Below are 115,343 nucleotides of genomic sequence, written 5' to 3'. Positions count from 1 at the left end.
GCATCAGCCACGCGGAAACGGCCATGCACGGTTTTCGCCATTGACCTGTCCCGAGCCGTTGGTGCTGCTCGAGGCGGGCGCCAACTCGCTCGACAGGGTCGCCGGCGTCGCCACCGCGCCGCCCTCGTTTTCCCAGCGGCTCAGCTCCCGCACCGGGGCAACCTGGCCCGCGCGTTTGTGCTGCACGTAACGAACCGCCAGAAAGCCGCCGAGTGCCATCAATGCGCCGAAAAAGCCAATCGTGGGTCGTGTCATCATGAACTCCTTGGATCGTCATGCGGATGAGCGCAGGCCGTGCGAAGCGTGCGCCGCGTCTTGTAGCGAGCCGATGCGAGCATCGCTCGTGGCGCCGCCGCGTCTAACGCGCGACCAGCACGCCAAGCAAAAAACCGGTGCCCGCCGCGAGCGCGAGCGAACGCCACGGGTTATGCCGTACATAGTGCTCGGTGCTGACGGTCGCCTCGCGATAGCGGCGATGCACATTGCGTTGCGCGTCACCGAGTGCCGATTGCAGCGTTTCCACATGCGTGCCGAGCCGGTCGCGCAACGCATCGACGCCCTCCCCCGGCACGTTGGCGGCGAGCCGCAGCATTTCCTCCGAGTCCCTCAGCAGCACCCGGAGATCCTCGACGATCTTCTGTCCGCCGAGTGCAAGTTGTTGCGTGGTGTCAGTCATCGTTCACTCCTCATCTGTTTCGGCGTTCGTGCGATTGCGGAATCGGCGCGTCGACCGGCGCAACCGTTCGGACTTCGGCGCGCGATGCGGGTTGCCGGTTCGCCATCGGCGGTAGCGATCCGACGTAGCCGTCGAAAGCTCGCACGACTCGATCAAACGGTCAATGCCGCAAAGCATGTGCCCGGTATATTTACCGCTTTACTGCGCTGAAAAAGGCCAATTTCAAGCACTTTCGACCGATTTCGCGCACGGCTATTTCAGCGTCTGCCAGTTCGATTGCCGGAATCGGCGTCGAAGTGGTTAAATCGTCTTTTATGAGATAGTGGCTGTACGGTCTATCGCATTCAAGGCCTGCGCGCCGCAACACGAACTTCATTTGCACAGGACTCCCCCTTTTATGGCGTCAATCGATCTGGACTCGCCCACCGTGTCCGCCGGCGGCACTGCTTCGCCACAAGCGAAGCAGCGCGGCGCGGACGCCGTCGCGGGACTGAAATCGTACGGCCTGCTGTACGGCTCGTCGCCGGTGATGCTCGATCTGTACGAGCAGATCGAACGCGTCGCCGATACCGACGCGACCGCGCTGATCATCGGCGAATCGGGCACCGGCAAGGAGCTGATCGCCCGCACCATCCACGAGCGCAGCGGCCGCAAGGAAGGCGCGTTCGTCGCCGTGAACTGCGGCGCGATTCCCGATGAGCTGATCGAAGCCGAACTCTTCGGCCACGAAAAAGGCAGCTTCACCGGCGCGGTGCAGGGCCGCATCGGCTACTTCGAACATGCGAACGGCGGCACGCTGTTTCTCGACGAAATTACCGAAATGGCGCCGGTGCGCCAGGTCAAGCTGCTGCGCGCGCTCGAAACCGGCACGTTCTATCGCGTCGGCGGCAACGAGCTGATCAGCGGCAACGTGCGCGTGATCGCCGCGACCAATCGCGACCCCGCGGTGGCCGTCAAGGAAAACGGCTTGCGCGAGGATCTGATGTACCGGCTCGCGGTGTTTCCGCTGCGCGCGCCGCCGCTGCGCGAGCGCGAGAACGATCGCGAGCTGCTCGCACAATACTTCCTCGCGCAATTGAATCAGCAGGAAGGCACCAGCAAGAGCTTCAGCAAACGCTCGATCGAAACGCTGCGCTCATGGTCGTGGCCGGGCAACGTGCGCGAACTGAAGAACGCCGTGTATCGCGCGTTCATTCTCGCGGAGAAGACCGTCGAATTGCCGCATCCGCATCTTGCGTCGCGAGTCAAGAAAGCGGTCACGCAAGGCGATGCGATGAGCGTGTGGATCGGCACCCCGCTCGCCGACGCACAGAAGCAGATCATTCTCGGCACGCTGAAGTATTGCGGCGGCGACAAGCGGCGTGCGGCCAAAGCGCTCGGCGTGAGTCTCAAAACGCTGTACAACCGGCTGAGCGCATACGGCGACGACAGCGGGGAAGACGAAGCCGACTCGTAGGCACGGTGCAACGCGGGCAGCTCGCCGATGGCGGCGGTCCGCGGTCGCGCCGTCGCGCTTTCCATCGCGATCTTTTGGCCGCGCGTTTCGCGGCATCGAACTACTCTCCTTCTCCACGATTCGCACCGGCGGCAAATTTGCCGGATATCCCAAATACCTGGCATAGCCAGGTAAGTCCTCCTGCCCATGCAACAGAAAACATCGCCGCGCACGATGTTTTGCAATTTCTTGCATTTTTTCGCTGCCAATTACAAAACGCATCCTGCACAATGCGGCAGCGTAATAAACGACGTGTCCTTCGTTTACACGCGCGACGCGTGAACGCGGGCACCTGTACGGGCAGGGACCGGAGAAATGCAAAAGAACATGGTGTGGGCTGACGACGCGAAGTCCGTTGTCGCAATCAAACGCCCCCACGTAACGACGTTGATCGCGCTGGTGCTGGCGGTGTCGTCGGCGTTGAGCGGTTGTAGTTCGTTGTACTCGGAAGGCGCGGTCGCGGGCGCCGGTATCGCGGGTGCCGCGGTCGCCAGCAAGGTCACCAGCAATGCCGCGGTCGCGACCGGTATCGGTCTTGGCGCGGTCGCCGCCGCGCGCGCGGGCGTGCAGTACTCGGAGCGCGTGGTCCACACAAATACGCAGAACAGCATCGCGCAGGCGGCCGGCCCGCTCGACATTGGCGCAGTCGCCCCGTGGAGCATCACCCACTCTTTCCCGATCGAAGACGACGAGCACGGCCGCGTGACCGTCAGCCGTCTGATCAGCACCGGCGCGCTCGACTGCAAGGAAATCGTCTTCTCCGTCGACCAGACCGCGACGCGCGACAAGCCCGCGAGCAGCGCGTTCTACATCGCATCGGTTTGCCGTGACGGCAAGGACTGGCGTTGGGCATCGGCCGAACCCGCCACCGAGCGCTGGGGTGCGCTGCAATGACATTGCGTTCACCTGGCGTAGCGATGGGTGATCGGCTGCGGCTCGTCGCGGCCGGCGCGTTGTGCGTCGGTGCGAGCCTGCTGGCGAGCGGCTGCTCGTCGATCGGCGCCGCCAGCGGCGCGGCGGCGGGCGTCGCGTCGGGCATCGTCACCAGTAATCCGGCCGTCGCGCTCGGCGTCGGCGTGGCCGTGCAGGCCGCGACCGACGAAGCGGTCGCGCGCTACATGCGCGGCATGCACAAGGATCAGCAGGATCTGATGGCGGCGCTGGCCGGCACGATGTCGGTCGGAGAAACGAAACCGTGGTCGGTCAAGCACACGTTGCCGATCGAAAACGGCCACGGTCAGGTGCGCGTGACCCGCACGATCAGTTCGGCGCTCGCGCAGTGTAAGGATTTCGTGTTCTCGGTGCAGGACGGCGACGCACCGAACTCGCCCGAGAGGTGGTTCACCGCGAGCGCGTGCCAGCAGGACAAGGGCTGGAAGTGGGCGACGGCCGAGCCGGCGGTCGCACGCTGGGGCAATCTGCAATAAAAAAGCGGCGAGATTTTCCTCGCCGCTTTTTTTGATCTGAGCCGCAGTCTTGTCCACGGCAACGCAGGCTCAAGCCTCCACGTCTTCCAGACTGAAGATCTCGGTCTGGTCGTTATACGAGAAGATCTCGCCGTAACGGCCCCAGTTGATGACCGCGTCGAGCGTCTCTTCCGCAGCGCTATCCGACAGGAAGTCTTCCAGCTCCTGCTCGAAGCGCACCCGCGGCGCGCGATGCCCCGGCCGCTCATTCAACACTTTCTTGATCCGCGCCGCGAGCGGCACGTGCCGCAGCAGATGCTCGGCGAACATCATCTTCCGTTCCTGCGTGCCGAATTCGGAGAACACCCGCGCCGGCGGCGTCAGGAAAATGTCGCCCTCGCGCACGTCGGCGAAACCGAGGTGCTGCAGCACTTCGGCGATCGGGAACAAATCGTCGACCTCCAGATGCAGCGAGCGCGCGATTTCCGGCATGTCCGCGCGGCCGTGATAAGGCGCGGCGGCGAGCGTCTCGATCAGACCGGCCATCAGGTTGGTCGACACGTGCGGCAGCCAGCTGCCGAGCTCGAGCCCCTTCTTGGTCTTCTCGTCGGTCTGACGCGCGGTCATCTTCGCGTAGATCTCGTCGACGAGGCGGCGGAACGCCGGGTCCAGACGATTGCGCGGATGCTTGAACGGCACCTTGATCTCGGCGATCACGCGGCCCGGGTTCGACGACAACACCAGGATGCGGTCGCACATGAACACCGCTTCCTCGATGTTGTGCGTGACGATCAGCACCGCCTTGATCGGCATGCGGCCCTGGGTCCACAGATCGAGCAGGTCGGTACGCAGCGTTTCGGCGGTCAGCACGTCGAGCGCGGAGAACGGCTCGTCCATCAGCAGCAGCGTCGGATCGACGACGAGCGCGCGCGCGAAACCGACGCGCTGGCGCATGCCGCCGGACAACTCGCGCGGATACGCGTTTTCGAAACCGTCGAGACCGATCAGGTCGATCGCGGCGAGCGCGCGCGTGCGCCGCTCCGACGCGCCGACGCCTTGCGCCTCGAGACCCGCCTCTACGTTCTGCAGCACGGTCAGCCACGGAAACAGCGCGAAGGTCTGGAACACCATTGCGACGCCCTTCGCCGGGCCGGCGAGCGGCTTGCCCATGTACGTGACTTCGCCGTCGGTCGGCTCGATCAGGCCGGCGATGATACGCAACAGCGTCGACTTGCCCGAGCCCGAACGGCCGAGCAGACCCACGATCTCGCCCTCGCGCAGCGACAGATTCGCGTCGTCGAGAACGAGCAGTTCGCCCTGCGTCTTGTTGAAGCCGCGGCACACGTCCTTCACGCGCAGGATTTCCTCGCCGAGGCGCGGGGGCTTCGGCGGCGTCTGGATCGGCGCGGCGGTCATAGCAGCTTTGGGATTTTGCATCGCGTTAAGCCTTCATTTCTCAATCTAGACGGAGCTTGCCTTCGGCGTAGGCGTACATCGGACGCCACAGCAGACGGTTGAACAGGGTCACGAACAGGGACATCACGGCGATGCCTACGATGATCTTCGGATAGTCGCCCGCCGCGGTGGTCTGCGCGATATAGGCGCCGAGGCCGTGCGCGGCGACCTTGGTGTCGCCCCACTGCACGAATTCGGCCACGATGCTCGCGTTCCACGCGCCGCCCGACGCGGTGATCGCGCCGGTCACGTAGTACGGAAAAATGCCCGGCAGCATCGCCTGACGCCACCACTGCCAGCCGCGAATGTGGAAATTCTTGGCCGCCTCGCGGTAGTCGTTCGGATACGAGCTGGCACCGGCAATCACGTTGAACAGGATATACCACTGCGTACCGAGCACGATCAGGGGTGACAGCCAGATGTCCGGATTCAGGTGAAAGCGCACGATGACGATCACGAACACCGGGAACAGCAGGTTCGCCGGAAACGCGGCGAGGAACTGCGCGAGCGGCTGGACCTTCTCGGCGAGCGCCGGACGCAGGCCGATCAGCACGCCGACCGGCACCCAGATCACCGAAGCGATCGCGATCAGCACGACCACGCGCAACAGCGTGATCAGACCGAGCACGAACACGTGGCCGATCTCGTCGAGCGTCACGCCGGTGCGCACATACAGAAACACGCGGTACACCACGTACACCGTGGCGAGCAGCACGATCGCCGCCCAGACGATGTCGCCGACCTTCGAGCTCTTCTCGCTCTGCGGAATGTGAAAGCGCGGCGCGCTGAACGCCGGCAGCTGGAAGCGCACGCGAGCCGCGCGCGCGAACATCCAGCCGAGTGGCACGAGCAGACGGTGAATCAGCCGGGTGCGGCGGATCAGGTCGAGCAGCCACGATTCCGGCGCATCGCCCGAACTGGTGAACTCCATGCGGAACTTGTCCGCCCACGCGACGAGCGGACGGAACAGCAACTGGTCGTAGGCGAGGATCACGACCGTCATCGCGAGGATCACCCAGCCGATCGCGTGCAGGTTCTTGTCGCCGATCGCCTGCGCCAGATAGGCGCCGATGCCCGGCAGCGTAATCGTGTTGTTGCCGACCGTAATTGCTTCGGAAGCCACCACGAAGAACCAGCCGCCCGACATCGACATCATCATGTTCCAGATCAGGCCCGGCATCGAGAACGGCACTTCGAGCTTCCAGAAGCGCTGCCATGAGGTCAAATGAAAGCCGCGCGACACTTCGTCGAGATCGCGCGGCACCGTGCGCAGCGACTGATAGAAGCTGAACGTCATGTTCCACGCCTGGCTCGTGAAGATCGCGAAGATCGCGGCGAGCTCGGCGCCGAGCACGCGGCCCGGGAACAGCGCGAGGAAGAACGTGACCGTAAACGAGATGTAGCCGAGCACCGGCACCGACTGCAGGATGTCGAGAATCGGCACCAGCACGAGACCGGCGCGGCGGCTCTTGGCGGCCAGCGTGCCATAGACCAGCGTGAAGATCAGCGACGCGACCATCGCCGCGAGCATGCGCAGCGTAGTGCGCATCGCGTACTCGGGCAGGTTGGCCGGATCGAGCGAGATCGCCTGGGTCTTTAGCGTCGACATCGGCGCGAGCGTCTCGTGAAAGCCGATCGACGCCATCGCGATCAGGCAGATGATCAGCGGGAACGCGACGAAGTCCCAGCGGTTGGGCAGAACGCGCCATGCCGATGCATTGGCGGTGCGCTTCAGATTGAAGCTGAAATCCATCAGATGCCCTCCCCCTTGAAACAGGCATTCGAACGCTCGAAGGAGGCCGCGGCTGCTCCGCGGCGGTCTATGGGTCGGTCCGGAAAGCGGAAATCAGGCATGGCAAAACGCGCGTGCGTGGTAAATCGTTAGCGTTGGAGACACGTGGGCCGGCAATGGACAAGGTCGTGGACGCGTCCCCCACGACCACCACCATCACGCCGAACCCCTGTCGCCGCGGGCGCCGCCCGAGGGCTGGCGGGCTTTCCTCGTTTTGGACGGCACGACACTACACCATCCTGTGTTTCAGGCACAACCTTTCGCCGCAAATTGTGATATGGCGTCGCGAGGCCGTGGCGTAAGGCTCCAGCAAGCCCCCGCTCGCGTCGCCGCGCCGCACTGTACCCTGCTCCTGCGTGCTTCAGCGTGACACGTCGCGAGACCGACTCGCGGCGTGGCGCGCAAGCCACATCGGCGCGTCGCCCCGCCCGTCCCCGCTCGATCTCCCCATTAGCCCGCACAGCTATCAAGAATGCGGCGCGGCTGCCGTTAAGAATCTGATCGGCGCGGCATATGCAGACGACTTCCCAGCAATAACGGTGGCATCGTGCTGCGCGACGGTTAAAATCGGGAAACGTCGTACCTGTTTATCGGCGGTTCATCCTGGGCATGGCGACGGCGCAGCGCACGTCGCTCGTGGCCGGACGAAACCGCGGCCGACGCAGATAACGGCACAGCGTTGAGAGAGCGCTGCCCACCAACGAGCAAGTTGCATGTCACAGCCAGACGGATCAGAGGGTCGATGAACAGGACAACCTTGCGCCAGCTAGCCGGGCCGGTCAGCTTCGTGCTGATCGTACTGGTCTGCTGGTTCGTGGCTGGCATGGTCGCGGACCGGATGGTACAGCAAGAGCTGGACGCGGCGTTGCACACGCAGCGGCAGATGTCCACGTCGATCGTCGACAACATGGCCGAAGTGATTGCCAGCGACCTCGCGATGTCCCGCGCCATCCCCGCAACCATGGCCGAAATGGACGTGGTCCAGCGTGCCCTCGTGCAATCGCAGAATTATGCCGCGAACAGCGAGGCGGTGGAACCCGCGTTGCGAGCCGCGTTGCTGAAGGATCAGCGGATGGCCGCGGTCAGCAAGTTCCTGCACGAAGCGCAGGGCTTCTCCGGCCTCGATCAGGTCTGGATCGTCAACGCGAACGGCATCTGCGTCGCGTCGAGCAGCACGATGTCGAACCCCGAGGGCGCGCGGCAATCGTTCGTCGGCGTGGACATGCGGGCACGCGGCTATCTGACCAACGCGCTGCTCGGCGCATTCTCCGAAGCCTACGGCGTGGGTCGCGCGAGCGGCGAGCCGGGCATCTTCATCGCCGCGCCGGTGTACTCGGACGGGCTGCTGGTCGGCGCGGTGGTCGCGAAGGTGGGCATCGCGCGATTGCGCCACTGGGTCGCGCACGCGGGCACCTTCGTGTCCGACGACAACGGCGTCATCATCATGGCGCACAACAGCGCGCTCGAAGGCCACGCGTTGCCGAACTCGCGCGTCACTCAGATGAGCTCCGCCGAGCGGCGCCTCATCTACCGCCGCGACACCTTCCCCGACATGCTGATCCGCGAAGACACGCAAGTGCGTGAGCAGGCGCCGTGGGTGCCGGCGTCGGTCGCCGCGCAGCTGTTCGGCATGATCGAACAGCCGGCCCCGGCGCTCTATCAGAACCGCGGCGGACTGAATTCGGGGCTCTCCGCGCATCTGGTCGATCCGCTCGCAGCATGGCCGGAGCTGCTGCGCAACCACAAGCGCGACCATCTGCTGGTGTTCCTGACGCTGGCCGGCACCGTCGCGCTCGCGTGGGTGATCACCGTGTCCTACGTGCGCGAGCGGCGCCACCATCGCGCGACACGCGATCTCGCCGAGCAATTGCAATCGGCCAATACGCTGCTGTCGGCGGAGGCGCGGCACGATGCGCTGACCGGTGCGCTGTCGCGGCGCTATTTCCTCGACCTGCTGCGCCACGAGATCGATCGCGCGCACGCGGGCCGCGAGCCGCTGTGCATGGCGATCGCCGACCTCGACCACTTCAAGCAGATCAACGACCGCTTCGGCCATGCCGCCGGCGACCACGCACTCCAGCATTTCGTCGATACGTGTCGCGCCGAGCTGCGTGGCTCCGACGCGATCGGCCGGCTCGGCGGCGAAGAATTCGGCCTGCTGCTGCCGTCCACCGATCTCACCAGCGGGCGCGAGGTCGTCGAGCGTCTGCGGCTGCGGTTGAAAGCGCTGCCCTCGCCGAAACTGCCGGCGTCGGCTGGGCTTAGCGTGAGCATCGGCATCACCGAGCTGTCGCCCGACGATCTGCCCGAGCGCCTGATGAGCCGCGCCGATACCGCGCTGTACGCGGCGAAGACCGGCGGCCGCGACCGAACCGAAGCGCTGCCGCCCGACGATACGGCGCCGCCTACGCGTACGGCGATGAATGCCTGGTGAGTACCTGGTGACTGCCGGGTGAATGCCCGGTGAGTGTCCGGCAATCGAATGATGAGAGCCTTGACGCTCGCCCGAACACGCGGCGCGCGACGGTATCGCCCCCTCTTCCCGGCCAGCCCACGCCGTCCCCCTGCTCGCACTGAAATCGTCGCCGAGCTTCCCGCAACGAAGCAGGTATCATCAATCCTGATATTGGATTGTCACTACCGCACTAACGGGAGATTCGCATGAAGGGAAATCTGGTGATCGTCTGTCGCGATCAGGACGCTGACGCGTTCGACCATCTGCTCGCCGAATACGGCGCGTTCCAGACGCGTCTGTCGTCGACCGCGTGGTATCTGAAACTGGAGGTCGCGCCAGAACTGATTCAGGAGGAAATTCTCGCGCGCCTCGGCAAATATACGACGCACTATATTTTCGAGGCGGAATCGGTGACGTGGAACACGGTGGATAGCGAATCGGCGAACGCTTTAAATACGTTGTTTTCGGACTGACCTCTCGCCGCTCGCGATGTCGACGCCCGGAGCCCGCATCGCGAATTCGACACCCTACTCCTACCAGGCGTTTTCCGAGGCCGTCGCGACCCGCGGCAGCACTTCGATCGGAAAGCTCATCAACACCCGCAGACCGCGGCCGCCGTAATTGCCGATTTCCCATTCACCGCCCGAGCGCCGCACGAGCCGCTCGACGATCGCGAGGCCCAGCCCGCTATGGCCGTTGCCGCCGCGCGCCGGATCGAGCCGCACGAACGGCCGGCTCGCGTTGATCAGGTCCTGGGCGGCGATGCCCTTGCCGTTGTCGCTCACGGATAGCGTAAAGCCCTGCGGCGTGCGCGCGGTCGCGACGACCACCGGCGGCGCGCCGTACGCATGCGCGTTGTCGAGCAGGTTCGACAGGATCCGGTCGAGCGTGGCGGCGGGCAACAAGAACGACGGCCCGGCGTTCAGTTCCGTTTGCACGGTCGGCGCGCCGGTGGCCACGGCCCGATAGCTGCGCACCACACGTTCGCACTGCGCATCCACTTCCACCGGTTCGCTGCGGTCCGCGCCGTCGTGCGCGAACATCAGGAACTGCTCGACGATATGCGTCATCGAATCGACGTCGCGCACGACGCCGTCGCGCGTCTTCGCGTCGTCCATCATTTCGGCGCGCAGTCGCAGACGCGCAAGCGGCGTCTTCAGGTCATGCGCGACACCGGCCAGCATCACCGCGCGATCGTTCTCGGTGCGCGCGACTTCCTGCACCATCTGATTGAAGCCGTGCGTGAGTTGCCGCAACTCGCGCGGCCCGCGCTCGGGCACCGGCGGCACCGGCAGCCCGCGGCCGAAGCGCGCGACCGCCTGCGCGAGCAAGCGCAGCGGCCGCTGCAGCGCCCACGCGGCGAACAGCGCCGCCATCACCGCGAACGAGAAAATAATCACGAGCCACAAGACCGTGCGGTCGAGCGAGCGCGGCATGCGCAGCGGCTGCACCGGCACGACGATCCAGTTCTGATCGGACGCGGCGCGCACCCATAGCGTGGGCGGACCGCCGGGCGGACCGACGCGCACCTGGGTGTTGGACGGCATGCGGTCGCGCACGTCCTCGACGAAACGCTCGAGCGGCGGCGGCATGTTCGCGCCGGCTGCCGGCACGTCCGGGCTCGCCGGGTCGACCAGCTTCACGCGCGACGGCAACGGTTGATCCGGTGTGCGGGCGACGTGCTGACGCACCGCGTCGACGAGGAAGGTCGCTTCCTCGACCGCGTAGCGCGTTTGCAATTGCGAACGTTCGAGCCGCATCAGCGCATACCACGCGAAATGCGACAGCATCAGCACCGCTACGACGAGTAGCGCGAGTCGCCCGAACAGCGAATCAATGGGCCGACGCATGCTGCTCGCCGTCCGGCACGAACACGTAACCGCGGCCGCGCACCGTCTGAATGAAGCGCGGCGTGGATGGATCGGTTTCGAGAATGCGGCGCAGGCGCCACACCTGCACGTCGATGCCGCGATCGGTGCCGTCGTACTCGGGACCGTGCAGCAACTCCAGCAGGCGCTCGCGCGTGAGCGTGCGCATGGGGTGATTGACGAAAATCTTCAGCAGCGCGAACTCGCTGCCCGACAGCGTGAGCGGCTTGTCTTCGAGATGCAGCGTGCGCGACTGGAAGTCCAGCGTGAAGCGGCCGAAGCTGAACGGCTCGCGCTGCTCGGGCGCGGCCGCCGACGGCAGCGTGCGGCGGCGACGCAGCACCGCCTGCACGCGCGCGAGCAGCTCGCGCGGATTGAACGGCTTGCCGAGGTAGTCGTCCGCGCCGAGTTCGAGCCCGACGATACGGTCGACGTCGTCCGCGCGCGCGGTCAGCATGATGACGGGGATATCGTCGCCGGACGCGCGCAGCTTGCGCAGCGCGGTGAGACCGTCCACGCCGGGCATCATCAGGTCCAGCACGATGAGGTCGGGGCGCTCGCGTTCGAGGCGCCGTTCGAGCGAGCCCGCGTCGTGCAGCACCGAAACTTCGATGCCCTGACGGGCGAGATAGTCGCGCAACAGATCGCGCAGTTCGACGTCGTCGTCGACGACCAGGATTTGAGTAGCCATGGAATGAAGTTTAACGCGCAGCAGAAAGGGATTTCGTTTTCCGAACCGCCTCAAGGGTTACCGGGTGTTACGGTGAAAGGCGCACGTAATTGCTGGTAATAGCCGCTTTCGGGCGCGTAACACAGCGGCGCACTCGGTTCTCTACGCTGTGCCTTACCGAGTGCAGGCAGTCCAAAGACCGGTTGCATCGTCGGCTATTCCATTACAAGGAGCCTCATATGTCCACCAAAAAGATGTCGCGCGTTCTCGCCGTTGCTGCCACCGCTCTCGCCATCGGCGCGGGCGCCGCTTATGCCGCTCAACCCGCCGAGCAGGCGCACGGCGGCCCCGGCGGCTGGCACGGCCACTTCATGAAGGAACTGACCCAACTCCACGACCAGCTGAAGCTGAACGCGGATCAGGAAAAGCTGTGGCAAAGCGCGCTCGATACGATGAAGCAGAACCACGAAGCGATGCGCGCCAATCACAAGCAGGTTCACGACCAGTTCAAGGCCGCGCAGCAGCAGCCGATCCTCGATCTGAACGCGATGGCCGCGACGCATCAGCAGATCGAGCAGAAGGACGCGCAACTGCGTCAGCAAACCACCGACGCATGGCTCAAGTTCTACAACGGCCTGAACGACCAGCAGAAGACCACCGTCAGCACGGCGCTGAAGCAGCGCTTCGCGCGGATGGAGCAGCGTCACGAGAAGATGAGCGAGCGCTGGGAGCATCACAAGGGCGCGGCGTCGGCGCCGGCCGCTAATCAGTAAGCGACATGTTGCATCCGCGAGGTGGGCCAGGGAGGGCGCCTCGCTAATAGAAAAACGCCATGGAAGAGGTTTTCCATGGCGTTTTTGTTGGGCGCTGCGGTTGGGCCCTGCGGGTTGGCCCCCTACTCGCCGCCTCCCAGGCAGGCCGCTCGAATCAGCCGTTCAACTGACCGAGATCGAACAGCAGCACTTCCGCGTCGTCGCCCTTTTCCAGGGATACCGTTTCGACGTCGCTGAGCTTCGCGGCATCGCCCGCCTCGAGCACCGTGCCGTTCACGCTCAACGTGCCGCGCGCGACGTGCAGATAGGCGAGGCGCCCCGCCGGCAGCGCGAACGTCGCATGTTCGGCGCCGTCGAACAATCCCGCGTAGATCGACGCGTCCGCATGGATCGTCACCGAGCCGTCGCGGCCGTCGGGCGACGCGATCACGCACAGGCGCCCGCGCTTGCTGTCGGCGTCGAAGCGCTTTTCCTCGTAGCCGGGCTGATCGCCCGCGCGGCGCGGAATGATCCAGATCTGTAGCAGATGCGCGGGTTCGTCGCGCGATGCGTTGAACTCGCTATGCTGCACGCCGGTGCCGGCGCTCATGCGCTGCACGTCGCCGGGACGGATCGTCGAGCCGTTGCCCATGCTGTCGCGATGGGCGAGCGCGCCTTCGAGCACATACGTGACGATCTCCATGTCGCGATGCCCATGCGCGCCGAAACCCTGTCCGCCGGCGATGCGGTCTTCATTGATCACGCGCAGCGGCCCGAAGTGCACGTGCTCGGGGTCGCGGTAGTCTGCAAACGAGAAGCTGTGATACGAGTCGAGCCAGCCGTGGTTGGCGTGGCCGCGTTCTGCGGAGCGGCGAATCTCGATCATGGAAAGTCTCCCGGTAAGTAATCAATCAGAGCGATGCCAGGAATGTAGGGGCTGCACGCCCACTTAACAATCGTGCGAGACCGCACCGCAGCGTTCCATCGGTGCATGCAATCGCGTGCGGCGCGGCCGGCGAGCCCATCGAGCGGGGAAAGCCGGGGCATAGGAAGTCTGCGCCCCGAGGCCCGGCACCCGGTGGCCCGGTGGCCGGGAAGCCCGGCGCCCGGAAGCCCAGCGCACGGAAGCCCGGCGCACGGAAAACCTCGCCGGCGTCGCGCACGCACAACGCGCGGCGCGGCGTCTCGCCGCTTGCTGCCGCGCCGCACTGGCAGCTTGCCGCTGTTCGGGTAAAATACCGCGCTTTTCGAGCCGCGTGGACGTCCCGCTGGACCTGCAGGCCGCGCCCGCAAGCCCCGCCGGGCTTGCCGAAGCCGGTGTGCTATGGGCTTCGTCCCGGGGTCGCCCCCGTGCGAGGCGCGCCCGACCGGCGACGGACGCCCCGGACCAGCGCGCCACGCCGAACGAGTCGCCCGCGCAAGGACGACCAGAGCGCGGCGACAATCCCAGCGGCACGGCAATTTTGACCGCCTAGAATAGCGACCGTCGGCCCTCGGCCGGTGCTCGTCGAGTCGAGTCATCACGACGATCAGTTTGATTCAGGAGAAACATGAAGAAGTTCGCACTGTGCGTGGCTCTGGCAGTCATGGCCACCGGCGCGCTGGCGAAAGAATGGAAAACGGTGCGCATCGGGGTCGACGCCAGTTATCCGCCGTTTGAATCGAAGGCGCCTGACGGCAGCATCGTCGGTTTCGATGCCGACCTGACCCGCGCGCTGTGCGCGAAGATGAACGTGAAGTGCGTGTGGGTCGCGCAGGATCTCGATGGCATCATTCCGGCGCTGAAAGCACGCAAGTTCGACGCGATCATCTCCTCGCTGAGTGTCACCGACAAGCGCCGCGAGCAGATCGACTTCTCCGACAAGATGTTCGACGCGCCCGCCCGCATGATCGCGAAAACCGGTTCGCCGCTCCTGCCTACCCCTCAATCGCTGAAGGGCAAGCACGTCGGCGTCGAACAGGGTTCGACGCAGGAACAGTATGCGAAGGCCTGGTGGGAGCCGAAGGGCGTGATCGTCGTGTCGTACCAGAATCAGGACGAGGTGTACGCGGATCTCGCGTCGGGTCGCCTCGACGCGGCGCTGCAGGACGAAGTTCAGGCCGACGCCGGCTTTCTGAAGGCGCCGCGCGGCAAGGGTTTCGCCTGGGCCGGTCCGGAAGTGAAGGATCCGCGGACGATCGGCGAAGGCACCGCGATCGGTCTGCGCAAGGGCGATGCCGATCTGAAGGCGAAGTTCAATCAGGCGCTCGCCGAGGTTCATCAGGACGGCACGTTCAAAAAGCTAGAAAAGCAATACTTCGATTTCGACATTTATCCTGGCCGTTGAGCGAAACAGGCAGGATACTGAATAGCAAGCCGGCGCAGACCGGCGGCAGTAGCAGTAGCACTAGCAGTGGCAGTGAAAGAGGCAGCGAGGGTGGAAACGCCCGGCAGTAGATTCAAAAACAATCCGAGACGAAAGTCCCAAAAGCGCGCTGCAGGAGCCCCAACGTTTCTGCAGCATGATTTGCACAGCGGCACGCTGTGCGCCGCGAATCAAGGCGAGCCAGGCGCTCGTCCCCGACGCGGCGCATCGCAGGCCGCGTCTTTCGCGGTGCGCGAGAAGCGCATCGTCGAGGACTTCCTATGTTCCTTCAAGGCTACGGCCCGCTGCTTCTCAGCGGCACCTGGCAAACCGTCAAGCTGGCGGTGTTCTCGCTCGCGCTCGCGTTCGTGCTGGGCCTGCTCGGCGCGGCGGCGAAATTGTCGAAGAACCGCCTGTCGAACGGCGTCGGCACGGTGTATACGACGCTCGTGCGCGGGGTGCCCGATCTCGTGCTGATGCTGCTGCTGTTCTATAGCATCCAGATCTGGCTGAACAACCTGACCGACGCGATGGGCTGGGACCAGATCGACATCGACCCGTTCGTGGCCGGCGTCGCGGTGCTCGGCTTCATCTACGGCGCGTACTTCACCGAGACGTTCCGCGGCGCGTTCCTTGCGGTGCCCCGCGGCCAGCTCGAAGCGGGCGCGGCTTACGGCATGACGGGCTGGCAGGTGTTCTCACGCGTGATGTTCCCGCAGATGATGCGCTTCGCGCTGCCGGGCATCGGCAATAACTGGCAGGTGATGGTCAAGGCGACCGCGCTCGTGTCGATCATCGGTCTCGCCGACGTCGTCAAGGCCTCGCAGGACGCCGGCAAGGGCACGCTGCGGTTCTTCTTCTTCACCCTGCTCGCAGGGGCGATCTATCTCGTCATCACCACAGTGTCCAACTTCGTGCTGATGTACCTCGAAAAGCGTTACTCGACCGGCGTGCGAAAGGCGGACCTATGATCGAGATCATTCAGCAATACTGGCGCAACTATCTGTTCAGCGACGGCTATCGCTTCACCGGTGTCGCGATCACGTTGTGGCTGCTGGTCGTGTCGATCGGGCTGGGCTTCTGTCTGTCGGTGCCGCTCGCGGTTGCGCGCGTGTCGAAGAAGAAATGGCTCGCGGGCCTCGTGTGGCTGTATACATATATCTTCCGCGGCACGCCGCTCTACGTGCAGCTGCTGCTGTGCTACACGGGTCTGTATAGCCTCGAGATCATCCGTAACAACGAGCTGACCAACGCGTTCTTCCGCGACGGCATGCATTGCACGCTGCTCGCGTTCACGCTGAACACCTGCGCGTACACCACCGAGATTTTCGCGGGCGCGATCAAGGCGACGCCCTACGGCGAGATCGAAGCGGCGCGCGCGTACGGCATGTCGTCGTTCACGCTGTACCGGCGCGTGATTCTGCCGTCGGCGCTGCGCCGCGCACTGCCCTACTACAGCAATGAAGTGATCCTGATGCTGCACGCGACCACGGTCGCGTTCACGGCCACGGTGCCGGACATCCTGAAGATCGCGCGCGACGTGAACTCGGCGACGTATCAGTCGTTCAACGCGTTCGGCATCGCCGCGCTGCTGTATCTGTGTATTTCTTTCGCGCTCGTGTGGCTGTTCCGCCGCGCCGAGCGTCGCTGGCTCGCTTATCTGCGGCCGCAAGGCAAGTAACTGCGCGGTCATAGACTGGCAAGCTCGTTAAGGATCCTGATGAACTCCAAGAAGCAGAAGCTCTTCGTCGACGAGCTTCACAAAAAGTACGGCGACAACGAAGTCCTCAAGGGCGTGTCGCTGAAAGCCAATGCCGGCGACGTGATCAGCGTGATCGGTTCGTCCGGTTCGGGCAAGAGCACGATGCTCCGCTGCATCAACTTTCTCGAACAGCCGAACGCCGGGCGCATTGTCGTCGACGGCGAGGAAGTGCGCACGCAGACCGCCAAGGACGGCGCGTTGCGCGTGTCGGACCCGAAGCAGTTGCAGCGTGTGCGCACGAAGCTGTCGATGGTGTTCCAGCACTTCAACCTGTGGTCGCACATGAACGTGCTCGAGAACATCATCGAGGCGCCGGTGCATGTGCTCGGTCTGAAGCGCAAGGAAGCCGAGGATCGGGCACGCGAATATCTGGAAAAGGTCGGCCTCGCGCCGCGTCTCGAGAAGCAGTATCCGTCGCATCTGTCGGGCGGCCAGCAGCAGCGCGTCGCGATCGCGCGGGCGCTGGCGATGCACCCCGACGTGATGCTGTTCGACGAACCGACCTCCGCGCTCGACCCGGAACTCGTCGGCGAAGTGCTGAAGGTGATGCAGAAGCTCGCCGAGGAAGGCCGCACGATGATCGTCGTCACGCACGAAATGGGCTTCGCGCGAAACGTATCGAATCACGTGATGTTCCTGCACCAGGGCCGCGTCGAGGAAGAAGGCCATCCCGACGAAGTGTTCAGGAACACGAAGAGTGAACGTCTGAAGCAATTCCTGTCGGGCAGTCTTAAGTAATAAAAATTACCTGCCATTTATGATGCGAATGGCATCGAAAATGTAGTCGATGTAGTTTTACAAGGCGCTTACGAGCGCCTTTTTCGTTTTTGCCGCCTTCGTCCGTCCGGCCATTCCAACCACGAAAAAGCGCCGAAAATCCCACAAAACGGGCCATTCAGGCCTTGTTTTCGCCTTACCCTGCCACTTTTGCCTCGTCAATAGTGGCAATCCTTAATACGACCCCTCCCGAGCCGCGATTCCCTTGCCAGGCAAGGCGTTGCGCGTTTTCCCGGGGCACTGCCCGGGGTCCGGGCCCACATTCGTATTGCAATTTGGCGACACCACCTGTGGGCGGTACCAATTTCTTCTCCCAGCTAAAGTTATTTTTGATAAATTGGTAACCAAAGTAGCAAAACAAAGTTGATTAAAAGTAGTTTCACTTCAAAACACAGAGGAGAACCGGTCGACGTGGGGATCGGCGTGACGCAAAGATAGCTCGACGCTACATGTCACGGCAGGAGACCTACCCGCCACTCTCCCCTGGTACCGCTTTCTGTTCGGTGCTGATCGCGTCCGAACACCACTCGCAGTACTGGGTTTCTTTTTTTGACAGGGTATGGAGGAGAAGATGAAGAAAGCTTTGCTCGCCGCGGCGCTGATGTCGGCCGGCGTTGTTGCACACGCTCAGAGCAGCGTCACGCTGTATGGTCGTTTGGATGCAGGTCTCGAGTACATGTCGGGTGTTCCGAGCCCGGGCAGCACTAACGCCAACGGCGCGGCCAACTCCAGCTCGAACCGCTTCAAGGCGGAAAGCGGCGACTGGGGCACCAGCCTGTGGGGCATGAAGGGTGTCGAGGACATCGGCGCTGGCAACAAGATTCTGTTCCAGTTGGAAGGCTCGTTCAACACGATGACGGGCGCGGGTCCTGGCGGCGGCGGCCTCTTCAATCGCTGGGCAACGGTCGGTGTGTCGAACAACCAGTACGGTACGTTCACGATGGGCCGCATGCTGTTCATCTCGAACGGCGTGTGGGACTTCGACCCGTTCGGTCAGTCGGACTGGTCGTCGGCATCGCTCGTGCGTGGCCGCAACTGGCCGCAGTCGAGCAACAACTTCGCGTACCAGTCGCCGAAGATCGCAGGCTTTGACTTCTACGGTCAATACGCGCTGTCGAATGCGACGAACTGGAACGGCAACGGCACGACCGCACAAGGTCGCGAAGCTGGCGCGCAGGTCACCTACACGAGCTCGCTGTTCCAGGTCCGTGGTATCTACGACGAAATCCGCAACCCGCTGAACGGCCAGTTGTGGGGTGGCAACGTCGCCAACAACGGCATCAATTCGGCTAACACGGGCAACGGCGTGTTCGCGGCATCGCGCGAGTACTCGGCTCTGCTGAACGTGTTCCTCGGCCAGTTCAAGATTCAGGCCGCTTACCAGGCAATCCGTTCGGCAAGTGCGACGGGCGTTGCATATGGTCAGCCCACCACGCTGGATCACGAATGGGGCGGTGTGACGTGGCAGGCAACGCCGGCTGCAGCGCTGATCGCGGCGGTCTACCACGTGAACGGCAACAACGGCGCGGGGAATGCGACGATCTACACGGTTGGCGGTTCGTACAACCTGTCGAAGCGCACGCTGGTCGACCTGCAGGCAGCAACGGTGCGCAACAGCCGCAATGCGAACTTCGGCCTGAATGCGAACAATGCGGGCTTCGCTGCCGCAACGGACAACCCGCTGCAAGGCCGCCAGCAAAGCGGCGTGTACGCAGGTATCCAGCACTCGTTCTAATCGGGCGGTGCACCCCGAGGGCCGTGCCCTCGGGGCGTAACACAGAATTCTCCAAGAGAATCTTTTTCACGCTGCTGCGAGAGGCGCGTATCGGTGCAATATCCGCAAGGGTATTGCACCGTTTTTTCTTTGGCGCGCGCTTTTGAGTGGTTGCGCGCACCGGGCCGGTGCGTGCTTGCGCAGCTTATACGGCTGCTTCGTTCTCTTCGCCGGTACGAATACGGATCACGCGCTCGACATCCGCCACGAAGATCTTGCCGTCACCGATCTTGCCGGTGCGCGCCGCGCCGATGATCGCGTCGATGACCTGATCGCACTGGCTGTCCGCGACCACGACTTCGATCTTCACTTTCGGCAGAAAGTCGACCACGTACTCCGCACCGCGATAGAGCTCGGTATGCCCTTTCTGGCGGCCGAAACCCTTGACCTCGGTAACGGTCAGGCCCGTGAGGCCGACTTCCGCGAGCGCCTCGCGCACTTCGTCGAGTTTGAACGGTTTGATGACTGCGGTGATGCGCTTCATGGCGAACCTCGTCTCTTGATGGGAAGAGTGGAAGGGAATGGATGATTTTTATTCTACGCCGCGCCGGATGCATTGCGGCATCCGCGCGCGGGCGTCGTCTTTCACTCCACCGGCTCGGTGTAGCGCGACGTGATCGGATAACGCCAGTCGCGGCCGAACGCACGATGCGTGACGCGAATGCCGATCGGCGCCTGACGGCGCTTGTATTCGTTGATCTTGATCAGGCGCGTGACACGCTTCACGTCGTCGACCCGATAGCCCGCCGCGATGATCTCCGCGAGCGAACGATCCTCTTCCATGTACATGCGCATGATCGCGTCGAGTACTTCGTATTCGGGTAGGCTGTCCTGGTCGGTCTGGTTCTCGCGCAGCTCAGCCGATGGCGCGCGCGTCAGAATCCGCTCGGGAATCACGTCGCGCGTCGCGAATGTAGTGGCCGCGTTGCGATAGCGGCACAGCCGGTACACGAGCGTCTTCGCGATGTCCTTGATCACCGCGAAGCCGCCGGCCATGTCGCCGTATAGCGTGCAATAGCCGACCGCCATCTCGCTCTTGTTGCCGGTGGTCAGCACGATCGAGCCAAACTTGTTCGACAGTGCCATCAGCAGCGTGCCGCGGATACGCGCCTGAATGTTCTCTTCGGTCGCGTCTTCGGCGCGGCCCGCGAACTCTTCGGCGAGCGAGCCGCGAAACGCGTCGAACATCGGCGCGATCGCGATCTCGTCGTAGCGCACGCCGACCCGGCGCGCCATCTCGGCGGCATCGGTGGTGGAAATGTCGGCCGTGTAGCGCGACGGCATCATCACCGCGCGGACCTTGTCGGCACCGAGCGCGTCGCACGCAACGGCGAGCACGAGCGCTGAATCTACCCCGCCCGACAGACCGATCAGCGCGCCCGGAAAACCGTTCTTGCCGATGTAGTCGCGCACCCCCATCACGAGCGCCGCGTACACCTGCGCTTCGATCGATTGCTCCGGCGCGAGCGCGGCCGGCAGCGGCGTGGCGCCGTCGAACTCGACGATCGCCGTGGTTTCCTCGAACTGCGCGAGCTTCGCGACCAGTTCGCCCTGCGCGTCGAGCACGAACGAGCCGCCGTCGAACACGAGTTCGTCCTGGCCGCCGACCATGTTCACGTAGACCATCGGCATACCGGTCTCGCGAATGCGCGCGCGCAGGATGTCGAAGCGCACCGCTTCCTTGTTCAGGTGATACGGCGAGCCGTTCGGAATCAGCAGCACCTGCGCGCCCGCGGCCTTCGCCATCTGCGCGGCCGACGCGTGCCACGCGTCTTCGCAGATCACGACGCCGTACTTGAGCCCGTCGAGTTCGAACACGAACGGCTGCGGATCGGCTGCGAAGTAGCGCTTCTCGTCGAACACCTCGGTATTCGGCAGATCCTGCTTGCGATAGGTGCCCTTCACTTCACCGTCGACGATCAGCGACGCCGCGTTGAACGTATCGATCGGCGGCACGCCGCGCTCGATCGGCGCGTTTGCATTACCATGGCCGTTCGCCGCGTTGTGCACGAGATTGTCCGAGCCGTCGCGCAGCGGATGACCGACGATCACGTGCAGCCCGGTGAGCGGTTTCAGTTGCGCGGCGAGATCGGCCAACGCGGCCGCGCTCGCGGTGTAGAACGCGGGGCGCAGCAGCAGGTCTTCGGGCGGATAACCCGACAGCGCGAGTTCAGGCGCGACCAGCAGCTTCGCACCGTCGCTGTGCGCGGCGCGCGCGGCGGCGACGATCTTCGCGACGTTGCCGGCGAAGTCGCCGACGGTGACATTGATTTGAGCAAGAGCGATTCGGGTCTTCATGGCAGGATCGACAGGCAAGCCTTCACGGCTCGCGGTACCGCGGCTCGATGGCTCGACGGAATTGAACAAACCGGATAAACGAACTCAACGAACGACGTGGCAGCTTCAGCTTCACAGCGCCGCGCCGGTCATTGCAAACAGTCACTCAGATTGAACCAGCAACGTATCGATTATCGCACGGGCATTCTGGCATCGCCCTCCGAGGTGGACGCCGCCGAGTGGAACGCCCTTCTCGCCGCGCAGCCGCAGCCCACGCCGTTTTTGCGGCACGAGTTTCTGAGCGCGCTCGACGCGACCCACTGCGCGGTCGCCGACACCGGCTGGGCGCCGCAATTCGTCACGCTGACCGATGCACGCACGGGCAAGCTCGCCGCGGCGGCGCCCGTCTATCTGAAGGGCCACTCGTACGGCGAGTACGTGTTCGACTGGGCCTGGGCCGACGCGTACAAGCGCAACGGTCTGCCCTACTACCCGAAGCTGCTGTGCGCGGTGCCGTTCACGCCGGTGCAGGGCAACCGCCTGCTGTCGGCGAACGCGCACGCGCTGCGCCATCTCGCGGCCACCTTGATGGCGTTCGCCGAGCAGGCCGAGGTGTCGTCGCTGCATGTGCTGTTTCCAACGCAAGGCGAAGCGGACGCGCTCACCGATATCGGCATGATGCAACGCGAAGGCGTGCAGTTTCACTGGCTCAACGACGGCTATCGCGACTTCGAAGACTTTCTGTCGACGCTCGAACAGAAGAAGCGCAAAAACATCCGCGCCGAACGTCGCAAGGTCCGCGACGCCGGCATCACGATGCGGCGCATCCGCGGCGCGGACATCAAGGATGCCGACTGGCGCTTCTTCAGCAAGTGCTATCGGCAAACCTATCGCGAGCATTTTTCGAGTCCGTATCTGAACCTCGATTTCTTCCGGATGATCGGCGCGTCGATGCCTGAGAATCTGCTGCTCGTCATCGCCGAATACGAGGGCAAGCCGATCGCGAGTTCGCTCGTCGTCTATCAGCGCGACGACACGACCGGCGGCACCTTGTATGGCCGCTACTGGGGCGCGCTCGAACACGTGCCGTGTCTGCACTTCGAAACCGCGTACTATCAGCCGCTCGAATTCTGCATCGAAGAAAAGCTCGGCGCATTCGAAGGCGGCGCACAGGGCGAGCACAAGATGGCGCGCGGCTTTCTGCCGACGGCCACGCGCTCGACGCATTGGCTCGCGCATCCTGCCTTCGCCGATGCGGTCGGCCATTTCCTCGACAACGAAAAGAACAGCATCCACGCGTACGTGGACGAGCTGCGCGAACACAATCCGTTCAAAGGCTAGAAGCGCGGCTATGGCGTGGTTTCTCTATCTGCTCGAATGCTCGGACGGCAGCGTCTATACCGGTATCGCGACCGATGTCGCCGCGCGCTTCGACAAGCACGTGAGCGGCACGGGCGCGCGTTATACACGCTCGCGCAAGCCGGTGCGGGTGCTCGCGTCGTTCGAGCTGGCGGACCGCTCGAGCGCGTCGAGCGCCGAGTATTGGGTCAAGCGGCTCACGGCGGCCGACAAGCGGGCGCTGGCGGCCGGGTTGTTCACGCTGCAGTCGGTGTTGCCGGCGGTGGCTGTGAATGAAGACGCGCAAGACGGCGATAGCGCCGACGGCTGAGCCGCGCTAACCCCTCGCCTCGCGCATCCGCTCCGTCAACAGCCGATGCACGCGCGCGAGCTCCCCCACCACATCCGCTTCCAGCGACGTCAAGCGCTCGCGCGCGGGCAACTCGAGCCGGACCGGCCGTAACGTGCGGTTCAATGCGGCCTCGATCGCCGCGCTCATCGCCGCGACCCACTCGCCGAGTTCGCCATGCATGTCGCGACGGTTCGCGCTGAGACGCAACTGCGTCGCCGTGCCGGCCATCCTGCGCAGCAGGCTCAGCACGGTCAGCGTGACCGTATCGGCCATCGAGTCTTCGAGCTTTTCGAGCCGCACACGGCCGATCGCTTCCTCCGCGTTGTTGCTGGTGAGACCCGCCGCGCGGCGCAATTGCTCGATCTGGTGGCCGCTGTGCCGCGGCGCGTCGAGCGACGCGCGCAGATACGCGAGATTCGCGCGTACCGCGTCGCCGAGATAGACACGCAGGTCGAGCTTCTCGCGCGTCGGCCATAGCAGGAAGGTCGCGAGCAGCGCGAGCACGCAGCCGAGCACGTTGTTGCCGAGCCGCGTCAGCGCGAACGCCAACTCGTTGGCGCCCGGCGTCGCGAAGTCGGCGACCAGCACGAAGGCCGGCGTCAGGAACAGCACGAACAGGCTGTAGCTGACGGGGCGCAGCGCCATCGTCGCCATCACCAGCGGGAACACCGCGAGCGAGATACCGAGCGGCGAATGAATCGCATAGCCGATCGCCGCCGCGAGCACGCCGCCGACGATGCTGCCCGCCGCGCGCTCGATGCTGCGCGGCCATGTCGCCGCGATCGACGGCTGCAGGATCAGCAGCGTCGCCATCGTGGCCCAGTAGCCGAACGGCAGACCGAACGCGCGGATCAGCAGAAAGCCTGCCGTCGTCGTCACGCCGACGCGCGCCGCATGGCGCAAGCCGACCGACTGCCACGACAGGTTCGCCTTCAGCGTCGACCACGCGTGCGCCGTATATCGCGCGACGCACGCGCCCCACGACTCGACGTGCACCTCACGCGGCGCGAAATCGACGAGCTCGAAACCGGATTGCAGCTTCACCGGTTCGAGCAGCCCGCCTTCGAGCCGATGCGCGAGACGCCGCAGCCGCGCCTGCGGGTGCGCGAGGCGTTCCCAGCGCGCGTCGCCGGTCGCGCTGCCGATGTCGCCGAGCACTTCGCCGATCGCATTGAGCGAGCGCACCGCGCGTTGGGTGCGACGCGGATCGTCGGGCATTTTCTCGCCCGCGCCCGACACCGCGATCAGATATGCGAACAACGCTTCGCCATCGGTCAGCAAGCCGAGCAACGTGTCGTAGACGGCCGCGCCGCCCGCTTTCGATGCGGGCACGCTCGCGAGCGCATCGCGCGAACGTTCGAGCGACGCGCGCGCGTCGGCGCGAAAGCGCGCCGCATGCGCGGCCCATTCGCGCGGCGCGGCACGCGCGCCGACGAGCCGCGCGCTATCGAACGCGACATCGGCGAGGCGCAGATACACCGCGCGCAACGACGCGCGGCTCGCGCCGAACGGATGAATGCGCCACACGGACAGGCTCAGCACGATCGCGAACAGGCAGCCGATCAGATAGACGCCGAGAAACGCGACACCGGCACGCGCGTCGTGCATCGGCCGGTCGACCATCACGACGCAGGCGGTCGCCGCGAGGATCGTCACCTGCGACGTGGCCGCGCCCCAGATGCGGCCGAACCCGCCGAGCGTCGTGAACGCGAGCACCGCGAGCGCGGCCCACGCGGTGCCGGACGCGGACGCGAACGCGGTGATACCGCCACACAGCGTCGACAGCAGCGCGAAGCCCAGCATCGACATGAAGCGCGCGCGGTTGGAGCCGGCCGCATCGGCGAGACAGGTCCAGAACGCGCCGATCGCGGCCCACGCGAACACCGGATCGTGCAGCACGTTGCCGAGCGCGAGCATCGCCGTCGACGCGCAGGCCGCCCTCAAGCCCTCCGAAAGACTCGCCTCGCTCGCCGCGAACGACACCATCCACACCGGCCGCTTGCGATAGATCGCGGTGACGAGCGAATGCAGCCGGGTCGACCAGCGCGGCGATGTCGAGTGGGACTTGCTGCGGTTCATCATCCGGACAGTGGGCTGGGTTGAATTGATGGAGTCGCGCGGGCGTGCCGAAGTCAGTTCGCGCGCAAAGGTCGTGCGGCGAATCATAAGGGTTTACACCTAAATATAAAAATGCGTTCCGTTCATCGGCGTCATGCGTTCAGGTTATGCGCGTGGGCCGCCGCATGCGAGACGGAAATCGTGACGCTCGTCGCACGGTAGTCGAGTCCCGCGCAAACCGCATGAAAAAACCGCGCGGTCCTTGCGGACTCGCGCGGTTTTCGTACTGCATGCCGCGAGCGGATGAACCGCGACGCGCTTACTTCTTGTAGTTCGCGACGCCTTCGCTGATTTCCTTGTGGGCAGCATCGACGTCGGCCCAGCCTTCGACCTTGACCCACTTGCCCTTCTCCAGCGCCTTGTACTGTTCGAAGAAGTGCTTGATCTGGTCCTTCAGGTAAGCCGGCACGTCGTCGACCGACTTCAGGTTCGCCGTCATCGGGCAGATCTTGTCGTGCGGCACGGCGATCAGCTTCGCGTCGACGCCCGATTCATCGGTCATCTGCAGCATGCCGAGCGCGCGAGCGCGCACGACGGAGCCGGCCAGCAGCGGGAACGGCGTGATCACCAGCACGTCGACCGGGTCGCCGTCGCCCGACAGCGTCTGCGGAATAAAGCCGTAGTTGGCCGGATAGCGCATGCCGGTGCCGATGAAACGGTCGACGACGAGCAGGCCCAGGTCCTTGTCGGCTTCGTACTTCACCGGGTCGCTTTGCGCCGGGATTTCGATGATGACGTTGAAATCGTGCGGAAGGTCTTTGCCTGCGGGAACGTGATTGAAGCTCATGAGCGCTCTCTGAAGGGGATGGAAATCGGAAGGCGGCGAACGGCGCGCGGGCTGCGGATGCGACGCGAACCGTGTGCGGAATGCGCCATTATAGCCAATCGGCAGGTGGCATCCGCGGTTGGATCGGCGCGATAATCGTCTGGCGACTCACGCTTCGCGTCTCTACCGTTTTGTGTCTCCCCTTCGAACCCGCGCCGCTGCACGCCGGCCGCACGTCATCAAGGAGCATGCATGGAAGAAGCACGGCATTTCATCGGCGGCGAGTGGTGCGCCGCTTCCGGTGGCGAATCGATCGCTGTCCTCGACCCGTCGGATGGCCAGCCGTTCACGCGCATCGCGCGCGGCACCGAGGCCGATATCGACACCGCCGTGCGCACGGCGCGCCGCGCGTTCGACGGCGCATGGGGCGCGCTGAGCGCCGCCGAGCGCGGCCGCGTGCTGTACCGGCTGTCGCTGCTGGTGGCCGCGCGCCAGGAGGACCTTGCACGGCTCGAAGCGCGCGACACCGGCAAGCCGCTCAAGCAGGCGCGCGCCGACGCCGCCGCCCTCACCCGCTATTTCGAGTTCTACGCCGGCGCCGCCGACAAGCTGCACGGCGAGACCCTGCCCTACCAATCCGGCTACACGGTGCTGACGATCCGCGAGCCGCACGGCGTGACCGGCCACATCGTGCCGTGGAATTACCCGATGCAGATCTTCGGGCGCAGCGTCGGCGCGGCGCTCGCGACCGGCAACGCGTGCGTCGTCAAACCGGCCGAGGACGCGTGCCTTTCCGTGCTGCGGGTCGCCGAACTCGCCGCCGAGGCCGGCCTGCCGGCCGGTGCGCTGAACATCGTCACCGGCTACGGACACGAAGCGGGCGCCGCGCTCGCGCGTCATCCCGGCATCGATCACATCTCGTTCACGGGATCGCCCGAAACCGGCAAGCTCGTCACGCAGATGGCCGCCGAAAACCACGTCCCCGTCACGCTCGAACTCGGCGGCAAGTCGCCGCAAATCGTGTTCGCCGACGCCGATCTCGACGCCGCGCTGCCGGTGCTGATCTCCGCGATCGTGCAGAACGCCGGGCAAACCTGCTCGGCGGGCAGCCGCGTGCTGATCGAGCAGGCGATTTACGAACCGCTCGTCGACAGGCTCAGCAGCGCATTCCAGGCGCTGCGGGTCGGGCCCTCGAATGCCGACCTCGATTGCGGACCGCTGATCAGCGCGAAACAGCAGCAACGCGTGTGGGACTTCCTGTCGGATGCGCAGCACGACGGTATCGCGATGGCCGCACACGGCGAGGTGATTCCAGAAGCGCCCGAAAGCGGCTTCTATCAGGCGCCGACGTTGCTGCGCGACGTGCCCGCGAGCCACCGCCTCGCCCGCGACGAAGTATTCGGTCCGGTGCTCGCCGCGATGTCGTTCCGCGACGAAGCCGAAGCGCTCGCGCTCGCCAACGGCACGCAGTTCGGGCTCGTCGCCGGAATCTGGACACGCGATGGCGCGCGCCAGATGCGGCTCGCGCGACGCGTGCGCTCGGGCCAGGTGTTCATCAACAACTATGGCGCGGGCGGCGGCGTCGAGTTGCCGTTCGGCGGCGTCAAGCACTCGGGGCATGGCCGCGAGAAAGGCTTCGAGGCGCTGTACGGCTTCACGGTGCTGAAGACGATCGCGATCAAACACGGCTAGCTGGCGGACCCGGCTCGGCTTGCCATCAACGCGGGCCGCGCATGCAACGTGTTACACGCAACAACCACGCAACAACGCATCGTTCTATCCATCACAAACAACGGAGACATCATGCGGTTGACAGGTAAAACGGCCATCGTCACGGGCGGCGGTTCGGGTTTCGGCGAAGGTGTCGCGAAGACCTTTGCGCGCGAAGGCGCGAACGTCGTGGTGAACGACCTCAACGGGCCGGCCGCCGAACGCGTCGCGAGCGAGATCGCGATCGCGGGCGGCAAGGCGATCGCGGTACCCGGCAACGTCGCGCAACGCGACGACTGGCGCACGTTGCGCGAGGCCGCGCTGGAAGACTTCGGCAGCGTGCAGATCGTCGTCAACAACGCGGGCACCACGCATCGCAACAAGCCGGTGCTCGAAGTGACCGAGGCCGAGTTCGACCGCGTCTACGCGGTGAACGTGAAGAGCATCTACTGGAGCGTGCAGGAGTTCGTGCCGTATTTCCGCGAGCAAGGCGGCGGCAGCTTCATCAATATCGCGTCGACGGCGGGCGTGCGGCCGCGGCCGGGGCTCGTCTGGTACAACGGCAGCAAGGGCGCGGTGATCGTCGCGAGCAAGTCGCTCGCCGTCGAGCTCGGGCCGGAGCGGATTCGCGTGAATTGCGTGAATCCGGTGATCGGCGAGACCGGGCTGCTGTCCGAGTTCATGGGGGTCGAGGATACGCCGCAGAATCGGCAGAAGTTTCTGGCGGGAATACCGCTCGGGCGATTTTCGACGCCGCAGGACATTGCGAATGCGGCGCTGTATCTGGCTTCCGATGAGGCGGAGTTCATTACCGGCGTGTGCCTCGAAGTGGATGGGGGACGCTGCGTGTAGTGGTTGGTCACGCGCTGCGCACGCGATGCGTGCGCAGTCAGTGTTTTCCCCCAATATCGATTCGTCATGCAAATGTTTTGGCGCGGATAGAATCGATCGGCGGCGGCACTTCAATTCCATAAAAAAAGAGGAGACACAGTCATGGCTAGTCCTGCAGATCCGCTTCATCATCCCGGCGCCGGGGCGCCGCCTTCCACGTTCGAAGAGGCAACCTATCGCAAGGTGACGTGGCGGCTCGCACCGCTATTGATGCTCTGCTACATCGTCGCGTATCTGGACCGGGTGAACGTCGGCTTCGCGAAGCTGGGGATGAGCACCGATCTCGGTTTGAGCGACGCGGTGTACGGCTTCGGCGCGGGGATTTTCTTTATCGGCTATTTCATCTTCGAAGTGCCGAGCAACGTGATCCTGCATAAGGTCGGCGCGCGCGTGTGGATCGCGCGGATCATGATCTCGTGGGGCGTGATCTCGATGCTGACGATGTTCGTCACCACGCCGACGATGTTCTATGTGATGCGCTTTTTGCTCGGCCTCGCGGAGGCTGGGTTCTTCCCCGGGATCATTTTGTATCTGACCTATTGGTATCCGGCGCATCGGCGTGGACGGATGACGACCTGGTTCATGACGGCGATCGCTTTGTCGGGTGTGATTGGCGGTCCGGTCTCCGGGTACATTCTGAAGAACTTCAATGGCGTGAATGGATGGCACGGGTGGCAGTGGCTGTTTCTGCTCGAAGGGGTGCCGTCGGTGCTCGTCGGTATCATCGTGTTCGTGATGCTCGATGATCGGATTTCGAAGGCGAAGTGGCTGACTCGCGAAGAGCAGCAGTTGCTCGAGAGTCAGGTGTCGGCCGAGGAAGCGACCAAGCACGACATGCCGATTCGTGAAGTATTCACGAGCGGGCGGGTGTTGATGTTGAGTCTCACCTACTTCTCCTTCGTGATGGGGCTTTACGGCGTGAGCTTCTGGTTGCCGACGATCATCAAATCGACCGGCGTGACCGATGCGTTCGTGATCGGCTTGCTGGCGGCGGTGCCGTTTGCGGCGGCCGTCGTGGCGATGGTGTTCGTTGCGCGCAGTGCGGATCGGTCGCGGGAACGACGCTGGCATATCGCGTTGCCGGCGTTTCTTGGTGCGGTGGGCCTCGTGCTTTCCGTCATCTGGACGCATAACACCTTGCTTGCGATGACCGGGCTGACGCTGGCCACGATGGGCATCCTCACGACCCTGCCGTTGTTCTGGAGTTTGCCTACGGCGATTCTGGCAGGCACCGGCGCCGCGGCGGGGATTGCGATGATCAATTCGATCGGCAACCTGGCGGGTTTTCTGAGTCCTTATGCCGTGGGGTGGTTGAAGGAGGTGACGGCGGCGAATGACTCGGGGATGTATATGCTTGCGGCCTTCCTGGTGCTAGGCGGCTTGCTTGCTCTTAGTGTGCCGGCGAAGATGGTCAATCGATGAAGCCGTTTTTCAGGTGCGAAGCCCTGGCGGGCTTCGCACACCTGGCTCCCGGCAGGCCGGCATGGCGCGATTGACGCGATCGCAACACGGCAACGGCGGCGGCCAGCACAGGAGGGACCATGCGGTCGGAGGTAAAGTCCGGCGGGCGCCTGAGACGTTATGCAATCGCGACGATGGCCGTCATCGCCGGCCTGATTGTCGTGGGACGGATCACCGGCATCCTGGTCGACTGGCTGTGGTTCTCGTCGATCGGCTACGGCGGCGTTTTCTGGAGCGTCCTTTCCGCAAAAGCGCTGCTGTTTGCCGCGGTGTTCGCAGTCTCGGCATCCGCGATCTGGCTGTCCGGGATTCTCGCGCATCGTTACGCGACGCGCGTCGATATCTTGCGAGCACAGGCAGCCGATCCATCGCGCGCGACGGAAATTGCCGGCGATCTATCCGAACTGATCGCGCCGCACGTTCCCTGGCGCACCAGTATTGCCTGCGTCGCGCTCGTCGTTGGGCTGCTGATCGCCGCGAGTGAAGTCTCGAACTGGGACGTCGCGCTGCGCTTCATTTATCAGGTGCCGGTAGGCGAGCGCGATCCGATCTTCGATAGGGACATCGGCTTTTATCTGTTCTCGCTCCCCGCGTATGTCGCACTCAAGAACTGGCTGCTGCGGCTGATATTCTGCAGCGCGATCGTGGCAGCGGCCGTCTACGCGTTGCGCGGTGACATCGCGCTGGAGCCGCCACCACGGACGCTGTCGGGCGCCGCCCTCACTCACGGCTCGGCACTGCTCGGTTTGTTCTTTGCAGTGAAGGCCTGGTCGTGGTGGCTCGAGCGCTTTCTGCTGCTCTACGGCGACAACGGCGTCGTGGTCGGCGCCAGCTATACCGACGTCCATGTCGAGTTGCCGGTCCTGTGGATGCTGGTGGGCCTTGCCGCGGCCTCGGCCGTCGCCCTCGGGATCAACATGCGCCGGCGGAGCTATCTGCAGCCCGTCGTTCTCGCGCTGCTCGTGTTCGGCAGTTCATTTGTGTTCGCTGTGATCTATCCATCGCTGTTTGAACGCTTCTATGTCAAACCAAGCGAGCTGAAACTGGAAACACCCTATATCGAGCACACCATCGCGCTGACGCGACAGGCTTACGGCCTCGCAAAGATCGAGGTCAAACCGTTCGAGGCCGAGCAGGGACTGACGCTCGACTCGCTGCAGGCCAATCGGGCGACCATCGACAACATCCGGCTATGGGATGTGCAACCGCTGATGGATACCTACGCGCAGTTGCAGGAGATCAGGACTTACTACAAATTTGTTGCGGTGGACATCGACCGCTACCAGCTCGACTCCGGCTATAGGCAAGTCATGCTGTCGGCGCGCGAACTGGATCCGGCGATGCTTCCGCCCAACGCCCAGACCTGGGTGAACCTGCACCTTATCTTTACTCACGGCATCGGCGTCGTGATGTCGCCGGTCACCGAGAAATCCGCCGAGGGCTTACCGTCTTTCTATCTGCACGATATTCCGCCGGTCTCCAACGGCGCCCCGGTGATTCGCGAACCACGTCTGTATTTCAGCGAAGGCCGGCAGGACTATGTGATCGTGAACGGCAACGTAGCTGAATTCGACTATCCGCAACGACCGACCAATGCCTACACGACGTATAGCGGGCGCGACGGCGTCAGCCTCGGCGGTGTGGGAAGCCGCAGCCTGTTCGCCTGGCAGCTCGACGATCCGAACATTCTGCTGAGCGGCTACATCACGGACCAGAGCCGGATCCTGCTTCACCGCAACATTCAGGACCGCGTGCGTACGATCGCGCCGTTCCTGACGCTCGACCATGACCCCTATGTCGTCGCGACCAATGGGCGCCTGTTCTGGATCCAGGACGCCTACACCGTCAGCCAGTGGTTCCCCTACTCCCGGCCGGGTTTCGGCGACGGCGCCAACTACATCCGGAACGCGGTCAAGGTCGTGGTCGACGCGTACAACGGCACGGTCGATTTCTACGTCAGCGATCCCGCCGATCCGCTGCTGCGCACCTACGAGCGCAGCTTCCCGGGTTTGTTCAAGCCTTTGGACGCGATGCCACCGCAGCTGCGGCAGCATATCCGCTACCCCGAAGATCTGTTCCTGATCCAGGCGCAGCTCTACCGCGCGTATCACATGGACGTGCCGGAGGTCTTCTACAACCGCGAGGACCTGTGGCAGTTTCCGCAGGAGCTGGTCGGAATGGATGGCGGGAGCTCGGCCAGCACGATGCCGCCGTACTACACCATCATGCGGCTGCCCGGCGACGCACGCGCCGAGTTCATCCTGATGCTGCCGATGGTGCCGAGCCAGCGGGAAAACATGATTGCCTGGCTGGCGGCGCGTTGCGATCCGCCCGGGTACGGCAAGCTCATCGTGTACACCTTCCCGAAGGACAAGCTGGTCTTTGGCCCGTTCCAGATCGAAGCGCGTATTCAGCAGAATACCGAGATCTCGCAGCAGATCTCGGTATGGAACCAGATGGGCTCACGCGTCATTCGCGGTCATCTGGTGGTCGTGCCGATCGAGAACTCGATCCTCTACGTTTCGCCGCTCTATTTGCGCGCGGCGTCCGGTCAGTTGCCGGAGTTGAAGCGGGTGATTGCCGCCTATGGCGACCGGGTGGTGATGGAGGACAGCCTGGGTGAAGCGCTGGCGGCGCTTTTCAGGGAGACCGCGCAACCGGCATCGCCACGCCAAGGCACGGCGGACGCTCGCGCGCGCGAGGCACTTGCCCACTATGACCGCGCCATCGAGCGACTGAAGGCGGGAGACTGGAGCGGCTTCGGCGCGGAACTGGATGCCCTCCGGCCGTTGCTGGAGGCACTCGGCGCCGGCCATTCCGATAAGCAGAAATGACCGCGAGAAAATAGCCCGGTCCGCGTTGGGTGGCTCTGCGTCGATCAATGCGGTACACCGAGGCAAGCGTCGGCAACATCGGCGATCCGCTCGCTGTCGGCGTGCGCTTCGGGAAACCGGTCGACGCACTTGATCTGCGCGTAAGTCCACCACGTTCCAGGCGGATCGTGACCCAGCCACATCACCGTGGCCGCGACCTTGGTTCGCAGCCCCCATTGCCGCCAGTCGGCGCCTGTTGGCGCAAAGTTTCCGTGACTGTCCTTGTACAGGTTGCGGTCCAACCCGTACCGCTTCAGATAGGACGGATTGATGCGCTCCTCGGACGTAGCCGGCTCGCTGCCTGCGATGCCCGCTTGCGCGTTTGCCACGTCCCCGCGCAGATCCCTCTCGACATAGCCGATCACCGACAACTCGAACAGCAATGCCCCGGCGACTGCCGTGCCGGTCACAATCGTACAGAGCGAGAGCGCCCAAAGCACCCGCCTGGTGGTCGTCGATGTCTTCATCGCTCCCGACCTCCTTCCGGCATCGGGATTCGTCGCCATGCCCGGCGCCTGGTTCGCCGTTCAAATGGCCGTTAGGGGCGCTTCAGGCCCTTTGTAGAATGTCGATCGCCTTTTCGGCGTCGTCCAGCGAGTCGAGCGCGATATAGGCGATGAACTGCGTGCCAAGTACGGCGGCCGAGACCCCGCGGAGGTTGATCCCCCCATCCGCCAGCGCCCGACTCAATTGCGCGATGATGCCCAACTGGTCCAGACCCATTACCCGGATCGAGTGAAGGCTCGGCGTCACGCTGAACCCCACCTGGGTGGCGGCACGGATCGCACTGTCGCCCTCTAGCGGAGCGACGAACACGACACCCTTACCCGATGCCTCGGCCGTGCGGCGCGCCACGACGAACTGCAAGTCGGCTCCCGCATCCCGCAAGGCGCTTAAGACCTTGGCAAGGCCCCCCGGTTTGTCGTCGATGGTAGCTGCCCAGACATCGACCCGTTCCACGCTCAGTTCCATGGCAATGCCTCCCGCCTCGAACCTCATTAGAAAAATCTAGTTCACGAACGGCACGCGGGCAAGCCCTGCCGGACAACGCGCCGCCCGGCAATCCGCGTCCAGCTTGCTGCCAGGGGGCATCTGTATCAAGATCAAATCGCCTCATCACCAACAGGCGACTCTCATGACAGACGATCCCGAGCGCGATCCCGCTACCGATCCCGACGAACTGAAAGGCCCCGGCGGCATGTCTTTGCGGCAGATCCACGAACAGGTGCAAAAGTCCGTCCGGCGCGACCGCGACGCGCAGACTGCGCGCAAGCCGGCCGCTCCGCCGCAAAGCCGGTGGCAGCGATGGGTGCGCTATGTATGGGGCCGTAGCGGGCGGCGCTAGCCGCAGACCCGTCGCATCGTGAAGTCCGCACTGCATCTCGCCGGCTACCCATTTGGGTGGTGTGCGTCCCCCTTCGTTCTGTCATTGTGAACCCGTCGTCATGGCTCTACCTGGACCGGTGAGCGAACGACGACGCGGGGCACCAGCAGGTCGCACGCAACTGGCAGGGGACTTGAAATGGAAACCACATCCTCGAGCGGAAATCCTTTGATGGATCTTTCGGACAATCTGGCGGACATCGTCGAGCGCGTCGGGCGGAGTGTCGTGGCGGTATACGGCCGACATCGCATGCCGTCGAGCGGGGTAATCTGGCGAGATGGCGTCGTCGTGACGGCGGCACACACGATCAGGCGTGAAGACGGAATCGAAGTCACATTGGCCGACGGCCGTACGGTCGCCGCGGTTCTCGCGGGTCTGGATCTGGGGTCCGACGTCGGCGTGTTGAAACTGGACACCGCGGACATCGACCCGATCGGTTCTGGCGAGGCCCACTCACTGAAGCCGGGTCATCTCGCACTCGCCGTCGCGCGTGCGGACGATTCCGGCATCAGCGCCGACTTTGGCGTGATCGGCAGCGTAGGTGGCCCGTGGCGCACGTGGAAAGGCGGACAGCTCGATGCGTTCGTGCGACTGGACGGCGGTCTGCGCTCAGGTTTCTCCGGCGCTGCCCTCGCGGATATGCGCGGGCAGGTCGTGGGCATTTGCACTTCGGCACTAATGCGCGGCGCCGGTATCGTGATTCCGCGGATGACGGTGGAGCGCGTCACCGACGAACTGTTGATCAAAGGGCGCGTCTCACGGGGCTACCTTGGTGTCGGCACCCAGCAGGTCACCCTGCTGGACGCCTGGGTCAATCAAATGAACCTGTCGTTCAATAGTGGCTTGCTGATCAATTCGCTTGCGCGGGGCGGCCCTGCTGAGCAGGCGGGTGTGCTGATCGGCGATGTGCTGATCGAGCTCGACGGCAAGCCTTGCCGCGACATCGGCGACGTGAGTGCCGCGCTGAGCTCCGCAAGCATTGGGCAGCAGTTGCAACTCAGCTTGATCCGAGGTGGCGAGCGCCACGCGTGTTCGGTAACCGTGGGCGAACGGCCCCCACGCAATTCGTGCAGGTGACGTCCGGGAAGCGACGAAATGTCGGATGGACAGACGGTACAGTCGGCGCCTCTACGGGTCGTGGTGATTGCGGCATCGTCGCAGGAGCGAGCAAGCCTGCAAGCGCTGGTCGAGGCGAACCCGGCGCTTGAGTGCCTGGGTAGCGCAGCCGACGCCGAAGCGCTCGTCGATTGCCTCGCCGGAGCCGGTGTCGGATGTAGTCATCGCCGACATCGCGCCGGAGGCGAGCGAGGCGCTCAAGACGCTATTCGACCTCTCACACGCGTCGCCGTCGCTCGTCCTGCTGAGCGACGCGCCGGACAGCGACGGGATCCTCGATGCGTTGCCCGCCGATGCGGTCGCGATCCTGCCGCGCAACGCGCTGCCGGCCGAAATCGTCGCGTCCATCGAAGCCGTCGCCGCAGGCCTGTGCGTGCTGACACCCGACCTCCTCGCAAGGCTCCTGTCCGGAACCGGACCCTCGCGCCAGAAGGCATCCGGCGAACCGTTCGAAGCCTTGACGTCGCGAGAGATCGAAGTGCTGGCGATGCTCGCCGACGGACTCGGCAACAAGGAGATCGCGCGGCAACTCGACATCTCGGACAACACGGTGAAATTTCACCTCTCGTCGATCTTCGGCAAACTCGGTGCGACCAACCGCACCGAGGCGGTGTTGCTCGGCATGCGGCACGGATTCATCATGGTGTGAGCAATCGGACTCACTTATGCGAGACGGTAAACCTTGCTCACCGTTCCCCGGAACAAGGCTTCCCGCTCACCGCGACTCGCTTGAGCAGTCAGCTTCTTGAAGGCGTTCCAACCGTTGCTGAATGGATACGAGCCCTTGTCCACCGGGAAATTGCTTTCGAACATGCAGCGGTTCGCACCGAACGCCTCGATACACGTATGTATCCATGGCTTCCACGCCTGCACCAATTCATCCGACGACGGCGGACGCTCGCCCTTTTCAAACTCGAAGCCATTGATACGCATGCCGAGGCCGCCCACCTTCACATAGACGTTCGGCAACTCGGCGAGTGCGCGCATCGAACGGGACCAGGCAGCGAACACGTCGGCGCGCTGATTTGCGTAGCTGGCGATTCGGACCACGCCGCCGCAATGGTTGATGATGAAAGGCGTATCGGGATAGGCCTTGGCCAGGTCGAACAGCTCCGGCAGTTGCGGGAAGAACAACCACGCGTCGTAGGACAGACCCAGCGAACCCAGTTGCGCGACTCCCGCCCGGTAGGCGGGGTCGAGCAGCAGCCCTCGCGGCGCCGCCGACAATGGATTGACCAGCGTCTGGTCGGCATCCCAGGTAACGAGGTGCCTGACGCCACGGAACCGGCCATCGCCGGCATGCAGTTCTGCTTCGAGAACATCGCGCACCGCCGCGCCGCGGCGAAGATCCGCATAGCCGACCATCCCTTTCGCAACCTGCGGCCTGCCGCTCTGCAACGGAGCCGTGACGCCCGCGACATACTCGATTTCTCCGACGGGGCGCAGCGGCTCAGGGCCCGACGGGCGATACCGTGTCAGCGCCTGCATGAACACCGACGCAGTGATGTTGTGGCCTGAGCGCGCGTCCTGAAGATACTCGTCCAGAAGGTAAGTCCAGCCGGGACGCTCGTAGAAGTGATGATGGGCGTCGATGATCGGCAGGTCGGGTTCGAGTGCGGCTTCGGTGCCGGAAGCGAGCCACTCCGCCCGAACGGGAAGGTAATTGCTGGTTGTGCTCACGGAGTGCGTTTCCTCTTTTGCAAATGCCTGACGCAGAGTGACAGCGGGGAAAATCATTGATGCCGCGGCAGCGCCAAGCAACTGCCGACGTCGCGGCGATAGGGATTTCTTCATGCTCATTCTCCGCGACCGAATGCATAGAGCGACAAGGTCAGCAATGTCGTGATGCCCAGCACGATGGACAGACCAATCATGCCGGCCGAGAACGTGCCGAAACTGTCCTTCAGATAGCCCACGAGGTAAGGTCCCGCAAAGCCGCCGAGCGCACCGATCGAGTTGATGAAGGCGAGACCGCCGGCAGCCGCCTGTCCGGAAAGGAAGCGGGACGGAAGCGTATAGAAGATCGTGCGGCCCGCAATCGTGCCGATCAATGCGAGCGTGATGCCGGTCATCGCCGGAATCAGTTGATGGAAATACGTCGAGACTCCCAGCGCGATTGCGCCAATCAGAAGACCCGCGGCCAGATTTGCGATCGGCCCGCCGCGACTGTCGACTCGCTTGGCCCACCAGAGCAACGCTATGGTGGCAAAGAAGTAAGGCACGGCCGACATCCAGCCGGTCTGCGTCACGCTCATCCCGTGAGCCCTCAGCATCTGAGGCAGCCAGATGCCGATGCCATATGAGCCCATCGTGAAGCCGAAGGAGATCATCGCCAGCACGTAGGTGCGCACGTCCTTCAACGCCGCGACGAAATTTTTCTTCTTCTGACTGGACGTGCCTTCCCGATCGAACGCGCCTTGCAGAGCTTGCCGTTCCTCGTGCGACAACCACTTCGCATCGGCGGGTTTATCCGCCAACATTTTGAGGACCAGAAAGCCGAGCACGCACGCGGGCAATCCTTGAACGATGAACATCCATCTCCACCCCGCCAGTCCCAGCACCCCGTCCATATGGAGCAGCGCGGCCGAGAGCGGGCCGCCGACCAGCGACGACAGCGGCGTGGAGACGGTGAACCATGCGAGCACACGCGTGCGATAGCCGGCCGGAAACCAGACCGCGAGAAAGAAGATCACGCCGGGAAAAAAGCCGGCCTCACCGATACCGAGCAGCAAGCGGATCGAGTAGAAGCTTTTTGGGCCAACAGCCAGCGCCGTCGCCGCTGCGAAGAAGCCCCACGTGATCATGATGCGGGCGAGCCAACGCCGTGCGCCGAAGCGGTATAACGCCAGGTTGCTCGGGACCTCGAACAGACAGTACCCCGCGAACATGATGCCCGCCCCCCAGCCGAACTGTGTGGCGGTCAAGCCAAGATCGTGATTCATCGTCAACGCCGCGAAGCCGACGCTCGTGCGATCCAGATAGTTGAAGAAGTACGCAAGTGCGAGTAGCGGAATGAAGCGCCACGCGGCTTTGCTGACCGCGGACTGCTCGAGGGTGGAACCTGCCGCGCCGCCGGTCGCGATGTTCGATGAAATGGATGTCATGCTCGTCTCCAGACGAATCACGGCGCGCACAAGGCCCTGCCGGTCTGCGCGGCTCAATGATTCTTTGTTTGGGTGGCTGCTTCAGGCGCTGGCGAGTTCGTTCGCCGACGGGTTCGACGCATCGCCAGGCTGGGCGTCCTGACACTTGACGACCCCGGCCTCGGTCAACTGCCTGAGATCCTCCGGCGTGTATCCGAGCCCCCTAAGAACCGCCTGGGTGTCCTGACCCAGCGCAGGCGGCGCCGCGCGCAGGTGCAGGCGCTCACCGCCGAGCGTCAAAGGCAGCAGCGCGGTCCTCGTCGCGATGGCCTGCCCCGCCCCGCTTGCGTCAGGCGGCAAAGTCACCTCGGCGAGTCCGCCGGTAGCGAGCAGGTGCGGATCATCGAACAGATCCTGCGGCTTCGTGATCGGCGCATAAGGCAACCCGCAGCGCTCGAATACCGTGCTGATCTCGGCGGCGCTGAAGGCTTCCAGATGTTTTCGAAGCCGCGGCAGCAACCATTCACGGGCCTGCACGCGCTGATTGTTGGAGGCGATGCGCTCGTCCGCCTTCAGCTCCGCAAGCCCGAAAGCGTCGCAGAACAGCGCCCATTGGGTATCCGAGACGACCGCCAGAAAAATCTGCTCGCCGTCCCTGACCGAGAACACGTCATAGACAGCCCATGCCGAAATGCGGCTCGGCATCGGCGCCGCGGCCTTGCCGGTCACGGCGTACTGCATCATGTGCTGGGCCACGAGGAACACATTGTTCTCGAACAGCGCGCTCTGCACCTCTTGACCACGGCCCGTGCGTTCGCGTTGAGCCAGCGCCGCCATCGCGCCGATCGCACCGAACATTCCGCCCATGATGTCGTTGACACTCGTCCCGGCGCGTAACGGCCGGCCGTCAGGTCCCGTCATGTAAGCGAGGCCGCCCATCATCTGCACGACCTCGTCGAGCGCGGTGCGATGATCGTACGGGCCGGGCAGAAAGCCCTTATGCGACACGTAGACGAGACGCGGATTGAACCTCTGTAGCGCGGCATAACCGAGGCCGAGCTTGTCCATCGTGCCGCTCTTGAAGTTTTCGCTGAAGACGTCCGCTCCGGCTAGAAGCTTGTGAACGATCTCGACGCCACGCGGATCTTTGACGTCGACGGCAATGCTCTTCTTGTTGCGGTTGAAGGTGCCGAAGAAGCCCGCACCGGAGCCACGCAGAGCGCGTGTACTGTCGCCGCAAATCGGCTCGACCTTGATCACCTCCGCGCCCAGGTCCGCCAACACCATGCCGCAGGTCGGCCCCATCACCATGTGCGTCATCTCGACGACGCGTATGCCGCTATACGGCAAATTCTGCTTCGCTTGTGCGTCGCTCATTGCGCTACTCCAATCAGGCAGCCTTCCGGTTGCGGCGCGCTGGGCGCACGGCCGTCCGCATACTTGAATCCCTTGGGGAGACCCGCATCCTGCACGTGTCCGTATAACGCTTCGGCAGGCAGCGCCTCGGCGAGAATGGCACGCGCTGCGATGAGCCTGTCGATGTCGACGCCCGTGTCATAGCCCATCGCTTCGAGCAGGAAGGCCAGGTCTTCGGTCACGATGTTGCCGGTTGCGCCCGGCGCATACGGGCAGCCGCCCAGACCGGCCTGACTCGAATCGATCGTCGTCACACCGACGTCCAGCGCTGCGACGACGTTGGCCAGTCCCTGTCCGCGCGTGTTATGGAAGTGCGCGCCGCCAGCCTTCTCGCCGAATTCCGCTCGCAGACGGCGGAACAGCCGGCGAACCTGTGCCGGATTCGCGTAGCCGCTCGTATCCGACAGGCCGATTTCGTCGACGCCGCACGCGGCCATTGCCTCGCACATGCGCATCGTCTGGTCATCGCTCACGGCGCCCGCGATCGTGCAGCCGAAGGCAACCGAAACGCCGGCTTCGATCTCGACGCCAGGAAACCGTTCGTTGCGAAGCGCGACGATATTGCGGACTTCTTCGATCATCTGCTCATTGGTTTTCCGGATATTGGCGAGCGAATGTGCGTTGGTCACCGAAACGGGAAGCGTGACCTTATGCACGCCCGCTTCGAACGCGCTCTGGCTGCCACGAAGATTCGGCGCGAGAACCGCGACGCGCAGATCCGGGATCGACAGGGCATGCGCAACGACTGCGCGGATGTCGGCCATTTGAGGCAGCAGCTTCGCCGGCACGAACGAACCCACTTCGATTTCCCTGAGCCCCGCGGCGGCGAGTGCGGAGATCCAGCGCAGCTTGGCTGCGGTGGGCATGACGCTTTTGATGCTCTGCAGACCGTCGCGCGGCCCCACTTCGCTGATCAGCACCTGCGGACTTGAAGTACTCACATTCGACTCCTTAGTTCTATCTGATAGAACTACGTTCTATTAGAAAGAACTATAGGTCGCGACTGCACCGCCGGTAAGAGGGGTAAACCCAGGAATTTAGAACTTGAGTTCTGCCAGATAGAACAGTACAGTGGCGCCTATGATCACGAGGAGAAAGACACCGTGGCTACCGACGCCCTTTCCACGCCCGACCCATCTGCCGACGCCGGTGAAAATTCCAGCGGTGTGGCCGTGCTGGACCGGGCGTTCGCCATACTCAACGCGTTCGGCCCCAGCGACGACCAGTTGACGCTCACTGAACTCTCACGCCGCACGGGCTTGTACAAAAGCACTGCCCTGCGCTTGCTGGGCGCGCTGGAGCATGGAGGCTTCATCCGCAAAATGAGCGACGGCCAGTATGGGGTTGGCCACCAGCCATTACGTCTGGCCGCTCTCTATCAGCGATCCTTCCAGGTCGGTCCCGTCATCGAGCCGTTGCTCCAGCAGTTGAGCCGCGATCTGGGGGAGACCGCATCGTTCTACGTGCGGCAAGGCGATCAGCGGCTCGTGCTCTACCGCGTCGAGCCAACCAGAAGCGTGAGGGTGTCGATCCGCGTCGGCGAAGAGTTCGCGATCGAAAAAGGCGCATCGGGCAAAGTGCTACTGGCTTTCACAGAGGCGCATGATTCGCGCTGGAGCGAAGTGCGCCAGGCCCTCTGGGCGGCGTCCTATGGTGAGCGCGATCCCGAGACCGCCTCGGCCTCGGTGCCCGTGTTCGACTCGACCGGCGAGTTAGTGGGCGCCCTCACGCTATCGGGACCCAGGGAAAGATTTGGCACGGGTCCGACTATCGATGCGGCCGTTGCGGCCTTGCTCGATAGCGCAAAGCGCGCAACCGTGGCGCTCGGCGGCAAAGGTGACCGGTACGATGCCAGCATCGCGGAATTGACCAACAGAAGCAGAAGTGGAGACACTCACCGTAAGCGCTCATGAACCGGTGGAAAAGCGAACCAAAAACAGGAACAGAGGAGCAGATGACGAAGCGAGTGATTGTGACCGGCGGCAGCGGCATGGCCGGAAAGTGGGTCGTCCAGGACCTGGTCGAGCATGGCTACGAGGTGATGAATCTTGATCGCGTGCCCATGGCAGCGCGCACCGCGCGCACGTTGATTACGGACATCACCGATGCGGGCCAGGTATTCAATGCGCTGGCCTCGAGCACGGCGGCGGGTGAATTCGTCGACGACCTCGAACCCAAGCCGATCGACGCGATCGTGCATTTTGCGGCGATCCCCCGCATCATGATCACGCCCGACAACGAGGTCTACCGGATCAACGTGATGGGCACGTACAACATCCTCGACGCGGCGTCGAAGCTAGGCATCCGCAAGGTGATCGTGGCATCGAGCGAAACCACCTACGGCGTGGTGTTCGCGCACCGGGATCGCGATCCGGAGTACTTCCCGCTCGACGAGGAATACCCGGTGAACCCGATGGACAGCTACGCGACGTCGAAGGTGATCAACGAAGTGACGGCGAAGGCGTTCCACGCGCGCACCGGCTCCGACATTTACTGCTTTCGCATCGGTAACGTGCTCCAACCCGACGACTACGCGAAGTTTCCGGCGTGGCTCAAGGATCCGGCACTGCGCAAGAGGATTGCGTGGAGCTATATCGACGGCCGCGATCTCGCGAGCGCGTGCCGGCTCGCCATCGAAAAGGACGGCCTCGGCTTTCAGGTCATGAACGTCGCGGCCGACGACGTGTCGTCCAACGTACCCACCGCTGAACTGCTGCGACGCTACTACCCGAGCGTGCCGCTCAGGAAGCAATTCGGCGAGTTCGAGACGCTGCTCAGCAACGAAAAGCTCAAGCGCCTTCTCGGGTGGAAACAGCAACACTACTGGCGTGAAGAAGCGAAAAAGTTCGTCGGGTAGGACCTCTTTCACGCGAGACAATGCAAATGAAGGGAGTAGCGAGGCCGGTCACCCCGGCCACTCCCGATCGGTCCCGCGAAAGCGCCCGCATCAATCCTCGCCCGGCGCCCGCGCCGGCCCCGCCGCCGGCATCCTGCGATAGATAGTGTTGCGCGACACCCCAAGCGCACGCGCCGCCGCCGACACGTTGCCGCCATAGCGCGCCAATGTCATCGCAACCACCGACGCGGCGACGTCCTGCAACCGCGCGCCGTCAGGCACCGACGCATCGCCGGCAGCCGGCGCATCCATCGCCGCAACCGCTGAAGAGCCCGAAGCGGCCGACGCAGCAGAGTCACCCTGCCTGCCGTCGCCACTGCCACAACCCGCGCGCCCCACATCATCCAGAAAATCATCCGGCAGATGCTCCCACCGGATCACCCCATCCTCCTCCACCATCGCCGCCGCGGTCCGCAGCAGATTCGCCAGTTGCCGGCAGTTGCCGGGCCATGCATGTCGTCCGAACACGGCCATCACATCCGTCGCAACGCTGAGCGTCTGCCGCCCCCCGCTTTCAACCGATTCCCACTGCAACATCTTCTCAACCACGACCGCCAGATCGCTTCGCTCACGCAACGCCGGCAACCGAACCGCAAGCCCGTTGATCCGATAGTAAAGATCCTCACGAAACTGATTCTGCGCAATCATCTCGCGCAGGTTGCGGTGGGTCGCGCAGATGATCGATACGTCGACCGGAACCGCCCGCGTCGCGCCAAGCGGCGTCACCACCCGCTCCTGCAAAACGCGCAGCAGCCGCACCTGCATCGAATACGGCATATCGCCGATCTCATCGAGAAACAGCGTGCCGCCATTCGCCTGCACCAGCTTGCCGATCGACCCTTTCCGGCGCGCGCCGGTAAACGCACCCTCTTCATACCCGAACAACTCGGATTCGATCAGCGACTCAGGAATCGAAGCACAGTTGACCGCAATGAAAGACCCGTCACGTCGCGGCGAATCGTTATGAATCGCCTGCGCGAGCAACTCCTTGCCGGTACCGGTCTCGCCGGTGATCAGAAGCGGAATGTCCTTGCCAAGCACCTTGCGAACCTTGGCGATCAGCGCGGACACGCGCGCATCGCCGGTATCGAGATCGCTGAGCCGCGACAGTCCCGCAGCCTGCTGACGCGGATTCGCACACACCGGTCGCGGTGCGGCGCCACCCTGCACATCCACGGCCCCACGCGCGAGCCCGAACGACGCCCGCTTGAACTGCGCACGCGCGCAAACCACCGCACCGTTGTGCAGATTCAGCATCAGATGCGGCGCGACGCCATGCGTCAACCGATCGATCAGTTGCGCATACGAGATCTGAAACAGCGACGACAGCGTATGCGCACGCAACGCCGCGAGCGACAAGCCCAACTGAAACTGCGCACTCCGATTCGCGGACAGAAAACGGCCATCGTCGGTGAACGCAATGATCCCTTCCATAAGCGTGCCGAGGAACTCCGGCCGTCCGTGAAAGGACACTTGCAGCACGTCGCGAAACGCGGTCGAGAACAGATGGTTTTCGATCATCTGCACCGACATCTTCGCGAGCGCCATCGTGTGCTGGTGATAGCTGCGGTGGTCGCCCGTCACGTCGAGCACGCCGATCAGATCGCCGTACGGATCGAGAATCGGCACACTCGAACAGGTCAGGAAGCGGTTCGCCGCCAGATAGTGCTGATCGCCATGCACGACCATCGCGCAGCCCTCGGCCAGCGAGGTGCCGATCGCGTTGGTGCCCTGGCGATCCTCGGCCCAGTTCGCGCCGGGCCGCAGCGCCACTTTTTCCGCACGATGCAGAAAGTCGTCGTCACCGATCGAATGGAGGATCAGACCTTCGGCGTTGGTCAACACGATCATGCTTTGCGTATTGACGATCTGCTCGCGCAGCGTCTCCATGACCGGCATCGCGTGTGCGCACAGCACCTGGTTCTGCTCGCGCTTCAGCGCCAGGCCCGTGTCGGACAGGATGTCGTAATCCGGCCGGATCGACGCGCGCAGGCCGAACGTTTCGGAGCGTTCGTGGGATTTCTGGATCGCCGGTGCTGGCCAACCTTTGGAGCGGTTAGCCACCGCCACGCTGACCGGTTGAACGTCGTCGCGCATTGTCTCCTCCTGAATGCGCCAAGGTCGTGCCGGGCGCTTTGATGCGTGTCAACAGAATACTACCTTTGCCACTCCGCCCGCCCCCTGCGGCACCCCCGCGCAGACCCGCATCCTTGATCTGCGTCAGCGGCGGGTGAATCTGCGGCGTTTCTGAACACCCGCTGCCCGCGCAACTGTTCCAGAACGGAACACTTCCGCCTATCCGGCCCACCGCATCTCCTGAAATTTCGCACCTCGATGCATTGGTACGGTTCGTGCCTCATGTGGTCCCGTGCAGTCACCCGATCACCATCACAAAACGGAGACAAGTGATGAATCCATTTGACCTGAAAGCCCTCGGCATCGACATCGAATATCCGTATCGCCAGCGTTACGAAAACTATATCGGCGGCAAGTGGGTCGCGCCGGTCGGCGGCGACTATTTCGACAACGTGTCGCCGATCAACGGGCAGCCGTTTTGTCGCGTGCCCCGTTCGGGCGCCGCGGACATCGATCTCGCCATCGACGCCGCGCACGCGGCGCGCCGCAAATGGGCGAAGACGTCGGTGACGGAGCGCGCGAACCTGCTGCTCGCGGTCGCCGAGCGGATGGAAAAGAACCTGAAGCTGCTCGCGGTCGCCGAGACGATCGACAACGGCAAGCCGCTGCGCGAAACGATGGCTGCGGACCTGCCGCTCGCCGTCGATCATTTCCGCTATTTCGCCGGCTGCGTCCGCGCGCAGGAAGGCGGCATCTCGGAGATCGACGACAACACGGTCGCCTATCACTTTCACGAGCCGGCTGGCGTGGTGGGTCAGATCATCCCGTGGAATTTTCCGCTGCTGATGGCCGCATGGAAGCTCGCCCCCGCGCTCGCGGCCGGCTGCTGCGTCGTGATGAAGCCCGCCGAGCAGACGCCGGCTTCGGTACTGGTGCTGATCGAGCTGATCGGTGACCTGTTCCCTGCCGGAGTCGTCAATATCGTCAACGGCTTCGGCAAGGAAGCGGGCGAAGCGCTCGCCACCAGCAAGCGCATCGCGAAGATCGCGTTCACGGGTTCGACGCCGGTCGGCAAGCGCATCCTGCACGCAGCCGCGGACAACCTGATCCCGTCGACGGTCGAACTCGGCGGCAAGAGCCCGAACATCTTCTTCGCCGACGTGCTCGATCGCGACGACGCGTTCCTCGACAAGGCGCTCGAAGGTCTCGCGATGTTCGCGCTGAATCAGGGCGAAGTGTGCACGTGCCCGTCGCGCGTGCTGGTCCAGGAGTCCATCTACGAGCGCTTTATCGAGAAGGCGATTGCCCGTGTGCAACGCATCAAGGCCGGCCATCCGCTGAACCTCGAAACGATGATCGGCGCGCAGGCGTCGCAGCAGCAGCTCGACAAGATCCTGTCGTACATCGACATCGGCCGGGACGAAGGGGCGCAGTGCCTCGTCGGCGGCGAGCGCGCCACGCCCGGGGCCGGTCTCGGCGAGGGCTTCTACGTGAAGCCGACGATGCTGTTCGGCAACAACGATATGCGCGTGTTCCAGGAGGAAATCTTCGGGCCGGTCGCCTCGGTGATGACGTTCAAGGACGAACAGCAGGCGATCGAACTCGCGAACGACACGTACTATGGCCTGGGGGCCGGCGTGTGGACGCGTGACGGCACCCGCGCCTACAAGATGGGACGCGAGATCGAGGCAGGACGCGTGTGGACCAACTGCTACCACCTGTATCCGGCGCACGCGGCATTCGGAGGCTACAAGCAGTCGGGGATCGGGCGCGAAACGCACAAGATGGCGTTGTCGAACTATCAGCAGACGAAGTGTCTGCTGGTCAGCTATCAGGCGGAGGCGCTCGGGTTCTTCTAAGCGAAGGGCGCGTCGTCCACCGGCGACGCGCGCCGACCAACGTGGTCGCGCGCACATGGCCGCCGCAATCTCGCGGCGGCGCTCCTTCGAGCGCGAGTCAGCTTTGCGTGGACTCGCATGCCACCACCCTGTTTCGCCCGCTCGCCTTCGCGGCGTACAGTCGCTGGTCCGCGACCGCAATCAGCCGCTCGAGGTCGCGGCAGTCGTCCGCGATCCTCTCCGCCGCGCCGATCGAAATCGTGAAGCGGATTTCACGGCCCGGCGCCGAACGCAGCAACGTCGCCTCCTGAAGAACGCAGGCATTGCCGGCGACGGCCTCGCGCACGCGCTCGGCAATCCGGGCGGCGTCGTCCGCGTTCGTATCGGGCAACAGCACACAGAACTCCTCGCCGCCTAGCCGTGCCATCAGATCCCCCGGGCGCACGGTGAGCTTGACCACATCGGCCAGGTGCTTCAGCGTCTCGTCTCCGGCCGCGTGCCCCCAGGTGTCGTTGACCCGCTTGAAATGGTCGATATCGATCATCAGCAGCGCGATGCGGCGCTCGACGTCGCGCCGCGCCAGTGCGCCGAATTCCTCGTTCAAACGACGGCGGTTCGCGAGACCGGTCAGCGGGTCCGCGAGCGACAATTCCCGCAAGCGCTGGTTGAGTGCCATCTGCGTAGAGAGAAGGCGGTCGACGACGAACAGCGTGGACCACAGCAGGAATGCCATGAGTAGCCACACCCCGGCAAACAGCGCGCTGCTCAAATGGACGACTGCGCGGAATACGGACGCAGCGGGAACATGATCGACCAATAAGAGATCGGCCGTCTCCAGCTTGCGGAATAAGAGAAAGTCCTGCCCGGCACTCAGCATCCCCGTGCCTGTTTGAAACAGCGTCGAAGCGGAGAGCGTATGCCACCGCGGCGGCAGAGTCTCGAGCCAATTGTCATGCTCCGCGGCTAAGGCGATCCCGCTCGTTGCAATCGGTGTCCAGCTTCGGTCGATCACCGCATGAGTTTCGTCCGGTGTGGTGTCGGTCCGCAGGTAATCCTGAACGATGCGTTGCGGGATGACGAAGAACAGAAGGCCGCGAACCACGCCGTTGCTCATCACCGGGGTTCCGAACAGCAGACGAGGTTCTGCCGGATTCTTGCGCCCGCGAATCGGATCGAAAGTGACCTCGTAGGCGAGCGGGTGCTGGTTGGCGAGCTGCAACAGGCGCGAACTGCCGAACGTTTGCAGGATTCGGACGACTTCGTCGTCGTCAATGGCCGGGTAGGCGACCACGACACCGGTCGGCGACGCAAATACCGCGCGTTCGAGACCCGTGCCCATCGGGAATTGCACGGCAAGCAGCCGGCTCATCAATTGGGCGAGCCGCAGGTCCTCGAGAAACCTGGGCTCGTCGCGGTGCAAACCGGGAATCACCGCAAGCTGCTGTGTGCCGACACCCCGGATGGGGGCGTCGGTAACGCCGACCTGAAGATTCCAGACTCGCTCGTCCTGCGCCTGCAGTACTGCCTGGACCGAGGCATCCGCAGTTCGATCGGGCTGCGCCGCGCGGTCCGCGAGGAACCGCTCGCCACTCTCGCGAAGAAACTGCAAGTGCTGCCTGTTATTGCGGACCGCGACATCCAGAACTCTCGCCTGAATGTCGAGTCGATGCGAGCGGTTATCGAGTTCCCGGGCACGCACGAGAAAATATTGGTGGACGGCAAGAATCAAGGTGACAACGAATACCACGGCGAAACACAGGATCACGGTACGCCGTGGACGTGAACTGGCGCGGTGCCAAACCTCTTTGGCAGTCGTTTTTGCACGCGTTTCTGCAGCGGACCGCACGCGCATACCTGTTCTCCGGTGATCCAGCTCCAGGTCCGAAAATCCACCGTACAAGCGCCTCAGAGCGAGGCACGCGTCGACCATCGCCGCGCCCACCACGCGCTAACCGTTCCCAGCCACCTCGACATAACTATCTACCGCACTGCCGACCGTCGGATGAAAGCATGCATCGCCAAGCAGATCGCTCAGCTCGAAGCGCCTGAGCTTGTCGCGAACCGGATCCTTCATCTCCGCAAAGTGCAGCGCAATCCCGCGCTCATCGAGCGTGCGCGTCAGTTCCCGCAGCATGTCGGCGGAGGTGACGTCAACGCTCGTCACCGGTTCGGCCGCCACGACCACGCGCCGTACCGGCGCCGGCGATTCCGCGACGGCTTCGAGCAGGCGCTCCTGAAACAGCTCGGCGTTCGCGAAGAACAGCGGTGCATCCCAGCGAAACAGCACGAGTCCGGGGATGCGCTCGGCATGCGGATAGCGCTGCAGGTCGTGATAGCCGCGCAAACCCTCAACGCGACCGAGCACCGCATAGTGCGGTCGCCAGCCGTCCCACAGAAATTCGATGACCGCGATCACTACCGCGACGCAGATGCCGGGAATCGCGCCGAACACCGCGACGCCGGCAAAGCAGGCCATCGACAGCCAGAACTCCCATTGCTGGATGCGGAAGATCCGCTTCAGGTCCGTGATCTCGAACAGACCGATCGCCGCCGCGATGACGACCGCGGCGAGCGCGCTGTTGGGCAGGTAGCGCATCAGGTTGGGCGCGGCCATCAGCAGCACCGCGACCGCCAGCGCGCCGACGACGCCCGTCAGTTGCGTCTTCGCGCCCGCCGCCTCGGCGACCGGCGTGCGCGACGAACTGCTGCTGATCGGGAAGCCGTGGAACAGGCCGGCCGCAAGGTTGGCCGCGCCGAGCCCGACCATCTCCTGATTGGGGTCGACGCGACTGCGAAAACGTGCCGCGAAAGTCCGCGACAGCACGCTGGTATCCGCGAACGAGATCAGCGCGACCGCGCAGCCGCCGAGCAGTATCTTGACCAGATCGGCGTCGGTGACCCACGGCAGCGCAAAAGTCGGCAAGCCTTGAGGAATCTTGCCGAGCACTTTCACGCCGACGCTATCGAGGTGCAGTGCGGTCACGCACAACGTCGCGACGATCACAGCGATCAGGATGCCCGGCAGCTTTTCGAAGCGCTTCAGAAACAGGATCAGCACAAGGCTCCCTGCGCCCACCGCGAAGCTGTACCAGTTGGACTTGCCGTCGGCGATGGCCTGCACGAGACTCACGATGTCCCGCAACGGTCCGCCCTCGTCGATCGAGATCGCAAACAGTTTGGGCAACTGACTGATCAGCACGGCGAGCGCAATGCCGTTCATGTAGCCGTACCGAATGGGCTTCGACAGCAGCTCGGTGATGAAGCCAAGCCGCAGCAAGCCCATCACGATACAGAACAGGCCGGACACGATCGCCATCATGCTCGCTGCAGCAATTGCGCGCGACGGGTCGCCCGCCGCGATTTGCACGACCACCGCCAGTATCGGAGCGGCGAGCGCGGAGTCGGGGCCGAGCACGAGAATCCGGCTCGGGCCGAACAGCGCATACGCCAGCAGCGGGACGATCGTCGCGTAGAGACCGTACACGCCAGGGACGCCGGATGCCTCCGCGTAAGCGATCCCGACCGGCACCAGCATCGTGGTCAAGACCAGTCCCGCCGTCAGATCGCTCGGCAGCCAGCTCAGCCGGTACGTCCTGAGCACCGTCAGTCCGGGCAGCCAGCGCATCCAGTGGCGTGCGCTGATCGCAGCAGTCTGTTCTTTGTGAGGAACGGGCCTGTCCGCTTCCATGGTTGGAATGTCCGCAGTCGGGGACGCCGCGCCACGGATTGTGGGCGGTACTGTCATTCGTAGGATAGTCCAGACCTTCCGTCGGTGACAGGGATCGGGCCGCCCGGCTGGGCGTCATCGACGCCGCCAATCGCGCACGCCGGAATTGTTGATCCTGCTCGCGTCGCGCAGCGGCGAGCTGATCTCGCGCGCGGCGCCGGAAAAACAAACGGCCGCAGCGCGGGGCTGCGGCCATCAGGTAGCGGTGACGGAGGCTTGCGCGTTTCAGCGCGTCGCCGAAAACGCCGAACTCACGTCACGTTCATCGCCAACGCACTCTCGCGATAGTGCTGGCTCGCCTTGTCGGCATCGCCTAGCTGCTCGTGCAGACGTGCGAGCGCGCGATGCGAGCGGATCTTCAGCGTCTCGTTGTCGGCGAGCTTCAGCGCGCGCTCGAGGAACGACTGCGCCTTGCCCCACAACTGCTGATGCAGGCACAGGCGCCCCAACGCGAACATCAGGTCCGCGTCTTCCGGCCGCTCCTTTTGCCACGCCTCGGCCTTCTGGATCAGCGGCAGCGCATCGCCGCCGGCGGTATCCGGATAGCGGCGCAACAGGCGCGCATCCCAGTTCTGCGCAAGCGCTTCCTCGACGATCTTGCGCGCCTCCTGCGGACGGTTCAACGCGACCAGCAGTTCGGCGGCGGTATCGGCGAGGCGCGGCGAATGACGCTCGGTGGTCGACAGCGAACTCCACAATTCGAGCAGCGCGTCCGCGTTGTGGCGACGATCGCGCAGCAGATTCTCCGCCGCCTGCTGACGCAGCCGCACCGCGACCGCCGGATGGATCGCCTCGCGCTTCTCCAGCGTCTTCACGAGCTTGAGCACTTCGCCCCAGTTCTTCAGCTGCTGTTGCGCACGCAGCATGATCTGCTGCGCGTGGATGCGCCGCGCGCCCTGCGATTGCATCTCGGTCAGCGCGTTGAGCGCGCCGTCGGCGTCGCGGCCGTCGGCGCGCATGTCGGCGGTGGCCATCAGGCGCGCGTCCTGCCAGTCGGCCTCGTCGATCTGCGCGAGCCATTCGTCGCGCCGCGCGTACTCATGCATGCGATGCGCGGCGGTCGCCGCGATCAAACCGGCCGCGCCCTTGTTGTCGCCGTTCGTGAGCGCATCCTTGGCGGCCTTTTCCGCGCGCGAGAAACGCCCCGCGTACAGGTTGCCGATCGCGTCGCGCAACGCCGCGTGCGCCTTCGCGACACGCGAACGTGCGCGGTATGCGGCGACGCGCTGCGGCATGCGCCAGATATTGCGGATGATGCGCAACAGCGCGTAGAGCAGGATGAACAGCACCACCAGCCCGACGACGAACAGATTCAGCGACATGTCGACGCGGTAAGGCGGATAGATCAGCAGCACCTGCCCCGCGTCGAAGCGCCCGCCCACCGCGAGCACGACCGCGACGGCGAACAGCGCCGCGAGCCATAGAAGTCCCCGGATCGCCATGATTAACCCCGGTTCCGGTATTGATTGACGGCCTGCAGGCTCGTGTCGAGGTTCGGCAGCTCGACCGCGGCCGAACCGGCGTCCACCTGCTTGACCAGATCGATGACCGTCTGCGTATCTTTCGACGACGCGTCGAAGTAGCGCGTCAACGCGGACTGCGCCGCCTGCAAATCGGACTTCAGCGTGGTCTGGTTACGCGACAGCAGCGCGAGGCGCGCCGACAGCAGACGCAGCTTCAGGTTCTCGCGCACGAAGTAGCCTTGATCCGGCGTGACCAGCATCGCGTCGGCGTTATCGATGCGACGCACCTGCACGAGGCTCGTCAGCTGCTCGCCGATGCCGTGCGTGACCTCGTCGATCCACACTTCCCAGCGCGGCTTGCCGGTGGCCGCGGCCACCTTCGCGGTGTCGGCCCACGTGGCCGCATGCGGCGTCGCATGCGGGATCGGCGCTTCGCCCGACAGCGGCAGAGCGTCGACGTGATCGATCGCGTTGTCGAGCTTGATGGCGAGGCCGGTGAGATCGGTGGACGGCGCGGCCTTCAGCTTGTCGATGTCTTGCGCGATCGCCTTGCGCACCGCGACCGCCTGCGGGCTGTCCGACGCGGCGAGGCGCGTATCGGCGCTTTGCAGCGCGAACAGCGCGAGCTGCGTATTGCCGGTCAGCTGCAACTGCTGGCTCGCGGCCGACAGCATCTGCCCGACTTCGGCGAAGGTCCAGTCGTCGCGATTGCGCGCGAGATCCGCGTACTGCTGCTGCAGCGCCTGTTGCCCGGCCTGCGCATCGGCGAGCTTGCCTTCGAGCTGCGCGACCTGCGAGTCCGATTGATGCACGGTGGCGAGCGCCTGGTCGATCTTGATGCGCAACTCGTTCGCCTGCGTGTCGTTGGCCTGCTGACGCTGCGCGAGTTCCTGCTCGGTGCGCACCAGCTTGCGGTTCATCGCGAAGCCGCCCACGCCCGCCGCGCACGCGATGACCACGATGACAAACCACAGCAGCGGTCCGCTCGTGCTGCGGCGCTTTTGCGCTTCGAACGGCGTGAAGGGTTGGTTCGGCGGCAAGGCGGCGCTTGCCGGCGGCTGGGGTGAGGCGTTCGTGGATGCGTTCGTTTCAGTCATGCGTGGTTGAGCCGGGTTGGACGATACCGGTTGGACGACGGGAGGCACGGCGGCCGCGGCAACGAGGGCTCGGACTATGCGCTCGTCGCCCGCGCCGGACACCGTAATCCTATCAAAACCCAATGCCCGCGCGGTCTGCGCGATGCGGGGGTGCGGCGTGACGAGCGGCGCGTGTTTGAGCTGCTCGATCTCGCCGGCGGTCAGATGTTCGTTCGCGAGTTCGTGCAGATTGCGTACGCCCTCGGAGCTGGTCACGAGCCATGCGTGCGGCATGCCCGCGAGCAGTTCGTGCACGCGCGCCCATGCGCCGATCGACGGCTCCGGCACGATGCGCCGGTACGCGGCCACCGCGTCGACTTCGGCGCCGGCTTCGCGCAGACGCTCGCTCAACCATTCGCGGCCGCCGTCGCCGCGCACGATCAGCACGCGCTTGCCTTCGAGGCCCGCGTCGCCCAGCTGCGCCTCGATCGCGGCATACAGGCTCTCGGAGTCGAAGCTCGTCGATTCGTCGTCGGCGCCCGCCGCGGGGCTGATCACGCGATGCTCGGGCGCGCTGACGCCGTGGCGCGCGAGCGCATGCACGCTGCCCGGGCCGACCACGCCGATCGGCAGCGCGTGCGGCCAGATATCGTGGCGCCGCGAGAACGCGTGATCGACCGCGTTCGGCGACACGAACACGACCAGCGCGTAGCGTTCGAGCGACGCGAGCGCGTCGCACAACGGCGCGTCGTCGATGACGGGCGCAATGTCGATCAGCGGGAAGTCGAGCGGCGCGAGTCCGGCTGCTTCGAGCCGTTCGACGAGTTCGCTCGACTGACCGGCCGGCCGCGTGATCACGACCGTGAACGGTGCCCTCTGCGGCGTGACGGCGGCCATCACTCGCTGGCCGCCGTGCCGGGCGCGGCCGCGGGACCGCTCGCCGTACTGAGCGCGCGGACGATGTCGAGCGCGCCCTGCTGCGCGAGCGAGTCCGCCACTTCCCGGCCGAGCGCGAGTGCGCGTTCGGTCGTGGGCGCCGGCGCCGACGCCTGCGCGCTCAACACCCGCTGACCGTCCGGCGTCGCGACGATGCCGCGCAAATGCAGCGCGCCGTCGCCCCAGGTTGCGTAGGCGGCGAGCGGCACCTCGCAGCTGCCGCCGAGCGCGCGCGACACCATGCGCTCCGCTTCGACGGCCGCGGCCGTGTGCTGATGATGCAGCGGCGCGAGCCATCCGGCGAGGTCCGCGCGATCGGCGCGAATCTCGATGCCGAGCGCGCCCTGGCCCGCCGCGGGCAGACTGTCGTCAGGATCGAGCAACGCGCGGATCCGCTCGGCGAGACCGAGACGCTTCAGACCGGCCGCGGCCAGAATGATCGCCGCGTAGTCGCCGCGATCGAGCTTGGCGAGCCGCGTATCGAGATTGCCGCGCAACGCCCGCACGTCGAGATGCGGATAGCGCATGCGCAGCATCGCCTCGCGCCGCAGGCTCGAAGTGCCGACCACGGCACCGGCCGGCAACGCGGCGAGCGAGTCGTACTGATTGGACACGAGCGCGTCGCGCGGATCCTCGCGCTCCATGATCGTGGACAGCGCGAAACCGGCGGGCAACTCCATCGGCACGTCTTTCAGCGAATGCACCGCGAGGTCGGCGCGGCCATCGGCGAGCGCGGCTTCGAGCTCTTTGACGAAGAGCCCCTTACCACCAACCTTCGACAGCGTGCGATCGAGAATCTGATCACCACGTGTCGTCATTCCGAGGATTTTTACGTCACAAGATGGATATAATTTGTGCAGCGCACATCGCACATGCTCGGCTTGCCACATGGCAAGGCGGCTCTCTCGCGACGCAATCACAAGCGTGTGGGGTGGCGTGGAAGACGTCTCGGTGTTCATTAGCTTGCTGCTTGATCTCGGGATGGAATAACAATCAATGTTAGCACGCGCCCTCGTTCGCGCCCTTGGGTTCCAGGGCATTGCGGAGCGCCGTGCGCAAGCGGTATCGACGGAGGAGACGGGCTTCGCGCAGCGCGCGGCGGCCCCCATTGCGCCTCGTCACGCACGGTCGTTCGCGCACCGCGCGGCGGCATGCGGGATGATGCAATGCGGCGAACATGCTGCGGCACTGCCTGCCGCGTGTTCGGTCCCAGCGCGGGCTGGCAGCCCGTGGCTCCTATCTCCCCCGTCGGCATCGCGCGATCGGCAGCGCTTGCGTCGTTCCTCATAGGTGGCGCGGCGCGCGCTGGTCGCTCCGTGGTGGCTCGAACAAGCGCCGTTGCAGTCGCCGTTTCGAGTCCCCGTTGCAGTCCCACTAGCAGTCCGTCCGTCTTGTAGTCCGTTCCGCAGTCCCTGTTGCACGCAGTTCACGTTGCACTCGCTGGTTGCAGTTCCGCAGTCGCAGTTCATCAATCAACAGACTCTGGCTTCCCTGAGGTAACTCATCGTGACGTCTTCCGGATCGGCGCGCCCCGCCCGCCGCAACACTGCCTCGCCCACCGCTCGCCCGGCCGACGCCGCGGCGCCTGACGCCCTGTCCGACGCTGCCGCGCACGGCATAGCGTCGAGCGTCGCTCAACCTGACGACACGCGCGCCGACCCGCGCGCGAAGCGCCGCGCCCTCGCCGCTCGCGCCACCAAAGCCCCGAAGGCCGCGCAAACCTCGGTGCCCGTCAAGCAGGACAAGGCGCAAAAGGCGACCAGGGCCGGCAAGGCCAGCAAGGCTGAACAGGCCGCGACCTCGGCCACCGCGCGCAAGCCGGCCAAGGTCAAGGTCAAGTCCGCAGGCGACGCAACGCCGTCGCGCGCCCCGAAAACGCCGAAGCTGCAAGCCGTGTCGCCGGCTGAGTCCGCCGCCGCGCCGACCGCGAAGAGCGCCGGCCGCACGCGCGAGGACAAGGACCACCCGCTGTTCCAGGACATCCGCTATCTCGGCCGCCTGCTCGGCGACGTGCTGCGCGAGCAGGAAGGCGACGCGGTGTTCGACGTCGTCGAGACGATCCGGCAGACCGCAGTGCGTTTCCGTCGCGAAGACGACAGCGCCGCCGCGCAGACGCTCGACAAGAAGCTGCGCACGCTGACGCCCGAGCAGACCGTCAGCGTGGTGCGCGCGTTCAGCTACTTTTCGCATCTCGCGAACATCGCCGAGGACCGTCACCGCAACCGCCGTCACCGGATTCACGCGCTGGCGGGCTCGGCCTCGCAGCCGGGCACGATCGCCCATGCGCTCGAGCGGCTCACCGCGGCCGGTGCCGCCGCGACGCCGGTGCTGCAGAAGTTTTTCGACGACGCGCTGATCATGCCGGTGCTGACCGCGCACCCGACCGAAGTGCAGCGCAAGAGCATTCTCGACGCGCAGCACGACATCGCGCATCTGCTCGCCGAGCGCGACCAGCCGCTGACGAACCGCGAGCGCGCGCACAACGAAGCGATGCTGCGCGCGCGCGTCACGTCGCTGTGGCAAACGCGGATGCTGCGCGACGCGCGTCTGACGGTCGCCGACGAAATCGAGAACGCGCTGTCGTACTACCGCAGCACTTTCCTCGAAGAACTGCCGGCGCTGTACGCCGACATCGAGGAGGCGCTGAAGGAGCATGGCCTCGAAGCACGCCTGCCGCCGTTCTTCCAGATGGGCAGCTGGATCGGCGGCGATCGCGACGGCAATCCGAACGTCACCGCCGAAACGCTCGAAAACGCGATCACCCGTCAGGCCGCGGTGATTTTCGAGCACTACCTGGTGCAGGTGCACAAGCTCGGCGAGGAGCTCTCGATGTCCAACCTGCTCGTCGGCGCGAGCGATGCGCTGAAGAAGCTCGCGGATACCTCGCCCGATCACTCGCCGCACCGCACCGACGAGCCGTACCGTCGCGCGCTGATCGGCATCTACACGCGGCTCGCGGCGAGCGCGCGCGTGCGTCTCGGCGAAGGCGCCGTGCCGCTGCGCAGCGCCGGCCGCGGCGTCGCGCCGATCCGCGCGATTCCCTATGACGACGCCGCCGACTTCGTGCGCGACCTGCACGTGCTGATGGATTCGCTCGCCGAACATCACGGCGCGCCGCTCACCGCGCCGCGTCTCGCGCCGCTCGCGCGCGCGGGCGAAGTGTTCGGCTTTCATCTCGCGAGCATCGATCTGCGGCAAAGCTCCGACATCCACGAAGCGGTGATCGCCGAGTTGCTGAAGCGCGCGGGCGTCGAGGACGATTACGCGGCGTTGTCTGAAGCGGACAAGCTCAACGTGCTGCTCGCCGAGCTCGCGCAGCCGCGCACGCTGCGGGTGCCCTACGCCGATTACTCGGAGCTCGTGAAGAGCGAGCTGGCGGTGCTCGAGCAAGCGCGCATCACGCGCGAAAAATTCGGCGCGCGCGCGGTGCGCAACTACATCATTTCGCACACGGAGACCGTCAGCGATCTGGTCGAGGTGATGCTGCTGCAGAAGGAAACCGGCCTGCTGCGCGGACGTCTCGGCGACGAGCACGACCCCGCGCGCGCGGGCCTGATGGTGATCCCGCTGTTCGAGACGATCCCCGACCTGCGCAACGCACCGCACATCATGCGCGATCTGATCGCGCTGCCGGGCATCAGCACGCTGATCGAACATCAGGGCAACGAGCAGGAAGTGATGCTCGGCTACTCGGACAGCAACAAGGACGGCGGCTTCCTGACGTCGAACTGGGAGCTGTATCGCGCGGAGCTGGCGCTCGTCGCGCTGTTCAACGAACGCGGCGTGACGCTGCGCCTGTTCCATGGCCGCGGCGGCACCGTCGGTCGCGGCGGCGGCCCGACCTACCAGGCCATCCTGTCGCAGCCGCCGGGCACCGTCGACGGTCAGATCCGTTTGACCGAGCAGGGCGAAGTGATCGCGAGCAAGTTCGCGAATCCGGAGATCGGCCGGCGCAATCTGGAAACCGTCGTGGCCGCGACGCTCGAAGCGTCGCTGCTGCCGCACGATCACACGCTGGCCGAGCTGCCCGCGTACGAGGCAACGATGCAGCAGCTGTCCGATGCGGCGATGGCCACGTATCGCGCGCTGGTCTACGAAACGCCGGGCTTCAAGGAGTACTTCTTCGAGTCGACGCCGATCGCGGAGATCGCCGAGCTGAACATCGGCAGCCGCCCCGCGTCGCGCAAGCTGCAGGATCCGAAGCAACGCAAGATCGAGGATCTGCGCGCGATTCCGTGGGGCTTCTCGTGGGGCCAATGCCGGCTGCTGCTGACGGGCTGGTACGGCTTCGGCAGCGCGGTCGCCGAGCATCTGGACAGCGCGCCGTCCGACGCCGAGCGCGCGCGCCGTCTCGCGCTGCTGAAGAAGATGCACAAGAGCTGGCCGTTCTTTACCAACCTGATGTCGAACATGGACATGGTCATCGCGAAGACCGACCTCGCGGTCGCGTCGCGTTATGCCGCGCTCGTGACCGACAAGAAGCTGCGCAAGCACGTGTTCGAGCGCATCGTCGCGGAATGGGAACGCACGTCGAAGGTGTTGTCGGAGATCACCGGCAAGAGCGAGCGGCTCGCCGAGAATCCGCTGCTCGCGCGTTCGATCAAGAACCGCTTCCCGTATCTCGATCCGCTCAATCACCTGCAGGTCGAACTGCTCAAACGCTATCGCGCGGGCGACACGAATGCACGTGTGCGGCGCGGCATTCATTTGAGCATCAACGGGATCGCGGCCGGGTTGCGCAATACCGGTTGAGGTCGACGCTGAAGCAAGCAAAAGCCGGGTGTGGCCGAGGCAGGCCACACCCGGCTTTTTTCATTGCGCGCCGATCATCGACGACAACGCATTGCGCGAATCCAGCCGCTACAATAGAGGCCGCCATGTACCAGTACAAGTTGAACGATTATTCTGGTATCTCTATTTCCCCCTCCACGCGCAGCCGATAGCATGATCACGCCGTCCTCCGCCGATCACCCGCCGCCGCTCGACGCCACGCCGGCCCGCGCGCTCGGCGACTTCATCCGCGCCCATCGCGAGCGGCTGTCGCCGCAGGCGGTCGGTCTGCCGCCGGGGCCGCGCCGCCGCACGCCCGGTCTGCGGCGCGAGGAAGTCGCGCAGCTGTGCGGCGTGAGCCCGACCTGGTACACGTGGATCGAGCAGGGCCGGCCAGTGTCCGCTTCCGCCGACGCGCTCGCGCGCATCGCGGTTGCGTTACAGCTGTCGCGCGCCGAGCGCGCGTATCTGTTCGAGCTGGCCGCGCAACGCGATCCGGCCGAGCCCGATCCCGCCGCCGCCGATGCGCCCGCCACACTGTTGCAGACCGTGCAGCTCGTCGACACGCCGGCCTACGTGCTCGACAGGCAATGGAACGCGCTCGCGTGGAACGAGCGCGCGGCCGATCTGTTCGTCGGCTGGCTCGACGGCACGCACGACCGCAACCTGCTGCGCTACACGTTTACCGAGCCGGCCGCGCGCGCGTTGATCGTCGATTGGGAAACGCGCGCGCGGCGGCTCGCCGCCGAATTCCGCGCCGACTCGATCCGCCATCTGAACGATGCGCCGACGCGTGGGCTGATCGATTCGCTGTCAGCCGCGAGCGACGAGTTCGCGCGCTACTGGGCCTCGCAGGACGTCGGCGGGCGCGAGGGCGGCAGGCGCGAGTTCAACCATCCGCGCGACGGGCGCATCGTCTATGACCAGATCACGTTCAAGCCCGCGCATCGCGAAGATCTGAAGCTGGTGGTGCTGGTGCGCGAATAGGCGCGTAATGGGTGGGTAATGGGTGCCAGCGGGTGCGAGTGGGTACGAGACCAGCCGCGGGGTCTTGACCGGCCACGCCCGGTGTTAAAATCGCAGTCTTTCTTCGCTGCGGCGACGCTTTTGCACGGCACGTGCACTCGTGTTGCCAGCCTCTTCACCGCTCGTTCTTACCGCCCAACACCATGACGTCCCAACTGCACAAAAAAGGCGAAGCCTGGTCGGCTCGCTTCTCGGAGCCGATGTCGGAGCTCGTCAAACGCTACACGTCGTCGGTCTTCTTCGACAAGCGTCTGGCGTTCGTCGACATCGAAGGGTCGCTCGCGCACGCATCGATGCTCGCCGCGCAGAAGATCATTTCCGCCGACGACCTCGCCGCGATCCAGCGCGGCATGACGCAGATCAAGGGTGAAATCGAGCGCGGCGAATTCGAATGGCAGCTCGATCTCGAAGACGTGCACCTGAACATCGAAGCGCGCCTGACCGCGCTGATCGGCGACGCGGGCAAGCGCCTGCACACCGGCCGCTCGCGCAACGACCAGGTCGCGACCGACATCCGCCTGTGGCTGCGCGGCGAGATCGACCGCATCGGCGAACTGCTCACCGAGTTGCGCGTCGCGCTGCTCGAAATCGCCGAGAAGAACGCATCGACCATCATGCCGGGCTTCACGCACCTGCAGGTCGCGCAGCCGGTCACGTTCGGCCACCATCTGCTCGCGTACGTCGAGATGTTCTCGCGCGACGCCGAGCGCATGATCGACTGCCGCAAGCGCGTGAATCGTCTGCCGCTCGGCGCGGCCGCGCTCGCCGGCACCAGCTATCCGATCGACCGTCACGCGGTGGCGAAGTCGCTCGGCTTCGACGGCATCTGCGCAAACTCGCTGGATGCGGTTTCCGACCGCGACTTCGCGATCGAATTCACGGCGGCGTCCGCGCTGGTGATGACGCACGTGTCGCGCTTCTCCGAAGAACTGGTGCTGTGGATGAGCCCGCGCGTCGGCTTCATCGATCTGGCCGACCGTTTCTGCACCGGCTCGTCGATCATGCCGCAGAAGAAGAACCCGGACGTGCCCGAGCTCGCGCGCGGCAAGACCGGCCGCGTGAACGGCCATCTGATGGCGTTGCTCACGCTGATGAAGGGCCAGCCGCTCGCGTACAACAAGGACAATCAGGAAGACAAGGAGCCGCTGTTCGACACCGTCGATACGGTGGCCGACACGCTGCGCATCTTCGCCGAAATGGTCGCCGGCATCACGGTCAAGCCGCAGGCGATGCGCGACGCCGCGCTGCAAGGCTTCTCGACCGCGACCGACCTCGCCGACTATCTCGTCAAGCGCGGCCTGCCGTTCCGCGACGCGCACGAAGCCGTCGCGCTCGCGGTGCGTGTGTGCGCCGATCGCGGCTGCGATCTCGCGGACCTGACGCTCGATGAAATGCGCAGCGAGCTGCCGAACGTCGCGCATCTGATCGGTGACGACGTGTTCTCGTATCTGACGCTCGAGGGCTCGGTGGCGAGCCGCAATCATCCGGGCGGCACCGCGCCCGAGCAGGTGCTGGCCGCGGTGAAGGCGGCGCGTGCGGCGTTGAAGTGAGCAACACCCGGGCAGCGCCGTGAGACTTTGCTTGCGGCGTTGTTCGTTGAATCAATAAAGAAAAGGCGGACCCGTTTGGCGGGTTCGCCTTTTTTATTGCCGCGTGTGAGCGGCGAGCCGCAGGCAAAAGAAAGCCCGCCAGAAGCGGGCTGAAAAGACTTCCACCGATGCCTCAGCACGAGGCCATCAAAGTGTAGGCGGGTTTCGCTCGCCGACCAATCCGCGCATATTTCCGGCTATTACATTGGCAAGCAAAGCGCTTCAGCGAGTCACGCGCAAAGGCATCCAGCGGGCGAACGCCAATTGAATCGTGGCGGTTTTTGACTACCATTTAATCAGGCTCTCCTCGCGGCTTGTCAATGATGCTCTCTCGCACTTCTCTCCCTACTGTTCCTCTCCGTTCGGCTTCGCGCCTGCTCGCGGCGGCTTGCATGCAACGGACATTGCTCGCCGCGCTCGGAGTTCTCGCCGTGGCCGGTTGCACGATCACGCCGCTGGCGCCGCACGAAACCGTCAGCACACCGGTCGCCGCGATCAACAGCGTGACGCTCGATCAATACCGCGACGCGGTCGCACGACGAATCGTCGAGCGCAATCCGTCGTATGTGCTGCAAGGCAAACCGCAGCCGATGCTGCGCTCGCTCGTGGTGGTGTCGTTCACGGTCGATCGCAATGGCCACATCGTCGAGTCAAAGGTGTATCGCACGAACGGCGACGACGAAGCCGAAAGCACCGCGCTCGCGACGCTGCGCCGCTCGGCGCCGCTGCCGCTGCCGCCCGGCAAGCTGCTGAACGGCCGCGGCCAGCTCGAACTGTTCGAAGACTGGCTGTTCAACGACAACGGCAAGTTCCAGTTGCGCGAGCTCGCCTCGCCGCAAGCGGAATCGTACGACTGAGCGTGGGTTGCGCTTGCGCTGACACGCACGCACCACGCCGCGCATCGGCGCGTATGGGCTCGCCACGCGCGACCTGCTCGAGTCATCGCGCGTAGCTGATGAAGCCCCTCTCGTCGCCGCACGAGCTTACGCCGCCATTGCTGCGTAACGAGCGCGCTCGCTATAATTTTCCGATTCCCTGCGCCGGAGCCTTCCGGCATGGCTCACGCCGTCCGCATACCCGCCGGCGCGGCGTATGAGCCGACTGCAGTGCCGCGGCGCCACCCGCGCGCGGCGCCCAAACCTATACCTCAACGAGGATGCCGCCCCCGCGCGCGCCGCCTGTCTGCGAAGCACGGCGCAGCGCCCCACGGCCTCACGACAATTGGAGACCCTGCATGTCCACTTCGCCGATTTCCGCGGCTCAGCCCGCAAGCGGGCAAAACAGTAGCGCGCGGATCATCTTCGCGAGCTTCATCGGCACCGCGATCGAGTTCTACGATTTCTATGTCTACGCGACCGCCGCGGCGCTCGTCATCGGACCGGTATTCTTCCCGCATGGCTCGGCCACCGCGCAGGCGCTGTCGGCGTTCGTCACGTTCGGCATCGCGTTCGTCGCGCGACCGATCGGCTCGTTCCTGTTCGGCCACTTCGGCGACCGCATCGGCCGCAAATCGACTCTGGTTGCTTCGCTGCTCGTGATGGGCCTGTCGACCACGCTGATCGGCTTCGTGCCGGGCTACGACGCGATCGGCAGCCTCGCGCCGATCCTGCTGTGCGTGCTGCGCTTCGGCCAGGGTATCGGCCTCGGCGGCGAATGGGGCGGCGCCGCGCTGCTCGCCACCGAAAACGCGCCGGCCGGCAAACGCGGCTGGTTCGGCATGTTCCCGCAACTCGGGCCGTCGATCGGCTTTCTCGCCTCCAACGGCCTGTTCTTCGCGCTCGCGCTGTCATTGTCCGACGAGCAGTTCCGTAGCTGGGGCTGGCGCGTGCCGTTCATCGTCAGCTCGGTGCTGGTCGCGCTCGGTCTGTATGTGCGGCTGAAGATTGCCGAAACGCCCGCGTTCCAGGCTGCGATCGAGCGCAAGGAACGCGTGCGCGTGCCGATCGCGACGCTGTTCTCGCAGCACTGGCAGCCCACTGTGCTCGGCGCGCTCGCGATGGTGGTCTGCTACACGCTGTTCTACAACGCGACAACTTTCTCGCTGTCGTACGGCGTCGGGTCGCTGCATATTCCGCGGCAGACGTTCCTCGGCCTGTTGTGCATCGCGGTCGTGTTCATGGCGCTCGCGACGCCGCTGTCAGCCCGCGCGAGCGACCGCTTCGGGCGCAAGCCGGTGCTGATCGTCGGCATCATCGCCGCGATCCTGTCGGGCTTCACGATGGCGCCGCTGCTCGGCAGCGGCGAGCCGTTGCTGGTGCTGCTGTTTCTCGTGATCCAGCTGTTCCTGATGGGCGTGACGTTCGCACCGATGGGCGCGCTGCTGCCGGAGCTGTTTCCGACCAACGTCCGCTATACGGGCGCCGGTGTCGCGTACAACCTCGGCGGGATTCTCGGCGCGTCGGTCGCGCCGTATATCGCGCAGGTGCTCGCCGCGCACGGCGGCTTGCCGTGGGTCGGCGCGTACGTGTCGGTCGCGGCGGCCGTGAGCCTGGTCGGCGTGCTTTGCATGCGCGAGACGCGCAACGAAAGTCTGATGAAGTGATGTAACGCGCATCGACGGAACGACGCTTCCGTCGCTGCGCGTTTGCCAAGGTGCGATCGATGCCCGATCGTTGCCGTCCGGGCACGCGGTTTTTACGCGCCCTCGGCGGCATCGAGCGGGCATTTTTTCATCGCCATTTCCACGGGCCGCCCCGGGTGAATCCCCCGCCTTGCGCGTCTTTTTGACTTGCCTATACTCCCTGACATAACCCTATAAAAATCAGGGAGATTCACATGAACGTCCATCTTCACAATGCCGATATCGTGATGATCATCGCGCTGGCCTTGCTCGGCTCGCTGCTGCTCGCGCTGCGCTTCCGTCCGGCGACATGGAGAGGTATCGTCGTCGAGGCTGTCGCCGCGAACGCCGCGGCCATTGCCGCGGTGGTCGCGTTCGAAATGCTCGTCGCCTGAGGCTGCCTGAGGCTGATTGCCCGTGCCTGAGCACGGCGCGCGGCTTAGCGGTAGTAGTAGCCGCCGCCGTGGTGATAGTAGCCACCGCCGCCGTAGTAGTAGCCCGGCGCCGGCGCAATGACGCAGCCGCCGAGTGCCGATGCGAGCACCGTGCCGGCCACGAGAGTCAGAATCAAGCGTTTCATGTTGTTCTCCATCGAGTCAGATTGATTCGAGCGCAAACCCCGAATGACCCGATTGGACACGATGCGCGCCGCGGCAAGCGTTGCCATTTGTAAGGGAAGATCACCGAGCTGTTACAGGATCGGCGCGCCGGATCGGCGGGTTCGATCGACCCGCCGCGCTGCCGGCGGATATCGCCGCCATGGCGGAAAACACCGCCTATACTCCGTTGAGCGCACTGTCGCGATAGAAGCCTTGCTGGCCGTGCCAGCGTTGCCGCAATGGCGCGGCTCAACGCGCGCCGGGCAAGCTTCGACGCAACGCGGCATGGCAGCTTGCCGCGTTGCCGCGCGCGCATCGGACGTTTCAGCGTCCAACGAAAAGCGACAGTTTTAACAGACGTGTAATCGAATCCTCTCCGCCCGCTGTTCCCCGACACGGGCGCTTTTGGAGGCGCGACGATGCAGTGCCTGCCCGCAAGGGTGGACTATGCGCCGCGCCTCTTTTCTTTGCGCAAACGATTGCGCGCTTGCGCGAACGACCTCAGGCGGCGGCTGATCCGTGCTGCATCGCGAGCACCGGCTCTGCCGCTCGCACGTAGTCGATCGCTTCGAGCGCCGCGCTGACGGGCGGCACCGAGTGGCCGTCGCCGATCGAGTTCGAGCGATACGGCGCCTCGACGCCGCAATGCGATGGCGACGTCGCGACGAAGATCATCACGGTGCGCTTCTGCAGCGCATGCGCGAGGTGCACGAAGCCCGTATCGGTACCGACCACGAGCGCGCAAGCGTCGATCATCTGCGCGACTTCGGTGACACTCATTTGCGGCAGCACGGTCGCCCCCGGCACCTGCACGGCGATCTGCCCGGCTTCGGCAAGCTCACCGTCCGAACCCCACGGCAGCACCACCTGGAAGCCGCGCTCGCTCAATTCGCGCCCCACCGCCACCCAGTGCGTGAGCGGCCATTTCTTGTCGGCTTTCGAGGTGGCATGAAAGAGCGCCGCGACAGGCGCGTCCTGCGTCGCGAACGGCTGCGGCCGGGCCTCGGGGAGTTGCAGGTCGTAGATGGGTGGGCCTTCCACCTGGTAGCCGAGCGCTTCGCCGGCGCTGATGCGCATGCCGTGCCACGCGCTGCCTTGCGGACGTGGGCCGAAACGGCCGGTGTAGGCGAACGCGGCGCCGCGCTCGCCAAGATCCTGGGACTGATAGCCGATGCGCCGCGACGAGCGCGCGAGGAAGGCGATGATCGCGCTCTTGTAGACGCCGTGAATGTCGATGATGTAGTCGTAGCGATACGCGCGCAGCTCGGCGATCGATGCCCAGATCGCCTTCAGATCGCTCCACCGACGCGCCTTCTTGAAGCGGCGCAGCGGCGCGCACAGCACGCGATCGACGCCCTGGCTCCAATGCACGACTTGCGCAAATGCTTCGTCCGTCGCCCAATCCACCTGAACGCCAGGAAATGCGCGTTTGATATCGGCGACGACCGGCAACGCCTGCACGATATCGCCTAGTGAAGTGACCTTGACGATAAGGATTCGCTTCATTGAGGGTCTGTTCGTTGTTCGAAGTTGAAACTATTCTAGCTGACGGAATTACCGATCTCCGCCAAATGGGCATCCCGCGCTGTCCGATTCTCAATACCGCGTGTTACAGCAAAAAGTATGCGGCTGACAATCCACCGTGCGTCATTATTTCAAAAGTCTTTCACGCATTCTGGTCGGTCCGGCACGTTTTATACTTGGTCTTTTGCACGATCCAATTCATGTCCCGGCCCTTACCTTCCCGTTCGCCAGCTGTCATGCGCCGCGCGCAACGACTGTGGCGGCAATACGGCATCTTCTGGCTCGGTGCCATCGCGGTCGGTCTGGTCGCGGTGCTCTATGCGCGCCTGATCGACTGGGGGTATGACGCGTTTCTCGGCGTGCGGCAGCGGTACGTGTGGGCGCCGCTGGTGATCACGCCCGCGCTCGCCGCGCTCGCGGTCTGGCTCACGCGCAAGTTCTTTCGCGGCGCCGAGGGTAGCGGCATCCCGCAGGTGATCGCGACGCTGCACACGAAGCAGCGCGCATACGGCACGCGGCTGCTGTCGGTGCGAATTCTCCTCGGCAAGATCGGCGTGTCTTTCCTCGCGATTCTCGGCGGCCTCACGATCGGCCGTGAAGGACCGACGGTGCAGGTCGGCGCCGCGCTGATGTTCAATCTGCGCCGGTTCTATCCGCGCTCGAATGCGCAGATCGAACGGCAGCTCGCGTTGGCGGGCGCGGCAGCGGGTTTATCGGCTGCGTTCAATACGCCGCTCGCCGGGGTCGTGTTCGCGATCGAGGAATTGACGCGCAGCTTCGAGGCTCGCACGAGCGGTGTGCTGATCACGGCGATCATCATCGCGGGTGTGGTCGCGCTGGGCCTGAACGGCAACTACACGTACTTCGGCACGATCCAGATCGGCGCGCATTTCCCCGATCTGCTCGCCGTCGCGGTGGTGCTCACCGCGCTCGTCACAGGAATCGCGGGCGGCATCTTCGGCTGGCTGCTGCTCAATACCGCGCGCTGGATTCCGGCGCCGCTGCGTCAGTTGCATGGCGAGCGGCCGGTCGTCTTCGCCGCGCTGTGCGGCTTCGCGATCGCGGTGGTGGGCGTGATCTCGGGCGGCACGACGTTCGGCAGCGGCTATACGGAAGCGCGCGGCCTGCTCGAGGGACGCGAGCAGTTGTCGATGTTTTATCCGTTCCTGAAGATGATCGCGATGATCGGCTCATACCTGCCCGGCATTCCGGGCGGCATTTTCGCGCCGTCGCTGTCGATCGGCGCGGGCTTCGGCAATCTGCTGCACATGGTGTTCGATTCGATGCAATTGCCGATGCTGATCGCGCTCGCGATGGTCGGCTATCTGGCCGCGGTCACGCAGTCGCCGATCACGTCGTTCGTGATCGTGATGGAGATGATCGACGGCCACGCGCTCGTGATTTCGCTGATGGCCACCGCGCTGATTGCGAGCCGCGTATCGCGCCTGTTCGCGCCGCCGCTCTATGAGTCGCTGGCCGAGCGCTACCTGGCGCCGCTGCCGCAGCCCGCGCCCGCGCCGGTGCCGGAAGTCCCCGAGGTCGAGGTGCCGCAAGCGGCAGCGGACGACGTCGACGGCGAGCCGGCCGCCGGCGATAGCGCAGACGACATCGCGCCGGATACCTTCGACTCGCCGCGTCAGTAGACGACCACGCGGGGCGCGTGCACATACAGCGGCCGTGCGGGCACGACGACGCAACCGGCCAGCATTACCGCCAGCGCGGCGAGCACGAGTAGATTCTTTTTCATTCGCAATTTCTCCACGTTCACGTTCATCTGCCCGGTCACAGGCGCGTCGTCGGCGCCCATGCGATCCAGGCGGGCGGCGCGGTGGGCGCACGATCGCCCGCCGCGCACCGCCCGTCACTCGACGTCACCGCATGACTGAGCGGCGCATCAAGCCCAGTGTCCCGGCACCCAGCGATAGTTCGGACCATGCTCGATCCAGTGGCCCGGCATCCAGTGATAGCCGACCCGCTCGGCTTGCCAGTGTCCGGCGACCCACACGTAGCGGCCGTGATCCCAGCGCCAGTGACCGTGATCCCACACGTAGCCGACGCGCGGCGCGGGCACCGCTTCGAAGCGCTCCACGGGCGGCGCGGACGGTGCGACGATGACGACTTCCGCGGCCGAAGCCGAGGCCATCGCGGCGGCGCCGGCGGCAATCAGAACGGTGTTGGCAAGCAGCAGGCGAAAGGTTCTGTTCATGATTTCCCTCTTAGGTTGAACACCGGATGCGGCGTTACCCGTTTAATGCGCGAGGGCGACGCGAGGCTGACGAGGCGCGTGTAACGGCGCCCGCTGAAGTGCAACGGTATATTTCGAGCGGGAAATGACGAGCGCCGTGCGGGCGCGAAAATGCGGCTTCAGACAGAAGCCGGAGGGAGAGCCGAACGCCGCACGGCATCGCGTCGATCCAAGCCGACGCAATGCGGCGTCCTGCATAGGGTGCGAGATGGGCCGCGGAGCGCGGTCCATCCGAAGCTCAGGCCTGCGGTATTTCGATCTTGACTTCGAGCACCTCGAGATCGTCCTGACGCTCGAGACTCACGCGTATGTCATCGTCGGAAATCTTCACGTACTTCGAGATCACGGCCACCAGTTCGCGTTGCAACGCAGGCAGATAATCGGCGGGCGCATGGCCGCCGGCGCGCTCGTGCGCGATGATCAACTGCAGGCGTTCCTTCGCTACCGACGCGGACTTCTTTTTCTCGCCCAGCAAAAACGAAAGAATCGACATTACGTGCGCTCCCCTTACTTGGTGCCGAAGAGGCGCTGCAGCAGCCCGGGCTTCTGGTAATCGACAAAGCGAAGCGATTTCTGCTCGCCGAGGAAACGCGACACGACGTCTTTATAGGCTTCTGCCACATCGGTGCCGTCCAGATGCACGGCCGGCAGACCCTGGTTCGACGCGTGCAGCACCGCTTCCGATTCCGGAATCACGCCGATCAGATCGATGCGCAGAATTTCCTGGATGTCGGTCAGCGACAGCATTTCGCCTTCGCTGACGCGCTTCGGGTTGTAGCGGGTGATCAGCAGATGTTCCTTGATCGGCTCCTTGCCTTCGATCGCGCGCTTGGTCTTCGACGACAGGATGCCGAGAATGCGATCGGAGTCGCGCACCGACGACACTTCCGGGTTCGTCACGATCAGCGCTTCGTCGGCGAAGTGCATCGCCAGCAGCGCGCCCGACTCGATACCGGCCGGCGAATCGCAGACGATGTAGGCGAAGTCCATCGCGATCAGATCGTTGATGACCTTCTCGACGCCTTCCATCGTCAGCGCGTCTTTATCGCGCGTCTGCGACGCCGGCAGGATGAACAGGTTCTCGCACTTCTTGTCCTTGATCAGCGCCTGGTTCAGATTCGCTTCGCCCTGGATCACGTTGATCAGGTCGTACACGACGCGGCGTTCGCAGCCCATGATGAGGTCGAGGTTGCGCAGGCCGACGTCGAAGTCGATCACGGCGGTCTTGCTGCCGCGCAGCGCGAGGGCCGACGCAAAGCTCGCGCTCGTGGTCGTCTTGCCCACGCCACCCTTGCCCGAAGTCACCACAATGATTTTTGCCATTACCCTTACCTTGTGTTCGTCAAATGCGTCAATTGATGCGCGGCCCGCGTCGCCATGAAACGCCGCCGGCCGCAATCGCTCGGGGCAGCACGCGTTTCGCGGCGCTTTACGTGAGCCGCAGCGGTTCGATCATCAGTTTTTCGTCTTCGAGCCAGATCTGCACCGGCTTGCCGAGCACGTCGGCCGGCAGCGGGTTCTCGGTCGTTCGATAGATGCCGGCGATCGAGATGAGTTCCGGTTCGAGACACGTGCAGAAAATGCGCGCGTCGTGATTGCCCTGCACGCCGGCCAATGCCCGGCCGCGCAGCGGCGCGTAAATATGGATGTTGCCTTCCGCGATCACCTCGGCGCCATTGCTGACCAGACCGAGCACGACCAGATCGCCTTTCGCGTAGATGCGCTGGCCGGAGCGCAGCGGCTTGTCGACCACCATCGTCTGTGGCGAGGTGGCGAGGCGCACCGGCTCGGCGGCGGGCGAAGGTTCGACGCCGGCGGCAGCGGCCGTGTCCATGGCCGTGCTGGCGGTTGCGGATGCAGTGCTGGCGGCAGTGCCGGTGGCCGCGCTTGCCTCGGCACCTGCTGCCGCGCTTGCGGCGCTGTCCTCATCGGCCTGTTTGGCCGGCGCGCCGCGGCGGTCGCGCGCTTCGAGCAGCGGCAAGCCCGATTCCGTCGCCCACCCCTGCTCCGCATTCGCGACCACGCCGATCGGACGCATGCGCACGCTGTCGAGCAGTTGCGCGATATCGGCGAGCGGTATGCGTTCGTTGCCGGCAAGACGCCGCACGTCGATCGCGACGACGTCGTTAGCGAAGAATTCGGGAGTCGCCTCGAAGCGTCGCGTCAGCTCGGCACGCATCGCATCGAGGTCGGTCGTTTTGACCACGAACATCAGCGTGTCGACAGAGCCGCTGCGCAGTTCGAAAAAGGGCGATTTCTTGGGCGACATAGCGTTCGGCAAAAAATTTTGCGTATTTTACAGGCGTACGTGCGCGCGGCCACTATTTTTCCCGGGAGAATCGGTACTCGCGCGCGTGGGCGCGACGCGCGCCGTCGATGCGATCGACGCGCGACGGTGCGAAAAAAATGCTAGCGGGAAAAAGACCGTGATGAAGGGACGGCGCAGACGAGCGGCGCGCGCGACGCGCCGCCTGGGCGATCACTGCTGGAACACCTGTGAGGTGGTCGGCACGTGTCGCACCAGCAGACTTTCGGCCTGCTCGGGCGCGCGCTCGACGCGCCGGTGCTCGCCGGTCGGACCAAAGCCGAGCGCTTCGTAAAAGCGCATCGCGTTGCGGTTCGCGTCGGCGACCCACGCGTAGATTTCCGTGGCGCCCGCATTCGCGAGCCAGCTGCTCGCGGTGTCGACGAGCAGTTCGCCGCCGCGCAGATGACGCACGGCCGGCGCCACCCACAATTCGCAGACGAACGCGCGGCGCGCCGCGGTGTCGTCGAAATACGCCTCGACGAGACCGGCTGGATGGCCCTCGGTGTACAGCAGGAAGGTGCCGACGGACTGCGAAACCGCGTGATCCGCCGCGGTTGCGTCGAAACTGGCGGCGTCGGCCGACAACGCGTCCTCGAGTGTCGCGCCGAAGGCGTATGGCGCCTCCCGCAGCGAGGCAGTGCGGAGTTCGCGAAAAACGGCGCCCTGGTCAGCAGTGATGCGGCGAACGGTCAATGACGGACTCATGCAGACGAAAACCCCTGGAAACCCTAACGCGTAGCTTTAACCGAACCGGCCGGCGAGTCAATTCCTTCTTCACCACAATATGCGGTCCCGCTCACGGCGCGTCGTAGCCGCCCGTGCCGTCCGGCCACGGCGTCAGCAGTTCATAGCCGTCGTCGGTGACGGCGACCATGTGTTCCCATTGCGCCGACAGCGAGCGGTCCTTCGTGATCACGGTCCAGCCGTCGCGCTGCACCGACGTGCCGGCGCGGCCCGCGTTGATCATCGGCTCGATCGTGAAGACCATGCCCGGCTTCAGACGCAAGCCCTGCCCCGGCTGACCGTAGTGCAGCACCTGCGGGTCCTCGTGATAGACCTTGCCGATGCCGTGCCCGCAGTAGTCGCGCACGATCGAGAAGCCCTCGCGCTGCGCGACCTTCTGGATCGCGTAGCCGACGTCGCCGAGCGTCGCGCCCGGCTTCACCTCGCGGATGCCGGCCACCATCGCCTCGTAGGTCGTGTCGATCAGCGCACGCGCGACCGTGCTCGGCTGCCCGACGCAATACATGCGGCTGGTGTCGCCGAAATAACCGTCCTTGATGACCGCGACGTCGATGTTGATGATGTCGCCGTCCTTCAGGATCTCGCCGCGATTCGGAATGCCGTGACACACGACGTGATTGACCGACGTGCAGACGGTCTTCGGAAAGCCCAGATAGCCGACGTTGGCCGGAACCGCTTTCTGCGTGTGGACGATGTAGTCGTTGCACAGCGCGTCGAGGTCGTCGGTGGAGACGCCTGCCTTGAAGTGCTCGCCGATCATTGCCAGCACGTCGGCCGCGAGGCGGCCGGCAATGCGCAGCTTCGCGATATCGTCGGGAGTCTTGTAGGTAATGGCCATGAATTCAGTCGATGTGAGTCGCGGGTCAAGCGCGAGATGACCCGCCGCGCCCGCAAGCCCGGCGGCCCGCAAGCGCCGCTCGATTGGGAGAATTCGGGCAATTGTACAGAGGATCGCGGATGGACCCCGCGGAAACCGGCTGAAGCGGTGCGCGGGCGGCGGTGGTGGCGCGGCCGGGGCCGGGTTGCGCCGTGTGCCGGAATCAGGGTGGACTGTTCTCGCGCGGCCGGGTTGCCCGGCTTGGGCGGCTTGCGTGACTCGCACGACTTGCGTGCTGGCATCGACTCACCGCGAAAAGGCTCGAAACCCCATCGAGCCGGGCCGCGTCAATCGATCAGTTTTCCAAACTAAATCTGGAACATTCCGTCAGATCGCTCTCTGCGTTGAGTCCTTCGCCATATCGTACGGATCGCGCTGATTGCGCGCGTACTGCTTCGGCGCCATCCCCGACCAGCGCCGGAACGCGCGAATGAACGCCTTCTCCGACGCATAACCGACGCTCTCGGCGATTTCGATCAGACGCCGCCGCGGATCGCGCAGCGCGCCGCTCGCAAGGTACATGCGATACGAGGTCAGATGCCCGATCGGCGTGTCGCCGACCAGCTCGACGAAGCGCGCGCTAAAACGCGAGCGCGACATGCCCGCCGCCGCCGACAGCGACTCGACGGTCCAGCTCCGCTCGGGCTGCCGATGGAGCAGCGCGATCGCCCTGCCGATCTGCGGGTCCATCAGCCCGCGCAGCCAGCCGGTGTGATTGATCGCCGATGCCAGATGCGCGCGCAGCAACTGCACGAACAGCACGTCGGCCAGGCGCGCGGCGGCGACGGCCCAGCCCGGCTGCGCGGACATCGATTCGCGGATGAATGCCATCAGCGTGCTCGCGAGCCACGGGCCGACGGCCGGGTCGTTCGCGCGCACGTGAATCAGCGGCGGCAGCACGCTGAAGAGCGGACTGCGCATCGCCTCGCGATAGACCATGATCCCGGTGTACAGATCGCTGACCGAGCCGCCGCCGCCCGCGGTGAAATGCAGCGGCGTGTCGAAGCTCGGGCGGATACCCTGGTCGGCCATCAGGTTGTCGAACGGCACGGGCGTGACCTCCGGCGACGACGCGAGCACGTGCTGATGCCCATGCGGCAGCAGCACGAAGTCGCCGGTCTCGACGCGCACCGGCGCCATGCCTTCGACGATCACGTAGAACGGGCTGCCGAACACGGTGCGAAACGCCGCGCCGTCGACGGCCCCTTTCAGGAACGCCCACGGCGCGGTCAGCGAGAAATGGCCGGTCACGACCGCGTCGGCGCGCAGATCCGCGAGAGTGTCGCTCAACAGGTCCACCGCCATTTCTCTCTATCTCCGTGTTGTGTTGCCCGAGGTATTGCCTTGGGTGTTGCCTAGAAGCGCTGCTGGATGCCCACCATCACGCCGAGCTGGTTCGCGCCCGGCGTCACCGTGCCGGCCGCCGCCACCGCATTCGCCGCGAGCGGGCTATTGAACATATACGCCAGCGACGAATATACCGTGGTGCGCTTCGACAGCAGATAGTTCGCGCGCCCGACCACCATCGTCGAACTCGATTGCGAGCGCACGATGTAGCGCAGACCCTGCGCATCGAACGACAACGCCGGCGTCACGAAGTAGTTGGCGCCGAGGAAGAACAGATCGGTTTGCTGATGCGTTGCCGCCGACGTGTTGCGGCGAATCCAGCCGGCGCCGACCTTGCCGCCCTGATAGGTCAGGTAGCCGTCGACGATCACGCGCTTGTCGGTGTCGTCGCTGCTGGTGAGCGGCGCGCTCGCGCCGGGGCCGCCGTACATCACGTCGTACGAAGCGGCCGCTCCGCCCCAGCCGGCGTCGTACGCGACCATCGCCGTGTACTGGCGGCACGCGATTGCGTCGCCCGGGATCTGCCCGCCGCAGTTCGTCGCCGACGGGCCCGCCGGACCCGCCGCGTCGCGGCCGAAACTATACGTGCCGCCGAGCGTCACGCCATGAAACTTGCCGAGATAACCGATCGCGTTGTCGCTGCGCGCGTTCGGCAGATAGCTGTCGAAGTTCGCCATCGAATGAATCGACGGGCCGATCACGTCCGCGTTCTGCAGCACGTACATCGACATGTTCATCTGCCGGCCGAGCGTGAGCGTGCCGTAGTTGCTGATCACCCCGACGTTCGCCTGCCGGCCGAACAGACGCCCGCCGTAGTTCAGGGCGCCGGTCGTCGGCGCGAAGCCGCTTTCGAGCACGAAGAACGTCTTGTAGCCGCCGCCGAGATCCTCGATGCCGCGCAGCCCGAAGCGCGACGGCACTTCGCCCGTCAGCGTGGGCATGCCGACGAACGTGCCGCCCTTCGCCGCGTTGTTGTAGTACTCGACGCCGGTATCGACGATACCGTACAGCGTCACGCTGCTCTGGCCGAAGGCCAGCCCCGCCGTGCCTGCCAGCACGGCTGCCGCGCAAAACTTCTTCATGTGAGTCTCCAACCCTGTTCAAAGTAGTACTTATTAATGTGAGATCCTGCCGGGCTTCGCGGCGGATCCGGTTTTTACCGCGTTTTCTGGTGCGAAATTGGTGATGACGGGTTCAGCTGGCCCACTGCTTCAGTTGGTCTTGCTGCCCGCGAGAATCCACTGCACGACGGTTTGCGCGTCGGCGGCGTCGATCTGGTTCGGCGGCATCGGCACCGCGCCCCAGACGCCCGACGTGCCGTTCTGCACGTGCGCGACGAGCGTCGCGAGCGCGCCGGACTTGCCCGCGTAGCGCGCGGCGACATCGCGCCAGGCGGGACCGACGAGCTTTTTATCGACCGCGTGGCAGCCGAAACACGCATGCTGGCGGGCGATGTCCTGAGCGCGCGCGGCATCGACGGCGGGCTCGGCCTGCGCCGCCGACACCGCACCAGCGGCAAGGAGAGAGACGAGAGAAACGATCAGCGGGCGAATCATGGGGCTCTTCTTTTGTGAGTGATGGATCGGTTACGGCGTCATGCCTGGTGCGGGTTCAGACGAGCGGCTGGTCGAGCGGCATCGTGCGCAGACGCGTGCCGTTCGCCTGATACAGCGCTTCGGCGACGGCGGGCGCGACGGGTGGCAGCACCACCTCGCCCACGCCCTGCGGCGCGCGATCGCTGTCGACGATCACGACCTCGACCTTCGGCATCTGCGCGAGATAAAGCAGCGGATAGTCCGCGAAGTTCTGCTGCTCGACCGCGCCGTCCTTGAACGTGATCTCGCTTCTGAACGTGTTGGTCAGCGCGAAGCCGATGCCGCCTTCGACCATCTGCCGGATCAGCATCGGATTGATCGAACGGCCGCAGTCCACCGCGCAGACGACGCGTTCGAGCTTCGCGTTGCCGCTCACCATCCGCAACTCGACGATCAGCGCGACGTAGGTCGTGAACGCGCCGCCGCGGCCGGTGTACAGGCAATACGCGAGACCGCGATGCACGCCGGCGGCGGGCTTGCTCGACCAGCCCGCCTTCGCGGCCGCGCGATCGAGCACGCGCAACGCGAGCGGATCGTCGCGCAGCAGCGTGCGGCGATACGCGAGCGGATCGATGTGCGCCGCGTGCGCGAGTTCGTTGATGAAGTTCTCGAGAAAGAACACGCTCGACGTGCTGCCGACGCTGCGCATGAAGCTCACCGGAATCGGCTGGTTCACGTTCACCGAATCGACGAGCAGGTTCGGCACGTGATAGCCGAGGTCGTACAGACCATCGAGCATCGTTTCGTCCCAGCCGCCCGCTTTCTCGAAGTAGTCGCGCTTGATCGACCAGTACAGCGACTGCCCCGTCACGCGGATATGCATCGCCTGCGGATAGCCGTCCGCGCCGAGCACCGCGCGCAGGCGCGCCGACACGCCGGGCCGGTAGAAGCCGTGACGGATGTCGTCCTCGCGCGAGCGGATCACCTTGACGGGACGCCCCACGGCTTTCGACGCGACCGCCGCGTGTATCACGAAGTCGGGCACGTACTTGCGCCCGAAGCTGCCGCCGAGAAACGTCGTGTTGACGATCACCTTGTCGGCCGGCATTTTGAAAATAGCGCCGAGCGTCCAGCGCACCTTGTCCTGCCCCTGGATCGGCCCCCACACCTCGATGTCGTGCTCGCGCACGTGCACGGTCGCGTTGACCGGCTCCATCGTCGCGTGAACGATGTAGGGCGTGTGGTAGTCCGCTTCGATCACCGCGTGCGCGCCGTTCAGTCGCGCGGCCGCATCGCCGAGATGCGTCGCGACGACCGCGTGCTCCGCCATCAACGCAGCCTTGCGTTGCGCGAGGATCGTCGCGCTGTCGAATGCTGGCGTGCCGGCGTCGTCCCATTGCACGTCGAGCGCATCGCACGCTTTCTTCGCCTGCCAGTAGGTGGTGGCCACCACGATGATCGCGTCCTTCGCCTGCACGACCTCGACCACACCGGGCAACGCGCGCACCGCATCGCGATTGCGCACGGCCAGCGGTTTGCCGTTGAGCGTCGGCGCCATCCTGATCGCGCCGTTGAGCATGCCGGGCACGTTCACGTCGACGCCGAATTGCGCGCGGCCGCTGACTTTCGCGGGCACGTCGAGTTTGGCGAGTGGCTGACCGATCAGCGTATGCGCGGACTCGGGCTTCAAGCGCGGATGCGCATCGAGCGGCAGTTTCGCGACGTCGTCGAGCAGTTCGCCATAGCCGACCGAGCGGCCCGTCTGCAGATGAATCACGCGACCGCTCTTCGCCGTGCATTGCGTCGGCCGTACGCCGAGACGCTGCGCGCCGGCCTTCAGGAATGCCGCGCGCGCCTGGGCGCCCGCGATCCGCAAGCGCGTGTAAAACATCGTCACCGACATCGACGCGCCAACGAACTGCTGCGGCATCTCGTTCGCGGCCGAGATGCGGTACGCGTCGCGGCCCGTGACGAACTCGACACTGACGCGCCGCCAGTCGGCATCCATCTCGTCGGCGAGCACCTGCGGCAGGCCGGTATAGACGCCCTGGCCGACCTCGCATTGCGACAGGCCGATGATCGTGCGGCCGTCGGCATCGACACGCACCCAGTCGTTGATTTCGTGAACGCCGGTAGAGGTTGGCGGGCTGCCCGCGCTTTCGGCGGCTTCGGCGTGCGTGCTCCACGCGAGCGGCAGCACGAGGCTGCCCGCGATCGCAAAGCCGGTCGCGGCGCTGCTCTTCAGGAACGCACGCCGGCTCTCGCGAAGCGGCGCATCTGCTGGCGTGGCGGGGTGCGCAGTGACCTGCGCCGCCGCGCGCTCAGGAATTCGCTGCGACATGAACGGCCTCGCGGATTCGGTGATAGGTCGCGCAGCGGCACAGGTTCGTCACGCCCTGGTCGATCTGCGCATCGGTCGGATGGGGATGCTGCTTCAGCAGCGCGGCGACGGCCATCACCATGCCGGACTGGCAGTAGCCGCATTGCGGCACGTCCTTGCTGATCCACGCCTGCTGCACCGGATGCGTGAGGTCGGGCGACAAGCCTTCGATCGTCGTGATGCTGCGTCCCGCCACCGCCGACACCGGCAGCACGCACGAACGCGTCGCCTCGCCTTCCAGATGCACGGTGCACGCACCGCATGCGCCGATGCCGCAGCCGTACTTGGTGCCCGTCAGCGCAGCCGCGTCGCGGATCACCCACAACAGCGGCGTGTCCGGATCGCCATCGAAATCGAACGGCTTTCCGTTCAGTGTGAATTGCATGCTCGGTCTCCCCCAAAGATCGCCGCCCGAGGTGTCCGTCACGACGAACGCGATGGATGGAATTCTTGAGGCGGACAAAATGCGCGGCAATGACACAGCCGCCCGAATAGGTAGCCGATCGTCTCGCAATCGATGGAAAGGCTCAGGAAACGGCAAAACCTCGCGTTTTCCCTGGAACCTCGATGCAGATTGAGCTGGCGCTCGATGCCGGCCTAAATAGTTCGCGCCGGAATGCCGTTATAAACGGTTATTCATTCCACAAATGGATGTTTGTTTCGCCAAAGAAACAAATCCAACGATTCCGGCAACCTGGACGCACCCTACCTTCCAATGAAAAATTTCACGCTCAACGCGCGCATCGCCGCCACGATCGCGTTCCTCGCCCTGCTGCTGATCGCGACCGGCGCGATCGGCATCGTCGGCATGGCCGAAAGCAACCGCGCGCAGCGCGACGCGTACGCGGTGCACTATGCGTCGGTCGTCGCGCTGGGCAAGTCCGGCACCGCGATGTCGCGGGCGCGCTTCGGGCTCGATTGGGCGATGGCCAATCCGCACTCGCCGCAACTCGCGATGCAGCTCGATCGCGCGAACGGCCTGCTCGCGGACTCCGATCGTCACTGGGCCGAGTTCCGCGCGCTGCCCAAGGCCGCGGAACTTGCTGCGCTGACCGACGACCTCGACGCGAAGCGCAACGCGGTGCGCCACGACGGCATCGATAAATTGATCGACGCGATTCGCGGCGGCGACACCGGCTGGATGGACGAAAGCCGCGCGCAGAATCTGATTGCGCTGTACACCGCAATGAACGCGAGCCAGGGCAAGCTTGAAAGCTACCTCGACGCGCAGGCGACCGAGGCTGGCGAGCACTCGAACGCGCTCTTTCACGGCATGCTCGCGACCTGCGCGGCGAGCGTGCTGCTGGCGCTCGCGGTGGCATTCCTGAGCTGGCGCTCGTTGCGTCGCGCGATCATGAAGCCGCTCACGAGTGCCATGCATCAGTTCGACGCGATTGCCGCGGGCGACCTGAGCACTCGCGCGAGCGTGCACACGAACGATGAAATGGGCACCTTGCTGCGCGCGCTCGCGGCGATGCAGGAGCGGCTGCTCGGCACGGTCGCGGCGGTGCGTTCGGGATCGACGGCGATCGCGTCGGCGACGCAGCAGATCGCCGCGGGCAACCAGGATCTGTCGCAGCGCACCGAGAAGCAGGCGGCCTCGCTCGGCGAGACGGCCTCCGCGATGGAGCAGCTGACCGCGACCGTGCAGCTCAACGCGAGCAATGCCGAACAGGCGAGCGAACTCGCGCGCGGCGCGTCGGACCTCGCCGCGCATGGCCGCGACGCGGTCGGCAGCATGATCGAAACGATGCGCGCGATTCACACGGGCTCGTCGCAGATGACGGGCATCATCAGCACGATCGAAAGCATTGCGTTTCAGACCAACATCCTCGCGCTCAACGCGGCGGTCGAAGCCGCGCGCGCCGGCGACGAAGGTCGTGGCTTCGCGGTCGTGGCCGGCGAAGTGCGCAGCCTCGCGCAACGCTCGGCCGCGGCGGCGCGCGAGATCGGCGCGCTGATCGCCGATTCGACCTCACGCGTCGAGCGCGGCGCGGGACTCGTCGAAGACGCGGGAGGCACGATGCAACAGATCGAAGCGGCGATCGCGCGCGTGACGAGCATCGTCGGTGAAATTGCGCAGGCGTCGCGTGAGCAGAGCGACGGGATTCAGCAGGTGGGGATCGCGATCACGCAGATGGATGAAGTCACGCAGCAGAATGCGGCGCTCGTCGAAGAAAGCGCGGCGGCGGCTGCGTCGCTCGCGGATCAGGCGCGGGCGTTGAGGGAGGTGATGGAGGGGTTTCGGGTGGGATGAGGCGCCCGGCCCCTCGCGTCGATACGCTGAAGAAAACGGTTGGGCGCCGCTAACAGGCCCCCGCGAAGTGCTGCCCTTTACATCGGGCAGCATCGACTACAGACGGGCTGGTTTGCTTACGGCGCGCCGTTCATCACGATGCCGAAGAGGCGTATTGCCTAAGGTCTCTACGGATGATCGCCAATAAATGACGCTTGAATAAAGTCGTATTGCCTTGGCAAAGCAATACGAGACCGCAAAGCAAAAACCCCTTGATCTCGGTGAAATCAAGGGGTTTTCAGAATTTGGCGGAAAGGGTGGGATTCGAACCCACGGTACGGGGAAACCGTACGCCTGATTTCGAGTCAGGTACATTCGACCACTCTGCCACCTTTCCGGGTATTCCAACGCTGCTACTTTGTCGGATCCAAGCGGGTCGTTGCTTGGGAGAAAAAGATTATAGAACAGCTTGAATCAGTTTTCCTAGCCCCTAGTCGAAAAAACTGCTAAAAATTTTCGCGAGGCCGGGATGCCGTCCGCGGCATCGTCAAACACGCGACGATACCGCGCATGCGGGCGAGACGCTCAGGCCGCCGGTACTTCGAGCCGCTCCACACCGCCGAGATACGGCCGCAGTGCCGCGGGCACCGTCACCGAACCATCGGCGTTCTGGAAGTTCTCGAGCACCGCGACGAGCGTGCGGCCCACCGCGAGGCCCGAGCCGTTCAGCGTATGCACGAGTTCCGGCTTGCCCTGCGCGTTACGGAAACGGGCTTGCATGCGTCGCGCCTGGAACGACTCCGTATTCGAGCAGCTCGAAATCTCGCGATAGGTGTTCTGCGCGGGCAGCCACACCTCGAGGTCGTAGGTCTTCGCGGCCGAGAAGCCCATGTCGCCGGTACACAGCGTGATCACGCGATACGGCAGTTCGAGCTTCTGCAGAATCGCCTCGGCATGGCCGACCATCTGCTCGAGTGCGTCGTACGATCCGTCCGGCGCCACGACCTGCACCATCTCGACCTTGTCGAACTGATGCTGGCGGATCATGCCGCGCGTGTCGCGACCATACGAGCCCGCTTCCGAGCGGAAGCACGGCGAGTGCGCGGTCAGCTTGATCGGCAGCGCGTCCGCGTCGACGATGCTCTCGCGCACCGTGTTCGTCAGCGAAATTTCCGAGGTCGAGATCAGGTACTGCGTGACCGTGTTTTCGCCGCCGCCCTTCTCGACGCGGAACATGTCGTCCGCGAACTTGGGCAGCTGGCCGGTGCCCAACAGGATGTCCGGATTGACGATGTACGGCGTGTAGATCTCGGTATAGCCGTGCTGCTGCGTGTGCGTGTCGATCATGAACTGCGCGAGCGCGCGATGCAGCCGCGCAATCTGCCCGCGCAGCATCGTGAAGCGCGCGCCCGACAGCTTCGCGCCGGTCTCGAAGTCGAGGCCGAGCGGCGTGCCGACGTCGACGTGGTCCTTCACCTCGAAGTCGAACTGACGCGGCGTGCCCCAGCGGCGCACTTCGACGTTATGGGCTTCGTCATTGCCGAGCGGTACGCTTTCGTGCGCGAGGTTCGGCACGCCGAGCAGCAGGTCCGACAGACGCTTCTGGATGTCTTCGAGCTTGACCGCCGACGCCTTCATCTCGTCGCCGATGCCGCCGACCTCGGCCATCACCGCCGACGTGTCTTCGCCGCGCCCTTTCATCGCGCCGATCTGCTTCGACAGGCTGTTGCGGCGCGCCTGCAGTTCTTCGGTACGGGTCTGGGTATCGCGGCGTTCCGCTTCGAGCGCGGTGAAGGCCGCGACGTCGAGGGTATAGCCGCGGTCGGCGAGGCGTTTCGCGACGCCGTCGAGGTCTTTGCGCAGCAACTGGATGTCGAGCATGGGATGGGACGGATGTTCGTTGGATGAAAACGCGATTTTAACGCACCGGCCAGGGCGAAACGCCTCAGGCCTTCTTCGCCTTGTTCTCGGCGCGCCACCGCGCATCGAGTTCGCCGAGGCGCGCGAGCTTTTCGCCGATCTTGCCTTCGAGACCACGCGGCGTCGGCTCATACCAATGCGGCTCGCGCATGCCGTCCGGCAAATAGGTCTCGCCGGCCGCGTACGCATCGGGTTCATCGTGCGCGTAACGGTAGTCGTGACCGTAGCCGAGTTCCTTCATCAGCTTGGTCGGCGCATTGCGCAGATGCACCGGCACCGCGCGCGACTGGTCCTTGCCGACGAAGCGCCGCGCCTCGTTGTACGCGTTGTACCCGGCATTCGATTTCGGCGCGACCGCCAGATAGATGATCGCCTGCGCGAGCGCGAGCTCGCCTTCGGGCGAGCCGAGACGCTCGTAGGTCTCGGCGGCGTCGAGCGTGATGCGCGCGGCACGCGGGTCCGCGAGGCCGATGTCTTCCCACGCCATGCGCACGATGCGCCGCGCGAGGTAGCGCGGGTCCGCGCCGCCGTCGAGCATGCGGCAGAACCAGTACAGCGCACCGTCAGGGTTGCTGCCGCGCACCGATTTATGCAGCGCGCTGATCTGGTCGTAGAATGCGTCGCCGCCCTTGTCGAAGCGGCGCAGATTTTCCGCGAGCGCGCTGCCCAATAACGCGCCGTCGATTTCAGTGGTCTTCTGTTGAGCGGCCGCGCGCGCGACGATCTCGAGGTTGTTCAGCAGCTTGCGGCCGTCGCCGTCGGCCGAGCCGATCAGCGCGGCGCGCGCTTCGTCGGTGAACGTGAGGCCGCCGAGCTCCTTTTGCGCGCGCTCGAGCAGCTCGCGCTGTTCGTCGTCGGTCAGACTCTTCAGCACGTAGACCGCGGCCCGCGACAGCAACGCGCTATTGACCTCGAACGACGGATTCTCGGTCGTTGCCCCGACGAACACGAACAGGCCCGACTCGACGTGCGGCAAGAACGCGTCTTGCTGGCTCTTGTTGAAGCGATGCACTTCGTCGACGAACACCAGCGTCTGATGACCGTTCGCGCGATGGATCTGCGCGGTCTCGACCGCCTCGCGGATATCCTTCACGCCCGACAGCACCGCGGACAACGCGATGAACTGCGCGTCGAACGCATCGGCCATCAGTCGCGCGAGCGTGGTCTTGCCGACGCCGGGCGGGCCCCACAGGATCATCGAATGGGCCTCGCCCGATTCGAACGCGACCCTCAGCGGCTTATTCGGCCCGAGCAGATGCGACTGGCCGATCACTTCGTCGATATTGCGTGGCCGCAGGCGTTCGGCGAGCGGAACATTGGCACGGGTTTCTTCAAACATGGCGTTTTGGGGATAATCTCGGCTTTCCGGGCACGCGCCGCCTTGCAGCAGTGCCTCGCGGTACAAGCGCAAAGCCCGCGCCAGGCCGGAAGCAAAGGCAAAAACGCGGGCAACGTGCTGCATTATGACAGTGACCGACAGTGTCGGCGGCAGCGCGATGGCCGAACCGGCGCGCCGACAGCGCAAAAATTTACAGCGAAGAGCTTCACAGCACCACCAACAGGAACAAACATCAGATGGCTCAAGATTCCGTTGCCGGCGACGCCGGCTCCACCTACGCGCCGCTCAAGCCGGTGCCCGACGCGCGCCGCGCGTTCCGTACCGGCGACGCGTTCGCGCTATGGTTCTCGCTCGGCATCGGCCTGCTCGTCGCCCAGGCGGGCGCGCTGCTGGTGCCGGGGCTGTCGCTGCCGCATGCGCTCGTCGCGATCGTGCTCGGCAGCGTGATCGGCGTCGTGCTGCTCGCGCTCGCGGGTGTAATCGGCGCCGACACCGGGCTCGCGGCGATGTCGTCGCTGCGTCCGACGCTCGGCGTGCGCGGCGCGTCGGTGCCGGCCGTGCTGAACATGGTGCAACTGGTCGGCTGGGGCTCGTTCGAGGTGATCGTGATGCGCGACTCCGCCGATGCGCTCGCAAAACAGGCGTTCGGCCTGTCGATGCCGCTCGTGTGGACCGTGATCTTCGGCCTGCTCGCCACCCTGCTCGCGATCAGCGGCCCGCTGTCGTTCGTGCGGCGCTTTCTGCGCAAGTGGGGGATCTGGCTGCTGCTCGCGGGCGCCGCGTGGCTCACGTGGAACCTCCTCGCGCGCCACCATCTCGCCGACCTGATGCAGCGTCCCGGCACCGGCGAGATGTCGTTCGGCGGCGCGGTGGACCTCGTGGTCGCGATGCCGCTGTCGTGGCTGCCGCTGATCGCCGACTACACGCGCTTCGGCCGCCGCGCCGGCGAGACGTTTCGCGGCACGCTGTACGGCTACGGCATCGCGAACATCTGGTTCTACGCGCTCGGCGCGGTCTATGGCCTCGCGGCCGGCGGCGGCGATGCGCTGCTGACCGGCGCGCTCGCGCAAGCGGGCGGCGGCTTTGCGCTGCTGCTGATCCTGATCGACGAAATCGACAACGCGTTCGCCGATATCCACTCGGCCGCGGTGTCAACCGGCACGTTCTGGACGCGCGCGAGCGTGCCGTTGCTGTCGGCCGCGTTCGGCGCGCTGTGCACGGTGATCGCGCTGCTCGTGCCGATGGCGAAGTACCAGAACTTCCTGCTGCTGATCGGCTCGGTATTCGCGCCGCTGTTCGGCGTCGTGCTGATGGATCACTTCGTCGTGCGCAAGCGTCGCATCGACGCCGCGGTGCTCGCCGATGTGCGCGGCCGCTACGGCTTCTCGGGCGGCTGGCACCTGAGCGCGTTCGTCGCGTGGGCGATCGGCATCGCCTCGTACCAGGTGATCAATCAATGGCTGCCGAATCTCGGCGCGACGCTGCCGTCGCTCGCGATCGGCGCGGTGTGCTACTACGTGTTCGTATCGGCGCGCAAAACCGCGTATGCGTGAGCGCATTAGCTAAGAGCGCGCCGCATTAGGCGCGGCTGCCAGAAAATAAAAAAGACCTGCAATGCAAACGCAGGTCTTTTTTTTATGAGCGCCGAACCGTCAATCGGTTGGCGACGTGGGCTATTTTTTCGCTGGTTTGCGCCGACGCGATTCGACCTTGCGACACAGATCCGTGAGCAGCCAACGAGCGACTGTCTCTGGCCGATTCGGCGCGTACGACGCGAATTTGCTCTCGTTCGCGAAATGGACGACGACGGTGCCCGTCATTACACGATAAGTTCCGGCATAGTTGATGCCGTCCAGCTCCACGCTCAGCGCGTGGGCAGTTTCATATTCCGCGAAAGTCAAAGTGAAAGCGATATCTCAAAAACGAGACATTATCGCTACGATTTTTCGGAAGTCAAAGAAATATGCAATTATTTGCATATTGAATTATTACCGGCCGGTAATCTTTGCGGTTTTCGCGCTGAAACTCAGATAATCTGTATATTAGGTGCATCAATTAATCTAATGGCCTTATTGCCGTTCAAGCGAAACCGCCGGCGAATCGGCGAAACTTTCAAGCGCGCGATTGCCTTCCCGATGGGCTTCGGCCTCATCGATAAAGGTTTTTTCGCTATATGCAACGACCTTGAAACCACCTCCGGCCGACCGCGGAACGGTAATCCCCCAATGCCATCCGCCCTCCTGCTCGAACACATGGAGGGACGGGGACAAGCGTAAATCGTGTGAAGAAGACAATCTCATGACATGCCTCACCTTTCCAGACATTCGAAGCGACAACCAGCTTCGACCAGTTTAGGCGTTATTTTGTTGCGTCGCAGCAGAAAATTGTTAGAGATTGCGCACCAAATCCTGGAAATGATCGGACGCGCCAACTCGAGCCCACGAGCGATGCTGGTCTGTGCAGTCTCGCACTAAATTATTACGTCTGCCTGAGCGACGAATCGATGTTCACGCCGGCGCCGAGCGCGCATTCCTAAAGAATCCGTGCGCCACGCGCCGCGCGAAATAAAAAGCCGCGCTCGACAAGCGCGGCTTCCCGGCGTTCGCGAAGGCGCGCGGCGGCGCCCACCGCGCGGTTTATCCGTTGATCACGTCCGCGCCCTTCGGCACCGTGAACTTGAATGCGTCGGGCGGCAACTGCGGATTTTTCTGGATGTTCGAGAACGTCAGCAGTGTCACGTTGCCGAACACGTCGTGCAATTCCATCGCTTCGAGATTGCCGTCCTTGAAGCCGATGCCGACGCGCTCGAACTGCGTGTCCTTCGCCTTCGGCGTGAGTTCGAGCCAGTCGATGCCGGCCTTCACGCCCGCGTCGCGCAGCGTGAAGTTCTTGTCCAGATCGTTGCTGCCGAACAGGATTGCCGCCGGGCTCGCGCCGAGCGCATTACCGAGCGTGCGCACCGTGACCTGGTTCAGATCCTTGTCGTACACGTAGAGCTTGTCGCCGTCCGCCTGCAGCAATTGCGAGTAGGGCTTCTCGTATTGCCAGATGAACTTGCCGGGCCGCGCGAACGTGAACGTGCCGCTCGACGTGGTCGGCTTGGACGGATTCGCGGTGGCCAGCGCGCCGCTCGCACCCTGCGCCTTGCTCGGCGCGCGCACTTCCTGCTGCACGAAGGTGCCGCGCGCCGAATGGACCTGCGCGACGAATGCCTTCAGCTGCTCGGTGCCGCTCGCAAACGCGTGCGAGGCAACGAGCAGCGACGCACCGATCGCGACACTGCCCGCGGCCCGCGCGATCTTGCGCATGCTGCCGCACACGCGCTCGCCGAGACGGCCCGCTCGACGCTGTCGGGCATCCTGCTGCGCGATTGCTTGCATTGGTTCTTCTCCCTTGGTTGAGTTCGGTGACGGGCTGCGCCGGGTCGCTGCACTTGCTGAACACGAAGTGCTTGGCCCGGCGTCGAGCCGTAAAGCTGCACACTGCGGTGCATGCGGCGGCGCTCGCGACGGCCGCACTGGCTTGTGCGGCTACTCCGCTTCGCGCGCCGGCGCCAGAATCTCGCGGTTGCCGTTCGACGACATCGCCGACACCACGCCCGAATTCTCCATCTGTTCGAGCAGGCGCGCCGCCCGGTTGTAGCCGATGCGCAGGTGCCGTTGCACGAGTGAAATCGACGCGCGGCGATTCTTCAGCACGACGTCGACCGCCTGATCGTATAACGGGTCCGACTCGCCTTCGGTGGACCCGGTTCCCGCCGAGCCTTCGTCGCCCTCGCCGCTCACGCCGCCCTCGAGAATGCCCTCGATATAGTTCGGCTCGCCCTGCTCCTTGAGCTTGTCGACGACGCGATGCACCTCGTCATCCGACACGAACGCGCCGTGCACGCGCACCGGCAAACCGCTGCCCGGCGGCAGATACAGCATGTCGCCCATGCCGAGCAGCGACTCGGCGCCCTGCTGATCGAGAATCGTGCGCGAGTCGATTTTCGACGATACCTGGAACGCCATACGGGTCGGCACGTTGGCCTTGATCAGGCCGGTGATCACGTCGACCGACGGACGCTGCGTCGCAAGGATCAGGTGAATACCGGCCGCGCGCGCCTTCTGCGCGATCCGCGCGATCAGCTCTTCGACCTTCTTGCCGACGACCATCATCAGGTCGGCCAGTTCGTCGATGACGATCACGATGTTCGGCAAACGCGTCAGCGGTTCCGGATCGTCCGGCGTCAGGCTGAACGGATTCGGCAGCTTCTCTTCGCGCTTGGCCGCTTCGTCGATCTTGTTGTTGTAGCCGGCGAGGTTACGTACGCCGACCTTGCTCATCAGCTTGTAGCGGCGCTCCATTTCGGCGACCGCCCAGTTCAGTGCGTGGCCCGCCTGACGCATGTCGGTGACGACCGGACACAGCAGATGCGGAATGCCTTCGTAGACGCTCATTTCTAGCATCTTCGGATCGATCAGGATCATGCGCACCTGCTCGGCGCTCGCCTTGTACAGCAGCGACAGGATCATCGCGTTGATACCGACCGACTTGCCCGAACCGGTCGTGCCGGCGACCAGCAAATGCGGCATCTTCGCGAGGTCCGCGCACACCGGCTTGCCGCCGATGTCCTTGCCGAGCCCCATCGTGAGCGGCGACGCGGCATCCGCATACACGGCCGAGCCGAGAATTTCGGACAGGCTCACTGTCTGCCGGCGCTGGTTCGGCAGCTCCAACGCCATGTAGTTCTTGCCCGGAATCGTTTCGACGACGCGGATCGACACGAGCGACAGCGAGCGCGCGAGATCCTTCGCGAGATTGACGATCTGGCTGCCCTTCACGCCCGTGGCCGGCTCGATTTCGTAACGCGTGACGACGGGTCCCGGATACGCGGCAACCACGCTCACTTCGACACCGAAGTCCTTCAGCTTCTTCTCGATCAGGCGCGACGTGAATTCGAGCGTGTCCGCGGAAATGGTTTCCTGCGCGGCGGGCGCGGCGTCGAGCAGAGAGATGGGCGGCAGCGTGGAGTCACCAGGCAGATCGGTGAACAGCGGCACCTGGCGTTCCTTCTCGACGCGCTCCGACTTCGCCGGCGTGGCGAGCGGCGGCACGATCACCACCGGCTCGTGCTCCTCGATGCGCACGCGGCCCTTCTCGACCTTGCCTTCGCGCTTCACGGCGGCCGCTTCGCCGAGCTTGCGATCGAGCCCGGCCTCGCGGCGCAGCTTCGCGAACGTCACCGCGGAAATGATCGATTCGCCGACCTTCTCCGCGACCGACAGCCACGAAAAACGGAAGTACAGCGACAGCCCGATGCCGAGACCGAGCAGCAGCGCGAGCGTGCCGCCGGTGAAGCCGAGCGCGTGCGAGATGCCGCGCGCGACAGCCTCGCCGATCACGCCGCCGGGTGCGCGCGGCAACTGCACTTTCAGCGACCACATGCGCAGCGCTTCGAGGCCGTTGCACGACAGCAGCACGAGCATGAACGCGAACGCGTCCGCGAGCCAGCTGACGCCGCGCGGCGCGTCGTCGTCCTGCGGCTCTTCGTTGCGGGTGATGCGCTGGTAGTTCGCGGAGATGTGGCGGCCGAGCAGCACGATCCACCAGTAGGCGGACAGGCCGAACAGCAGCAGCAGAATGTCGGAGGTCCACGCGCCGACGCGGCCCGCCCAGTTCGAGATATGGTCGACCTGCGCGGCATGGGTCCAGCTCGGGTCGTGCCTGCTGTAGCTGACGAGCGACATCAGCAGGAACACGCCGAGGGCCACCTGCAGAATCCAGCGGATTTCGGTGAAGAGGCGCGACATGCGGTGCGGCAATGCCTGCGCGCTCGCGGTATAAGGAGCTTTTGCCATTGATCCTGTTGCCTGGGGTAGCCGGTTCAGGCTGAAACTGCTGCCGGGAACGCGGCCCGAGCCTCGCCGCGCGCGGCTTCGGGCCCGATCCCGGCTACCGGAAACTTCGATCCGGGCTATTGTAAACGCTGCGCCCCGCGCGAGGCTGTAAATGACGGTAACTTGGCTGTTTGGCCACAGAGGCATGCGCGAGGCGCAGTGAATCCGTCGTATCGCGCCGCGTGCCCGCGCCGCGCGCCTTCGCCGCCGCGCTATCGCGGCGATCAGAAAGCTTGATGGCGCAGCCGCGCGCCCCGCCCTTTATAATGCGCAACTGATACCCATCTACAGTTCCAGCTCAAAAAACGCACGGCTACGCAGCAGCGAGCCGCGCGCCGTACAAGGATTCGATCATGCCCGCAACTGCAACGAAACACGCCAAGGTTCTGATTCTCGGTTCCGGCCCCGCCGGCTACACGGCGGCGGTTTACGCGGCGCGCGCCAACCTCGCGCCGGTACTCGTCACGGGCCTCGCGCAAGGCGGCCAGCTGATGACCACGACCGACGTCGAAAACTGGCCCGCCGACGGCAACGGTGTGCAAGGCCCGGAACTGATGGCGCGCTTCCTCGAGCACGCCGAGCGTTTCAACACCGAGATCATCTTCGACCACATCCACACGGCGAAGCTCGATGAGAAGCCGATTCGTCTGATCGGCGATTCGGGCGAATACACGTGCGACTCGCTGATCATCTCGACGGGCGCATCGGCGCAGTACCTCGGCCTGCCGTCGGAAGAAGCGTTCATGGGCAAGGGCGTGTCGGCCTGCGCGACCTGCGACGGCTTCTTCTACAAGCAGCAGCACGTCGCCGTGATCGGCGGCGGCAATACGGCCGTCGAAGAGGCGCTGTACCTCGCCGGCATCGCGAAGAAGGTGACCGTGATTCATCGTCGCGACAAGTTCCGCGCCGAGCCGATCCTGATCGACCGTCTGCTAGCCAAGGAAAAGGAAGGCGTCGTCGAGATCAAGTGGAACCACACGCTCGACGAAGTGACCGGCGACGATTCCGGCGTGACCGGCCTGCGCATCAAGCACACGCAGACTGGCGAGACCACCGACATCGCGTTGCAGGGCCTGTTCGTCGCGATCGGCCACAAGCCGAACACGGACATCTTCGAAGGCCAGCTCGAGATGAAGAACGGCTACATCATCACGAAGGGCGGCCTGAACGGTTTCGCGACCGCGACCAGCGTGCCGGGCGTGTTCGCTGCCGGCGACGTGCAGGACCACATCTATCGCCAGGCGATCACGAGCGCGGGCACCGGCTGTATGGCAGCGCTCGACGCGCAGCGCTATCTCGAGACCATCAACGAGATGGTCGGCGAGCATGCGATGAGCGCGGAAGCGGACCGCTGATCCGCGACGCGCCGCCGTTTGGCGACACCATGTCGCGACCCCGGTCGCGACAGTAAAATGACGGTGGCGCACAGCGCTGCCGTGATTGGCTCACGAAGGCCGCGGCTGCAATGCCGGCGGCCTTTGTCGTTTTTGCAGCCCGCGGCCCCGCACGACCCCTCGACCTTTCCGCCTGTATTGCCGATATGCCGAAGAATCAGCCCCATCCGAACGAACCGAAACGCCCGCAATCCGCCACGCGTCCCGCGCCCGCAACGGCTGCGCCCGCGGTCGCGCCGAAGCTCGAGCGCGCGTCGGGACTCGCCGGACTCGGCGCACTGCGTGAAGCGCTGAAAGGCGACGCCGAGCGCCGCGAGCGAGAACAGGCCGTGGCGCGAGCGGCAAAGCGCGAAGCGGCCGCGGATGCCGATCTGTTCCGCCGCGAGATCGGCGAAGTCGCACCGCTCGCGATTCCGCCACGGGCGACGCTCGCGCGCAATCCCCCGCCGCCGCTGCCGGTACAGACGCTGCTCGACGAAGAAGCGGTGCTGCACGAAGCGATCTCCGACGAGTTCGACCCCGAAGTGCTGCTCGAAACCGACGAAACGCTGTCGTACTGCCGCCCCGGCGTGAGCCGCGACGTCGTGCGCAAGCTGCGGCGTGGCGACTGGATCGTGCAGGCGCAGATCGACCTGCACGGCATGCGGCGCGAAGAAGCACGCGAAGCACTCGCGGAATTCATCCGCGAATCGGTCAAGCGCGGCCTGCGCTGCCTGCGCGTGATTCACGGCAAGGGTCTGGGATCGGTCGGCAAGGAGCCGGTGCTGAAGGGCAAGGTGCGCGCGTGGCTCGTGCAGAAAGCCGAGGTGATCGCGTTCTGTCAGGCGCGCCCGCATGACGGCGGCGCCGGCGCGGTGGTCGTGCTGTTGCAGCCGGGGTCGGTGCCGCCGCATGCGGTGAACGTGAAAGCCTGAGGTCGATTTACGCGGCCGTCGTTCGTCGTGGGGTAAACGGCCAGCCTGGCCGTCGCGCGGTGGCCATCGTCGTCACCGTGCATTCGTGCTGTGCAACCGTCAAAGGTGATCACGATGGCCCTGAAGCTTTATGCCCACCCGTTCTCGTCTTACTGCCAGAAGGCCCTGACCGCGCTGTACGAAAACGGCACGCCGTTCGAGATGCGCGTGCTCGCGCACGACGACCCGAAGGTCATGGCCGAATTCGCCGCGCTATGGCCGATCAGGCGCTTTCCGGTGCTCGTCGACGGCGAGCGCACGGTGCCCGAGGCGAGCATCATCATCGAATATCTGGGCCTGCACTATCCGGGGCCCGTCGCGCTGCTGCCGACCGATCCGCGCGCCGCGCTCGACGTGCGCATGATGGACCGCTTCTTCGACAACTACATTTCGACGCCGCAGCAGAAGATCGTCTTCGACAGCCTGCGCCCCGAAGCCGAGCGCGACACGCGCGGCGTCGCCGATGCGCGCGCCATGCTCGACACCTCCTACGCATGGCTCGAGCGCCGCATGGCCGAGCGCGAATGGGCCGCCGGCGACAGCTTCAGCCTCGCCGACTGCGGCGCCGCCCCGTTCCTGTTCTACGCCGACTGGACGCATCCGATCGCCCCCGCGTTCGCGCAGGTGCGCGCGTACCGGCAGCGGCTGCTCGCGCGGCCGTCGTTCGCACGCGCGGTCGACGAGGCGCGGCCGTATCGGCCGCTGTTTCCGCTGGGCGCGCCGGACCGCGATTGAGCCACGAACGGCGGTGGCGGATGCGCGCGCACGAGGCCCGGCAGACAACCTGTTTTGCTGCCTGTAGACTTCCTGTCATGTCGCAAGCCTGTCCCGCTCATCTTTCGGCTCACCACCCACAAGGCCCCCCATGGACCGTTTCGAAGCGATGGAGATCTTCACGCGCGTGGTAGAAGCAAACAGCTTCACCAAGGTTTCGGAATCGCTCGATCTGCCGCGCGCGAAAGTGAGCCGCACGATCCAGGCGCTCGAGGAACACGTCGGCGTGCGGCTCTTGAACCGCTCCACGCGTCAGGTCAGCGTGACCGAAGACGGCGCGGCGTTCTACGAGCGCTGCGTGCGCATTCTCGCCGAGGTCGCCGATGCCGAGTCGTCGCTGTCGAACAAGCGCGAGAATCCCGCCGGCACGATCCGCGTCGATACGTCCGGCACGCTCGCGCGCGCGCTGCTGCTGCCCGCGCTCGACGACTTCTACGAGCAATACCCGGCGATCGACGTACGCCTCGGTCTCGCGGATCGCAACATCGATCTGATCCAGGACGGCGTCGATTGCGTGATCCGCATGGGCACGCTCGACGAATCGAGTCTCGTCGCGAAGCGCATCGGACTTGCGCGCATCGTCACGTGCGCATCGCCCGCGTATCTGCAGAAGTTCGGCACGCCGACCACCCTGGAGGAGCTCGGCAAGCATCGCGCGGTCAACTACGTGTCCGCGCGCAGCGGCCGTACCTTCCCGTTCGAATTCGAAGTGGGCGGCGAAATCGAGCGCGTCGCGATGGATAGCACGCTCGCCGTCAACGACGGCTCGGTGTACATCAGCGCGGGCGTGCTGGGCCACGGCATCATCCAGCCGTCGCGCTTCATGGTCGCCGAGCTGATCGAGCAAGGCGCGCTCACGGAGATTCTCGGCAACTACCCGAGCCCCGGCACGCCGCTGTCGATCCTGTACGCACATCGCCGCAATCTGAGTTCGCGGCTGCGCGCCTTCATCGACTGGGTCAGCGAGCTCGCGCACAGCAATCCGGATTTGCGCTTGCGCGAGTCGGCGTAACGGCTGCAAAAAACCAGAAGCCCCATGCGCAATACAACGCATGGGGCTTTTCTTTAACGACGGATTCAGCGCTTACGCAATCCGCTCTTCATTGGCCGGATCGAACAGCACCGCCTTCGACGTATCGAACAGCAGCGTCGTATTCTTCTCCGGTTGCGGGTTCGACGCCGGGTGCACGCGGCTCACCACGCGCTTGCCGTTGATCTGCGCGAACACCAGCGTATCCGGGCCGGTCGGCTCGATCACGTCGACCTTCACTTCGACCGGCTGCAGCTTCGAGTCGTCGCCGTGCGCGCCGCGCGCGTCGGTGATGCGCTCCGGACGCAGGCCGAGAATCACGTTGTTGCCGACGTGCGAGCGCACCTTTGCCGACTCGAACGGCAGCACCAGCACCTTACGCGCGACGCCCGTATCGAGTTCGATGCCGACGCCCGAGCCCTGCTCGACCAGCTTGCCTTCGATGAAGTTCATCGGCGGCGCGCCGATGAAGCCCGCGACGAACAGGTTCGACGGCGAGTCGTAGATCTCCTGCGGAGCGCCGAACTGCTGCACGATGCCGTCCTTCATCACCGCGATGCGGTCGCCGAGCGTCATCGCTTCGATCTGGTCGTGCGTCACGTAGACGATCGTGGTGCCGAGGCGCTGATGCAGCAGCTTGATTTCCGAACGCATCTCGATGCGCAGCTTCGCGTCGAGGTTCGACAGCGGCTCGTCGAACAGGAACATCACCGGATCGCGCGCGAGCGCGCGGCCCATCGCGACGCGCTGACGCTGGCCGCCCGACAGCTGACCCGGCTTGCGGTCGAGCAGATGCGTGATCTGCAGCGTGTTCGACACGCGATCGACGATCTGCGTCTGCTCCTGCTTCGGCACCTTGCGGATGTTCAGGCCGAACGAGATGTTCTCGCGCACCGTCATCGACGGATAAAGCGCGTACGACTGGAACACCATCGCGATGTCGCGATCTTTCGGCGACAGGTTGTTCACCGTCTTGCCGTCGATCTGGATCTCGCCCTTGGTCACGGTTTCGAGACCGGCAATCATGTTGAGCAGCGTCGACTTACCGCAGCCCGAGCCGCCAACCAGAATCAGGAACTGGCCGTCTTCGATGTCGATGTTGACACCCTTCAGAACCGGCACCCCGTTCGGGTAGGTCTTGTACACGTCACGGATGGAAAGGCTTGCCATGCTGTGAATCCTCTTGTCTCTGGTACTGCTTGAAAACGTCTTGTCAGGCGACGGCGGCACGGGTTCGGCGCACCGCCGTCGCTCCACGATGATTTAGCCCTTCACCGCGCCCGCGGTCAGGCCGCGCACGAAGTAACGTCCGGCGATGATGTAGACGAGCAGCGTGGGCAGCGCCGCGATGATCGCGCCGGCCATGTCCACGTTGTATTCCTTCACGCCGGTCGAGGTGTTCACGAGATTGTTCAGCGCCACGGTGATCGGCATCGAATCGACGCCGGAGAACACGATACCGAACAGGAAGTCGTTCCAGATCTGCGTGAATTGCCAGATCAGGCACACCATGAAAATAGGCAGCGACACCGGCAGCAGGATCTTCGTGAAGATCGTGAAGAAACCCGCGCCGTCGATACGCGCGGCCTTCACGAGTTCAGCCGGCACGCTCACGTAGAAGTTGCGGAAGAACATCGTGGTGAACGCGATACCGTAGATCACGTGCACGAGCACGAGGCCGCTCGTCGTGTTCGACAGGCCGAGCATGCCTTCGAGGCGCGCCATCGGCAGCAGGATCGCCTGGAACGGAATGAAGCAGCCGACCAGCAGCATCGTGAAGATCGGATCGGCGCCACGGAACCGCCAGTGCGTGAGCACGTAGCCGTTGAACGCGCCGATGATCGACGAGATCAGCACGGCGGGAATCACCATGCGCACCGAGTTCATGAAGAACGGCTGCATGCCGTCGCAACGCACCCCCGTACACGCGCCGCTCCACGCCTTGATCCACGGCGCGAAGCTCCAGCTCGTCGGCGGCGTCAGCAGGTTGCCGGTGCGCAGCTGGTCGATGTCCTTGAACGACGTCGACAGCATCACGTACAGCGGGAACAGGAAGTACAGGGCGAACAGAACCAGGGCCGCGTAAATGACGGCACGGCTAATCGTCATCTTAGGCTGCATTGCGGGTGCTCCTCGATTCCAGATACATCAGCGGCACGAGCACGGCCACCACGGTGGCGAGCATCATGATCGACGATGCCGCGCCGACACCGAGTTGCCCGCGATTGAACGAAAACGTGTACATGAAGATGGCCGGCAGCGACGACGACGTGCCCGGACCGCCGGCGGTCAGCGCGACGACCAGGTCGAAGGTCTTGATGGTGATGTGGCAAAGAATCAGCAGCACGGAGAAGAACACCGGCCGCATGCTCGGAATCACGATCTTGCGATAGATGGTGGGCAAGCCCGCGCCGTCCATCTGCGCGGCCTTGAAGATTTCGCCGTCGACGCCGCGCAGACCGGCGAGGAACAGCGCCATCACGAAGCCGGTGGACTGCCAGACCGCCGCGATCACGATACAGAAGATCGCCTTGTCCGGGTCGCCGAGCCAGTTGAACGAGAAGCTCGTCCAGCCCCAGTCGTGAAACACCTTCTCGATGCCGATGCTCGGCGTCAGAATCCATTGCCACGCGGTGCCGGTCACGATGAACGACAGCGCCATCGGATACAGGAACACGGCACGCAGCGCGCCTTCGTTGCGGATCTGCTGATCGAGCAGGATCGCGAGGAACAGGCCGAGGCCGATACAGATGGCGATGAACGGAATGCCGAACCAACCGAGATTCGCGGCCGAGGTCCAGAACACGTCGTTTTCGAACAGCTCGCGATAGCGGTCGAGACCCGCGAACTCCCAACGAGGCATCAGCCGCGAAGTAGACAGCGACAGATAGCCGGTGATTCCAATAAAGCCATACACGAAGATCAGGCTGATCACGACGCTGGGTGCGAGCACCAGCTTCGGAATATAGCGATCGGCAAGGGCCGCCATGGGCGACGTGCGGCGGGTGACGGTGGCCGTTTTCCCGTTCCCGCTGATGGAAGCAGTCACTACTCGACTCCTGCTGAAACTGTACCGCCGGGATGCCCATGCGCTGATGGCGCGGGACCGCGACGGCCGGGGTGTGACTCCATGAAACCAGGGTGAGCCGCGTGACACCGGACTGCGCTCTCGAACGACAGCAGCTCGAGGTCCGACCCGACCCGGCCCGAAGGGCGCGCCCGGTGCTTCAGATGCAAGCGGCCGGGCGCAACGCTTCTTTCCTACGCTTACTTGGTCTTCGCTGCCTTCGCGAGAGCCTGAACCGCGGTCTTCGAATCTTCCTGCGAGTTCATGAACTTCGTGACGACGTCGGAGATCGCGCCTGCCGCGGCATCCGGCTGAGCCATGCCGTGAGCGAGCGACGGCACATAACCGCCGGCCTTGATCGCGACCTGCTCATCCGCGTACGACTTCTTCGCGCAGTCGTCGAACTTGTCCATCGACACGCCGAGACGCACCGGGATCGAGCCCTTGTACAGGCTGAACTGCTCCTGGAACTCCGGCGACATGATCGTCTTCGCGAGCGCGAGCTGACCCGGCGTCGCGGCCTTCTGGCCCTTCTGCTGGAAGAACACGAACGAGTCGACGTTGAACGTGTAGGCCTTGTCCGTTTGCGGCACCACCGCGCAGATGTAGTCCGCGCCCGACTTCTTGCCGGCGTTGGTGAATTCGCCCTTCGCCCAGTCGCCCATGAACTGCATGCCGGCCTTGCCGTTGATGACCATCGCCGTGGCGAGGTTCCAGTCACGGCCCGTGCGGCCCGCGTCGAAATAGCCCTGGATCTTGCGGACCGTGTCGAACACCTGAACCATCTTCTCGGAGGTCAGCGTCTTCTCGTCGAGGTCGACGAGCGCCTTCTTGTAGAAGTCCGCGCCTTCCGACAGCACCACGTCTTCCCACAGCGTCAGGTCTTGCCACGGCTGGCCACCCATCGCGATCGGCTGGATGCCCGCGGCCTTCATCTTGTCGGCCACCGCGAAGAACTCAGCCCACGTGGTCGGCACCTTGCCGCCTGCCTTGTCCAGCGCTGCCTTGTTGATGTACAGCCAGTTCACGCGATGCACCGAAAACGGCGCGCCAACATAGTGGCCGTCCGCTTGCATGATCTTGTCGATTTGCGGCGGGAGGTTCTTCTTCCAGTCGCCCGCGACCGGATCGATCGGCACCAACACGCCCTGCGAAGCCCAGTCCTGGATCAGCGGACCCTTGATCTGCGCGGCGCTCGGTGCGTTGCCCGAGATCACCTGCGTCTTCAGTGCCGTCATGGCAGCCGCGCCGGCGCCGCCCGCAACCGCGAAGTCCTTCCACGTGTAGCCCTGCTTCGTCATGTCGTCCTTGAGGACGCCGACGGCCTTGGATTCGCCGCCCGAAGTCCACCAGTGCAGCACTTCGACCGACTCGGCGGCCTGTACGGCCGACACGCCACACATCAGACCCGCAGCGCACAGAGCGCCCATGATCGCGCGAAATTTCATTGCTTATCTCCTCCAGACACCTGAACAAAAAAACGAATGGCCCCTGATGTCGCCAGGGTGCTGTGGTTGGTTCAAACAGGCAAAACACTGGGCGATCGAGCACGGTCGGGCGCATGCGCGAAGGCATGTGCCGGCGGACCGGTGTCCGGCCGCTGGTCGCTCAAGAGGTGAGTGGTTCGGGATGCAACTGAATGTCTCCTCTTTTGATTTTTGCCTGCCCGCATCGCGCGGCAGACTCGAGGTACCTCATACACCAACCCGACGCCAGCCTGACGTCAGCCACGCGGGCAACGACCCGCCAAGCCCGTCGACTCCCCGACTTTCCGTAAGGTCCGCCGGCACCCTGCTGGCGCGTACCGGAAGGCGTTGTCCCTTTGTTCGTTAGCATGCCGGGGACGCCCGCCGATTCGCAAAACGCGTGCATTCTTTCTCTCCACCGCACGCTTTTTTCATCGAATTAACGCTACCTCTTGATTTGGATTGTAGTTAAACTACAATTCAGTGTCAAAAAATATTTTATCGGACTACGGTCGCTCTTCCGGGGTCGCTGCGCGTGCAGCGTCCGATCAGCGCGGCGGCCCTTCAGGACATCGACGGAGACTCATGCATACCGACTCAAGCTTCACCTTCGTTCTCTTCGGCGGAACTGGCGATCTGTCGATGCGCAAGATCCTGCCCGCACTGTTCGAGGCGCACCGCGCAGGCGGCATGCTCGCCGACAGCGGCAAGATCGTCGCGGTCGCGCGACACATTGCGGATCGCGGCGAGTACCTGCAGTGGGTCGACGGCCACGTCAAGCCGCATGTGTCGAAGAACGGCCTCGACGAAGCCGCATGGACGAGCTTCCTTGCGCGCATCGAGTTCGTGAAGATCGATCTCGGCAATCCGGACGACTTCGCGCTGCTGCGCGACGCGATCCAGCCGATGCCCGGCATCCGCGTGTTCTATCTGGCGACGGGTCCGTCGCTGTTCGTGCCGATCTGCCATGCGCTCGCCGCGGTGGGTCTGAACCAGAACTCGCGCATCGTGCTCGAAAAGCCGCTCGGCTACGACCTGAAGTCGTCGAACGCAATTAATGATGCGGTTGGCGAAATCTTCGCGGAAGAACAGATCTACCGGATCGACCATTACCTCGGCAAGGAGCCGGTGCAGAACCTGCTCGCGCTGCGCTTCGGCAATGCGCTCTTCGAGCCGCTGTGGCGCCGCGAGTGGGTCGAGAGCATCCAGATCACGATCGCCGAGGAGCTCGGCGTCGAAGCGCGCGGCGATTTCTACGACAATACCGGCGCGCTGCGCGACATGGTGCAGAACCACCTGCTGCAGCTGCTGTCGATCGTCGCGATGGAGCCGCCCCACTCGATGGATTCCGACTCGGTGCGCGACGAAAAGCTGCGCGTGCTGCGCGCGCTCAAGCCGATCGATCCGCAGGAAATCGGCAAGGTCGCGGTGCGCGGCCAGTATCATTCGGGCGTGATCCGCGGTAACGCGGTGCCGGCCTACGCGACCGAGCACGGCGTGAAGCCGGATAGCTCCACCGAGACCTTCGTCGCGCTGAAGGTCGAGATCGAGAACTGGCGCTGGGCCGGCGTGCCGTTTTTCCTGCGCACCGGCAAGCGGCTCGCCGATCGCGTCGCCGAGATCGTCGTGAATTTTCGTGCGGTGCCGCATTCGGCGCTCGGCGCATCGGCGCTGCGCGCGGGTGCGAACCGCCTCGTGATCCGGCTGCAGCCGAACGAGACGATTCGGCTGTACTGTCTCGCGAAGCAGCCCGGCGAGGGCATGAACCTCGCGAGCGTGTACCTCGATCTCGCGTTCGACCGGTTCTTCCGCGAAGCTCAGATGGAGGCCTATCAACGCCTGCTGCTCGACGTGATCAACGGGCGTCTCGCGCTGTTCGTGCGGCGCGACGAACAGGAAGCCGCATGGCGCTGGGTCGAGCCTATCCTGAACGAATGGCAGGTCTCGACCAAGCCGCCCAAGCCGTACGCGGCGGGCACCTGGGGACCGGCCGCGGCGAGCGCGATGCTCGCGCAGCACGGCACTTGCTGGCTCGAAGAAGAGAATTGATTTTGATGAATTGACGGACGGCGCCGCGCGCGATAAACACCCAGCGCGGCGTCGGCAACACCACCGACGAACTGAACGGAGTCGCGCCGGTATCGTGTCAGGCGTCTGCAAGCCACCCCGCCTTGCAGGCATCGCGCGAGAGCAGTCAGGCTGACTCCGCAGACCTAACAAGAAAGCAGCACGGAGGAGAAGTGATCCAGCTTCACGCTTTCGACGACCAGCGCGCCCAATCCGACGCGCTGGCGAAAGCGGTGGGCGACGCGTTACATGCGTCGCTTGCCGCACAGGCGGCCGGCACCGGCACGTCAACCCCGCTCGCGCGCCCGGCCATGCTGGCCGTGTCCGGCGGCAGCAGCCCGCGTCCGTTCCTGCAAACGTTGTCGACGCAGACGTTCGACTGGCCCCGCATCGCGATCACGCTGGTCGACGACCGCTGGGTGCCGGAGACCGATAGCGCGAGCAATGCGCAACTCGCGCACGCCACGTTGCTGCAGAACGCCGCGCAACATGCGACCTTCTGGCCGCTGGTCGACACCACCCAGGATCTGCATGCGCACGTCGCCGCGTTGAACGCGGACCCGCGCTTCGCCACGGCGCCCGACGTCGCGGTGCTTGGCATGGGCGAAGACGGCCACACCGCGTCGATCTTCGCCGACGCGCCCGAATGGGATCACGCGATCACCACGACCGAGCGGTTCGTCGCCGTTCATCCGGGCGCGGCGCCGCACGCGCGCGTGAGCTGGTCGTTGTCCGCGCTGAAGGACGTGAAGCATCTGTTCCTGCTGATCGCAGGACCGCGCAAGATGGACGTGCTCAACGCCGCATCCGCTGCGCTACAAAAAAATGCCATCTCGCAACTGGCAAACGACAAGGGAGTGAGACTCGATGTCTACTGGTGTGCAAACTAAAGCTGTGCCGGGCGCGGTCCAGCACGCCGACGGACCGAGGCTGCTGGCCGACATCGGCGGTACCAATGCGCGTTTCGCGCTCGAGACGGGTCCCGGCGAGATCAGCTCGGTGCAGGTCTATCCTTGCGCCGACTATCCGGGTGTCGCCGACGTCATCAAGAAGTATCTGAAGGACACGAAGATCGGCCGCGTCAATCACGCGGCGATCGCGATTGCGAACCCGGTCGACGGCGACCAGGTCAGCATGACCAATCACGACTGGACCTTTTCGATCGAAGCGACGCGCCGCGCGCTCGGCTTCGACACGCTCCTCGTCGTCAACGACTTCACCGCGCTCGCGATGGCGCTGCCCGGCCTCACCGACGCGCAGCGCGTGCAGGTGGGCGGCGGCCAGCGCCGGCCCAACAGCGTGATCGGCCTGCTCGGCCCCGGCACCGGCATGGGCGTGTCGGGCCTGATTCCCGCCGACGACCGCTGGATCGCGCTCGGCAGCGAAGGCGGCCACGCCACCTTCGCGCCCGCCGATGAGCGCGAGGAGATCGTGCTGCACTACGCGCGCAAGAAGTGGTCGCACGTGTCGTTCGAACGGGTGGCCGCGGGTCCGGGTATCGAGGTGATCTATCGCGCGCTCGCGGGCCGCGACAAGAAACGCGTGGCGGCCAGCGTCAATCCGGCCGAGGTGGTCAAGCGCGCGCTCGACGGCGAGCCGCTCGCGGCCGAATCGGTCGACGTGTTCTGCGGCATTCTCGGCACCTTCGCCGGCAATATCGCGGTGACGCTCGGCGCGCTCGGCGGCATCTACATCGGCGGCGGCGTCGTGCCGCGCCTGGGCGAGTTCTTCGCGCGTTCGTCGTTCCGCCAGCGCTTCGAGGCGAAGGGCCGCTTCGAGGCGTATCTGCAGAACGTGCCGACCTATGTGATTACCGCCGAATACCCGGCGTTTCTCGGCGTCTCGGCGATTCTCGCGGAACAGCTGTCGAACCGCGCGGGCGGCAGCTCGTCGGCGGTGTTCGAGCGGATTCGCCAGATGCGCGACGCGCTCACGCCGGCCGAACGCCGCGTCGCCGACCTCGCCTTGAACCATCCGCGTTCGATCATCAACGATCCGATCGTCGACATCGCGCGCAAGGCCGACGTCAGTCAGCCGACCGTGATCCGCTTCTGCCGCTCGCTCGGCTGCCAGGGGCTGTCGGATTTCAAGCTGAAGCTCGCGACCGGTTTGACCGGCACGATTCCGGTCAGCCACAGCCAGGTGCATCTCGGCGACACCGCGACCGACTTCGGCGCGAAGGTGCTCGACAACACCGTGTCGGCGATCCTGCAGTTGCGCGAGCATCTGAACTTCGAGCACGTGGAACGCGCGATCGACCTGCTGAACGGCGCGCGGCGCATCGAGTTCTACGGGCTCGGCAATTCGAACATCGTCGCGCAGGACGCGCACTACAAGTTCTTCCGCTTCGGCATCCCGACCATTGCGTACGGCGATCTGTACATGCAGGCGGCCTCGGCCGCGCTGCTCGGCAAGGGTGACGTGATCGTCGCGGTGTCGAAGTCGGGGCGCGCACCCGAATTGCTGCGCGTGCTCGACGTCGCGATGCAGGCCGGCGCGCAGGTGATCGCGATCACGTCGAGCAACACACCGCTCGCGAAGCGCGCGACCGTGGCGCTGGAAACCGATCACATCGAGATTCGCGAGTCGCAGCTGTCGATGATCTCGCGCATCCTGCACCTCGTGATGATCGACATTCTCGCGGTCGGCGTGGCGATTCGCCGCGCGGTGCCGAGCGACGACGTCGCCGAGACGGTCGAGAAAGCGCGCGAAGGCGCCGACGACGATGCGACGGCCGTACTCGACTGGCTGAGCCACGGCGCGGCTTCGTCGGCGCGCGACTGAGGCCGGGTTAGCGGCTGTCCCGATCCGGCGGCGGCAAACGGACCCGCGGCGAGCGCATTGAAACCGATGCGCCCGCCGCGGGTTTTTCTGTTTTGGGGGACGGGCAAAGCGATCGATAATAGGCGCTCTATCGCGTCATACGAGCCGCTTTCCCATGATCATCCGCCCGCACCTCCACTGGTTCCGCATGCTGCTCGCGTGGCGCGGCTCGGTGCTGCCGCAGTTGCTGCCGCGGCTCTTCCTGATCTTCTTCATCTCGATCATTGCGCTCGCCGCGCACGATCATCTGCTGCCGGTCAATCTGAACCGTCTGAACCTGAACACGACCGCGCCGTTCTCGCTGGTCGGCATCGCGCTCGCGGTATTTCTCGGCTTTCGCAACAACGCTAGCTACGACCGCTGGTGGGAAGCGCGCAAGCTGTGGGGGCAGTTGCTCAACGAGTCGCGCTCGCTGACGCGCCAGGCGCTGACGCTGCCGTCGCGCGAGTTGCCCAAAGAAGATACCGCCGAGTTTCTGGCGATCCTGAGCGCGCTGCCGCACGCGCTGCGACATCAGCTGCGCCGGACCGAGCCGCGCGACGACCTTGCCGCGCGGCTGCCCGGCGCGCTGTTCGAACGGGTGATGGCTGCGCGCTACAAGCCGGCCATGCTGATGCTGTGCCTCGGTGAATGGGTGCGGCGCACGGCACGCGCGGGCGCGCTCGATCCGATGGCCGTACTCGCGTTCGACCGCAATCTGAGCGGACTGTCGGATGTGATCGGCGGCTGCGAGCGCATCGCGTCGACGCCGCTGCCGTTCGCCTATTCGGTGATGATTCACCGCACCGTGTACTTCTTCTGCGCGTCGCTGCCGTTCGGGCTGGTCGACAGCATCGGCATTTTCACGCCGGTGTTCGCGGTGTTCGTCGCGTACACGTTCATGGCGCACGAAGCGATCGCGTCGCAGCTCGAAGAACCGTTCGGCACCGACGACAACGACCTCGCGCTCAACACGATGTCCGTCGTGATCGAAGATGCGATGCGCGACCTGCGCGGCGAGCCGGCGCTCGCGCCGCCGCAGCCGGGCAAAGACCGTTATCAATGGGACTGAATGCGCGGGGGGCGCGCCGGCCGGCGGCCGTCAGTGGTTGCCGGCCGTTTCCGAGAGCCGCTTGATCGTCGCGACGCGCGCGCCAATGATATCGATGCGCCCGCGCTCGTCGACGAGCGGCGTCGACGCCGTCAGATACGCACTCCACGCGCGTTGCGCGTTCACGAGCGTCGGCCGCGACTGCGCCGGCATTTTCGATTCGAGCACCCGGTAGTAGCGGTTCAGATCGAACGTCGCGTGTTCGCAACGCGCATCGGCATTGCACGCGCGCGGCCGGCGCGGGCCCGGACCGCTCGCATCGGCGAGCGCGCTGCGCAGCACGAGCGCGCGGTCGCGCACCGGCTGCAGCTGCATGTCGGCTTCGGAAAGCACGTACGTCGAACCCTGGGTCGTCGCGAATACCGCGGCAAGCAACTGCTTCTCGGCCTCGCGCGACGCGAGCCAGCTCGACTGGCTCTTTTCCCACAGCTTGCGCCGCGCGGGCGGCAGCTTCGCGAGCAACTGCTGGTACGCGTTGTCGACCGCAGCCTTCCAGCCGATGCGCGCATTGTCCATGCACTGCACCTGCCCCATCGTCGTCGACATGTCGGCGCGCGCAAGACACGCGCGCATCGACGCGTCGATCGGATCGGCGGCGGCCACCTCGGCATGCGCGGCCGGACTCACGATGCCGCCGAGCCCCGCCACGCCGGCCGCCAGCGCCAGCGCGCCGGCCCCGCGCCGCCAACGCGCGATGCCCGGCAGGCCCGGCAGGAACCTCACCCGCGCCATCGTCAAATACGCACGCAATCGACGAAGTATTCGATGCGTCCGTTGACCATTTCGCCGACCAGCCCGTGGATATCCGTATGGAAGCCCGGGAAGCGTTCGTTGAACTCGCGCGCGAAACGCAGATAGTTGACGATGGTCCTGTTGAATCGCTCACCCGGAATCAGCAGCGGGATGCCCGGCGGATACGGCGTCAACAGGATCGACGTGACGCGGCCTTCGAGTTCGTCGATCGGTACCCGGTCGATCTCGCGGTGCGCGAGCTTCGCGAACGCGTCGGACGGCTTCATCGCCGGCTCCATGCTCGACAGGTACATCTCGGTCGTCAGACGCGCGATGTCGTTCGCGCGATACACGCTGTGGATCTGCTGGCACAGATCGCGCAGACCGACACGCTCGTACATCGGATGATGCTGCACGAACTCGGGCAGCACGCGCCACAGCGGCTGGTTGGTGTCGTAGTCGTCCTTGAACTGCTGCAGCTCGGTCACCATCGAGTTCCAGCGGCCCTTCGTGATGCCGATCGTGAACATGATGAAGAACGAGTACAGGCCCGTCTTCTCGACGATGATGCCGTGCTCGGCCAGGTACTTCGTGACGATCGCGGCCGGAATGCCGGTGTCGCCGAAGCCGCCGTCCATGTCGAGACCCGGCGTGACGATCGTCGCCTTGATCGGGTCGAGCATGTTGAAGCCTTCGGCGAGCGGACCGAAGCCGTGCCACGCGTCGTCCGGGCGCAGCATCCAGTCCTCGCGCGAGCCGATGCCTTCCTCGGCGAACTGGTCCGGGCCCCACACCTTGAAGAACCAGTCGTCGCCATATTCGGTGTCGACCTTGGTCATCGCGCGGCGGAAGTCGAGCGCTTCAGCGATCGACTCCTCGACGAGCGCGGTGCCGCCGGGCGCTTCCATCATCGCCGCGGCCACGTCGCACGACGCGATGATCGCGTACTGCGGGCTGGTCGACGTATGCATCAGATATGCCTCGTTGAAGCGATGCTTGTCGAAGCGGCTGTTCTTCGAATCCTGCACGACGATCTGCGACGCCTGCGAGATGCCGGCGAGCAGCTTGTGCGTGGAGTGCGTCGCGTAGACCATCGCGCCGATGCGCGGACGGCCCGCGCCGATCGCGTGCATGTCCTGATAGAACTCGTGGAATTCGGCGTGCGGCAGCCATGCTTCGTCGAAGTGCAACGTGTCGAGCCATTCGCCCAGCATCTCCTTGATCATCTCGACGTTGTAGATCACGCCGTCGTACGTGCTTTGCGTGATGGTCAGGATGCGCGGCTTCAGGTTCGGGTTCTTCGCGAGCGCTTCGCGCGCGAACGGGTTCGCCTCGATCTTCTTGCGGATGTTCTCCGGTTCGAACTCGCTGCGCGGGATCGGGCCGATGATGCCGAAGTTGTTGCGCGTCGGCGTGAGGAACACCGGAATCGCGCCGGTCATCGTGATCGCGTGCAGGATCGACTTGTGGCAGTTGCGGTCGACCAGCACGATGTCGCCGGGTGCGACCGTGCCGTGCCAGACGATCTTGTTCGAGGTCGAGGTGCCGTTGGTCACGAAGAACACGTGGTCGGCGCTGAAGATGCGCGCGGCGTTGCGCTCGGAGGCCGCGACCGGGCCGGTGTGGTCGAGCAGCTGGCCGAGCTCGTCGACCGCGTTGCAGACGTCGGCGCGCAGCATGTTCTCGCCGAAGAACTGGTGGAACATCTGGCCGAGCGGGCTCTTCAGGAACGCGACGCCGCCCGAGTGGCCCGGGCAGTGCCACGAGTACGAACCTTCGTCCGCGTACTGCACCAGCTCCTTGAAGAACGGCGGCGCGAGCGCGTCGAGATACACCTTCGCCTCGCGGATGATGTGGCGCGCGACGAACTCCGGCGTGTCCTCGAACATGTGGATGAAGCCGTGCAGCTCGCGCAGGATGTCGTTCGGCAGATGGCGCGAGGTGCGCGTTTCGCCGTACAGGAAGATCGGAATGTCGGCATTGCGGCGGCGCACTTCGGTCACGAACGCGCGCAGCGCAACGATCGCGGCGGCCAGCTCGGGCGTCTCGCCTTCGACGACCACGTTATCGACGTACGGCAGCAGCTCGTCGTCGTCGATCGACAGGATGAAGCACGAGGCGCGGCTCGACTGCTGCGCGAACGAGGACAGATCGCCGTAGCTCGTCAACCCGAGCACTTCCGCGCCTTCTTTCTCGATGGCTTCGGCCAAAGCCCGGATGCCGGAACCCGAGATGTTCTCGGAGCGGAAATCTTCATCGATGATGACGACGGGAAAACGGAACTTCATGGGCGATTCTCCAAAAAGAAAACGACCGCTGCGTTATGTAGAAAGCGCAGCGGTCACCCGAATTACTGGTGGGTCAAGACGCTGCCGAGCTCACGTTTTCGGCAACGTGACGCCGTGCTGACCTTGATACTTGCCGCCGCGATCCGCGTACGACGTTTCACAAATTTCGTCGCTTTCGAAAAACAGCACCTGGGCGACGCCTTCGTTCGCGTAGATTTTCGCAGGCAAAGGTGTCGTATTCGAGAATTCGAGCGTGACGTGCCCTTCCCATTCCGGCTCGAACGGCGTCACGTTGACGATGATCCCGCAGCGCGCGTACGTCGACTTGCCGAGACACACGGTCAGCACGCTGCGCGGAATGCGGAAATACTCGACCGTGCGCGCGAGCGCGAACGAATTCGGCGGGATGATGCAGACGTCGCCCTTGAAATCGACAAACGACTTCTCGTCGAAGTTCTTCGGATCGACGATCGTCGAGTTGATGTTGGTGAAGATCTTGAATTCGTCGGCGCAGCGGATGTCGTAGCCGTAGCTCGAAGTGCCGTAGCTGACAATCTTCCGGCCGTCTTCGGAGACGCGAACCTGATCGGGCGCAAACGGCTCGATCATCTTGTGCGACTCGGCCATGCGCCGGATCCACTTGTCAGATTTGATGGTCATAGGTGAGAGCTGCTCGACGTGAATATCAGGTGTGACGAAAGGTAGATGAAATCGGCCGGCGGCGCTACGGCGCCCAGCCGGCGAAGGCCGCTTATTTTACGCGATCACGGAAACGCTGCCGCCGATGGCGCCAGGCGCGCCCTTCAAGGGGTGTCTACTGACAGGCGCGGCGGCATTGCGCGGCGCGCCACCGGGCGGTGGCTCGGCGGCCGAAGCTCGCCCGCCGTTCACTGCTGGCGAATCACGCCGCAGGCGATCGCCGTGCCGGCGCCATGCTGAGGGTAGGCGTAGGGATCGGTCGCGTCGTGGTGCAGCAGCACCGCGCGCTGCAGCACCGAGCGGATGCCGTCGAGCGACACGTCCGGCGCGACGATGAAGCCGGTGGCCACGCCGTTCGCGTCCGCATGGATGTTGCCGAGATCGCCCTCGACGCGCGCGCCTGTCTTGAGCCGTTCGGCCGCCGGCGAAAACACCGGGCCGGCGCTGGAGCCGTCGGCGGCGTTGCAGTCGCCGCGCTCGTGCACCTGCAGCGCGTGGTCGCTATTGGGCGGCAAGCCGGTGAGATTGTAGGTGACCTGGACGCCGTCCGAGTGCTCGATAAAGGTCACGAGGCCATGCGCCTGATTGCCCACGGTGGGCAGCAATTGCGCGTCGGCGCGCTTTTCCTGTGGCCTCAGGAATACGCCACAGCCGCTCAACAGCACACAGCCGGCAGTCAGGACGATGAACGCATGTACCGCGTGCCCGTCGATTCGTTTTCCCATGCGATCCTCTTGCCGGCCTGGCGGCCGCCCCTGCGGCCGCCGAGCCGAACTCGTGAAGTCGACATGATACCGCGAGAGTTCGTGAAAATAGGGATCGAGATCACCCCTAACCCCTCGCCCCGACGGCCGCTCAGGTGTTCTGCACGACGATGTTCGGGAACTTGGAGCTCATGTCGCGCGCGCGTTCGGCGATATGCACCGCGACCTTGCGCGCGATCGAGCGATAGATCTCCGCGATGCGCCCGTTCGGGTCCGCGACGACCGTCGGATGGCCCGAGTCGGCCTGCTCGCGGATCGTGATGTCGAGCGGCAGGCTGCCGAGCACGTCGACGCCGTATTCCTTGCCCATGCGCTCGCCGCCGCCGGCGCCGAAGATGTGCTCCTCGTGGCCGCAGTTCGAGCAGATGTGCAGGCCCATGTTCTCGACGATGCCGAGGATCGGAATGCCGACCTTCTCGAACATCTTCAGGCCTTTCTTCGCATCGAGCAGTGCGATGTCCTGCGGCGTCGTGACGATCACCGCGCCCGTGACCGGCACGCGCTGCGCGAGCGTCAGCTGGATGTCGCCGGTGCCCGGCGGCATGTCGACGATCAGGTAGTCGAGTTCGTGCCAGTTGGTCTGGCGCAGCAGCTGCTCGAGCGCCGAGGTCGCCATCGGGCCGCGCCACACCATCGGGTTGTCCGCCTCGATCAGAAAGCCGATCGAGTTGGCCTGCACGCCGTGGCCGGTCATCGGATTCATCGATTTTTCGTCCGGCGATTCGGGGCGGCCCTCGATGCCGAGCATGGTCGGCAGCGACGGGCCGTAGATGTCGGCGTCGAGAATGCCGACCGACGCGCCCTCGCTCGCGAGCGCGAGCGCGAGATTGACGGCGGTCGTGCTCTTGCCGACGCCGCCCTTGCCCGACGCGACCGCGACGATGTTCTTCACGCCGGGCAGCAGCTTCACGCCGCGCTGCACGGTATGCGCGGCGATCTGTTGCGAAACCTCGACGCGCACGTCCGCGACGCCCGGCACCGCGCGCAACGCGTCGGCGAACTGCTGGCGGATCGCGTCGTACTGGCTCTTTGCCGGGTAGCCGAGCATGACCTGAAGGCTGACCGCGTCGCCCTCCACGACCACGCTGCGGATGCTCTTCGCGGCCGCGTACGGCGCGCCGGTGTTGGGGTCAGTGACGGCCGCGACGGCGGCGTCGACCAAAGCCCGATCGATACTCATTGATACTCCGTGGGGAAGAGGTGCGGCGCGGCGAGTTGGACCGATCGCCCACGCGGCGGAATTTGCAAGAAATTGTTATGTGGCATTGCGAAAATCCGACGTGCCGGGCACCCTTCCGGGCACGCGGGACGCCGTAGGGTCGCATCGCTGTGTGTTTCAGGCATTATTGTAGTGTCTGACGGCACACGGTGCCCGAAGACCCTTCTTCGCTGTCGGACCGCGCGAAGCAAGGCGCAGGAGTCGCCTCCGAACTTTCTGAGTGGTCGCTGCATTGCCGTAATGTTCACTGCATAGACTGACCGCTACCCGCTGGTTTATTCGCACTCAAAAGGAAATCAAGATGAATGCAAGAAGCATGACTCGCGTGGCCGTATTCGCCGTGGCCGGCTCGCTGTTGGCAGGCTGCGCAACCCAACAGGGCACCAACACGGCCGTCGGTACGGGCGTGGGCGCCGGTGCCGGCGCGGCGATCGGCGCGATCTTCGGCGGCGGCAAGGGCGCGGCGATCGGCGCGGCCACCGGCGCGGCGGTGGGCGGCATCACCGGCTACAACTGGGACAACATCCGCAACCGCATGTCGGGCGCGACCAAGGGCACCGGCACGCAGATCACCGAGCAGCCGGACGGCTCGCTCAAGCTGAACATCCCGAGTTCGGTCACGTTCGACACCAGCAGCTATGCGATCAAGCCGACGTTCGCGCCAGTGCTCGACCAGCTCGCGCAGACGCTGCAGCAGAATCCGGAAGTGGTCGCGTCGGTCGTCGGCCATACGGACAACACCGGCTCGCTGCAATACAACCAGACGCTGTCGGTCAACCGCGCGGAGAGCGTGACCGGCTATCTGGCGCAACGGGGTATCGCGCCGCAGCGTCTGTCGGCCACCGGCATGGGCCCGAACCAGCCGATCGCCGACAACAACACCGAAGCCGGCCGTGCGGCGAACCGTCGCGTAGAAATCTATCTGCGCGCCACCGCCCAGCACGCGACCCAATAAGGGCAAGTCCCGAGGAGAAGGCGCCGCCGGGCTGTCCGGGCTCGTCAGCCGCACGCGCCCGGCTGGCGGGCGGAACGAACTGCCGGACCGTTTTATCGACGGTTCGAAAAATATTTCGAACTCTGCGGGAAATCCGCGGTCTGTCTTTACGGTACGTGGCTGGCGAAGCCGTCACGTCACCATTCTCCTCTTGTCGTTGTTGCTCCGGGGTTTATCGACCCCGGTTTTTTTTTGCCCGCGCGGTTTTGCACCCCGCCTCGCCAGGCGTCGCTCCTGGCTGTCCCCCACCGCCGCGCCCATCCCTTCCGCTCAGTTCGTCCAGCCCGCCGCGCCCGGCCCGCGTGCGGCGTGCGCCCTGCTAAAATCATCGTTTCGTCCCCCCGCAGGCACCCCCAATCGTTATGTCAGCACCCGCCACCGACCTCCCAGCAGGCGCGCCGTCCGGCCGCCGTCAGATTCTCGTCACGTCGGCCCTTCCGTATGCGAACGGGCAGATTCATATCGGCCATCTGGTCGAATATATCCAGACGGACATCTGGGTCCGGGCGCTGCGAATGCACGGCCACGAGGTCTACTACGTCGGCGCCGACGACACGCACGGCACGCCGGTCATGCTGCGCGCGGAAAAAGAAGGTCTGACGCCGAAGCAGCTGATCGATCGCGTGTGGCTGGAACACAAGCGCGACTTCGACAGCTTCGGCATTTCGTTCGACAACTACTACTCGACCGATTCCGACGAAAACCGCGTGCTCAGCGAAAGCGTCTACCTCGCGCTGAAGGAAGCGGGGCTGATCGACGCGCGCGAGATCGAACAGGCGTACGACCCGGTCAAGGAAATGTTCCTGCCGGACCGCTTCATCAAGGGCGAGTGCCCGAAATGCGGCGCGAAAGACCAATACGGCGACAGTTGCGAAGTCTGCGGCTCGACCTACCAGCCCACCGAGCTCGTCAATCCGTACTCGGTCGTGTCGGGTGCCACGCCGATCCGCAAGACCTCGACGCACTACTTCTTCCGCCTGTCCGATCCGCGCTGCGAGAACTTCCTGCGCGCGTGGGTCAGCGGCCTCGCGCAGCCGGAAGCGACCAACAAGATGCGCGAATGGCTCGGCGAGGCCGGCGAAGCCAAGCTCGCCGACTGGGACATCTCGCGCGACGCGCCGTACTTCGGCTTCGAGATTCCGGGCGCGCCCGGCAAGTATTTCTACGTGTGGCTCGACGCGCCGGTCGGCTACTACGCGAGCTTCAAGAATCTCGCCGAAAAGCGCGGCCTCGACTTCGACGCGTGGGTCCGCAAGGGCTCGACCGCCGAGCAGTACCACTTCATCGGCAAGGACATCCTGTATTTCCATACGCTGTTCTGGCCCGCGATGCTCGAGTTCTCGAACCATCGCACGCCGACCAACGTGTTCGCGCACGGCTTTCTGACCGTCGACGGCGCGAAGATGTCGAAATCGCGCGGCACCTTCATCACCGCCCAAAGCGTGATCGACACCGGCCTGAATCCGGAATGGCTGCGCTACTACTTCGCGGCCAAGCTGAACAGCACGATGGAAGACCTCGACCTGAACCTCGACGACTTCCAGGCACGCGTGAACAGCGATCTGGTCGGCAAATACGTGAACATCGCGAGCCGCGCGGCCGGCTTCCTGATCAAGCGCTTCGACGGCCGCGTGCAGGACAGCGCGATGCATCATCCGCTGCTGGGCACGCTGCGCGCGGCGCTGCCGCAGATCGCCGCGCACTACGAAGCGCGCGAGTACAGCCGCGCGCTGCGTCAGACCATGGAGCTCGCCGACTCGGTCAACGCCTACGTCGATACCGCAAAGCCCTGGGATCAGGCGAAAGACCCGGCCAACGCGGTCGCGCTGCACGAGACCTGCAGCGTCAGCATCGAGGCGTTCCGTCTGCTGTCGCTGGCGCTGAAGCCGGTGCTGCCGAAGCTCGCCGAAGCGGTCGAGGCCTTCCTCGGCATCGAGCCGCTGGTGTGGGCCGACGCCGCCGTGCCGCTCAGCTCGGCGCGTCCGATCAACGCGTACAAGCATCTGATGACGCGCGTCGATCCGAAGCAGATCGAGGCGCTGCTCGCGGCCAACCGCGACTCGCTGCAAGCCACGCCCGAAGCGGCGCCGGCCGACGCGAAGGCCAAGGCGAAGGCGCACGCCAAGGCGGTCGCTGCTGCGCACGAAGAAGAGTCCGGCATCATCTCGATCGACGACTTCGCGAAAATCGATCTGCGCATCGCGAAGATCGTCGACTGCAAGGCGGTGGAAGGCTCGGACAAGCTGCTGCAACTGACGCTCGACGTCGGCGAAGAGAAGACCCGCAACGTGTTCTCGGGCATCAAGTCCGCCTATCAGCCGGAGCAGCTGATCGGCAAGCTGACCGTGATGGTCGCGAACCTCGCACCGCGCAAGATGAAGTTCGGCATGTCCGAGGGCATGGTGCTGGCGGCATCGGCGGCGGACGAGAAGGCCGAACCGGGCCTCTACGTGCTCGAGCCGCATAGCGGCGCGAAGCCCGGCATGCGCGTGAAGTAACACGCGCGGCGCGTTTCAGGCGCTTTGCCGCAGATATGAAAAACGGCACGCTCGAAAAAAAGCGTGCCGTTTTCTTTTGCGGCCTGGCAACGGCGATCAGGTTGCCACGGTCAGGTCCGCGCTGCCGGTCGCGTGAGGCGACCAACGCGGCGTGGCTCGGTGTGGCACGCCGCCCCCATCACCACGTGATCCGATCGAAGCGCCGCGTGTACAGCACGTCGACGCCATAGAACGTGCCGCCATAAACGACCAGCGACCAGTACCGCGACAGATTGATCGTCGCCTTGATCGCGTTGCTCGCCGACTGCAGCCCCTGCTCGTAGCCGATCACGAGCCACTCGTTGATCGCCTTCGACACCATCACGACTTGCGGATCGGTCAGGCCGACATCGCTGCGGCCGATCGAAAACTCGTCGAGCCCGACCGTCTGCGCGATCCGCGCGCCCGTCGCGCTGCCGAGCAGCGCGAGCGCGGTCGTCATCGTGCTCTGCTGGCCGAGGTTGTTGCCCTGGTCGGTGCCATGGCCGAACAGCAGCCACGACAGCTTTTCGTTGTCCGGCACGTTCGGCTCCGACAGGAGCCGCGCGACCGGCGCTTGCAGCGTGCCCGTCACCTGCACGCCGGCCTCGACCTGCTGGTTGCGGCGCATCGCGAGGATGTTGATGCCCGGATTCGTGACCGGACCGTTGAACGTGAAGAAGCCGTTCTCGATCGCGAGCTTGCGGCCGAACGCGGTGTAGGTCGAACCCGGCGTCACGCGCACGTTGCCGACCGCGCGCAGCGGCGTATTGGGCGCGCTCGTCGCGGTGATCGTACCGGCGAGGCCGAGATCGGCGCCCTTGCCGCGGAAGCGGAAGTTGTTGCCGAGGCCGATCTCGATGTTGGCGCGCGGCGCGAACGGGCTCGCCGGCCGCTCGCCGCCTTCGATCGGAGGCAGCCGGCCACCCGAGCGCGTGCCGTCCGGGCGGATGATCACAACGTCGTCGCCGAGGCTCGGCGCGGCCTGCTCGGGCAGATCGAACAGCGCGCTGTCGACCACGAACTTGCCGTTGATCACCGGGCCGCGCTCCACCCCGCCGTTCGAGATGTTCGCGCTGCCCGACAGCGACAGATGGCGGTCCGGCGACGCGAACACATCGAGCTTGTCCGCGACGATGCTCGCGGTCATGTCGGGCTCCGAGCTGTCGAGACGCACGCGGCCGGTCGCGCGCAGCGTGCCGCTCGCGCCATGAAACTCGACCTGCTGGAAGTCCACCATGTTCTGCGACAGCGCGATGCGCACGACCCCGTCCTTCAGTTGCACGCCCTGGCTCACGACCGTCGCGGACAGGCCGTCGCCGGTCAGCGCGCCGGTCACGTTCGGCTTGCCGACCGTGCCGCCGAGCGCGAGCTTCAGCGCGAGACGGCCGTCGAGCAGATAGCTGGGGCCGAGCAGGCCGCCCGTCGTGCGCAGCGACGGCACGTTCGCGTTCACGGTGCCCGACAGCGCGCTTTGCGGATCGACGTTCAACATGCCGTCGCGCAGCACGAGCGGCGTGTGCGCGTCGGCATCGATCACGCCGACCCGGCTCGCCTGCGCATGCACGGTCGCGTTGAGCCGGTTGCCGCCGGTGAACTCGGCGCGCGCGCGGATCGCGCCGATGCCCATCGACGCGAGGCCGCGGCCGATCTCGACCGTCACGTCGCCGCTGCGCCGGCGCAGCTCGACGTAGCCGCTCGCCGTCGCGCCGAGCGAGAAATCCCAGTCGCCGTCGAACACGAGGTCGGTGCGCACGTGAGGCGGCTCGCCGGTGATCTGGCGGCGCAGCTCCTGCAAGTGCGCAACCGACACGTCGGTCAGGCTGCCGGCCGACTGGATGCGGCCGTGATCGAACGCGAACGACTTCAGGGTCAGCACCGAGCCTTCGATCGTCAGATGCGTCGCGCCGAGCGTCAGGTGCCCCGGCCCGGCGCTGACCGCAAGCGGCGCTTCGAGATTGAGCGCCGGCGTGCCACGATTCTGCAGACGCGTGACGGTGCCGTCCCAGCGCGAGCCGTCGCGCGTGTCGGTAAGCTTGCCGTGGGCGGCAAGCGTGAGATCGAGCGGCCGCTCCTGCAGCTTGCCGGTCGCGGCGGCTTCGAGCGTGTGGTTCGCGCGCGTGCCGGACAGGCGGGCGGTCAGCGTGGCGAGGTCGACGCCGCCTGCGCTGAGATTGCGCGCGTCGGTCGTGAACGCGAGCGCGCCGTTCGCACCGTCGCGCAACTCGGCGTGGCCTTCCGCGTGGCCGACGCGGTTGCTCGCGAATACGACGCTGTCGGCCTTGTAGTTCAGCGTCACGTTCGGGTGCGCGAACGAGCCGGTGAGGTCGCCGTCGGCGGCGATCGCGCCCGCGATGCCGAAACCGAGCCGATCGAGCTGCGGCGCGTCGATGGCGAAGCGCAGCCGGTCGCCGGCCGCGCCGAAGCTGCCTTGCAGATTGACCTGGTTGCCCGCCACGGAAAGATTGGCGTGGCTCGGCAGGATTCGTGAGCCGGCCAGCTGGACCGTGCCGCCGCCGGTGAGCGGCAGGTCGTCGTAGACGCTCGGGCCCAGCTTGAATTCGG

At 64.9% G+C, this 115,343-nt stretch carries 93 protein-coding genes and 1 tRNA gene (1 of these 94 cut by a window edge); 43 read left to right on the top strand and 51 right to left on the bottom strand.

Annotated elements, in window-relative coordinates:
* Nucleotides 1-3: 3 nt before the first annotated feature.
* Nucleotides 4-255: a hypothetical protein gene (locus EVC45_RS15665; protein ID WP_129958902.1), complete on the bottom strand. Its 252-nt coding sequence runs from the start codon at nt 253-255 to the stop codon at nt 4-6.
* A gap of 103 nt (nt 256-358) precedes the next feature.
* Complete coding sequence (locus EVC45_RS15660; RefSeq protein WP_129958882.1) at nt 359-676, bottom strand: YqjD family protein; 318 nt, start codon at nt 674-676, stop codon at nt 359-361.
* Between the two features lie 397 nt (nt 677-1,073).
* Here EVC45_RS15660 and EVC45_RS15655 point away from each other — a divergent pair, with 397 nt between their 5' ends.
* From EVC45_RS15655 to EVC45_RS15645, 3 genes are all read left to right on the top strand, one after another.
* On the top strand, nt 1,074-2,132 hold the full coding sequence (locus EVC45_RS15655; RefSeq protein ID WP_129958881.1) for a sigma-54-dependent Fis family transcriptional regulator: 1,059 nt from the start codon (nt 1,074-1,076) through the stop codon (nt 2,130-2,132).
* 354 nt (nt 2,133-2,486) lie between these two features.
* Nucleotides 2,487-3,065: a hypothetical protein gene (locus EVC45_RS15650; RefSeq protein WP_129958880.1), complete on the top strand. Its 579-nt coding sequence runs from the start codon at nt 2,487-2,489 to the stop codon at nt 3,063-3,065.
* Nucleotides 3,062-3,598, top strand: coding sequence for a hypothetical protein (locus tag EVC45_RS15645; RefSeq protein WP_129958879.1), 537 nt, complete (start codon nt 3,062-3,064; stop codon nt 3,596-3,598). Before EVC45_RS15650 ends, EVC45_RS15645 begins: the two co-directional genes overlap by 4 nt.
* A gap of 69 nt (nt 3,599-3,667) precedes the next feature.
* Here the strand turns inward: EVC45_RS15645 and EVC45_RS15640 are convergent, their stop codons facing one another.
* Together EVC45_RS15640 and EVC45_RS15635 are read right to left on the bottom strand one after the other, a co-directional pair.
* Nucleotides 3,668-5,014: an AAA-associated domain-containing protein gene (locus EVC45_RS15640; RefSeq protein WP_129958878.1), complete on the bottom strand. Its 1,347-nt coding sequence runs from the start codon at nt 5,012-5,014 to the stop codon at nt 3,668-3,670.
* A 19-nt stretch (nt 5,015-5,033) separates the two neighbouring features.
* On the bottom strand, nt 5,034-6,785 hold the full coding sequence (locus tag EVC45_RS15635) for an ABC transporter permease subunit (protein WP_129958877.1): 1,752 nt from the start codon (nt 6,783-6,785) through the stop codon (nt 5,034-5,036).
* A 781-nt stretch (nt 6,786-7,566) separates the two neighbouring features.
* Between EVC45_RS15635 and EVC45_RS15630 the strand changes: the two genes are divergently transcribed.
* Together EVC45_RS15630 and EVC45_RS15625 are read left to right on the top strand one after the other, a co-directional pair.
* Entirely contained in the window at nt 7,567-9,258 is a 1,692-nt protein-coding gene (locus EVC45_RS15630; protein ID WP_129958876.1) for a sensor domain-containing diguanylate cyclase, read from the top strand.
* A gap of 227 nt (nt 9,259-9,485) precedes the next feature.
* Complete coding sequence (locus EVC45_RS15625; RefSeq protein WP_129958875.1) at nt 9,486-9,752, top strand: hypothetical protein; 267 nt, start codon at nt 9,486-9,488, stop codon at nt 9,750-9,752.
* Between the two features lie 60 nt (nt 9,753-9,812).
* Here EVC45_RS15625 and EVC45_RS15620 read toward each other — a convergent pair whose 3' ends face one another.
* Together EVC45_RS15620 and EVC45_RS15615 are read right to left on the bottom strand one after the other, a co-directional pair.
* Nucleotides 9,813-11,129, bottom strand: a complete 1,317-nt coding sequence (locus EVC45_RS15620) for an ATP-binding protein (protein ID WP_129958874.1) — start codon at nt 11,127-11,129, stop codon at nt 9,813-9,815.
* A complete protein-coding gene (locus EVC45_RS15615) occupies nt 11,113-11,838 on the bottom strand; it encodes a response regulator (protein ID WP_018419780.1) in 726 nt (241 codons plus the stop codon). The genes EVC45_RS15620 and EVC45_RS15615 overlap by 17 nt, the downstream gene beginning before the upstream one ends.
* Nucleotides 11,839-12,056: 218 nt before the next feature.
* Between EVC45_RS15615 and EVC45_RS15610 the strand changes: the two genes are divergently transcribed.
* Entirely contained in the window at nt 12,057-12,590 is a 534-nt protein-coding gene (locus EVC45_RS15610; protein WP_129958873.1) for a periplasmic heavy metal sensor, read from the top strand.
* A 154-nt stretch (nt 12,591-12,744) separates the two neighbouring features.
* Here the strand turns inward: EVC45_RS15610 and EVC45_RS15605 are convergent, their stop codons facing one another.
* Nucleotides 12,745-13,455: a pirin family protein gene (locus EVC45_RS15605; protein ID WP_129958872.1), complete on the bottom strand. Its 711-nt coding sequence runs from the start codon at nt 13,453-13,455 to the stop codon at nt 12,745-12,747.
* 664 nt (nt 13,456-14,119) lie between these two features.
* Here EVC45_RS15605 and EVC45_RS15600 point away from each other — a divergent pair.
* The 5 genes from EVC45_RS15600 to EVC45_RS15580 all read left to right on the top strand — a co-directional run bounded on the left by EVC45_RS15600 (nt 14,120) and on the right by EVC45_RS15580 (nt 19,188).
* Nucleotides 14,120-14,896, top strand: a complete 777-nt coding sequence (locus EVC45_RS15600) for an ABC transporter substrate-binding protein (RefSeq protein ID WP_129958871.1) — start codon at nt 14,120-14,122, stop codon at nt 14,894-14,896.
* Nucleotides 14,897-15,195: 299 nt separating this feature from the next.
* Complete coding sequence (locus EVC45_RS15595; RefSeq protein WP_129958870.1) at nt 15,196-15,885, top strand: ABC transporter permease; 690 nt, start codon at nt 15,196-15,198, stop codon at nt 15,883-15,885.
* Nucleotides 15,882-16,595 (top strand): ABC transporter permease, encoded by a 714-nt coding sequence (locus EVC45_RS15590; RefSeq protein WP_008918158.1) that lies wholly within the window; start codon nt 15,882-15,884, stop codon nt 16,593-16,595. Before EVC45_RS15595 ends, EVC45_RS15590 begins: the two co-directional genes overlap by 4 nt.
* Nucleotides 16,596-16,634: 39 nt before the next feature.
* Nucleotides 16,635-17,414: an ABC transporter ATP-binding protein gene (locus EVC45_RS15585; RefSeq protein WP_129958869.1), complete on the top strand. Its 780-nt coding sequence runs from the start codon at nt 16,635-16,637 to the stop codon at nt 17,412-17,414.
* Nucleotides 17,415-18,024: 610 nt separating this feature from the next.
* Complete coding sequence (locus EVC45_RS15580) at nt 18,025-19,188, top strand: porin (protein ID WP_129958868.1); 1,164 nt, start codon at nt 18,025-18,027, stop codon at nt 19,186-19,188.
* A 184-nt stretch (nt 19,189-19,372) separates the two neighbouring features.
* On the opposite strand, the gene glnK is transcribed toward EVC45_RS15580, so the two are convergent.
* Together glnK and EVC45_RS15570 are read right to left on the bottom strand one after the other, a co-directional pair.
* Nucleotides 19,373-19,711 carry a P-II family nitrogen regulator gene (gene glnK / locus EVC45_RS15575; RefSeq protein WP_013088783.1) on the bottom strand — a complete coding sequence of 113 codons (339 nt, stop codon included), beginning with the start codon at nt 19,709-19,711 and terminating at the stop codon, nt 19,373-19,375.
* Nucleotides 19,712-19,812: 101 nt separating this feature from the next.
* Nucleotides 19,813-21,525, bottom strand: coding sequence for an NAD+ synthase (locus tag EVC45_RS15570; protein ID WP_129958867.1), 1,713 nt, complete (start codon nt 21,523-21,525; stop codon nt 19,813-19,815).
* Between the two features lie 150 nt (nt 21,526-21,675).
* Here EVC45_RS15570 and EVC45_RS15565 point away from each other — a divergent pair, with 150 nt between their 5' ends.
* Together EVC45_RS15565 and EVC45_RS15560 are read left to right on the top strand one after the other, a co-directional pair.
* Nucleotides 21,676-22,845 carry a GNAT family N-acetyltransferase gene (locus tag EVC45_RS15565; protein ID WP_129958866.1) on the top strand — a complete coding sequence of 390 codons (1,170 nt, stop codon included), beginning with the start codon at nt 21,676-21,678 and terminating at the stop codon, nt 22,843-22,845.
* 10 nt (nt 22,846-22,855) lie between these two features.
* On the top strand, nt 22,856-23,173 hold the full coding sequence (locus tag EVC45_RS15560; RefSeq protein ID WP_129958865.1) for a GIY-YIG nuclease family protein: 318 nt from the start codon (nt 22,856-22,858) through the stop codon (nt 23,171-23,173).
* Nucleotides 23,174-23,179: 6 nt separating this feature from the next.
* Here EVC45_RS15560 and EVC45_RS15555 read toward each other — a convergent pair whose 3' ends face one another.
* Nucleotides 23,180-25,276 carry an FUSC family protein gene (locus tag EVC45_RS15555; RefSeq protein WP_129958901.1) on the bottom strand — a complete coding sequence of 699 codons (2,097 nt, stop codon included), beginning with the start codon at nt 25,274-25,276 and terminating at the stop codon, nt 23,180-23,182.
* 295 nt (nt 25,277-25,571) lie between these two features.
* Nucleotides 25,572-26,099, bottom strand: coding sequence for an inorganic diphosphatase (gene ppa, locus EVC45_RS15550; RefSeq protein WP_129958864.1), 528 nt, complete (start codon nt 26,097-26,099; stop codon nt 25,572-25,574).
* 231 nt (nt 26,100-26,330) lie between these two features.
* Here ppa and EVC45_RS15545 point away from each other — a divergent pair, with 231 nt between their 5' ends.
* The 4 genes from EVC45_RS15545 to EVC45_RS15530 all read left to right on the top strand — a co-directional run bounded on the left by EVC45_RS15545 (nt 26,331) and on the right by EVC45_RS15530 (nt 32,974).
* On the top strand, nt 26,331-27,770 hold the full coding sequence (locus EVC45_RS15545; RefSeq protein ID WP_129958863.1) for an aldehyde dehydrogenase family protein: 1,440 nt from the start codon (nt 26,331-26,333) through the stop codon (nt 27,768-27,770).
* A 111-nt stretch (nt 27,771-27,881) separates the two neighbouring features.
* Nucleotides 27,882-28,640 carry an SDR family oxidoreductase gene (locus EVC45_RS15540; RefSeq protein WP_129958862.1) on the top strand — a complete coding sequence of 253 codons (759 nt, stop codon included), beginning with the start codon at nt 27,882-27,884 and terminating at the stop codon, nt 28,638-28,640.
* A gap of 141 nt (nt 28,641-28,781) precedes the next feature.
* On the top strand, nt 28,782-30,101 hold the full coding sequence (locus EVC45_RS15535) for an MFS transporter (protein ID WP_129958861.1): 1,320 nt from the start codon (nt 28,782-28,784) through the stop codon (nt 30,099-30,101).
* A 119-nt stretch (nt 30,102-30,220) separates the two neighbouring features.
* A complete protein-coding gene (locus tag EVC45_RS15530) occupies nt 30,221-32,974 on the top strand; it encodes a UPF0182 family protein (protein WP_129958860.1) in 2,754 nt (917 codons plus the stop codon).
* A 44-nt stretch (nt 32,975-33,018) separates the two neighbouring features.
* Here the strand turns inward: EVC45_RS15530 and EVC45_RS15525 are convergent, their stop codons facing one another.
* Nucleotides 33,019-33,480, bottom strand: coding sequence for a hypothetical protein (locus EVC45_RS15525; protein WP_129958859.1), 462 nt, complete (start codon nt 33,478-33,480; stop codon nt 33,019-33,021).
* An 82-nt stretch (nt 33,481-33,562) separates the two neighbouring features.
* A complete protein-coding gene (locus tag EVC45_RS15520) occupies nt 33,563-33,985 on the bottom strand; it encodes an ACT domain-containing protein (protein ID WP_129958858.1) in 423 nt (140 codons plus the stop codon).
* 163 nt (nt 33,986-34,148) lie between these two features.
* Between EVC45_RS15520 and EVC45_RS15515 the strand changes: the two genes are divergently transcribed.
* The 3 genes from EVC45_RS15515 (at nt 34,149) to EVC45_RS15505 (ending at nt 36,162) form a co-directional block, all read left to right on the top strand.
* Entirely contained in the window at nt 34,149-34,358 is a 210-nt protein-coding gene (locus tag EVC45_RS15515; RefSeq protein ID WP_129958857.1) for a hypothetical protein, read from the top strand.
* A gap of 210 nt (nt 34,359-34,568) precedes the next feature.
* On the top strand, nt 34,569-35,474 hold the full coding sequence (locus EVC45_RS15510; protein ID WP_129958856.1) for a S1C family serine protease: 906 nt from the start codon (nt 34,569-34,571) through the stop codon (nt 35,472-35,474).
* Nucleotides 35,475-35,601: 127 nt separating this feature from the next.
* Nucleotides 35,602-36,162, top strand: coding sequence for a response regulator transcription factor (locus tag EVC45_RS15505; protein ID WP_248295149.1), 561 nt, complete (start codon nt 35,602-35,604; stop codon nt 36,160-36,162).
* Nucleotides 36,163-36,176: 14 nt separating this feature from the next.
* On the opposite strand, the gene EVC45_RS15500 is transcribed toward EVC45_RS15505, so the two are convergent.
* The 4 genes from EVC45_RS15500 to EVC45_RS15485 form a co-directional block, all read right to left on the bottom strand.
* Nucleotides 36,177-37,307: an amidohydrolase gene (locus EVC45_RS15500; RefSeq protein WP_129958855.1), complete on the bottom strand. Its 1,131-nt coding sequence runs from the start codon at nt 37,305-37,307 to the stop codon at nt 36,177-36,179.
* Nucleotides 37,308-37,309: 2 nt separating this feature from the next.
* Nucleotides 37,310-38,617 (bottom strand): MFS transporter, encoded by a 1,308-nt coding sequence (locus tag EVC45_RS15495; RefSeq protein ID WP_129958854.1) that lies wholly within the window; start codon nt 38,615-38,617, stop codon nt 37,310-37,312.
* An 81-nt stretch (nt 38,618-38,698) separates the two neighbouring features.
* The gene (locus tag EVC45_RS15490) at nt 38,699-39,973 is read right to left on the bottom strand and encodes a CaiB/BaiF CoA-transferase family protein (RefSeq protein ID WP_129958853.1); all 1,275 of its coding nucleotides are present in this window, start codon (nt 39,971-39,973) and stop codon (nt 38,699-38,701) included.
* A complete protein-coding gene (locus EVC45_RS15485; RefSeq protein WP_129958852.1) occupies nt 39,970-40,953 on the bottom strand; it encodes a hydroxymethylglutaryl-CoA lyase in 984 nt (327 codons plus the stop codon). The genes EVC45_RS15490 and EVC45_RS15485 overlap by 4 nt, the downstream gene beginning before the upstream one ends.
* Nucleotides 40,954-41,115: 162 nt before the next feature.
* Between EVC45_RS15485 and EVC45_RS15480 the strand changes: the two genes are divergently transcribed.
* Complete coding sequence (locus tag EVC45_RS15480) at nt 41,116-41,925, top strand: IclR family transcriptional regulator (RefSeq protein ID WP_129958851.1); 810 nt, start codon at nt 41,116-41,118, stop codon at nt 41,923-41,925.
* Between the two features lie 41 nt (nt 41,926-41,966).
* A complete protein-coding gene (locus EVC45_RS15475; RefSeq protein WP_129958850.1) occupies nt 41,967-42,869 on the top strand; it encodes an NAD(P)-dependent oxidoreductase in 903 nt (300 codons plus the stop codon).
* Nucleotides 42,870-42,959: 90 nt separating this feature from the next.
* Here EVC45_RS15475 and EVC45_RS15470 read toward each other — a convergent pair whose 3' ends face one another.
* A complete protein-coding gene (locus EVC45_RS15470) occupies nt 42,960-45,005 on the bottom strand; it encodes a sigma-54-dependent Fis family transcriptional regulator (protein WP_129958849.1) in 2,046 nt (681 codons plus the stop codon).
* Between the two features lie 311 nt (nt 45,006-45,316).
* Between EVC45_RS15470 and EVC45_RS15465 the strand changes: the two genes are divergently transcribed.
* The gene (locus EVC45_RS15465) at nt 45,317-46,843 is read left to right on the top strand and encodes an aldehyde dehydrogenase family protein (RefSeq protein ID WP_129958848.1); all 1,527 of its coding nucleotides are present in this window, start codon (nt 45,317-45,319) and stop codon (nt 46,841-46,843) included.
* A 97-nt stretch (nt 46,844-46,940) separates the two neighbouring features.
* Here EVC45_RS15465 and EVC45_RS15460 read toward each other — a convergent pair whose 3' ends face one another.
* The 5 genes from EVC45_RS15460 to hemC all read right to left on the bottom strand — a co-directional run bounded on the left by EVC45_RS15460 (nt 46,941) and on the right by hemC (nt 54,983).
* The gene (locus EVC45_RS15460) at nt 46,941-48,674 is read right to left on the bottom strand and encodes a diguanylate cyclase (protein WP_168991487.1); all 1,734 of its coding nucleotides are present in this window, start codon (nt 48,672-48,674) and stop codon (nt 46,941-46,943) included.
* 96 nt (nt 48,675-48,770) lie between these two features.
* On the bottom strand, nt 48,771-50,510 hold the full coding sequence (locus tag EVC45_RS15455; RefSeq protein WP_129958846.1) for a SulP family inorganic anion transporter: 1,740 nt from the start codon (nt 50,508-50,510) through the stop codon (nt 48,771-48,773).
* A gap of 290 nt (nt 50,511-50,800) precedes the next feature.
* Complete coding sequence (locus EVC45_RS15450) at nt 50,801-51,991, bottom strand: heme biosynthesis protein HemY (RefSeq protein WP_129958845.1); 1,191 nt, start codon at nt 51,989-51,991, stop codon at nt 50,801-50,803.
* Between the two features lie 2 nt (nt 51,992-51,993).
* On the bottom strand, nt 51,994-53,985 hold the full coding sequence (hemDX, locus tag EVC45_RS15445) for a fused uroporphyrinogen-III synthase HemD/membrane protein HemX (RefSeq protein ID WP_129958844.1): 1,992 nt from the start codon (nt 53,983-53,985) through the stop codon (nt 51,994-51,996).
* A complete protein-coding gene (hemC, locus tag EVC45_RS15440) occupies nt 53,985-54,983 on the bottom strand; it encodes a hydroxymethylbilane synthase (protein WP_129958843.1) in 999 nt (332 codons plus the stop codon). Before hemC ends, hemDX begins: the two co-directional genes overlap by 1 nt.
* Before the next feature lie 547 nt (nt 54,984-55,530).
* Between hemC and ppc the strand changes: the two genes are divergently transcribed.
* The 6 genes from ppc to EVC45_RS15410 all read left to right on the top strand — a co-directional run bounded on the left by ppc (nt 55,531) and on the right by EVC45_RS15410 (nt 64,364).
* The gene (gene ppc, locus EVC45_RS15435) at nt 55,531-58,776 is read left to right on the top strand and encodes a phosphoenolpyruvate carboxylase (protein ID WP_129958842.1); all 3,246 of its coding nucleotides are present in this window, start codon (nt 55,531-55,533) and stop codon (nt 58,774-58,776) included.
* 192 nt (nt 58,777-58,968) lie between these two features.
* Entirely contained in the window at nt 58,969-59,781 is an 813-nt protein-coding gene (locus EVC45_RS15430; RefSeq protein WP_129958841.1) for a helix-turn-helix transcriptional regulator, read from the top strand.
* Nucleotides 59,782-59,963: 182 nt separating this feature from the next.
* On the top strand, nt 59,964-61,370 hold the full coding sequence (argH, locus tag EVC45_RS15425; RefSeq protein WP_129958840.1) for an argininosuccinate lyase: 1,407 nt from the start codon (nt 59,964-59,966) through the stop codon (nt 61,368-61,370).
* Nucleotides 61,371-61,801: 431 nt separating this feature from the next.
* The gene (locus EVC45_RS15420) at nt 61,802-62,266 is read left to right on the top strand and encodes an energy transducer TonB (RefSeq protein ID WP_248295148.1); all 465 of its coding nucleotides are present in this window, start codon (nt 61,802-61,804) and stop codon (nt 62,264-62,266) included.
* Nucleotides 62,267-62,643: 377 nt separating this feature from the next.
* Nucleotides 62,644-63,951 (top strand): MFS transporter, encoded by a 1,308-nt coding sequence (locus EVC45_RS15415; RefSeq protein WP_129958839.1) that lies wholly within the window; start codon nt 62,644-62,646, stop codon nt 63,949-63,951.
* Between the two features lie 233 nt (nt 63,952-64,184).
* A complete protein-coding gene (locus EVC45_RS15410; RefSeq protein ID WP_129958838.1) occupies nt 64,185-64,364 on the top strand; it encodes a hypothetical protein in 180 nt (59 codons plus the stop codon).
* Between the two features lie 44 nt (nt 64,365-64,408).
* Here the strand turns inward: EVC45_RS15410 and EVC45_RS45635 are convergent, their stop codons facing one another.
* Together EVC45_RS45635 and waaC are read right to left on the bottom strand one after the other, a co-directional pair.
* Nucleotides 64,409-64,549: a hypothetical protein gene (locus EVC45_RS45635; protein ID WP_168991486.1), complete on the bottom strand. Its 141-nt coding sequence runs from the start codon at nt 64,547-64,549 to the stop codon at nt 64,409-64,411.
* Nucleotides 64,550-65,069: 520 nt separating this feature from the next.
* Nucleotides 65,070-66,074, bottom strand: coding sequence for a lipopolysaccharide heptosyltransferase I (gene waaC, locus EVC45_RS15405; protein ID WP_129958837.1), 1,005 nt, complete (start codon nt 66,072-66,074; stop codon nt 65,070-65,072).
* A gap of 218 nt (nt 66,075-66,292) precedes the next feature.
* On the opposite strand from waaC, the gene EVC45_RS15400 reads away from it, so the two are divergent.
* Nucleotides 66,293-67,735 (top strand): chloride channel protein, encoded by a 1,443-nt coding sequence (locus EVC45_RS15400; protein WP_129958836.1) that lies wholly within the window; start codon nt 66,293-66,295, stop codon nt 67,733-67,735.
* Between the two features lie 251 nt (nt 67,736-67,986).
* On the opposite strand, the gene EVC45_RS15395 is transcribed toward EVC45_RS15400, so the two are convergent.
* The 11 genes from EVC45_RS15395 to EVC45_RS15345 all read right to left on the bottom strand — a co-directional run bounded on the left by EVC45_RS15395 (nt 67,987) and on the right by EVC45_RS15345 (nt 77,913).
* On the bottom strand, nt 67,987-68,298 hold the full coding sequence (locus EVC45_RS15395) for a YXWGXW repeat-containing protein (protein ID WP_129958835.1): 312 nt from the start codon (nt 68,296-68,298) through the stop codon (nt 67,987-67,989).
* 277 nt (nt 68,299-68,575) lie between these two features.
* Nucleotides 68,576-68,830, bottom strand: a complete 255-nt coding sequence (minE, locus tag EVC45_RS15390; protein WP_008922443.1) for a cell division topological specificity factor MinE — start codon at nt 68,828-68,830, stop codon at nt 68,576-68,578.
* A 14-nt stretch (nt 68,831-68,844) separates the two neighbouring features.
* Complete coding sequence (minD, locus tag EVC45_RS15385) at nt 68,845-69,660, bottom strand: septum site-determining protein MinD (protein WP_129958834.1); 816 nt, start codon at nt 69,658-69,660, stop codon at nt 68,845-68,847.
* Between the two features lie 106 nt (nt 69,661-69,766).
* A complete protein-coding gene (gene minC, locus EVC45_RS15380; RefSeq protein WP_129958833.1) occupies nt 69,767-70,606 on the bottom strand; it encodes a septum site-determining protein MinC in 840 nt (279 codons plus the stop codon).
* Nucleotides 70,607-70,816: 210 nt separating this feature from the next.
* Nucleotides 70,817-71,350 (bottom strand): GNAT family N-acetyltransferase, encoded by a 534-nt coding sequence (locus EVC45_RS15375; protein ID WP_129958832.1) that lies wholly within the window; start codon nt 71,348-71,350, stop codon nt 70,817-70,819.
* Nucleotides 71,351-71,441: 91 nt separating this feature from the next.
* The gene (gene map / locus EVC45_RS15370) at nt 71,442-72,227 is read right to left on the bottom strand and encodes a type I methionyl aminopeptidase (RefSeq protein WP_129958831.1); all 786 of its coding nucleotides are present in this window, start codon (nt 72,225-72,227) and stop codon (nt 71,442-71,444) included.
* A 366-nt stretch (nt 72,228-72,593) separates the two neighbouring features.
* Nucleotides 72,594-73,571 (bottom strand): AraC family transcriptional regulator, encoded by a 978-nt coding sequence (locus EVC45_RS15365; RefSeq protein WP_129958830.1) that lies wholly within the window; start codon nt 73,569-73,571, stop codon nt 72,594-72,596.
* Between the two features lie 50 nt (nt 73,572-73,621).
* The gene (locus tag EVC45_RS15360) at nt 73,622-74,695 is read right to left on the bottom strand and encodes a porin (protein WP_129958829.1); all 1,074 of its coding nucleotides are present in this window, start codon (nt 74,693-74,695) and stop codon (nt 73,622-73,624) included.
* A gap of 129 nt (nt 74,696-74,824) precedes the next feature.
* The gene (locus tag EVC45_RS15355; RefSeq protein ID WP_129958828.1) at nt 74,825-75,169 is read right to left on the bottom strand and encodes a c-type cytochrome; all 345 of its coding nucleotides are present in this window, start codon (nt 75,167-75,169) and stop codon (nt 74,825-74,827) included.
* Nucleotides 75,170-75,224: 55 nt separating this feature from the next.
* Nucleotides 75,225-77,489: a molybdopterin cofactor-binding domain-containing protein gene (locus tag EVC45_RS15350; RefSeq protein ID WP_129958827.1), complete on the bottom strand. Its 2,265-nt coding sequence runs from the start codon at nt 77,487-77,489 to the stop codon at nt 75,225-75,227.
* Nucleotides 77,470-77,913: a (2Fe-2S)-binding protein gene (locus EVC45_RS15345; RefSeq protein ID WP_129958826.1), complete on the bottom strand. Its 444-nt coding sequence runs from the start codon at nt 77,911-77,913 to the stop codon at nt 77,470-77,472. The genes EVC45_RS15350 and EVC45_RS15345 overlap by 20 nt, the downstream gene beginning before the upstream one ends.
* Before the next feature lie 330 nt (nt 77,914-78,243).
* Here EVC45_RS15345 and EVC45_RS15340 point away from each other — a divergent pair, with 330 nt between their 5' ends.
* Nucleotides 78,244-79,785: a methyl-accepting chemotaxis protein gene (locus EVC45_RS15340; RefSeq protein WP_129958825.1), complete on the top strand. Its 1,542-nt coding sequence runs from the start codon at nt 78,244-78,246 to the stop codon at nt 79,783-79,785.
* A 285-nt stretch (nt 79,786-80,070) separates the two neighbouring features.
* On the opposite strand, the gene EVC45_RS15335 is transcribed toward EVC45_RS15340, so the two are convergent.
* From EVC45_RS15335 to EVC45_RS15325, 3 genes are all read right to left on the bottom strand, one after another.
* Nucleotides 80,071-80,161: transfer RNA gene (locus tag EVC45_RS15335), tRNA-Ser, on the bottom strand.
* Nucleotides 80,162-80,349: 188 nt separating this feature from the next.
* Complete coding sequence (serS, locus tag EVC45_RS15330; RefSeq protein ID WP_129958824.1) at nt 80,350-81,645, bottom strand: serine--tRNA ligase; 1,296 nt, start codon at nt 81,643-81,645, stop codon at nt 80,350-80,352.
* 64 nt (nt 81,646-81,709) lie between these two features.
* Nucleotides 81,710-83,023 carry a replication-associated recombination protein A gene (locus tag EVC45_RS15325; protein ID WP_129958823.1) on the bottom strand — a complete coding sequence of 438 codons (1,314 nt, stop codon included), beginning with the start codon at nt 83,021-83,023 and terminating at the stop codon, nt 81,710-81,712.
* 236 nt (nt 83,024-83,259) lie between these two features.
* Between EVC45_RS15325 and cytX the strand changes: the two genes are divergently transcribed.
* Both cytX and EVC45_RS47915 read left to right on the top strand, forming a co-directional pair.
* Nucleotides 83,260-84,576, top strand: coding sequence for a putative hydroxymethylpyrimidine transporter CytX (gene cytX / locus EVC45_RS15320; RefSeq protein ID WP_129958822.1), 1,317 nt, complete (start codon nt 83,260-83,262; stop codon nt 84,574-84,576).
* 84 nt (nt 84,577-84,660) lie between these two features.
* A complete protein-coding gene (locus tag EVC45_RS47915) occupies nt 84,661-85,299 on the top strand; it encodes a hypothetical protein (protein WP_168991485.1) in 639 nt (212 codons plus the stop codon).
* Between the two features lie 360 nt (nt 85,300-85,659).
* Here EVC45_RS47915 and lolA read toward each other — a convergent pair whose 3' ends face one another.
* Nucleotides 85,660-86,403 carry an outer membrane lipoprotein chaperone LolA gene (gene lolA / locus EVC45_RS15305; RefSeq protein WP_129958819.1) on the bottom strand — a complete coding sequence of 248 codons (744 nt, stop codon included), beginning with the start codon at nt 86,401-86,403 and terminating at the stop codon, nt 85,660-85,662.
* 150 nt (nt 86,404-86,553) lie between these two features.
* Entirely contained in the window at nt 86,554-88,863 is a 2,310-nt protein-coding gene (locus EVC45_RS15300) for a DNA translocase FtsK (protein WP_168991484.1), read from the bottom strand.
* Between the two features lie 392 nt (nt 88,864-89,255).
* Between EVC45_RS15300 and trxB the strand changes: the two genes are divergently transcribed.
* From trxB to EVC45_RS15280, 4 genes are all read left to right on the top strand, one after another.
* Nucleotides 89,256-90,257 carry a thioredoxin-disulfide reductase gene (trxB, locus tag EVC45_RS15295; protein WP_129958817.1) on the top strand — a complete coding sequence of 334 codons (1,002 nt, stop codon included), beginning with the start codon at nt 89,256-89,258 and terminating at the stop codon, nt 90,255-90,257.
* Nucleotides 90,258-90,442: 185 nt separating this feature from the next.
* On the top strand, nt 90,443-91,210 hold the full coding sequence (locus EVC45_RS15290; RefSeq protein WP_129958816.1) for a Smr/MutS family protein: 768 nt from the start codon (nt 90,443-90,445) through the stop codon (nt 91,208-91,210).
* A 114-nt stretch (nt 91,211-91,324) separates the two neighbouring features.
* A complete protein-coding gene (locus EVC45_RS15285; RefSeq protein WP_129958815.1) occupies nt 91,325-91,984 on the top strand; it encodes a glutathione S-transferase family protein in 660 nt (219 codons plus the stop codon).
* Between the two features lie 130 nt (nt 91,985-92,114).
* A complete protein-coding gene (locus EVC45_RS15280; RefSeq protein ID WP_129958814.1) occupies nt 92,115-93,035 on the top strand; it encodes a LysR family transcriptional regulator in 921 nt (306 codons plus the stop codon).
* Nucleotides 93,036-93,107: 72 nt separating this feature from the next.
* Here EVC45_RS15280 and EVC45_RS15275 read toward each other — a convergent pair whose 3' ends face one another.
* The 4 genes from EVC45_RS15275 to EVC45_RS15260 form a co-directional block, all read right to left on the bottom strand.
* Entirely contained in the window at nt 93,108-94,223 is a 1,116-nt protein-coding gene (locus tag EVC45_RS15275) for an ABC transporter ATP-binding protein (RefSeq protein ID WP_129958813.1), read from the bottom strand.
* 93 nt (nt 94,224-94,316) lie between these two features.
* Entirely contained in the window at nt 94,317-95,174 is an 858-nt protein-coding gene (locus EVC45_RS15270; protein WP_168991483.1) for a carbohydrate ABC transporter permease, read from the bottom strand.
* Entirely contained in the window at nt 95,164-96,102 is a 939-nt protein-coding gene (locus EVC45_RS15265; RefSeq protein ID WP_129958812.1) for a carbohydrate ABC transporter permease, read from the bottom strand. The genes EVC45_RS15270 and EVC45_RS15265 overlap by 11 nt, the downstream gene beginning before the upstream one ends.
* A gap of 218 nt (nt 96,103-96,320) precedes the next feature.
* Nucleotides 96,321-97,568: an ABC transporter substrate-binding protein gene (locus tag EVC45_RS15260; protein ID WP_129958811.1), complete on the bottom strand. Its 1,248-nt coding sequence runs from the start codon at nt 97,566-97,568 to the stop codon at nt 96,321-96,323.
* A gap of 603 nt (nt 97,569-98,171) precedes the next feature.
* Between EVC45_RS15260 and zwf the strand changes: the two genes are divergently transcribed.
* The 4 genes from zwf to EVC45_RS15240 all read left to right on the top strand — a co-directional run bounded on the left by zwf (nt 98,172) and on the right by EVC45_RS15240 (nt 103,527).
* Nucleotides 98,172-99,635 (top strand): glucose-6-phosphate dehydrogenase, encoded by a 1,464-nt coding sequence (gene zwf / locus EVC45_RS15255; RefSeq protein WP_129958810.1) that lies wholly within the window; start codon nt 98,172-98,174, stop codon nt 99,633-99,635.
* A gap of 191 nt (nt 99,636-99,826) precedes the next feature.
* Nucleotides 99,827-100,543: a 6-phosphogluconolactonase gene (gene pgl / locus EVC45_RS15250; protein ID WP_129958809.1), complete on the top strand. Its 717-nt coding sequence runs from the start codon at nt 99,827-99,829 to the stop codon at nt 100,541-100,543.
* Nucleotides 100,521-102,437, top strand: a complete 1,917-nt coding sequence (locus EVC45_RS15245) for a bifunctional transcriptional regulator/glucokinase (RefSeq protein ID WP_129958808.1) — start codon at nt 100,521-100,523, stop codon at nt 102,435-102,437. Before pgl ends, EVC45_RS15245 begins: the two co-directional genes overlap by 23 nt.
* A gap of 154 nt (nt 102,438-102,591) precedes the next feature.
* Nucleotides 102,592-103,527 (top strand): bestrophin family protein, encoded by a 936-nt coding sequence (locus EVC45_RS15240; protein ID WP_129958807.1) that lies wholly within the window; start codon nt 102,592-102,594, stop codon nt 103,525-103,527.
* A 30-nt stretch (nt 103,528-103,557) separates the two neighbouring features.
* Here EVC45_RS15240 and EVC45_RS15235 read toward each other — a convergent pair whose 3' ends face one another.
* From EVC45_RS15235 to apbC, 5 genes are all read right to left on the bottom strand, one after another.
* Nucleotides 103,558-104,298 carry a lysozyme inhibitor LprI family protein gene (locus EVC45_RS15235; protein ID WP_168991482.1) on the bottom strand — a complete coding sequence of 247 codons (741 nt, stop codon included), beginning with the start codon at nt 104,296-104,298 and terminating at the stop codon, nt 103,558-103,560.
* Nucleotides 104,299-104,300: 2 nt separating this feature from the next.
* Nucleotides 104,301-106,586 carry an arginine/lysine/ornithine decarboxylase gene (locus EVC45_RS15230; protein WP_129958805.1) on the bottom strand — a complete coding sequence of 762 codons (2,286 nt, stop codon included), beginning with the start codon at nt 106,584-106,586 and terminating at the stop codon, nt 104,301-104,303.
* 90 nt (nt 106,587-106,676) lie between these two features.
* Complete coding sequence (gene dcd / locus EVC45_RS15225) at nt 106,677-107,246, bottom strand: dCTP deaminase (RefSeq protein ID WP_008924193.1); 570 nt, start codon at nt 107,244-107,246, stop codon at nt 106,677-106,679.
* Nucleotides 107,247-107,473: 227 nt separating this feature from the next.
* Nucleotides 107,474-108,010, bottom strand: a complete 537-nt coding sequence (locus EVC45_RS15220) for a superoxide dismutase family protein (protein WP_129958804.1) — start codon at nt 108,008-108,010, stop codon at nt 107,474-107,476.
* A gap of 130 nt (nt 108,011-108,140) precedes the next feature.
* On the bottom strand, nt 108,141-109,229 hold the full coding sequence (gene apbC, locus EVC45_RS15215) for an iron-sulfur cluster carrier protein ApbC (protein WP_129958803.1): 1,089 nt from the start codon (nt 109,227-109,229) through the stop codon (nt 108,141-108,143).
* A gap of 340 nt (nt 109,230-109,569) precedes the next feature.
* On the opposite strand from apbC, the gene EVC45_RS15210 reads away from it, so the two are divergent.
* A complete protein-coding gene (locus tag EVC45_RS15210; RefSeq protein WP_129958802.1) occupies nt 109,570-110,223 on the top strand; it encodes an OmpA family protein in 654 nt (217 codons plus the stop codon).
* Between the two features lie 401 nt (nt 110,224-110,624).
* On the top strand, nt 110,625-112,760 hold the full coding sequence (gene metG, locus EVC45_RS15205) for a methionine--tRNA ligase (RefSeq protein ID WP_129958801.1): 2,136 nt from the start codon (nt 110,625-110,627) through the stop codon (nt 112,758-112,760).
* Between the two features lie 178 nt (nt 112,761-112,938).
* On the opposite strand, the gene EVC45_RS15200 is transcribed toward metG, so the two are convergent.
* Nucleotides 112,939-115,343 carry the 3' portion of a translocation/assembly module TamB domain-containing protein gene (locus EVC45_RS15200; protein WP_129958800.1) on the bottom strand. It continues 2,059 nt past the right edge of the window, so only the last 2,405 of its 4,464 coding nucleotides appear in the window; the start codon falls outside the window, past its right edge; the stop codon is at nt 112,939-112,941.

Origin of the sequence: Paraburkholderia sp. UYCP14C, from assembly GCF_004197395.1 — a bacterium.
In the GTDB taxonomy this organism is placed as follows: Bacteria; Pseudomonadota; Gammaproteobacteria; order Burkholderiales; family Burkholderiaceae; genus Paraburkholderia.
This window is presented reverse-complemented; position numbering and strand designations above follow the sequence as displayed.

What these genes read in the sequence shown, in the direction of transcription:
- EVC45_RS15665 (WP_129958902.1), bottom strand. Translation starts at nt 255, where the DNA reads ATGACACGACCCACGATTGGCTTTTTCGGCGCATTGATGGCACTCGGC.
- EVC45_RS15660 (WP_129958882.1), bottom strand. Translation starts at nt 676, where the DNA reads ATGACTGACACCACGCAACAACTTGCACTCGGCGGACAGAAGATCGTC.
- EVC45_RS15655 (WP_129958881.1), top strand. Translation starts at nt 1,074, where the DNA reads ATGGCGTCAATCGATCTGGACTCGCCCACCGTGTCCGCCGGCGGCACT.
- EVC45_RS15650 (WP_129958880.1), top strand. Translation starts at nt 2,487, where the DNA reads ATGCAAAAGAACATGGTGTGGGCTGACGACGCGAAGTCCGTTGTCGCA.
- EVC45_RS15645 (WP_129958879.1), top strand. Translation starts at nt 3,062, where the DNA reads ATGACATTGCGTTCACCTGGCGTAGCGATGGGTGATCGGCTGCGGCTC.
- EVC45_RS15640 (WP_129958878.1), bottom strand. Translation starts at nt 5,014, where the DNA reads ATGCAAAATCCCAAAGCTGCTATGACCGCCGCGCCGATCCAGACGCCG.
- EVC45_RS15635 (WP_129958877.1), bottom strand. Translation starts at nt 6,785, where the DNA reads ATGGATTTCAGCTTCAATCTGAAGCGCACCGCCAATGCATCGGCATGG.
- EVC45_RS15630 (WP_129958876.1), top strand. Translation starts at nt 7,567, where the DNA reads ATGAACAGGACAACCTTGCGCCAGCTAGCCGGGCCGGTCAGCTTCGTG.
- EVC45_RS15625 (WP_129958875.1), top strand. Translation starts at nt 9,486, where the DNA reads ATGAAGGGAAATCTGGTGATCGTCTGTCGCGATCAGGACGCTGACGCG.
- EVC45_RS15620 (WP_129958874.1), bottom strand. Translation starts at nt 11,129, where the DNA reads ATGCGTCGGCCCATTGATTCGCTGTTCGGGCGACTCGCGCTACTCGTC.
- EVC45_RS15615 (WP_018419780.1), bottom strand. Translation starts at nt 11,838, where the DNA reads ATGGCTACTCAAATCCTGGTCGTCGACGACGACGTCGAACTGCGCGAT.
- EVC45_RS15610 (WP_129958873.1), top strand. Translation starts at nt 12,057, where the DNA reads ATGTCCACCAAAAAGATGTCGCGCGTTCTCGCCGTTGCTGCCACCGCT.
- EVC45_RS15605 (WP_129958872.1), bottom strand. Translation starts at nt 13,455, where the DNA reads ATGATCGAGATTCGCCGCTCCGCAGAACGCGGCCACGCCAACCACGGC.
- EVC45_RS15600 (WP_129958871.1), top strand. Translation starts at nt 14,120, where the DNA reads ATGAAGAAGTTCGCACTGTGCGTGGCTCTGGCAGTCATGGCCACCGGC.
- EVC45_RS15595 (WP_129958870.1), top strand. Translation starts at nt 15,196, where the DNA reads ATGTTCCTTCAAGGCTACGGCCCGCTGCTTCTCAGCGGCACCTGGCAA.
- EVC45_RS15590 (WP_008918158.1), top strand. Translation starts at nt 15,882, where the DNA reads ATGATCGAGATCATTCAGCAATACTGGCGCAACTATCTGTTCAGCGAC.
- EVC45_RS15585 (WP_129958869.1), top strand. Translation starts at nt 16,635, where the DNA reads ATGAACTCCAAGAAGCAGAAGCTCTTCGTCGACGAGCTTCACAAAAAG.
- EVC45_RS15580 (WP_129958868.1), top strand. Translation starts at nt 18,025, where the DNA reads ATGAAGAAAGCTTTGCTCGCCGCGGCGCTGATGTCGGCCGGCGTTGTT.
- glnK (WP_013088783.1), bottom strand. Translation starts at nt 19,711, where the DNA reads ATGAAGCGCATCACCGCAGTCATCAAACCGTTCAAACTCGACGAAGTG.
- EVC45_RS15570 (WP_129958867.1), bottom strand. Translation starts at nt 21,525, where the DNA reads ATGAAGACCCGAATCGCTCTTGCTCAAATCAATGTCACCGTCGGCGAC.
- EVC45_RS15560 (WP_129958865.1), top strand. Translation starts at nt 22,856, where the DNA reads ATGGCGTGGTTTCTCTATCTGCTCGAATGCTCGGACGGCAGCGTCTAT.
- EVC45_RS15555 (WP_129958901.1), bottom strand. Translation starts at nt 25,276, where the DNA reads ATGATGAACCGCAGCAAGTCCCACTCGACATCGCCGCGCTGGTCGACC.
- ppa (WP_129958864.1), bottom strand. Translation starts at nt 26,099, where the DNA reads ATGAGCTTCAATCACGTTCCCGCAGGCAAAGACCTTCCGCACGATTTC.
- EVC45_RS15545 (WP_129958863.1), top strand. Translation starts at nt 26,331, where the DNA reads ATGGAAGAAGCACGGCATTTCATCGGCGGCGAGTGGTGCGCCGCTTCC.
- EVC45_RS15540 (WP_129958862.1), top strand. Translation starts at nt 27,882, where the DNA reads ATGCGGTTGACAGGTAAAACGGCCATCGTCACGGGCGGCGGTTCGGGT.
- EVC45_RS15535 (WP_129958861.1), top strand. Translation starts at nt 28,782, where the DNA reads ATGGCTAGTCCTGCAGATCCGCTTCATCATCCCGGCGCCGGGGCGCCG.
- EVC45_RS15530 (WP_129958860.1), top strand. Translation starts at nt 30,221, where the DNA reads ATGCGGTCGGAGGTAAAGTCCGGCGGGCGCCTGAGACGTTATGCAATC.
- EVC45_RS15525 (WP_129958859.1), bottom strand. Translation starts at nt 33,480, where the DNA reads ATGAAGACATCGACGACCACCAGGCGGGTGCTTTGGGCGCTCTCGCTC.
- EVC45_RS15520 (WP_129958858.1), bottom strand. Translation starts at nt 33,985, where the DNA reads ATGGAACTGAGCGTGGAACGGGTCGATGTCTGGGCAGCTACCATCGAC.
- EVC45_RS15515 (WP_129958857.1), top strand. Translation starts at nt 34,149, where the DNA reads ATGACAGACGATCCCGAGCGCGATCCCGCTACCGATCCCGACGAACTG.
- EVC45_RS15510 (WP_129958856.1), top strand. Translation starts at nt 34,569, where the DNA reads ATGGATCTTTCGGACAATCTGGCGGACATCGTCGAGCGCGTCGGGCGG.
- EVC45_RS15500 (WP_129958855.1), bottom strand. Translation starts at nt 37,307, where the DNA reads ATGAAGAAATCCCTATCGCCGCGACGTCGGCAGTTGCTTGGCGCTGCC.
- EVC45_RS15495 (WP_129958854.1), bottom strand. Translation starts at nt 38,617, where the DNA reads ATGACATCCATTTCATCGAACATCGCGACCGGCGGCGCGGCAGGTTCC.
- EVC45_RS15490 (WP_129958853.1), bottom strand. Translation starts at nt 39,973, where the DNA reads ATGAGCGACGCACAAGCGAAGCAGAATTTGCCGTATAGCGGCATACGC.
- EVC45_RS15475 (WP_129958850.1), top strand. Translation starts at nt 41,967, where the DNA reads ATGACGAAGCGAGTGATTGTGACCGGCGGCAGCGGCATGGCCGGAAAG.
- EVC45_RS15470 (WP_129958849.1), bottom strand. Translation starts at nt 45,005, where the DNA reads ATGCGCGACGACGTTCAACCGGTCAGCGTGGCGGTGGCTAACCGCTCC.
- EVC45_RS15465 (WP_129958848.1), top strand. Translation starts at nt 45,317, where the DNA reads ATGAATCCATTTGACCTGAAAGCCCTCGGCATCGACATCGAATATCCG.
- EVC45_RS15460 (WP_168991487.1), bottom strand. Translation starts at nt 48,674, where the DNA reads ATGCGCGTGCGGTCCGCTGCAGAAACGCGTGCAAAAACGACTGCCAAA.
- EVC45_RS15455 (WP_129958846.1), bottom strand. Translation starts at nt 50,510, where the DNA reads ATGGAAGCGGACAGGCCCGTTCCTCACAAAGAACAGACTGCTGCGATC.
- EVC45_RS15450 (WP_129958845.1), bottom strand. Translation starts at nt 51,991, where the DNA reads ATGGCGATCCGGGGACTTCTATGGCTCGCGGCGCTGTTCGCCGTCGCG.
- hemDX (WP_129958844.1), bottom strand. Translation starts at nt 53,985, where the DNA reads ATGGCCGCCGTCACGCCGCAGAGGGCACCGTTCACGGTCGTGATCACG.
- hemC (WP_129958843.1), bottom strand. Translation starts at nt 54,983, where the DNA reads ATGAACACCGAGACGTCTTCCACGCCACCCCACACGCTTGTGATTGCG.
- EVC45_RS15430 (WP_129958841.1), top strand. Translation starts at nt 58,969, where the DNA reads ATGATCACGCCGTCCTCCGCCGATCACCCGCCGCCGCTCGACGCCACG.
- argH (WP_129958840.1), top strand. Translation starts at nt 59,964, where the DNA reads ATGACGTCCCAACTGCACAAAAAAGGCGAAGCCTGGTCGGCTCGCTTC.
- EVC45_RS15420 (WP_248295148.1), top strand. Translation starts at nt 61,802, where the DNA reads ATGCAACGGACATTGCTCGCCGCGCTCGGAGTTCTCGCCGTGGCCGGT.
- EVC45_RS15415 (WP_129958839.1), top strand. Translation starts at nt 62,644, where the DNA reads ATGTCCACTTCGCCGATTTCCGCGGCTCAGCCCGCAAGCGGGCAAAAC.
- EVC45_RS15410 (WP_129958838.1), top strand. Translation starts at nt 64,185, where the DNA reads ATGAACGTCCATCTTCACAATGCCGATATCGTGATGATCATCGCGCTG.
- EVC45_RS45635 (WP_168991486.1), bottom strand. Translation starts at nt 64,549, where the DNA reads ATGAAACGCTTGATTCTGACTCTCGTGGCCGGCACGGTGCTCGCATCG.
- waaC (WP_129958837.1), bottom strand. Translation starts at nt 66,074, where the DNA reads ATGAAGCGAATCCTTATCGTCAAGGTCACTTCACTAGGCGATATCGTG.
- EVC45_RS15400 (WP_129958836.1), top strand. Translation starts at nt 66,293, where the DNA reads ATGTCCCGGCCCTTACCTTCCCGTTCGCCAGCTGTCATGCGCCGCGCG.
- EVC45_RS15395 (WP_129958835.1), bottom strand. Translation starts at nt 68,298, where the DNA reads ATGAACAGAACCTTTCGCCTGCTGCTTGCCAACACCGTTCTGATTGCC.
- minE (WP_008922443.1), bottom strand. Translation starts at nt 68,830, where the DNA reads ATGTCGATTCTTTCGTTTTTGCTGGGCGAGAAAAAGAAGTCCGCGTCG.
- minD (WP_129958834.1), bottom strand. Translation starts at nt 69,660, where the DNA reads ATGGCAAAAATCATTGTGGTGACTTCGGGCAAGGGTGGCGTGGGCAAG.
- minC (WP_129958833.1), bottom strand. Translation starts at nt 70,606, where the DNA reads ATGTCGCCCAAGAAATCGCCCTTTTTCGAACTGCGCAGCGGCTCTGTC.
- EVC45_RS15375 (WP_129958832.1), bottom strand. Translation starts at nt 71,350, where the DNA reads ATGAGTCCGTCATTGACCGTTCGCCGCATCACTGCTGACCAGGGCGCC.
- map (WP_129958831.1), bottom strand. Translation starts at nt 72,227, where the DNA reads ATGGCCATTACCTACAAGACTCCCGACGATATCGCGAAGCTGCGCATT.
- EVC45_RS15365 (WP_129958830.1), bottom strand. Translation starts at nt 73,571, where the DNA reads ATGGCGGTGGACCTGTTGAGCGACACTCTCGCGGATCTGCGCGCCGAC.
- EVC45_RS15360 (WP_129958829.1), bottom strand. Translation starts at nt 74,695, where the DNA reads ATGAAGAAGTTTTGCGCGGCAGCCGTGCTGGCAGGCACGGCGGGGCTG.
- EVC45_RS15355 (WP_129958828.1), bottom strand. Translation starts at nt 75,169, where the DNA reads ATGATTCGCCCGCTGATCGTTTCTCTCGTCTCTCTCCTTGCCGCTGGT.
- EVC45_RS15350 (WP_129958827.1), bottom strand. Translation starts at nt 77,489, where the DNA reads ATGTCGCAGCGAATTCCTGAGCGCGCGGCGGCGCAGGTCACTGCGCAC.
- EVC45_RS15345 (WP_129958826.1), bottom strand. Translation starts at nt 77,913, where the DNA reads ATGCAATTCACACTGAACGGAAAGCCGTTCGATTTCGATGGCGATCCG.
- EVC45_RS15340 (WP_129958825.1), top strand. Translation starts at nt 78,244, where the DNA reads ATGAAAAATTTCACGCTCAACGCGCGCATCGCCGCCACGATCGCGTTC.
- serS (WP_129958824.1), bottom strand. Translation starts at nt 81,645, where the DNA reads ATGCTCGACATCCAGTTGCTGCGCAAAGACCTCGACGGCGTCGCGAAA.
- EVC45_RS15325 (WP_129958823.1), bottom strand. Translation starts at nt 83,023, where the DNA reads ATGTTTGAAGAAACCCGTGCCAATGTTCCGCTCGCCGAACGCCTGCGG.
- cytX (WP_129958822.1), top strand. Translation starts at nt 83,260, where the DNA reads ATGGCTCAAGATTCCGTTGCCGGCGACGCCGGCTCCACCTACGCGCCG.
- EVC45_RS47915 (WP_168991485.1), top strand. Translation starts at nt 84,661, where the DNA reads ATGAGCGCCGAACCGTCAATCGGTTGGCGACGTGGGCTATTTTTTCGC.
- lolA (WP_129958819.1), bottom strand. Translation starts at nt 86,403, where the DNA reads ATGCAAGCAATCGCGCAGCAGGATGCCCGACAGCGTCGAGCGGGCCGT.
- EVC45_RS15300 (WP_168991484.1), bottom strand. Translation starts at nt 88,863, where the DNA reads ATGGCAAAAGCTCCTTATACCGCGAGCGCGCAGGCATTGCCGCACCGC.
- trxB (WP_129958817.1), top strand. Translation starts at nt 89,256, where the DNA reads ATGCCCGCAACTGCAACGAAACACGCCAAGGTTCTGATTCTCGGTTCC.
- EVC45_RS15290 (WP_129958816.1), top strand. Translation starts at nt 90,443, where the DNA reads ATGCCGAAGAATCAGCCCCATCCGAACGAACCGAAACGCCCGCAATCC.
- EVC45_RS15285 (WP_129958815.1), top strand. Translation starts at nt 91,325, where the DNA reads ATGGCCCTGAAGCTTTATGCCCACCCGTTCTCGTCTTACTGCCAGAAG.
- EVC45_RS15280 (WP_129958814.1), top strand. Translation starts at nt 92,115, where the DNA reads ATGGACCGTTTCGAAGCGATGGAGATCTTCACGCGCGTGGTAGAAGCA.
- EVC45_RS15275 (WP_129958813.1), bottom strand. Translation starts at nt 94,223, where the DNA reads ATGGCAAGCCTTTCCATCCGTGACGTGTACAAGACCTACCCGAACGGG.
- EVC45_RS15270 (WP_168991483.1), bottom strand. Translation starts at nt 95,174, where the DNA reads ATGCAGCCTAAGATGACGATTAGCCGTGCCGTCATTTACGCGGCCCTG.
- EVC45_RS15260 (WP_129958811.1), bottom strand. Translation starts at nt 97,568, where the DNA reads ATGAAATTTCGCGCGATCATGGGCGCTCTGTGCGCTGCGGGTCTGATG.
- zwf (WP_129958810.1), top strand. Translation starts at nt 98,172, where the DNA reads ATGCATACCGACTCAAGCTTCACCTTCGTTCTCTTCGGCGGAACTGGC.
- EVC45_RS15245 (WP_129958808.1), top strand. Translation starts at nt 100,521, where the DNA reads ATGTCTACTGGTGTGCAAACTAAAGCTGTGCCGGGCGCGGTCCAGCAC.
- EVC45_RS15240 (WP_129958807.1), top strand. Translation starts at nt 102,592, where the DNA reads ATGATCATCCGCCCGCACCTCCACTGGTTCCGCATGCTGCTCGCGTGG.
- EVC45_RS15235 (WP_168991482.1), bottom strand. Translation starts at nt 104,298, where the DNA reads ATGGCGCGGGTGAGGTTCCTGCCGGGCCTGCCGGGCATCGCGCGTTGG.
- EVC45_RS15230 (WP_129958805.1), bottom strand. Translation starts at nt 106,586, where the DNA reads ATGAAGTTCCGTTTTCCCGTCGTCATCATCGATGAAGATTTCCGCTCC.
- dcd (WP_008924193.1), bottom strand. Translation starts at nt 107,246, where the DNA reads ATGACCATCAAATCTGACAAGTGGATCCGGCGCATGGCCGAGTCGCAC.
- EVC45_RS15220 (WP_129958804.1), bottom strand. Translation starts at nt 108,010, where the DNA reads ATGGGAAAACGAATCGACGGGCACGCGGTACATGCGTTCATCGTCCTG.
- apbC (WP_129958803.1), bottom strand. Translation starts at nt 109,229, where the DNA reads ATGAGTATCGATCGGGCTTTGGTCGACGCCGCCGTCGCGGCCGTCACT.
- EVC45_RS15210 (WP_129958802.1), top strand. Translation starts at nt 109,570, where the DNA reads ATGAATGCAAGAAGCATGACTCGCGTGGCCGTATTCGCCGTGGCCGGC.
- metG (WP_129958801.1), top strand. Translation starts at nt 110,625, where the DNA reads ATGTCAGCACCCGCCACCGACCTCCCAGCAGGCGCGCCGTCCGGCCGC.